General features: G+C 56.8%; 100 protein-coding genes and 1 pseudogene (2 of these 101 running past the window's edge). 36 read left to right on the top strand and 65 right to left on the bottom strand.

Annotated features, from left to right (window positions below):
• The 19 genes from flgK to flgB all read right to left on the bottom strand — a co-directional run.
• A protein-coding gene (gene flgK / locus RBB44_RS09340; protein ID WP_306147108.1) for a flagellar hook-associated protein FlgK crosses the window boundary here: on the bottom strand, window positions 1–1,107 show its 5' portion. Its footprint begins 366 nt before the window's first position; 1,107 of the gene's 1,473 nt are visible here — the first part of the coding sequence; the start codon lies at window positions 1,105–1,107; its stop codon lies off the left edge, out of view.
• A 35-nt stretch (window positions 1,108–1,142) separates the two neighbouring features.
• Entirely contained in the window at window positions 1,143–2,426 is a 1,284-nt protein-coding gene (locus tag RBB44_RS09335) for a flagellar hook protein FlgE (RefSeq protein ID WP_133949874.1), read from the bottom strand.
• Between the two features lie 173 nt (window positions 2,427–2,599).
• Entirely contained in the window at window positions 2,600–3,178 is a 579-nt protein-coding gene (locus tag RBB44_RS09330; RefSeq protein ID WP_209002422.1) for a transglycosylase SLT domain-containing protein, read from the bottom strand.
• A complete protein-coding gene (locus RBB44_RS09325; RefSeq protein ID WP_306147107.1) occupies window positions 3,132–4,442 on the bottom strand; it encodes a flagellar hook-length control protein FliK in 1,311 nt (436 codons plus the stop codon). Before RBB44_RS09325 ends, RBB44_RS09330 begins: the two co-directional genes overlap by 47 nt.
• The gene (locus RBB44_RS09320) at window positions 4,439–5,638 is read right to left on the bottom strand and encodes a chemotaxis protein (protein ID WP_306147106.1); all 1,200 of its coding nucleotides are present in this window, start codon (window positions 5,636–5,638) and stop codon (window positions 4,439–4,441) included. The genes RBB44_RS09325 and RBB44_RS09320 overlap by 4 nt, the downstream gene beginning before the upstream one ends.
• Window positions 5,639–5,670: 32 nt before the next feature.
• Window positions 5,671–7,095: a MotB family protein gene (locus RBB44_RS09315; RefSeq protein WP_306147105.1), complete on the bottom strand. Its 1,425-nt coding sequence runs from the start codon at window positions 7,093–7,095 to the stop codon at window positions 5,671–5,673.
• Window positions 7,095–7,736 carry a hypothetical protein gene (locus RBB44_RS09310; protein WP_306147104.1) on the bottom strand — a complete coding sequence of 214 codons (642 nt, stop codon included), beginning with the start codon at window positions 7,734–7,736 and terminating at the stop codon, window positions 7,095–7,097. The genes RBB44_RS09315 and RBB44_RS09310 overlap by 1 nt, the downstream gene beginning before the upstream one ends.
• A complete protein-coding gene (gene fliF, locus RBB44_RS09305; RefSeq protein ID WP_306147103.1) occupies window positions 7,736–9,382 on the bottom strand; it encodes a flagellar basal-body MS-ring/collar protein FliF in 1,647 nt (548 codons plus the stop codon). The genes RBB44_RS09310 and fliF overlap by 1 nt, the downstream gene beginning before the upstream one ends.
• 155 nt (window positions 9,383–9,537) lie before the next feature.
• Window positions 9,538–10,476: a flagellin gene (locus tag RBB44_RS09300; protein ID WP_209175771.1), complete on the bottom strand. Its 939-nt coding sequence runs from the start codon at window positions 10,474–10,476 to the stop codon at window positions 9,538–9,540.
• A gap of 390 nt (window positions 10,477–10,866) precedes the next feature.
• Window positions 10,867–11,607, bottom strand: a complete 741-nt coding sequence (fliP, locus tag RBB44_RS09295) for a flagellar type III secretion system pore protein FliP (RefSeq protein ID WP_306147314.1) — start codon at window positions 11,605–11,607, stop codon at window positions 10,867–10,869.
• On the bottom strand, window positions 11,607–12,104 hold the full coding sequence (locus RBB44_RS09290; RefSeq protein WP_306147102.1) for a flagellar basal body-associated FliL family protein: 498 nt from the start codon (window positions 12,102–12,104) through the stop codon (window positions 11,607–11,609). The genes fliP and RBB44_RS09290 overlap by 1 nt, the downstream gene beginning before the upstream one ends.
• A 17-nt stretch (window positions 12,105–12,121) precedes the next feature.
• The gene (gene flgH / locus RBB44_RS09285) at window positions 12,122–12,817 is read right to left on the bottom strand and encodes a flagellar basal body L-ring protein FlgH (protein ID WP_133951126.1); all 696 of its coding nucleotides are present in this window, start codon (window positions 12,815–12,817) and stop codon (window positions 12,122–12,124) included.
• 8 nt (window positions 12,818–12,825) lie between these two features.
• Window positions 12,826–13,377, bottom strand: a complete 552-nt coding sequence (locus RBB44_RS09280) for a MotE family protein (protein WP_306147101.1) — start codon at window positions 13,375–13,377, stop codon at window positions 12,826–12,828.
• A 143-nt stretch (window positions 13,378–13,520) separates the two neighbouring features.
• Window positions 13,521–14,618 carry a flagellar basal body P-ring protein FlgI gene (gene flgI / locus RBB44_RS09275; RefSeq protein ID WP_306147100.1) on the bottom strand — a complete coding sequence of 366 codons (1,098 nt, stop codon included), beginning with the start codon at window positions 14,616–14,618 and terminating at the stop codon, window positions 13,521–13,523.
• 3 nt (window positions 14,619–14,621) lie between these two features.
• Window positions 14,622–15,080, bottom strand: coding sequence for a flagellar basal body P-ring formation chaperone FlgA (gene flgA, locus RBB44_RS09270; protein WP_306147098.1), 459 nt, complete (start codon window positions 15,078–15,080; stop codon window positions 14,622–14,624).
• Window positions 15,081–15,097: 17 nt separating this feature from the next.
• Window positions 15,098–15,886, bottom strand: a complete 789-nt coding sequence (flgG, locus tag RBB44_RS09265) for a flagellar basal-body rod protein FlgG (protein ID WP_133949890.1) — start codon at window positions 15,884–15,886, stop codon at window positions 15,098–15,100.
• Between the two features lie 67 nt (window positions 15,887–15,953).
• The gene (locus RBB44_RS09260; RefSeq protein WP_133949892.1) at window positions 15,954–16,292 is read right to left on the bottom strand and encodes a flagellar hook-basal body complex protein FliE; all 339 of its coding nucleotides are present in this window, start codon (window positions 16,290–16,292) and stop codon (window positions 15,954–15,956) included.
• Between the two features lie 2 nt (window positions 16,293–16,294).
• Window positions 16,295–16,711, bottom strand: coding sequence for a flagellar basal body rod protein FlgC (gene flgC / locus RBB44_RS09255; RefSeq protein WP_055673363.1), 417 nt, complete (start codon window positions 16,709–16,711; stop codon window positions 16,295–16,297).
• A 19-nt stretch (window positions 16,712–16,730) separates the two neighbouring features.
• Window positions 16,731–17,111, bottom strand: coding sequence for a flagellar basal body rod protein FlgB (gene flgB / locus RBB44_RS09250; RefSeq protein ID WP_040451983.1), 381 nt, complete (start codon window positions 17,109–17,111; stop codon window positions 16,731–16,733).
• Between the two features lie 179 nt (window positions 17,112–17,290).
• On the opposite strand from flgB, the gene RBB44_RS09245 reads away from it, so the two are divergent.
• Entirely contained in the window at window positions 17,291–17,836 is a 546-nt protein-coding gene (locus tag RBB44_RS09245) for a hypothetical protein (RefSeq protein ID WP_306147097.1), read from the top strand.
• Window positions 17,837–17,862: 26 nt separating this feature from the next.
• Window positions 17,863–18,213 (top strand): PilZ domain-containing protein, encoded by a 351-nt coding sequence (locus RBB44_RS09240; RefSeq protein ID WP_306156125.1) that lies wholly within the window; start codon window positions 17,863–17,865, stop codon window positions 18,211–18,213.
• 6 nt (window positions 18,214–18,219) lie between these two features.
• Here RBB44_RS09240 and RBB44_RS09235 read toward each other — a convergent pair whose 3' ends face one another.
• The gene (locus RBB44_RS09235; protein ID WP_306147095.1) at window positions 18,220–19,026 is read right to left on the bottom strand and encodes an alpha/beta hydrolase; all 807 of its coding nucleotides are present in this window, start codon (window positions 19,024–19,026) and stop codon (window positions 18,220–18,222) included.
• Between the two features lie 158 nt (window positions 19,027–19,184).
• On the opposite strand from RBB44_RS09235, the gene RBB44_RS09230 reads away from it, so the two are divergent.
• Together RBB44_RS09230 and RBB44_RS09225 are read left to right on the top strand one after the other, a co-directional pair.
• A complete protein-coding gene (locus RBB44_RS09230; RefSeq protein ID WP_306147094.1) occupies window positions 19,185–20,765 on the top strand; it encodes an acyl-CoA synthetase in 1,581 nt (526 codons plus the stop codon).
• Complete coding sequence (locus RBB44_RS09225) at window positions 20,762–21,628, top strand: hypothetical protein (RefSeq protein WP_306147092.1); 867 nt, start codon at window positions 20,762–20,764, stop codon at window positions 21,626–21,628. Before RBB44_RS09230 ends, RBB44_RS09225 begins: the two co-directional genes overlap by 4 nt.
• A gap of 76 nt (window positions 21,629–21,704) precedes the next feature.
• Here the strand turns inward: RBB44_RS09225 and RBB44_RS09220 are convergent, their stop codons facing one another.
• The 3 genes and pseudogenes from RBB44_RS09220 to RBB44_RS09210 form a co-directional block, all read right to left on the bottom strand.
• Entirely contained in the window at window positions 21,705–23,198 is a 1,494-nt protein-coding gene (locus RBB44_RS09220) for an aldehyde dehydrogenase family protein (protein ID WP_306147091.1), read from the bottom strand.
• 2 nt (window positions 23,199–23,200) lie between these two features.
• Window positions 23,201–24,007 carry a mandelate racemase/muconate lactonizing enzyme family protein gene (locus RBB44_RS09215; RefSeq protein WP_371932240.1) on the bottom strand — a complete coding sequence of 269 codons (807 nt, stop codon included), beginning with the start codon at window positions 24,005–24,007 and terminating at the stop codon, window positions 23,201–23,203.
• Window positions 24,002–24,328: pseudogene (locus RBB44_RS09210) on the bottom strand (mandelate racemase/muconate lactonizing enzyme family protein); the annotation flags it as partial. The gene RBB44_RS09215 and the pseudogene RBB44_RS09210, both read right to left, overlap by 6 nt.
• Window positions 24,329–24,436: 108 nt before the next feature.
• On the opposite strand from RBB44_RS09210, the gene RBB44_RS09205 reads away from it, so the two are divergent.
• The 18 genes from RBB44_RS09205 (at window position 24,437) to RBB44_RS09120 (ending at window position 51,092) form a co-directional block, all read left to right on the top strand.
• A complete protein-coding gene (locus tag RBB44_RS09205; RefSeq protein WP_306147090.1) occupies window positions 24,437–25,924 on the top strand; it encodes a PLP-dependent aminotransferase family protein in 1,488 nt (495 codons plus the stop codon).
• A gap of 98 nt (window positions 25,925–26,022) precedes the next feature.
• Window positions 26,023–26,184, top strand: coding sequence for a hypothetical protein (locus RBB44_RS09200; protein ID WP_306147089.1), 162 nt, complete (start codon window positions 26,023–26,025; stop codon window positions 26,182–26,184).
• A gap of 237 nt (window positions 26,185–26,421) precedes the next feature.
• On the top strand, window positions 26,422–27,498 hold the full coding sequence (locus RBB44_RS09195; protein WP_133949906.1) for an extracellular solute-binding protein: 1,077 nt from the start codon (window positions 26,422–26,424) through the stop codon (window positions 27,496–27,498).
• Window positions 27,499–27,647: 149 nt separating this feature from the next.
• A complete protein-coding gene (locus tag RBB44_RS09190; RefSeq protein ID WP_306147087.1) occupies window positions 27,648–28,769 on the top strand; it encodes an ABC transporter ATP-binding protein in 1,122 nt (373 codons plus the stop codon).
• Complete coding sequence (locus tag RBB44_RS09185) at window positions 28,769–29,635, top strand: ABC transporter permease (RefSeq protein WP_306147085.1); 867 nt, start codon at window positions 28,769–28,771, stop codon at window positions 29,633–29,635. The genes RBB44_RS09190 and RBB44_RS09185 overlap by 1 nt, the downstream gene beginning before the upstream one ends.
• A gap of 11 nt (window positions 29,636–29,646) precedes the next feature.
• Window positions 29,647–30,504 carry an ABC transporter permease gene (locus RBB44_RS09180; protein ID WP_133949910.1) on the top strand — a complete coding sequence of 286 codons (858 nt, stop codon included), beginning with the start codon at window positions 29,647–29,649 and terminating at the stop codon, window positions 30,502–30,504.
• Window positions 30,505–30,516: 12 nt separating this feature from the next.
• Window positions 30,517–32,139 carry a GMC family oxidoreductase gene (locus RBB44_RS09175; RefSeq protein ID WP_306147081.1) on the top strand — a complete coding sequence of 541 codons (1,623 nt, stop codon included), beginning with the start codon at window positions 30,517–30,519 and terminating at the stop codon, window positions 32,137–32,139.
• Between the two features lie 12 nt (window positions 32,140–32,151).
• Window positions 32,152–33,447: an FAD-binding oxidoreductase gene (locus tag RBB44_RS09170; RefSeq protein WP_306147080.1), complete on the top strand. Its 1,296-nt coding sequence runs from the start codon at window positions 32,152–32,154 to the stop codon at window positions 33,445–33,447.
• A gap of 262 nt (window positions 33,448–33,709) precedes the next feature.
• Window positions 33,710–35,935 (top strand): DUF4114 domain-containing protein, encoded by a 2,226-nt coding sequence (locus RBB44_RS09165; RefSeq protein WP_306147079.1) that lies wholly within the window; start codon window positions 33,710–33,712, stop codon window positions 35,933–35,935.
• A 260-nt stretch (window positions 35,936–36,195) separates the two neighbouring features.
• On the top strand, window positions 36,196–37,800 hold the full coding sequence (locus RBB44_RS09160) for an HlyD family efflux transporter periplasmic adaptor subunit (RefSeq protein WP_371932234.1): 1,605 nt from the start codon (window positions 36,196–36,198) through the stop codon (window positions 37,798–37,800).
• Window positions 37,797–39,389: a glycosyltransferase gene (locus tag RBB44_RS09155; RefSeq protein ID WP_306147077.1), complete on the top strand. Its 1,593-nt coding sequence runs from the start codon at window positions 37,797–37,799 to the stop codon at window positions 39,387–39,389. The genes RBB44_RS09160 and RBB44_RS09155 overlap by 4 nt, the downstream gene beginning before the upstream one ends.
• A 397-nt stretch (window positions 39,390–39,786) precedes the next feature.
• Window positions 39,787–41,079 carry a hypothetical protein gene (locus RBB44_RS09150; protein ID WP_306147076.1) on the top strand — a complete coding sequence of 431 codons (1,293 nt, stop codon included), beginning with the start codon at window positions 39,787–39,789 and terminating at the stop codon, window positions 41,077–41,079.
• Window positions 41,072–41,287 carry a hypothetical protein gene (locus tag RBB44_RS09145; protein ID WP_209175793.1) on the top strand — a complete coding sequence of 72 codons (216 nt, stop codon included), beginning with the start codon at window positions 41,072–41,074 and terminating at the stop codon, window positions 41,285–41,287. Before RBB44_RS09150 ends, RBB44_RS09145 begins: the two co-directional genes overlap by 8 nt.
• Entirely contained in the window at window positions 41,284–42,510 is a 1,227-nt protein-coding gene (locus tag RBB44_RS09140; protein WP_306147075.1) for an SEL1-like repeat protein, read from the top strand. Before RBB44_RS09145 ends, RBB44_RS09140 begins: the two co-directional genes overlap by 4 nt.
• A gap of 3 nt (window positions 42,511–42,513) precedes the next feature.
• The gene (locus RBB44_RS09135) at window positions 42,514–44,022 is read left to right on the top strand and encodes an MBOAT family protein (protein WP_306147074.1); all 1,509 of its coding nucleotides are present in this window, start codon (window positions 42,514–42,516) and stop codon (window positions 44,020–44,022) included.
• A gap of 13 nt (window positions 44,023–44,035) precedes the next feature.
• Window positions 44,036–45,940, top strand: coding sequence for a hypothetical protein (locus RBB44_RS09130; RefSeq protein WP_306147073.1), 1,905 nt, complete (start codon window positions 44,036–44,038; stop codon window positions 45,938–45,940).
• 134 nt (window positions 45,941–46,074) lie between these two features.
• Window positions 46,075–49,575 (top strand): PAS domain S-box protein, encoded by a 3,501-nt coding sequence (locus RBB44_RS09125; protein ID WP_306147072.1) that lies wholly within the window; start codon window positions 46,075–46,077, stop codon window positions 49,573–49,575.
• Window positions 49,572–51,092 (top strand): sigma-54 dependent transcriptional regulator, encoded by a 1,521-nt coding sequence (locus RBB44_RS09120; protein WP_306147071.1) that lies wholly within the window; start codon window positions 49,572–49,574, stop codon window positions 51,090–51,092. Before RBB44_RS09125 ends, RBB44_RS09120 begins: the two co-directional genes overlap by 4 nt.
• A gap of 33 nt (window positions 51,093–51,125) precedes the next feature.
• Here the strand turns inward: RBB44_RS09120 and RBB44_RS09115 are convergent, their stop codons facing one another.
• Together RBB44_RS09115 and RBB44_RS09110 are read right to left on the bottom strand one after the other, a co-directional pair.
• On the bottom strand, window positions 51,126–51,737 hold the full coding sequence (locus tag RBB44_RS09115; protein WP_306147070.1) for an NUDIX hydrolase: 612 nt from the start codon (window positions 51,735–51,737) through the stop codon (window positions 51,126–51,128).
• Window positions 51,706–52,548, bottom strand: a complete 843-nt coding sequence (locus RBB44_RS09110) for a hypothetical protein (protein WP_306147069.1) — start codon at window positions 52,546–52,548, stop codon at window positions 51,706–51,708. Before RBB44_RS09110 ends, RBB44_RS09115 begins: the two co-directional genes overlap by 32 nt.
• A 504-nt stretch (window positions 52,549–53,052) precedes the next feature.
• Here RBB44_RS09110 and RBB44_RS09105 point away from each other — a divergent pair.
• The gene (locus RBB44_RS09105) at window positions 53,053–54,462 is read left to right on the top strand and encodes a nucleotide sugar dehydrogenase (RefSeq protein ID WP_306147068.1); all 1,410 of its coding nucleotides are present in this window, start codon (window positions 53,053–53,055) and stop codon (window positions 54,460–54,462) included.
• A gap of 294 nt (window positions 54,463–54,756) precedes the next feature.
• Window positions 54,757–56,082, top strand: coding sequence for an EAL domain-containing protein (locus RBB44_RS09100; RefSeq protein ID WP_306147067.1), 1,326 nt, complete (start codon window positions 54,757–54,759; stop codon window positions 56,080–56,082).
• Between the two features lie 138 nt (window positions 56,083–56,220).
• On the opposite strand, the gene RBB44_RS09095 is transcribed toward RBB44_RS09100, so the two are convergent.
• The 8 genes from RBB44_RS09095 to RBB44_RS09060 form a co-directional block, all read right to left on the bottom strand.
• Window positions 56,221–56,937 carry a transporter substrate-binding domain-containing protein gene (locus RBB44_RS09095; RefSeq protein WP_306147066.1) on the bottom strand — a complete coding sequence of 239 codons (717 nt, stop codon included), beginning with the start codon at window positions 56,935–56,937 and terminating at the stop codon, window positions 56,221–56,223.
• Between the two features lie 51 nt (window positions 56,938–56,988).
• Entirely contained in the window at window positions 56,989–57,237 is a 249-nt protein-coding gene (locus tag RBB44_RS09090) for a hypothetical protein (RefSeq protein ID WP_306147065.1), read from the bottom strand.
• Entirely contained in the window at window positions 57,234–57,995 is a 762-nt protein-coding gene (locus RBB44_RS09085; RefSeq protein WP_306147064.1) for a hypothetical protein, read from the bottom strand. The genes RBB44_RS09090 and RBB44_RS09085 overlap by 4 nt, the downstream gene beginning before the upstream one ends.
• Complete coding sequence (locus tag RBB44_RS09080; RefSeq protein ID WP_306147063.1) at window positions 57,992–59,059, bottom strand: Rieske 2Fe-2S domain-containing protein; 1,068 nt, start codon at window positions 59,057–59,059, stop codon at window positions 57,992–57,994. Before RBB44_RS09080 ends, RBB44_RS09085 begins: the two co-directional genes overlap by 4 nt.
• Window positions 59,056–59,229 (bottom strand): hypothetical protein, encoded by a 174-nt coding sequence (locus tag RBB44_RS09075; protein WP_209177756.1) that lies wholly within the window; start codon window positions 59,227–59,229, stop codon window positions 59,056–59,058. The genes RBB44_RS09080 and RBB44_RS09075 overlap by 4 nt, the downstream gene beginning before the upstream one ends.
• Window positions 59,226–59,447 (bottom strand): hypothetical protein, encoded by a 222-nt coding sequence (locus tag RBB44_RS09070; protein WP_306147062.1) that lies wholly within the window; start codon window positions 59,445–59,447, stop codon window positions 59,226–59,228. Before RBB44_RS09070 ends, RBB44_RS09075 begins: the two co-directional genes overlap by 4 nt.
• A gap of 204 nt (window positions 59,448–59,651) precedes the next feature.
• Window positions 59,652–61,628, bottom strand: a complete 1,977-nt coding sequence (locus RBB44_RS09065) for a thiamine pyrophosphate-dependent enzyme (protein WP_306147061.1) — start codon at window positions 61,626–61,628, stop codon at window positions 59,652–59,654.
• A gap of 31 nt (window positions 61,629–61,659) precedes the next feature.
• A complete protein-coding gene (locus RBB44_RS09060; RefSeq protein ID WP_306147060.1) occupies window positions 61,660–63,270 on the bottom strand; it encodes a glutamate synthase-related protein in 1,611 nt (536 codons plus the stop codon).
• Window positions 63,271–63,661: 391 nt separating this feature from the next.
• Between RBB44_RS09060 and bchE the strand changes: the two genes are divergently transcribed.
• Entirely contained in the window at window positions 63,662–65,317 is a 1,656-nt protein-coding gene (gene bchE, locus RBB44_RS09055) for a magnesium-protoporphyrin IX monomethyl ester anaerobic oxidative cyclase (protein ID WP_306147058.1), read from the top strand.
• Window position 65,318: 1 nt separating this feature from the next.
• Entirely contained in the window at window positions 65,319–65,912 is a 594-nt protein-coding gene (gene bchJ, locus RBB44_RS09050) for a bacteriochlorophyll 4-vinyl reductase (protein WP_306147056.1), read from the top strand.
• Window positions 65,913–65,943: 31 nt separating this feature from the next.
• On the opposite strand, the gene RBB44_RS09045 is transcribed toward bchJ, so the two are convergent.
• Window positions 65,944–66,696: a DUF1194 domain-containing protein gene (locus tag RBB44_RS09045; protein WP_306147054.1), complete on the bottom strand. Its 753-nt coding sequence runs from the start codon at window positions 66,694–66,696 to the stop codon at window positions 65,944–65,946.
• A 310-nt stretch (window positions 66,697–67,006) separates the two neighbouring features.
• Between RBB44_RS09045 and lexA the strand changes: the two genes are divergently transcribed.
• Complete coding sequence (gene lexA / locus RBB44_RS09040; protein WP_306147053.1) at window positions 67,007–67,720, top strand: transcriptional repressor LexA; 714 nt, start codon at window positions 67,007–67,009, stop codon at window positions 67,718–67,720.
• A 69-nt stretch (window positions 67,721–67,789) separates the two neighbouring features.
• Here the strand turns inward: lexA and RBB44_RS09035 are convergent, their stop codons facing one another.
• Window positions 67,790–69,970 carry a ComEC/Rec2 family competence protein gene (locus RBB44_RS09035; RefSeq protein WP_306147052.1) on the bottom strand — a complete coding sequence of 727 codons (2,181 nt, stop codon included), beginning with the start codon at window positions 69,968–69,970 and terminating at the stop codon, window positions 67,790–67,792.
• A 446-nt stretch (window positions 69,971–70,416) separates the two neighbouring features.
• Between RBB44_RS09035 and gltX the strand changes: the two genes are divergently transcribed.
• The 3 genes from gltX (at window position 70,417) to RBB44_RS09020 (ending at window position 73,883) form a co-directional block, all read left to right on the top strand.
• Window positions 70,417–71,841 (top strand): glutamate--tRNA ligase, encoded by a 1,425-nt coding sequence (gene gltX / locus RBB44_RS09030; RefSeq protein WP_306147051.1) that lies wholly within the window; start codon window positions 70,417–70,419, stop codon window positions 71,839–71,841.
• A 233-nt stretch (window positions 71,842–72,074) separates the two neighbouring features.
• Window positions 72,075–73,367, top strand: coding sequence for a citrate synthase (gene gltA, locus RBB44_RS09025; protein WP_306147050.1), 1,293 nt, complete (start codon window positions 72,075–72,077; stop codon window positions 73,365–73,367).
• Between the two features lie 198 nt (window positions 73,368–73,565).
• Window positions 73,566–73,883, top strand: a complete 318-nt coding sequence (locus RBB44_RS09020; protein WP_306147048.1) for a hypothetical protein — start codon at window positions 73,566–73,568, stop codon at window positions 73,881–73,883.
• Between the two features lie 47 nt (window positions 73,884–73,930).
• On the opposite strand, the gene RBB44_RS09015 is transcribed toward RBB44_RS09020, so the two are convergent.
• From RBB44_RS09015 to RBB44_RS09000, 4 genes are all read right to left on the bottom strand, one after another.
• Window positions 73,931–74,914, bottom strand: coding sequence for a universal stress protein (locus RBB44_RS09015; protein ID WP_306147047.1), 984 nt, complete (start codon window positions 74,912–74,914; stop codon window positions 73,931–73,933).
• Complete coding sequence (locus tag RBB44_RS09010; RefSeq protein WP_306147046.1) at window positions 74,911–76,635, bottom strand: cation:proton antiporter; 1,725 nt, start codon at window positions 76,633–76,635, stop codon at window positions 74,911–74,913. Before RBB44_RS09010 ends, RBB44_RS09015 begins: the two co-directional genes overlap by 4 nt.
• A gap of 28 nt (window positions 76,636–76,663) precedes the next feature.
• The gene (adhP, locus tag RBB44_RS09005; protein WP_306147045.1) at window positions 76,664–77,683 is read right to left on the bottom strand and encodes an alcohol dehydrogenase AdhP; all 1,020 of its coding nucleotides are present in this window, start codon (window positions 77,681–77,683) and stop codon (window positions 76,664–76,666) included.
• 192 nt (window positions 77,684–77,875) lie between these two features.
• Window positions 77,876–78,067, bottom strand: a complete 192-nt coding sequence (locus tag RBB44_RS09000; RefSeq protein WP_306147044.1) for a helix-turn-helix domain-containing protein — start codon at window positions 78,065–78,067, stop codon at window positions 77,876–77,878.
• Between the two features lie 261 nt (window positions 78,068–78,328).
• Between RBB44_RS09000 and RBB44_RS08995 the strand changes: the two genes are divergently transcribed.
• Together RBB44_RS08995 and RBB44_RS08990 are read left to right on the top strand one after the other, a co-directional pair.
• The gene (locus RBB44_RS08995) at window positions 78,329–78,871 is read left to right on the top strand and encodes a phosphoribosyl-AMP cyclohydrolase (protein WP_306147043.1); all 543 of its coding nucleotides are present in this window, start codon (window positions 78,329–78,331) and stop codon (window positions 78,869–78,871) included.
• 375 nt (window positions 78,872–79,246) lie between these two features.
• Window positions 79,247–81,139, top strand: a complete 1,893-nt coding sequence (locus tag RBB44_RS08990; RefSeq protein WP_306147042.1) for a PhoX family phosphatase — start codon at window positions 79,247–79,249, stop codon at window positions 81,137–81,139.
• A 67-nt stretch (window positions 81,140–81,206) separates the two neighbouring features.
• On the opposite strand, the gene RBB44_RS08985 is transcribed toward RBB44_RS08990, so the two are convergent.
• Window positions 81,207–81,902 (bottom strand): type 1 glutamine amidotransferase domain-containing protein, encoded by a 696-nt coding sequence (locus tag RBB44_RS08985; protein WP_306147041.1) that lies wholly within the window; start codon window positions 81,900–81,902, stop codon window positions 81,207–81,209.
• 140 nt (window positions 81,903–82,042) lie between these two features.
• On the opposite strand from RBB44_RS08985, the gene RBB44_RS08980 reads away from it, so the two are divergent.
• On the top strand, window positions 82,043–82,936 hold the full coding sequence (locus tag RBB44_RS08980) for a LysR family transcriptional regulator (RefSeq protein WP_306147040.1): 894 nt from the start codon (window positions 82,043–82,045) through the stop codon (window positions 82,934–82,936).
• 51 nt (window positions 82,937–82,987) lie between these two features.
• Here RBB44_RS08980 and RBB44_RS08975 read toward each other — a convergent pair whose 3' ends face one another.
• The gene (locus tag RBB44_RS08975) at window positions 82,988–84,481 is read right to left on the bottom strand and encodes a multicopper oxidase domain-containing protein (RefSeq protein WP_306147039.1); all 1,494 of its coding nucleotides are present in this window, start codon (window positions 84,479–84,481) and stop codon (window positions 82,988–82,990) included.
• Between the two features lie 218 nt (window positions 84,482–84,699).
• Between RBB44_RS08975 and RBB44_RS08970 the strand changes: the two genes are divergently transcribed.
• On the top strand, window positions 84,700–85,239 hold the full coding sequence (locus RBB44_RS08970) for a LuxR C-terminal-related transcriptional regulator (RefSeq protein ID WP_306147038.1): 540 nt from the start codon (window positions 84,700–84,702) through the stop codon (window positions 85,237–85,239).
• A gap of 64 nt (window positions 85,240–85,303) precedes the next feature.
• On the opposite strand, the gene lpxB is transcribed toward RBB44_RS08970, so the two are convergent.
• From lpxB to rpsB, 14 genes are all read right to left on the bottom strand, one after another.
• A complete protein-coding gene (gene lpxB / locus RBB44_RS08965; protein WP_306147036.1) occupies window positions 85,304–86,500 on the bottom strand; it encodes a lipid-A-disaccharide synthase in 1,197 nt (398 codons plus the stop codon).
• Window positions 86,497–87,381, bottom strand: a complete 885-nt coding sequence (locus RBB44_RS08960; RefSeq protein ID WP_306147034.1) for an LpxI family protein — start codon at window positions 87,379–87,381, stop codon at window positions 86,497–86,499. Before RBB44_RS08960 ends, lpxB begins: the two co-directional genes overlap by 4 nt.
• A 13-nt stretch (window positions 87,382–87,394) precedes the next feature.
• Window positions 87,395–88,183 (bottom strand): acyl-ACP--UDP-N-acetylglucosamine O-acyltransferase, encoded by a 789-nt coding sequence (lpxA, locus tag RBB44_RS08955; RefSeq protein ID WP_306147033.1) that lies wholly within the window; start codon window positions 88,181–88,183, stop codon window positions 87,395–87,397.
• 6 nt (window positions 88,184–88,189) lie between these two features.
• Window positions 88,190–88,654: a 3-hydroxyacyl-ACP dehydratase FabZ gene (gene fabZ / locus RBB44_RS08950; RefSeq protein ID WP_008192525.1), complete on the bottom strand. Its 465-nt coding sequence runs from the start codon at window positions 88,652–88,654 to the stop codon at window positions 88,190–88,192.
• Window positions 88,655–88,720: 66 nt separating this feature from the next.
• A complete protein-coding gene (lpxD, locus tag RBB44_RS08945) occupies window positions 88,721–89,758 on the bottom strand; it encodes a UDP-3-O-(3-hydroxymyristoyl)glucosamine N-acyltransferase (protein WP_306147032.1) in 1,038 nt (345 codons plus the stop codon).
• A gap of 100 nt (window positions 89,759–89,858) precedes the next feature.
• Entirely contained in the window at window positions 89,859–92,237 is a 2,379-nt protein-coding gene (gene bamA, locus RBB44_RS08940) for an outer membrane protein assembly factor BamA (protein WP_286183669.1), read from the bottom strand.
• 173 nt (window positions 92,238–92,410) lie between these two features.
• Window positions 92,411–93,547, bottom strand: a complete 1,137-nt coding sequence (gene rseP, locus RBB44_RS08935; protein WP_133950038.1) for an RIP metalloprotease RseP — start codon at window positions 93,545–93,547, stop codon at window positions 92,411–92,413.
• Window positions 93,548–93,646: 99 nt separating this feature from the next.
• On the bottom strand, window positions 93,647–94,858 hold the full coding sequence (locus RBB44_RS08930) for a 1-deoxy-D-xylulose-5-phosphate reductoisomerase (protein WP_306147031.1): 1,212 nt from the start codon (window positions 94,856–94,858) through the stop codon (window positions 93,647–93,649).
• Between the two features lie 8 nt (window positions 94,859–94,866).
• Window positions 94,867–95,709, bottom strand: coding sequence for a phosphatidate cytidylyltransferase (locus RBB44_RS08925; protein WP_306147029.1), 843 nt, complete (start codon window positions 95,707–95,709; stop codon window positions 94,867–94,869).
• 15 nt (window positions 95,710–95,724) lie between these two features.
• A complete protein-coding gene (locus RBB44_RS08920) occupies window positions 95,725–96,492 on the bottom strand; it encodes an isoprenyl transferase (RefSeq protein ID WP_209177730.1) in 768 nt (255 codons plus the stop codon).
• A 33-nt stretch (window positions 96,493–96,525) separates the two neighbouring features.
• Window positions 96,526–97,089 carry a ribosome recycling factor gene (gene frr, locus RBB44_RS08915; RefSeq protein WP_008196500.1) on the bottom strand — a complete coding sequence of 188 codons (564 nt, stop codon included), beginning with the start codon at window positions 97,087–97,089 and terminating at the stop codon, window positions 96,526–96,528.
• A gap of 105 nt (window positions 97,090–97,194) precedes the next feature.
• On the bottom strand, window positions 97,195–97,917 hold the full coding sequence (gene pyrH, locus RBB44_RS08910) for a UMP kinase (RefSeq protein ID WP_306147027.1): 723 nt from the start codon (window positions 97,915–97,917) through the stop codon (window positions 97,195–97,197).
• Between the two features lie 70 nt (window positions 97,918–97,987).
• On the bottom strand, window positions 97,988–98,905 hold the full coding sequence (gene tsf, locus RBB44_RS08905) for a translation elongation factor Ts (RefSeq protein WP_306147026.1): 918 nt from the start codon (window positions 98,903–98,905) through the stop codon (window positions 97,988–97,990).
• A gap of 154 nt (window positions 98,906–99,059) precedes the next feature.
• A complete protein-coding gene (rpsB, locus tag RBB44_RS08900; RefSeq protein WP_209175834.1) occupies window positions 99,060–99,869 on the bottom strand; it encodes a 30S ribosomal protein S2 in 810 nt (269 codons plus the stop codon).
• Window positions 99,870–100,183: 314 nt separating this feature from the next.
• Between rpsB and RBB44_RS08895 the strand changes: the two genes are divergently transcribed.
• Window positions 100,184–100,582 (top strand): VOC family protein, encoded by a 399-nt coding sequence (locus RBB44_RS08895; protein WP_306147025.1) that lies wholly within the window; start codon window positions 100,184–100,186, stop codon window positions 100,580–100,582.
• Window positions 100,583–100,599: 17 nt separating this feature from the next.
• On the opposite strand, the gene dnaE is transcribed toward RBB44_RS08895, so the two are convergent.
• The 4 genes from dnaE to proS all read right to left on the bottom strand — a co-directional run bounded on the left by dnaE (window position 100,600) and on the right by proS (window position 108,065).
• Window positions 100,600–104,043, bottom strand: a complete 3,444-nt coding sequence (gene dnaE / locus RBB44_RS08890; protein ID WP_306147312.1) for a DNA polymerase III subunit alpha — start codon at window positions 104,041–104,043, stop codon at window positions 100,600–100,602.
• Window positions 104,044–104,624: 581 nt separating this feature from the next.
• A complete protein-coding gene (locus tag RBB44_RS08885; protein ID WP_306147023.1) occupies window positions 104,625–105,341 on the bottom strand; it encodes an ABC transporter ATP-binding protein in 717 nt (238 codons plus the stop codon).
• A 10-nt stretch (window positions 105,342–105,351) separates the two neighbouring features.
• Complete coding sequence (locus tag RBB44_RS08880) at window positions 105,352–106,656, bottom strand: lipoprotein-releasing ABC transporter permease subunit (RefSeq protein ID WP_209177725.1); 1,305 nt, start codon at window positions 106,654–106,656, stop codon at window positions 105,352–105,354.
• An 80-nt stretch (window positions 106,657–106,736) separates the two neighbouring features.
• Entirely contained in the window at window positions 106,737–108,065 is a 1,329-nt protein-coding gene (gene proS, locus RBB44_RS08875; RefSeq protein WP_209177724.1) for a proline--tRNA ligase, read from the bottom strand.
• 945 nt (window positions 108,066–109,010) lie between these two features.
• Here proS and RBB44_RS08870 point away from each other — a divergent pair.
• Window positions 109,011–110,042: a hypothetical protein gene (locus RBB44_RS08870; protein WP_306147021.1), complete on the top strand. Its 1,032-nt coding sequence runs from the start codon at window positions 109,011–109,013 to the stop codon at window positions 110,040–110,042.
• Window positions 110,043–110,118: 76 nt separating this feature from the next.
• Here the strand turns inward: RBB44_RS08870 and RBB44_RS08865 are convergent, their stop codons facing one another.
• The 6 genes in view from RBB44_RS08865 to RBB44_RS08840 are tightly spaced (at most 55 nt apart) and all read right to left on the bottom strand, a layout consistent with a single transcriptional unit that may run on beyond the window.
• Window positions 110,119–110,409: a DUF1467 family protein gene (locus RBB44_RS08865; RefSeq protein WP_306147019.1), complete on the bottom strand. Its 291-nt coding sequence runs from the start codon at window positions 110,407–110,409 to the stop codon at window positions 110,119–110,121.
• A gap of 4 nt (window positions 110,410–110,413) precedes the next feature.
• Window positions 110,414–110,818 carry a methylmalonyl-CoA epimerase gene (mce, locus tag RBB44_RS08860; protein ID WP_133950063.1) on the bottom strand — a complete coding sequence of 135 codons (405 nt, stop codon included), beginning with the start codon at window positions 110,816–110,818 and terminating at the stop codon, window positions 110,414–110,416.
• Window positions 110,819–110,873: 55 nt separating this feature from the next.
• The gene (locus tag RBB44_RS08855; protein ID WP_306147018.1) at window positions 110,874–112,553 is read right to left on the bottom strand and encodes a ribonuclease J; all 1,680 of its coding nucleotides are present in this window, start codon (window positions 112,551–112,553) and stop codon (window positions 110,874–110,876) included.
• Window positions 112,554–112,598: 45 nt separating this feature from the next.
• Window positions 112,599–113,384: a biotin--[acetyl-CoA-carboxylase] ligase gene (locus RBB44_RS08850; RefSeq protein ID WP_306147017.1), complete on the bottom strand. Its 786-nt coding sequence runs from the start codon at window positions 113,382–113,384 to the stop codon at window positions 112,599–112,601.
• A 15-nt stretch (window positions 113,385–113,399) separates the two neighbouring features.
• Window positions 113,400–114,839 (bottom strand): NADH-quinone oxidoreductase subunit NuoN, encoded by a 1,440-nt coding sequence (gene nuoN, locus RBB44_RS08845; RefSeq protein WP_306147016.1) that lies wholly within the window; start codon window positions 114,837–114,839, stop codon window positions 113,400–113,402.
• A 24-nt stretch (window positions 114,840–114,863) separates the two neighbouring features.
• Window positions 114,864–115,343: the 3' end of an NADH-quinone oxidoreductase subunit M gene (locus tag RBB44_RS08840; protein ID WP_209177719.1), read on the bottom strand. It continues 1,038 nt past the right edge of the window; only the last 480 of its 1,518 coding nucleotides appear in the window; its start codon lies beyond the right edge, outside the window; the stop codon is at window positions 114,864–114,866.

Genomic DNA, 115,343 nt, shown 5'->3' with positions numbered 1-115,343 from the left:
CGCGCCCGCCAACCCGCCATCGCGGATGGCATCAAGGCTGCCGCCCTGATCCGGATCTGCGTTTGGATTCACTCTGATATCAGCTGCAATTCCGCTGGGCACAGTGCTTGGGGGGATCGGTGTCCCGGTCCCCAGAAACAGCCCTTGCTGGAAAACACCAGGAGTTGTTTGATCTTCTTCCTGGAAAGCTTCAATCAGCCCTCGGGCGATTTCATCCAGTTGGTCTTGATAGGTTACAGCTGTGTCGTCTCGAAGTTCAGCCAAACCATGCAGGCGACCTGAAGAAATCGGCATGACCGCGCCCGGTCCTGCAACCGGGACGCCGTCAACGATGACAGCATTTCCCGATGTGTTGGCATCATAGGTGATGGTAGGCGCGAAAGTCACCGTCCGCGCGGTCGTCTCAAACAGCGTAACGCCACTGTCTGTGTAGACCACAACATCCCCATTCGCCCGGCTGAGCGTGCTGATGCCGATCTCTTCCGACAACGACAACAGAACCTGGTCCCGGCTATCCAGGGCATCGGTAACATCTGCTCCGCTTTGTGTGCCCTTCACGATCACAGAGTTGAGGTCTTCAAGCTTTCCGAGCAGAGAGTTTATTTCGCGTACGGACGTCGCCATGTCAGCGTCCGCCGTTGCCCGGACATCTTGAACCAGTTCTGTGCTCGAGTGGAGGCTGTCCGCCATATTTTTGGCGTTCAGCAGCGCATCTTGAGCCATGACAACGTTGTTCGGATCGGACGCGTAGTTCTGCAAAGACAGTTTCAACTGCCCGAGCTTTGCCGCAGGAGACGTTTCCAGCTCGGTATCACCAATTGTTTCGGCAAGCCGCGTCATTCCGTCCAGGACTGTTTGCTGAGACGTTCCAACCGACGTTGATGAAAGAAGTGACGAATACAAAGCACTGTCGGAAAGGCGAGCAATTCCGTTGACCTTCAACCCACCGGCTTGGCCGGATGAGGTGTACATCGTGCTCAATTGCACGGATTTTTTCGAAAATCCCGGCTCCTGAGCGCCCGCAATGTTACGGGCGATCACCGAGGATTCTGTCTGACGGGCAGCCAGCGCTGACTGGGCCACCTGCAGGGCGACGGACAAACTCATGACTTAATACTTTCAAGTTTCAATGCTGAACGGCATCAACGGACCAGGTTCACCAGTTCCTGCATCAGGTCGGAGCCGGCCTTGAAGACCTGGGAATTGGCCGTGTAGGTGCGCTGGGATTCGATCATCGATGTGAGTTCGTTGGCGAGGTCCACGTTGGAGCCTTCGAGCGCGCCAACAGCCAGCTCACCAAGACCGCCGTCACCCGGGAAACCCACCCGGACATCGCCTGAGTCAATCGACGGGCGGTAGATGTTGCCGGACACCGGATCCAACTTGTCCGGGCTCGGCACATCGGCGAGCGGGATCTTGTAAATCGGCCGGCGGTCGCCGTTTGTGTAGATCGAGTACAAGGTCCCGTCTTCACCGAATTCCACCTTCTCAACGGAGCTCGGTGCGTTCCCGTCAGCATCCACATTGGTCACCGTGAACCCTGCATCGGTGTAGGTGGAGTTGGTCAGGTCAATGTCATAGGTGCCACCATTCGGAACCGTAATGTTGACCGCAGTCACCGCGCCGGTCCGTTGACCGGTCGTTGTGTCAAACTGAATGGTACTTGTCCCGATGTTGCCGGCACCATAGGGGAAACCTCCCGTGGCCGGATCCCTGTCAGCCGCGTTGTAGACGGTCACTTCCCAATCGGTTGTCGGCGGCGTGTCCGTCGTCTTCGTGTAATAGACATCCAACGTTACTTCATTGCCGAGATTGTCGTACACGACCAAGGATGTCTTGTGAGAATACTCGGCTGTCGCAGCGTTCGCGGACGGCAAGTTGGCAGCCGCAACAATCGCAGAATCTTCATCAACGTTGGCATGCAAAGTCGCCGTGCTCGTAGGTGTCGCTTCGAGCTGATTTTGTGTGATGTTGACCGGCTCCAGGCCGCCCAGACCATTTGCGACCACAGACGGTGCATTGCCGTTGGTAATCGGATAGCCCTGTAGATACATGCCAGCTGTGTTGACGAGATACCCCTGGCCATCCGGAACGAAGGACCCTGCACGCGTCAGGGCTTGAGATGCGCCTGCTCCGGTGCTGTCGGACACAATGAAAAACCCATTTCCGTCAACTGCCAGATCAAGCTTCGAGGTTGTGAAGCTCATGGAGCCCTGATCGGAAATGGCGTATTTGGTATGCGCTTGAACGCCGCCGGAATTGTACGATCCACCGCCTTGAGCGAGAACCTGGGACGCGAATTCGGTTTCCGCCCGCTTATAACCGGTGGTGCTTGAGTTCGCGATGTTGTCGGCGACTGCGCCGAGCTTGCTCGATTGCGCGTTCATGCCGGACACACCGGTGCGCATAATCCCAGAAAGACCCATGGAATGTCTCCAGTTTCCAATTCAACTGGTGACAGTCAAACCGATCCAGCTTGCGCGAAGCTGTAGCCCAAGATCTGTTTTATCAATCATTACAGAAACTTATTTATCTTAAACTTTAAATATCGAGATTGCGAACCGGACCACAGGGCGCACGCGGCGACGGTTTTTGACGTTCAAGCGCCGCAGAATGCTTTGGAGTTTTTGGTCCAGTTGCCGAAACCCGATGCAACCATGTTGCGGATCACCGTGCAGACATAGCGCTTCTGGGCGGGATCGTTGTTTGGACCGGCATGATAGCGGGCTACCGCCATGGTCCATGAGCCCTGGCGGCCACGCAGCTCCTTCAAAAATCGGGCGGCATATTGCACGTTTGCCCGCGGATCGAGCATGTGATCCACGGAACGGAACTGATCCGAATGGTAATGATGATTGATCTGCATGCAGCCGATATCGATCAGCTTCTTGCCCTTCTTGCGCGCAGCCTCAATATCCCGGCGCGCAGCTGTCCGGCTCGGCGGAAACACCGATTTGCCTTCAATATTCAAGGCATGCGGATAAAGGGAGTTGCGCCGGCCGGTCTCGGTCAGACCCACCGCGTAGAGGATCCCGAGCGGGACCTGATATTTGCGTGATGCAGCCACCATCTCGCGTTCGCAGACGTTTTGAATTTCCGCGAACGCCGGGATCGGTTGGAGGACTGCGACACTACATATAGATGCCGTCAGAAAGGCGGTTGCTAGAGCCGTCTTCATCGCTTTGCTCCCGTGCCGATTCAAAACCGGGGAAGGCACTGCTTTCATCATGGCCACCAGTCTGTTCGCCGCGGCCGCCGGTGCCATTCCCGGGTGCGTTCTGGTTCTGCTGGTCCCCGAACGCGCCACCGTTTGTGCCTTGCTGACCTTGAGTGGAGCTGGAGTTGGAGTTGGAGACGTTGGTGGTCACCGTGGCACGGTCATCGGCGGCCTGGATCGTGATCGTGTCGGCTTTAAACCCTGTGGTCCGAAGCATCTGATCCAGCAGTTGCCTATCTTGTTTCAAGAGCTCGGCTGTCTGTGCCTTGCTGGTTGCCAAGGTTACTTCAACATTCTCGCCGACCATACGAAGCGAGACTTTGACTGTGCCAAGCTCATGCGGGGTCAGCTGGATTTCCAACGTCTTCAGAACTGGCCCTTCGGCTTTGTGGGTCAGCCCACCTTGAGTACGTCCGGTATCGACCGGCATGTCCTTGAGCGCAGTTGCGATCTGCTCACCCACCTGTTGTGCAGGTGAAAGCCGCATGTTCGGCGCAAAATGCGTTTCCTGGCGCAGGACCTTGACCGTTCCCGCGGCCTCTTCCGGCAAGACATTGCGGGCTGCGGCCGTACCTGTTGCCCCCTCGCCAACACGTTCGGGTTCGATACCGAACTGAGCGAAAAGCGATGAAGTCCCGGTCTTTGCGGCCTCACCAGCAGCAACCTGTGCGCCGTTCGCTACATTTTGAGCCAACATAGTTTGCTGACCTGCCATATTCTGCGATGCCGTTCCTGGAAAATTGCCCTGCGCTGGTTGTGGCGTCCCCTGCCCGGCACGCGTGGCAAGGACGGTTCCAAGAGGCAATGCGGCAGCAGCCGGCATGGAGTGCTGAGTAGACTGGGTTTCAGCAGCGTCTTGCCCTTGAGCGCTTTCTTTTCCGGCGGGTTGGGCACCCAAGACTGTCTGGGACGCCTTTCGGATGGCATCCGTCAAATTGGCCACGCTGAACGATGATGGTTCCGGCTTTCCAGCGACATCTGATTTGACGGTGTTTCCAGTTTCTTCGCCTGTCGCAGTGTCTGTCTGCTCCGCACCCTCAGAGGTTGCCGCTTTCCGGTCGCCATCCTTTGCGTTGCCATCGACAGCCTTCAAATCCGACATCATGGCCCGAAACTGATCCGCGACATCTTTTCCTGTGTTCTTGCCGCCCTCCCCCTGGTTCCCGTCTCCGCCGACAGGAGCCTTGGAGGGCGTGCGGATCATCGCTTGGGTTGTTACAGTCATTTCTTTACGTCTCCAGCCTGCACCAGCATTGTTTCGGTGCGGCGCAACAACAACTCCGCAAGTTCCATGTCGGCCGTGAGCCATTCACGTTCCGTGGGCGTTCCAAGTGTTCCACCGGAATTGAAGGCTCCAATGAAGTTGTCGGGAGGATCCGGGAAATGGCGGATCGAATTCAGAACGGTGTTCACCGCATACAAAAAATCCAAATCCTCAGGCGTTAGAGCAGCCTTGTTCACCGTCCACAAGAGATCCCGGTTTGGCTTGACCGCTTCCCGGTTCAGTCGGGTCGCAACCTGGTAGATTTTCAAAAGTTCGTATTCCGCGGTTCCTGCAACGGCCAGCATTTGAGCCTGATCGGTCGCCTTAGAAGCGATCTGAAGGTTTCCACCCAACAAGGCCGAGCGCGCAAGCCGCATGTACAGCCCCCGGCGGCTGTCGTCCTCGAACTCTTCAAGCACGCCGTAAAGCAGATCAAACTTGTCCTGGTCTTCAACGAAACCGAGCGTGTCGAGGGCAATGGCGAACCGGCGCCGGAAATCACCTGAATAGACCGAAGCCCGATACCGGCGCAGATAGCGGATCGAAAGCGTCCGGAAGCGTTCAATGTCCCCGACCAGACCGGCGACCAAAACTTCCCGCCTAAGCGCAGCTTCCTCAACCAGCGTTCCTGGCATCAAGAGGCTCGCGATCTGCAAAAGCTCCATCGCCCGGACCGGATCGGTCTGTATGTAGGGAACCGCTTTTACCAAAGCTATGTGCCCACCAAGGCTCGGCGGAAGATTCAGCGGGTCCACATCGGCAAGGCGGGTCAGCATGTCCTCTTCGCGGCCTTCAACATAGGCCAAGGACGCTTCCATCAAGTTCAAGTCTATGACTGGCGCCGGGGTCAACGTCAGCAAATGACGTACAACCTCCGGATTACCGCCGCTCAGAAGATGAATGACCGATGCCCGGGCATTGCGCGGATCCTGCCAGGCTTCCGGTGGTAACTGCAGAAATGCCTCATCCATCTTTTCGAGCAAGGCCCGCTGCATGGCCGCAGCTGAATCACTGCCTGAAGCAACCTGCTCCTGTGCGCTTTGAAGCGCGCGCACCATCTCAAATGGCTCCTTGGCAATTGGGTTTGCTGGTGCCTGGCCCGCGAAGACCACGACAGCTCCAAGGATCGCGGCGACGGTGCTTGCAATACGCGTCAAGCGCCTTATCCAATTTTGCCCGATGCATCCGTTCATTCTGCAACCTCCTCCAGCAAGTAGATCTCCACCCGCCGGTTGCTCGCCGCAAACGGATCTTCCACGTTTTTCAAGTGCCGATCGGCGGCGCCTTCAATGCGCACGAACCGGTCCGATCCAACACCGCCGCGCGACAGCATATACAGCGCCATATGGGCTCGCGCCGAAGACAGCCGCCAATTGTCATAGGTCGCGCTTTTGAACGGACGGGCATCTGTATGGCCGGTTATGACAATCTGCGCTTCGGTTTTGGAAATCACCTTGCCAAGGCGTTCAAGCAAGCTCACCAGTTCCGGACGCGGCTCAGCGGAGCCTATGGCAAACATGCCGAAGTTCTGATCGTCGGTCAGACTGATAAGCGCCCCATCGTCTTGCCGGACGACTGTGATCTGCGCGGCGGTGTTTTCCAATAGTGTACCTTCCGCAGCCTCCAGGACTGTCAATAGTTCGGCGACCAAACGAGCTCCGGGTACAGGCTCGGCTTCAGTTGCTCCACCTTCGGTCTCGGCCGGAACAGCGTTTTCCTGATCTCTGCGACTTACATGCGCAACGATCTGGTTCTGTGCAGTTCCGTTAAGTTCGGAAGGACCATCGCCCGATGCAGTTCCGGCTTCGCTGGTTGGTCCGGTTCCGCTTTCAGTTTGGGCCTGCTCTGTGGTGCCATCGGTTTCGAAGGGCGCACTCCAGGACTTGTCACCGTCTGATTGATCGCCGCTTTGACCTGCGCCGTTTCCGGTGCCCGGCCGCGTCGGCAAACCAGCTGTTTCGGCAGCTGCGCCGTCAACACCGCGGCCCGGCCGGAATTGCCAGAACTGCGGGTCGAATGGATCCCGGTAGGCCTCACCACCGAGGGCGCCTTGTTCCTTCTCCAAGCCTGAACCAATGCCCTCCGGATTGGATTCCCTCGTCCGGGCGACATTAATTTTCTGGGCGAGCGTATCGAGCACTGCGTATGGATCAGTAAACAAAATCGACTCTGGATGAGATTGGGTGAATTCCCCAGAGGTCGCCTGAGCGCCCGCCGTTGCTTTTATCTCATCAGTATCCGATGCACTCACCCCTTCCGTTTCCACGTCCGCTTCTCCGGACCGTTCCTGGGTGCTTTCCTGCTCATCCGTTCCACCGAGCTTTCCGGTAAACAGTTTAGTGCCGTTTTCGTTCGTATCACCATTGACGATCGGGTCATTGAGACCCTTCCGGTTGGGAGCTGTCGAGGCCAGTTTGACCGGATTAAAATATTGCGCGACACCGCGGCGGACGCTTTCGTCGGTCACGTTGATCAGCCACATGACCAGGAAAAACGCCATCAATGCCGTCATGAAGTCCGCATAGGCAATTTTCCAAACGCCATGGGGCTTTTCGTCATCGTCCCAGTTGTTGCGGCGTCGGACAATCACAATTTCATTCGGCATATTGTCCATCAGACCGTCTCCTCAAGCTGCAACGCGTCGAGCTGGCCCAACCAGTATTCCAGCCTGGTTTCGATAACGGTCTCATCGAAAATCGCTTCCAACTCGACCTGGTCGGCCGGCTGAACCTGAATACGGTCTTTCAAGTCCGGCAGTTGCTGGAGCACCTGAGCGACAAGTGTTTCCGGTCCACGCATCCGGATAGATGTTCCACCAGGTACCTCTGCCAGTTGTGTCAGTTGCTCGGCGAAGGCCCTGACCAGCTGGTCGACGACGTTTTGCTTTAGAAAAGGCATCAGTAGCTTGGAAACCGAATAGGACAGACGTTTTTCCGTGATCTCGAGAAAGCCATCGATCGCGGCTGCGACGTTTGCAGATTCCCTCATCTCAAAGCGGATCTGCTCTTCCTCCAGATCCCTTGCATGTTTCTCGCGCTCCTGTTCAAGGAGGGCCTCGTAGTGATTACGGGTACGCTCGTCTCCCTCACTCAATCCACGCTCATATTCCGCGCGCCGGAGCTCTTCCTCGCTCAAGATGGGTTCCGGTTCGTGATCCGGCAGGATCACGTCAACCATCAGGGCGTCTTCAGGATCAAAAGACTTGAAAGTCGGGGCCGAAAAAACCGGAATATGGGCGGCTGCAGATGCGGTCATCAGGTGCGCTCCGTGTCATAGAGCCACTGGCGCAGGATCGCGGCAGACTGCTCTTCGTTGAACTCCAATAGGGATTCCAGCTTCTTCAGGGCGGATTTGTTCCGCTTGCTGTTGAGGTCCTGAAGCAGATCGGAATGGTCCGGCGGCATCAGGAAACCGGTCTCGCCATCCATCGGATCTGCGGCATCTTCTGCGCCTTCCGGCAAGAGACCGATTTCTGCCATTTCGGCCTGCTCGCTGTTCACTTGCGGCACGAGGGCAGCAACAGCCGGACGCAACCCGAACCAGATCACCAGCATGGACACCGTCAGGATCGCCAGTGCGTTGATGATGTTGCCGGATTGACGGAGCAGATACTCGGTGACACCGATCGGCGGGATCGGCTCCAGATCCCGGCCGCCATCGACGAAGTCAACAACGGAGACTTTTACGAGATCGCCCCGCTCTTCAGCGACACCTGCAGAAGATGCCACCAACGCTTCGATCTCACGAACCTGTTCTTCGATCTGGGATTGTGTGGGTGATCCGCCAAGAGAAGCCGCCAAGCGCGCACGGTCGACAAGGACGGCAATGGACAAGCGATCAACGCGGTAACCGTCCTGGGAAGTTTCGATCCGTTTGGACGAGATTTCATAATTGACGGTCTCTTCGCGCCGTTCCGCTTCCTCCAGAGACCGTTCTCCGCCATCCGCTTCGACATTTTCATCTGGCAGGTTTTGTTCCGCAGTCACTGGCGTTGCCGCGCTAGAATTTTCCGCATTTTCGTTTTCACGAATTGTACGGACAGACCGTTCGATCCGCGAATCCGGGTCAAAGATGGTCTCGGCAATCATCTTCCGGTCGGTATTGAGCTTTGCCGCAACGCTGACCTGAAAGTTGTCGAGACCAAGATAGGGCGTCAGCGTCTTGCGGACGTTTTCCTGGATCCGGTTGCTGACGGCCGTTTCAAGGGTTGCCATTTGGCCCGCGGACGCTTTGGTCGGGTCCTTTCCGGCCGCGAGTATGCCGCCGGTCGTATCCAGCACTGTAACCTTTGCAGCTTCCATACCCGGAACGCCGGCCGCGACAAGGTGCCGAATTGCGTCGGCGGTGCGCACATCATCCGGGATATCGGACCGGATAACGACAGAGGCCGATGGTGGCTGCTGGTCGCGCCGGAAAGAGCCTTTTTCTGGCAGAACGATATGAACCCGCGCGGCACGGATACCTTTCATCAGCTGGATTGTGCGGGCGAGTTCGCCTTCCAGCGCCCGAACCCGCGTCACTTCCTGCATGAAGGATGTCAGACCCAGGGACCCGAGATCATCAAACAGCTCGTAGCCTGAGTTCGCGCCGCGCGGCAGCCCCTTTTCGGCAAGCAGCATCCTTGCTTTGGCCGTCTGGCCATGACTGACCATGACCGCATCGCCTTCAGAATTGACGTCAAACGGAATTCCTGCGTCGCGCAAGGCGGAACCGATCCGCGACACGTCTTCGCCGGTCAGGCCTGTGTAAAGCGGCGTCGTTTCCGGCCGGCTCAAATAAAATGCGCCAGCCCCAACTGTGGCGATGGTCGCAAGGCCAATCAGAGCAAGCGCAATCAATCGGCGCATGCCCAATTCCATCAAATTGGCCCAAAGTTTTTCGGCGTGTTCACGGCCCGGCATGCATAACCCCTTCATGCACGTTCGTCTCAAGTTCCCTGCAATATCGGATCCGGAGCTTGTGCGAGCCTGTCATGTTTTGGTGAAGGGGCTGATTCCAAAACAAAAAAAGACCGCGCCCAAAAGGGCGCGGCCTCTCATCCGGAAATCGGTGAAGATTAACGGAACAGGGACAGAATGTTCTGAGAACCCTGGTTTGCGATGGACAGAGCCTGAATACCGAGCTGCTGCTGGGTCTGCAGGGCCTGAAGGCGGGTGGATTCCGCATTCATATCTGCATCAACAAGCTGACCGATACCGCGATCAATAGCGTCTGTCAGGTTGGACACGAAGTCCTTCTGAAGGTCAACGCGGGTCTTGATCGCACCCAGGAACGCAGCAGACGAAGTCACAGACTGCAGAGCATCATCGACTTGCGCAATCAGGCTTTCGAAAGTCGCAGTATCGTCTACTGCGTCAAGCCCAGACACGTCCCAGGTCAGAATGCTGTCACCGGTGAGCGTACCGGTTACCGCGGTGGCCACCAATGTCGAGCGGTCCTGATCAAGCACACCACTCCGGGCAGTGCTCGAGTCCACAAGGCGGATGTTAGCAAGAGTAACATCTGTCTTCAGGATAGAGATCGCACCAGAAGAGTCACGGGTGAAGGAGCTGACGATTTCAGCAGCAGTTGTTGCTACTGTTGAGTCAGTTTTCAGCCAGTTCTGGCCGTTGAAAACAGCAGAGTCGACAGACTGTGTCAGTGTGTTCTGAAGAGCTGTGATGTTTTCCTGCGTCTTGGACGGGTCAGTACCCGGTGTAGATGCAGTGACCAGAAGCGCCCGCATTTCGGACAGCTTATCAACGGTTGATTCCAATGCGGTGTACATGGTGTCAACCGTCGCTGCACCAAGACCAAGAGCATCTTCAACAGCCGAGAGAGACTTGTTGTCAGAGCGCATGGTCGTTGCAATGGACCAATAAGCAGCGTTGTCAGACGCTGTAGCAACACGCTGACCGGTAGAAATCCGGTTTTGGGTGGTTGCCAGGTCTTTGTTGGTCATGCTCAGCGTTTGCAGAGCGGTCATTGCAGATGCGTTGGTAAGCAAGCTAGACATGATATGTCCCTTTCAAATCATAAGTTTTGAGGATGGGACATTCCGGAGTTACACCGGGACGGCGGGGCAGCATCATGCTTTTGAGCGTTGGTAGGATTTGCTCAACCCGTCGTGTGATTTGCAAGCTAGAGCACAAACCTTGCGCGAAGCTTACGCCGATCATTTCAAGTTGATTCTTATCCGTATTTCAAACTGGCAAATGACACTATGCAGATTTTTGGAGGTGTTTCTGCAATCGAAAAACCTACTTCCGTCCTTTGGACCACCGATGTACGAGCAGCGTCGGTTGAACTGCCAAGGGTAATTCCTTTTGCGGTTTAGTCCCTCGGCGAAACGACAAAGGCGGAGCCGAAGGCCCCGCCCAAAAAAATTCTCAAGTATTAGTTCCGCCTAGAAAAACGACCGCACAAGACTGCCAACCAGCAGGTTCCATCCGTCGATCAGGATGAAGAACAAGGCCTTGAATGGCAGGGAGATCACGGTCGGCGGGAGCATCATCATGCCCATCGACATGGTAATGGTAGCCACGATCATATCGATCACGAGAAACGGCAGCGCGATCAAAAACCCGATCTCAAATCCCCGCCGCAACTCGGAGATCATAAAGGCCGGAATGAGGACGCGCAGCTCCACCTCTTCGGCTGAGGCCGCCGATCCGTCGGTCACTCGGCCGGCCGCGAGATCGTCAAAAAGCACCAGATCCTTTTCGCGAACCTGGCTCAGCATGAACTCGCGAAACGGCTCGGTGATCTTCACATAGGCCTCTTCTTCGGTGATTTCGTTGTTCATCAATGGCCGGACACCATCTTCCCAGGCCCGGTCGAAGGTTGGCGCCATGACGTAAAACGTCATGAAAAGCGCAAGCGAAATCAGGATGAGATTGCCGGGTGTCGTCTGCAGGCCAATACCGGACCGGAGAAACGAAAAGGCAATCACGAACCGGATGAAACTGGTGACCATGATCAAGATACCCGGTGCCAAAGACAGCACCGTGAGCAAGATGATCATCTGGATGATGCGGCCCGACGCACTGCCCTCGCCTTCCGGCAGTAAGGCAGACAGGTCCGGCACCTGCGCCACTGCGGCTCCGGTCAGAGCAAACAAAGCGGCAACGGTTATAAACAACCTCATCATTGGATAACCACAGACTCCAGGATTACTTCGCGAACCTTGCCCTTGCTGCGCACTTTGGCGCGCTCATTTAGGTCTTCCCGCAGGTGTTGCAGGCCAACCCCGCCTTCCAGATGCGCTAGGGTCAATGTGCGCAGGAAACTCAGAAAATCGTCCTCGATCCGCTTGCGCAGAACAGACACGTCCGTATCGGGCTCGTCTTCCAGCAAAAGCGTTGCCTGAACCCGGATCCAGGTGCTGGGCGGTGTTGCCAGGTTGGTCACTAAGGGCTCAAGACGCTGCAGTCGTGTGGAAGGTGAAAACGGCAAGGTCTGACTGAAGCTCTGCGCATCCCGGATCCGGCCATGAACCGCAGTTTCGGTCATGTCGGAGACGATTTTCGCAAGTCCGGCACCGGCGCCTGCACCAATCAAACTGATCAGGATAAGCGCTGCCATGAAGTTGGATTTTCCGTCACCGGTTTCCGGCCCTTCATAGGGCACAAGACTGTTCGACATATTCGATCCCTTCCAGCCTAGAATGGTGTGACGATGTCGTAGATCTGCTGGCCCCAACCCGGCTGTTGGACCTCGGAGATCCGGCCGCGGCCACCGTAGGAAATACGGGCCTCTGCGATCTTGTCGTACGGGATGGTGTTGTTGCTCTCGATGTCACGCGGTCTGACAATCCCACCGACATTGAGGATCCGCATCTCGTAGTTCACACGGACTTCCTGTGAGCCGGAGATCACCATGTTCCCATTGGGAAGCCGGTCGATCACGATGGCAGCAACAGAGAGTTCAATCTCTTCAGACCTGTCAATGGACCCGGATCCAGCGGACGAAGACCCGGAGTTTCCGTTCAGCTCTGCCTGGCCGCCCGATGTGCTGTTATTGCTGCCGGCTGAATACGAGCCGCCAATACCAATGTCGGCAGACCGGCCGCGCTCAGACGTGTTGTCGAGTTCTGCACGGTCGTCGATCTGGATTACAACAGTCAGGACGTCGCCGATTTTCTTGGCCCTTGGATCAGCAAAGAAATTCTCACGATCATTGCGCCACAGCGAATTGTAGTCCTTGATCCCGCCCTTGTTAAACGTGCCAAGCGGGTAAACGGTTGCAGGCCGGTTGGCCAACCCGTACCCAACCGGGGTCATTTCCGGGGCACGGCCGATATCTTCCAGTTGCCCGGCACAGCCGGAGAGCAATACGGCCCCTAAAGAAACAAGCATCAGGCGCATCAAAATCTCCGTTGTATTTCGGGGTCGGTGAAGCCCATCATGGTCTGCGTCAGCTGCGCTGCCCTTGCAGGCTCCATTTCATCCAGGATCGCGCTGGCAACACGTGCTTTCAGCTTCAAAAGAACACCAACCGCAGCTTCTTCTTCGGTGGTGGAAAGCTGTTCTGCGGCGGCGGTCGGACGCATCCGGCCAATGATGCTGACGACCTGGTCCTCGACCTGCTCCAGAAGCTGTTCCCGGCGTTCAACCCAGGCCTCGAACTCGCGCTCCTTGCGTTGCAACTCGGCAATCCGTGCCTGGAGGCGCCCTTCCAGGGCAATCATCTTCCAAGTCTGCCACTGGATCCGGGCGTCGCTCGCCGCTTCGGCGATGTTCTTGCAGTAAAGCTGGCTGTCACGATACGGGATGGCAGGTTGCGCCGGGACTGCTGCAGCCTCTTGCGGCTTTTGCGGCGGTGTTTGTGCCTGCGCCGCGCTCCCCGCGCAGATCAATTGAAGAGCCAGGCATGTCAGAACACCGGCTTTTCGGCATTCATCCACGAATTTAGACATGAACACATTGTCCTTTGCGAGTGACCCGTTTGATTGGACATTCGCCGATCGAGCTTGCGCGAGGCTGTTGGTGCCCTGAAAACAAAAGGCGCCGCAAACTGCGGCGCCTTGGTCAAGATTGCTGGCCCTTTTGGCCAACTGGTTTATTGGACAACCAACTCCGCCTGCAGAGCGCCGGCGGTCTTGATCGCCTGCAGGATTGCGATGATCCCGGTCGGGCGTAGGCCAATCCGGTTGAGCCCCCGCACCAATGTCGGAAGATCCGTTCCACCGACAACCGCAAGCCGCCCGCCGGTTTCCTGCGCATCCACATAAGTCCGTGGGACCACAACAGTCTCCCCTTGAGAGAACGGTGCCGGCTGGGAAACTTCCGGTGCTTCGGAAATCCGGACTGTCAGATTTCCATGGGTGATGGCAACCGTAGAAATCTGAACGTCCTTGCCGATCACGACTGTTCCCGTGCGCTCATCGATCACCACCTTGGCGCTCTGGTCCGGACGGACGCGGATGGATTCAATTTCCGCTATGAATCGGGTCAAGCTGACCTTTGGTGGTGGCGTCAAATCTACGGACCGGTAATCGCGTTCCTTAGCGACCCGCACTCCATAGCGCTCCCGGGTGTACCGGTTGATTGCGTCGGCGATGCGGACAGCCGTCTTGAAATCCGGATTGGAAAGTTCCAGCACAAGATCGGGAATTTGCGAGAACTTCGCCGGCAGGTTCCGCTCGATAAGCCCGCCATTCGGGATACGGCCGACGGTTGGAATTCCCTGGGTCAAGCTTTCCGCAGCACCGAGTTCTGCGAACCCGGACACTGCAACCGGTCCTTGACCTACAGCGTAAATCTGACCATCCGCCCCAAGCAATGGTGTGGCAACCAGCGTACCGCCTGCCAATGATGTGGCATCGCCTAAGGAAGAAACGCTGATATCGATGGTCGATCCCTTGCCGATAAAGGACGGCATTTCGGCCGTCACAACGACAGCGGCGACATTCCTCGTCCTGAGCCGCGTTTCGCGAACATTCACACCAAGACTGTCGAGCATGGATTGAAGAGACTGCTCGGTGAAAGGAGAGTTGCGTAGTGTATCGCCAGACCCCTTAAGACCAATAACCAGGCCGTAACCGACCAACTGGTTGTCACGCACACCTTGCAACGTGGCAATATCCTTGATCCGCACCATCGCGGTCGCCGGTACAGCGGTCAAAACCGCCAACAGGCAAATGAAAATACGGAACATAAATCAATTCTCCACGCGGATCGTGCCGTCCTGCTGAACTCTTCCGGACACGACCAAACCGCTGTCGACGTTTCGAACACGCACGAAACTGCCCGCGCCCCCGTTTTGCAGCGCCTCAACCTGCATGATGATGACCAGACCTTGTTCCTGAAACACCAGCCGGGCCGGTTCACCCCGTTTGACGAGCAACGGTTTTTCGACCGAATTGATCGGGATCGGCTGGCCGGGCAACAGTGTGCGCCGGGTCACCTGTCCGACCAGCTGGCTCCGATGTGAGGCGACCGCGAACTGTGTTGCTGTGCGGCTGGGGAACTTGCGCTCCACCAAGTCCCGATGGCCGATTTCACTACCAGCTGGGATCGTTTGGCGGGCAACCGGCAATTCAATGCTCGCCGCGTATGCCGAAGGAGCTGCGGTTAGCACAAACAAAAAGAAGGCGACGCGTTTCAGGGCTTTGGTCATTTCGTGAACCGCCTTTTCTAGCGGATGCCATTGGTCACGGTATTGGCCATTTCATCCGCCGCTTTCATGACCTTTGAGTTCATCTCATACCCGCGCTGAGCGGAAATGAGCGCCGTAATTTCCTTCACAGGATCGACATTGGACGATTCCAGATACCCCTGGCGGACAACACCGAAGCCAGGATCACCAGGAACACCGGCAACCGGAGCACCCGAGGCCGGCGTCTCCCGGAAGAGATTTCCACCAACCGGTTCGAGACCGACATCATTTGCAAAATTTGCAAGAGACAGCTGACCAATTTCACGTGGCTGGATCTCGCCATCGATCTTGGCATAGACCTGCCCGGTTTCGTTGATCACCACTTCGATGGTTTCTTCCGGAACGATAATTGCCGGTTCAACTGTGTAGCCGTCGATGGTCACCAGGCGGCCATCCGCGTTCTTGTTGAAAGAGCCAGCCCGGGTGTAAAGGGTTTCATCGTCCGGGCCGGTAATTTCAAACCAACCTCGGCCGTCCAGCGCGATATCGAACTGGTTGCCCGTGTTGGTCAGCGGTCCCTGCATATGCAGTTTCCGGATGCCCGCTGTCTTTACTCCAAGACCCAGCTGCGCTCCTTCAGGAACCGGATCTTCGCCGCCGCGGTTTGGCACGCCTTGAAGACGCTCTGCCTGATAAAGAAGGTCTGAGAATTCCGCCTGCGCCCGTTTGAACGACGTCGTGTTCATATTGGCAATGTTGTTGGCAACAACTTCAACATTGAGCTGTTGGGCGCTCATGCCGGTTGCAGCGATGGCAAGGGCTTTCATTTTTACGTCTCCTGAATTCGCCAAATCTGACTGACGATTAAAACGCTCTCGATAGAAGCGCGCTCGCCTAGATCGTCATCCGGCTGATTTCCTGATAGGCGTTCACGACCTTGTCGCGAATGGCAATGGCGGTCTGCAGCGTGGATTCCGCCTGCATGACTGCCTCAACAACTTGTTGAACGGAAGCTTGACCATCGACACCGGCGATTGCGGCTGCTTCACCGTTTTTCACTTTATCGATGGCTGATTGCGAGACCTCGGCCATAGCGTCCGAAAAGGACGGGCCGGAGACAGCTTCCGTGCCACCCAGCTCAGGCGTCGAGTTCATGTAACGGGTGGTCGACGAGGACTTTAGAATACCGTCGCTCGAGGCAGCAGATGTCAGCGCGGAGATTTCGTTGATCATGATCAGTTCCTCAACAGGTCGATGTGGCGCATGACCATTTCGCGGGCCTGCGTCATGACTTTCAAATTGGCTTCGTAGGACCGATTGGTTTCGCGCATGTCCGCGAGCTCCATCAGCGTGTTGACGTTTGGCATTTTCACATAGCCATCAACGTCCGCCGCAGGGTGGCCCGGATCGTATTCAACGGTGAATGGCGCCTTGTCAGTTCCAATCCCCTTAACTGCGACCAGATTGGCCTGGGTTGCGCGATTGAATTCGCTTTCAAAGGTGATCGTCTTGCGCCGATAGGGATCATCGCCGGAAGCCTCACCGGTGGAGCGGGCGTTGGCGAGGTTTTCGGAAACAATCCGCATCCGGTCGGACTGAGCCTTCAGGCCGGAGGCGGCAATTTGCAGTGTGGCAGAAAGGGGGTCGGACATGAGTTCAGATCACTTTGGCTTAGGGACGAACGGCTGCGAGGTACATTTTGTGAAACGACTTGGCGATGCTGGCATTCAGCGAATGGTCGCGCGCGACCTCACCGGCTTTCATCAGCTCCTGTTCCAAGCTCACGGAGTTGCCGGAATGGGTGACGTTCCAGCTGTCAGCTTTTTCCATATCTGAGGCTTTGGCTGCCTCCATGGTCTGGCCCAGATGGCTTCCATGGGTCGCGGTCATGGCAAGATGAGTTTTGCTAATCACCGAAACAAAAGGCTCAACATCTTTGGCACCAAAACCAGGGGTGTTGGCATTGGCGATGTTCTCAGCAATCGCAGCCTGACGGACAGACAGCCATTCGTTGTTTTGCGAGACCAGTTTGTTCAGGAACACCGGTTCCATCGAATACCTCCATTCAGCCGGGATTGGTGCCAGTTCTAAAAGTCCAAGCTTGTCTGAGGCTGGCCCTTTGCCAATCCGCGCCGCAAGGCCCGCACAACCTTCATGGGTAACCGATGGTGCTTCAATATTTGAAACCGGCACACTTACATGCACCCGGATTGGAATGACCGGAGATCCCAATGACCCAACGCTGGCGCCTGATCGGCACCTCATTGACAGCAAGCCCTTTTCGTTATCGCCTTCAAAAGCGTGTCCTGAAGCCAGCTATTGTGGGGTTGGCAGCACTTGCCAGCACAGGTTTGGTGTCGTCAGCAAATGCCCAACCGGTCAATTGTGATGCCTATGCGCGCTCTTACGCGAATGCCCACGTCAATCCCGATCCAGCTGATCTGAACATCTATGAGAACGGCGCACGCGGAGCTGTAGCCGGAGGAATTTGGGATGGTCCAAGCGGCGCACGCCGGGGTGCGGCCATTGGCGGAGCGCTCAGCGTTCTCGATAATCTGGGAAGTTACCCGGCGGGCTGGCAAAGCCTTTATGACCTTGCCTATCAACGCTGCGCCAACGAACAGTCGGGCGTTACCCACCGGCCGACCACGCTCGGCGATCCCAACTATTATGGCCGGCCCCTCATCCGGGGTCCGGAACCGCCGGCGGCCTTGGAGCCACGGCCTGAACTCGCACCGCCCCCGCCCATGCCGCCTGCGGCATCTCCCCGCCGCTGAGGTCTCAGATGTTCAAAGGATTATGCTTGAACCGGCAAGCAACACTGGATGCCGTTCAAAAGCGGTTGTTTCCGCGCCGGCGCACTCGCCTGCGGCCCGCAAAACTCGCCAGCTTGACCAACGAATACATCTGCGACTGCACCACGCGAGACATCTCAGCGGGCGGCCTTCGGATCCTGCTGAATGAAGACATACCCCTGCCGAAGGAGTTCTATGTTTTTGATGTGAACGAGCGGACGATTGCGGAAGTCCGCCTAAGCTGGCGCGACGGACTGGAGGCCGGGGTTGCCTATCTGGTTCCCCCAGCCTCGATCAGCTTCTACGAAAACACCGGTGTCCGCCGCCTCGCACAACGGTTTTATGCCGTTGAAGACTAGATGCAATTACGAAAGCAGCTCACTTGTCAGCGGACTTGCCGGGTCGATCAGCCCTTCGATGACATCGAAATGATGCTTGCCTTCGTCCACAAACACCTTGGCGTTGTCCCAGGCTTCCGCCAGCATCTGTGACTGGCGAATAAATTCAGGCCGCTCATCACCACCAACCCAAGCCGTCACAGGGCAGTCTTTAGCAGGTTTCTGCAAGGCAGCGCTTTCTTTCACCGCGTCAGCCTCAGTGAGCAAAAAGTCGTCATTCATCGACGTCTTCATCAAAGGCCGAAGATCATGCAGGCCGCTGATGGAGACAACCTTTTCGATGCGCTCCAGCACTTCCGGATTGAGCGGTGTATCTTCACAAATCATGCGGCTGACAAGATGGCCGCCAGCAGAGTGGCCTGATAGACGGATTGGTCCTTCGACCCGCCGCGCGGCCTTGTTGAGTGCCGTGCCGATCTGCGCCGTAATCTGCGGGATACGAACGTCTGGCGCCAATTCATAGCTAGGCAAACAGACAGACCAACCGCTTCGAAGCGCGCCCCGCGCCAAATGCGACCAGTAGGATTTGTCAAAGCGGCGCCAGTAGCCTCCGTGTACAAAGACCACCAGACCCTTGCTTTTGTCCTCAGAGTGAAAAAGGTCCAGACGCTGACGGTCCGTATCGCCATAGATGATGTCGATGTCTTTTTTGATCCAGCCCGACCGAAATTTGAGGGCTTCATCGGCCCACCGCGCCGGATAGCTTTGAGCGTCCTCAATATAGGCGCCGTTTTCGTAAGCATCATTCCAATCAAAGTCGGGCGAAGTCGTCATAAAACCGTCCTGCAACTGCATGCGAAATTAAACCGGCGCGCATCCTTGCATGATTTGGGCGGGAATTGAAATGGCCGATAGACCATTCATATTGCTTGTCAAATCAGACCACTGCGCCCTAGGTTGTCAGCACAGATTTCCAGGGAGGACCTCATCTGATGATTGAGCGCTGTTCCAATCGCGTGGCGAACCTTGCGCACTTTTTGACACGCAACGCCAAGCGGTGGCCAGACCGTCCCGCGATTGTCTGGGAAGATCAAACCTGGTCGTGGCAGGACCTTGATCGCCGTGTTTCGGCCCTATCCAGCGCGCTTTCATCGGATTTCGGAATCGCCAAGGGCGACCGGATGCTGGTCCAGGCGCAAAACTCGCATCAGATGATCGAGATCATGCTGGCGGCCTTCCGGCTCGGGGCTGTTTGGGTGCCGTGTAATTTCCGGCAGGCGCCTGGCGAAACCGCTTATGCGGCTGAAAAATCCAAGGCGACCATCTTCCTCTGTGATGCGGAGTATGCGGCCCAAGCTGAGGCTGTTGCAGCCGTATGTCCGGATCTTTCAGGCATCGTCACGATTGGTGAAAGCGCGTTCGGCGTGTCTTATGAGGCCTTGCTTGAAAAGCACGCTGACGCGCGGATAGCCAATGCGGAGGTCGATCACAATGACCCGTGCTGGTTCTTCTTCACATCCGGTTCGACGGGACGGCCAAAAGCGGTCGTTCTCACACACGGGCAAATCGGTTTCGTTGTCGTCAACTACATGGCCGATCTTTTGCCCGGAACCAGCGAAACCGATGCTTCACTGGTCATTGCGCCGCTCTCACACGGAGCCGGCCTTCAATTGATTGCCCAGCTCTCTTGCGGGTCGGCGCACATCCTGATGCCGAAGGGCGGCTTCCGGCCACATGACGCGTTTCAGCTGATTGAACGCCACAAGGTGTCCAACATGTTCACCGTGCCGACCATCGTGAAGCGGCTGGTTGAAGACCCTTGTGTTGACCAATTCGATCACTCCAGCCTCCGTCACGTCATTTACGCCGGGGCGCCGATGTACCGCGAAGACCAGAAGCGGGCACTGGAAGCACTTGGGCCGGTTCTTGTCCAGTATTACGGCCTCGGAGAAGTCACGGGAAACATCACGGTGCTGCGGCCGGACGAACACAGCGTTGATGATGGGCCCAACGCCAGGGCCGGGACCTGCGGCGTGGAGCGAACGGGCATCGAAGTCAGCATTCAGGACGAGACAGGCAAGATCCTCGGGCCGAATGAGACTGGCGAGGTCTGCGTCGTCGGATCAGCCGTCTGCGCCGGGTATCTGGATGATGACGGCGCAAATGCCAAATCCTTCCGGGATGGCTGGTTCCGCACCGGCGACATCGGCCACATGGACGACCAGCGCTATCTCTATCTGACCGGGCGGGCGTCAGACATGTACATCTCTGGCGGCTCGAACGTTTACCCTAAGGAGGTCGAGGAGATCCTGCTGACCCATCCGGCGGTCTCCGAGGTCGCAATTTTGGGCATCCCGGATCCGCAATGGGGAGAGGTTGGCCTTGCCGTCTGTGTAACGGAGACTGGCCAACAAACGGACCCTGCCGAGCTCAGCGCGTTCCTCAAGGACAAAATTACCCGCTACAAGATGCCGGCCCGCTATCTGTTCATCGAGGAAATGCCGACGAGTGCATATGGCAAAATCACGAAGAAACTCGTGCGCGAATTCCTGACTGAAAAGGGCCTGCTGTGAGGCGCCCGGCTCCGGAGAAACTGGATGATATCCGGCATCCCGGCCCGCAAGCACGGGATCGTCTCCCCCATGCGCTGTGCCACGCCATCAAAATTGAGTGTCAGGTTTCTGCTGGCGAGCCTTTGCTCGAAGCCCTGGGGCGCTGGGCGGATGGCGCCGGGTTTTCCTCCGCCGTCCTCGATCTTTCCGGCGTTCAGTTGGCTGCCTTTGATTATGTCATGCCCGACCGCGCCGTCGATGACCGCCACGCGGCCTGGTATAGCGATACGCATTCCTCGAAAGGTACTGAACTTGAGGAGGCTGTTGCCATCCTCGGCTGGCGCGATGGTGCCTGGTTTGCGCATATTCACGCCTACTGGCGGGAAAATTACACCTGGCACCTCGGGCATCTCCTGCCTGACACTCTCACGATTGCCCAAAATACAAACATTTCCGGTTACGGGATCGTTGGCGCGTCTTTCGAAGCAGCGTTAGACCGGGAAACAGAATTCACGCTGTTCCGTGTAACGTCAGACCGAGACGCCATGTCCGGGAAGACTGCCAACGCGCTCATCACCACTCTTGCGCCGTTTACAGATCTTCATAAAGGGATCACCGAACTCGGCAATCAGCTTTCTGGAACTGGCTACTCGGTTCATGGCCTCGGTAGCCTTGCAGGCGCACACTTCGAAGACGGTCCACCGATGACCGGGCTGATCTCAGAGATCTTGCTGCAGAAAGGTGCCGGGATGCCGCAGAACGGGAAGTTGTCCCTGCCCTTGCGGACTGTCGATCTCAACAAGAACCTGTTTCAGGGGCATGCAAAGCCCGGAACGTGTCCGACCCTGGTGACCAACGAGCTGCTGCTGGTCTCAAAAGACTGAGAGTTAAAAAAGAAAAGGCCGGATCCGGGGAACGGAAAACCGGCCTTCGCGGAACCGCGATCGCTAAAGTGACGGATTAGCTGATCTTTGCCGCAATGCTCTTGGTCTTGCAGTAGCTCTTCAGACCTTCGATGCCCTTCTCCCGGCCAAAACCGGATTTCTTGTTGCCGCCGAACGGCACTTCGATACCGCCCGCGAAATACTCGTTGATGTAGATCTGGCCCGCATCGATCTTGCGCGCGAGCTGATGCGCCTTGGCAAAGTTCGATGTGTAGATGCCGGCAACCAGGCCGTATTGGCAATCATTGGCCAGTTCCAGCGCATGGTCTACATCGTCTGCCACCTGCACGGTCAGAACCGGGCCGAAGATCTCCTCCTGGGAAAGCTCATCCTTGGCCGGAACTGCATCGACGATGGTCGGCTCAAAGAACCAGCCTTTGCCCGTGGCCGGGTCCGTTGTGACGTTACCGCCAACAGCGATCTTTGCACCCCGGTCCTTTGCCCGGTCAATGAAGCCGGCGATCTTTTCAAGGTGTTCGGCGGAGTTCACAGGTCCAAGCTCCGGCTGTCTAAGACCATGACCAATCTTCAGCGCCTTTGTGCGCTTGACCAGTTCAGAGACAAACTCCTCGTGGATCGATTTTTCGATCACAAGGCGCGACCCCGCGGAGCAAATCTGACCGGCATTTTCGAAGATCGCACCCATGACCCCGTTCAAGGCCTGTTCCTTGTCGCAATCGGCAAGCACAACTACAGGCGATTTGCCGCCCAGCTCCAGAACGACGCGGGTGACATCATCGGCTGCCGCCTTCATCACGGCCTTGCCGGTCTGAACCGATCCGGTGAAGGTGATGTGATCGACACCCGGATGCTGTGTGAGTGGTGCGCCCGTCTCGACACCCGTCCCTGTCACCACGTTGCACACGCCGTCCGGCAAACCGGCGTCCGACAAGATCTTGGCCAACAGCAATGCTGTGAACGGCGTTTGCTCGGCCGGTTTTGCGACAACCGTGCATCCTGCGGCCAGCGCTGGTGCGAAACCACGGGCTGCGGTTGAAATCGGGAAGTTCCACGGGATGATGTGAGCTGTCACGCCAACCGGCTCATGGATCGAATAGCCGATATAGTCGCCCGCCAGAGGGAAACTGTCGCCCTGCAGTTTATCACAGGCGCCCGCGTAATATTCGAAGGTTCGCGCGGCACCCCGGACATCCCCTTGCGCCTCCAGCAAAGGCTTGCCGCTGTCGAGGCTTTCCACCACCGCCAGCAGATCGAGATTGGCGAGGATAAGCTCGGACGTCTTTGTCAGAATGCGCGCACGCTCTACCGGCGCCTTATCGCGCCAGACCGTTTCAAATGCTTTCCGGGAGGACACAACAGCTGCGTCTACATCCTCGGACGTTCCAGCCGTGAACCGCGCAAAGGCTGCGCCCTTGCCCGGGTCGAAGCTTTCCATGGTGCGGTTGTGCGAGGGCTGCGAAAACACGCCGTCGATGAAATGGCCGAGCGGCAACGCGGAAAGGGTGCCGGTCGTTTCGTATTCGGCGATCAGGTCTTGTTGAGACGCCATGATTAGCCTTCCAGAGAGCTGATTTTGTATGTGGATTTGGCGAGCCATTCCGGATTGACCTCAACGCCCCAACCGGGTGCGTCCGTTACAATCGCGTTGCCGTCGACGATATCGAACGGAGATTTGACGAAGAGATCGTACTGCCACGGATAGTAATCTTCCTCCTCGATGGAGAATTCCAGATACTTTCCGGCATTCGGAATGGAGCGCAGCAAGTGCATGGTGAACAGCGTCACCAAGGACAGGTTGGCCGCATGCGGTGTACACGGAATACCGGCTTCATGGGCCATCTGAGCAACCTTCATGGTGCGCACCATGCCGCCGAGATAACAAATGTCCGGCTGAATAATGTCGACGACTTTTTCATCGATCATGCGCTTCCAGTCGACCAGCGAGCAGTCCTGCTCACCGCCGGTAACGTCAATGTCGAGCAAGTCTGTTACCTGCTTTGTCTGGTCATAATGCCAGTACGGGCACGGCTCCTCGTAGTGGGAAATGCCGTTGGCTTCCAGGAACCGACCGACCTCGATCGCTTTCGCCGGTGAATAACAGGAATTCGCATCGACCAGCAGCGCGGTGTCATCGCCGAAGCTTTTGCGCATCAGCGGCACAATTTCTTCTGTTCGACCCGGCCACTCATCCTGATCCCGGCCGCACTCGGCGCCAATGCGAAACTTGAACGCTGGAAAGCCGCGTTCATCCTGATGGCGTTTCAATCGATCCGCTTCATCTTGAGCGGTAATGTCCCGTTTCATGGAAGACCCGTAAGCGCGAACTTTGCCCGGCGTCCCCCCCAGCAGTTCGCACACCGGCTTGTCCTCAAGCTTGCCGCGCAGGTCAAATAGCGCTGTGTCGAGACCGCCCATGGCGCGGCGCAGATAGGATCCGGGAAACTTGTGCTCGCGATCCGGGATAATGTCCATCAAATGATCGATATTAAGCGCGTCTTCTCCAAGCGCGTAAGGCGCCACTTGCCTGTGCACGACTTCGGCCGTGATGTCGGCGTAGTAAGGTGCGACCTGTCCCCAGCCCGTTTCACCGCTGTCAGTCGTGACACGGGTGAAGCAGACAAATTCATTGGTAAATGTCTCGATTGATTGTATTTTCATGGGGCTTGCGGTCCTTGAACGAGGCTCCCTGAGCGCAGTTTTCTTGTAATTGGACTATCAAGTTATTCAGAATTGGACTTGATAGAAGGTCCGTTTTGCGCAATCTCCCAGACCAATTGGAGAATTGTGATGAAACGGCATGCCGGTGCGGTTCTGTCATCTATCAAGATTGACAAGCACGCTGATAAGAAAATCTCGATCCAACTCTACATGGCTTTGCGGGATCTGTTGCTGACTGGCGCATTGACGCCTGGTGACCGGTTGCCGGCGACACGAACCCTTGCCCAGGAGATCGGCGTTTCGCGGACAACGGTGATTGATGCAATCGACCGGCTGATTTCAGAAGGCCTCCTCGAGGCACGTGTAGGCGCCGGCACTTTCGTGAGCGATGCGTTGCACGCCCGGCTTGAGCCGAGGCCGAAGCCGTCGTCGAACGACAACATCAAGGCCATCCCGCGCCTGTCCCATGCCTCCAAACATGCGATACCCGACTTCAAGGTCCGCACACGGCTGCCGCACAAATCCCAAGCCTTTGTCACGGCCCTCCCCGCTCTAGACGCGTTTCCAATGGCGCAATGGGCGAAGCTGTCTGCGCGGCATTGGCGAAAAGACCGGGACGATATTGCGGGCTATGGCGAACCTTTCGGATTTACGCCGTTGCGGGAGGCAATTGCACGTCAGCTGAACGCCTCACGTGGAATCAAATGCGCCCCGGAACAGATCTTCATAACAAACGGCGCACAACGCGCGTTTTCCCTAATCGGCGGCATGCTGGTCAATCCAGGCGAACCGATCTGGTTCGAAAACCCTGGTGCGATCGGGGCGCGCAATGCCTTTGTTGCCATCGGGGCTCAGCCCATCCCCGTTGATGTCGATGCAGAAGGATTGTGCGTAGAGGACGGCTTGAAAAAAGCCCCCCACTTTCGCTTGGCTTTTGTGACCCCCTCGCATCAGCAGCCGCTCGGCAACGTCATGAGCCTTTCGCGGCGACTCGCCCTTATGAAAGCTGCCAGTGAAGCGGACGCCATGATCGTTGAAGATGATTATGACGGGGAGTTTTATTACGGCGACCAGCCGCCGCCGACCTTGAAAAGCATCGATACCCACGATCGTGTGATCTACGTCGGGACGTTCTCAAAGTCGTTGTTCCCTGCCCTTCGACTTGGGTTCCTCTTGGCGCCTGAAGGACTTGTAGAAAGTTTTGAACGAATCTTTCTTACCTGGCTCAGCGGTGTCCCGACCGTGACGCAGGCCATGGTTGCCGAATTCATGGACGAAGGCATGTTTGCCACTCACATCCGCACAATGCGCCCGGTCTATAAAGAGCGGCACGACACGTTGATGGGTGCAGCTTCCAGCCTTGCAGGCGACATCGACCTGCAACCGACAAGCAGCGGCTTTCACGCCGTTGGCCTGACCAACGCCAATCTGGATGAACAGCGGATCGTCTCTGAAACTGCTGCACTCGGGATCACAACGGCCCCGCTGTCCCGCTATGCTCTGGCGGATATTCAACAGCGTGGCCTGGTTCTCGGATTTGGCAGTGCAAGCCCGGACGACATCCGAAAGGGTATTCAGGCACTTAAGGACGTCTTGCCGAAATGCCGCCTCGCATAGCAGACCGCTTTTATCAATTGGTCTGAAAAATTATCTGCAATGGATATATTTTGCAGTCCAATTGATACTTACCGTCTCTCCCTAGGAACTTCAGCGCGGTGAAGGAACGTCAGGCGCGGCTGAAATCTGCAGTTCCGGCACTTCCGGCAGGTCTTGATCTGCTTGAGTGCGGGATCTTCGCAGAGGGGACAGCCAGCAAGAACCTGCGTCTAAAGAGCGAACAGGTCATGCCAGGACAACCCAAATTCGTGCTGAATTGAATAGTGAAATATACCGCACCAGAGGCTTTTCCGGTTGGACAACACTTAGGCCAAAGCTTTGAAGAAAACCCGAGGGGTCACTGGTGAATAAGTATATTTAGCAATATGAAGGGTGGCGGGTATTATCCATGCTCCGCCGCAATCTTGTCGGTAAGCCCATGCGCTGGCTGCATATTCCAGGATCCCACAGAGGCCTGATGCCTCAAACGGAACCATCACCAATCCAGGGAGGATGTAATGAAATTCAAATCGACTCTAACCGGCCTGTTGGCGGCAACAATGCTTGCCAGTGCGGGCGCGGCACAAGCTGAAACACTCCGGCTTCTAACCTGGGGATCCTATGCTCCGGATGAACTCATCCAGAAATTCGAAGCCGAATATCCTGATATCAAGGTCGAGGTGACTTTCTCCAACAACGAGGAAATGATCGCCAAACTGCGCGCCACCGGCGGTGCTGGTTTTGACCTCGCTCAGCCGAGCCATGACCGCATCTACGCGGCACAGCTGGAATACGACATCTACAAGCCGCTTGATCTTTCCAAAATCGACACGGACGTGATGGAAGCCAAGCTTCTGGATGGCGTTAAGGAAAACACGACCATTGACGGCGAAGTGTATGCTGTTCCGCACCAGTGGGGCACATCCGGTCTGATGGCTGACAAGACCAAAGCACCGGATTTTAAGGGCTGGGGCGATCTTTGTGACCCGGCTTACAAGGGCAAAACTTCCATGCGCCTGAAGCGCACGATCCTGCTCGGCACGGCGTTCTCAATGGGCGAAAACCCGTTCGACGCTTACTCCGATCTTGAGAAGTACCAGGGCATTCTCGACAAGGTTGCCGACAAGCTCATCGAGTGTAAGGCCAACATCAAAGCCTATTGGAAGGGCGGCGACGACCTTAGCGCTATGATGCTGTCTGGCGAAATCGTGGCCTCGGAAACCTGGGATTCAACGGCCTACAAGCTGTTCGACCAGAACCCGAACATCACCTTCATTCCGCCGGAAACAGGTGCTTTGGCCTGGATCGACACGTTCGCATTGCCGCGCAAGAGCAAGGCCGATGATGCAGCTTATAAGTGGATCAATTTCGTCCTGCGCCCGGAGAACGTGACCCTGATGTCCGCGAGCACCGGTGCGATTGCAGCTGTGAAGGGCGGCAAGGACCTCCTGCCTGAAGACAAGAAAGCAGCTGTAAATGCGGCCTTCACCGATGCCGACATCGACAACCTGAAGTTCTTCGCCAACATTCCTCCGGGCGTGGAAGACATGGAAGGTAAAACCTTGGAGAAAATCAAGGCAGCTACAGGCGGCTAAGCGACCGGCCACTCCAAATATTGGCGGCAACAGAACAAAAGCTGCCGCCAATTGGCCAATTTGCCGTAGAGCCTAGGCCTATTTCTCGGGGGATGCCGCAATACGGTGTCCCCCCACCTTTCTTCACTTCTCCAGAAGCGTCCAAAACAATGACAAATACTCCCCATTACGACCTTGAATGCGCCGGTGTGACCAAGAACTTCGGGTCCTTCCAGGCTGTCAAAGGCGTCTCCTTCGACATCCCGAGCGGTTCGTTCTTCTCCATTCTTGGTCCATCCGGCTGTGGCAAGACCACTTTGATGCGCATGATTGCCGGATTTGAGGAGCCCACATCAGGCGACATCAAGATCAAGGGCAGGTCTGTTCTGGGAACGCCGCCAAACAAGCGGAACGTCAAGATGGTGTTCCAGCATCTGGCCCTGTTCCCGATGATGAACGTCTATGAAAACATCGCTTACGGTTTGCGCTGCACCGGCATGAACAACGCGGACATCAAAACGAAAGTTCACGATGTCCTGGAGCGGATTGCGCTTCCCGATGTCGCGGAACGCGAAATCCATCAATTGTCTGGTGGTCAAAAGCAGCGGATCGCGATTGCCCGCTGCATGGTGCTCGACCCGGACGTTTTGCTCCTCGATGAACCGCTCGGCGCGCTCGATCTGAAGCTGCGCGAAGCCATGAAAATCGAGTTAAAGCTGCTGCAGCACCAGTTCAACACCACGTTTATCTACATCACGCACGACCAGTCCGAAGCCTTGGTCATGTCCGACAACGTCGCCATCATGAACCAGGGCGAATTCGAACAGATCGGCACCCCGCAAGAGCTTTATCACAAGCCAAAGACGGCTTTCGTCGCGGGCTTTGTCGGCGACAGCAACCGCTGGTCAGGCACTGTCAAATCGAGCGACGGCACCGGCGGAAAGGTCGAAACCTCCCAAGGCTTGCCGATGAGCTTTTCCGCAGCTGGCCAGAACACGGTCGCGGAAGGGTCCAAGGTCGACATTTTCGTGCGGCCGGAATTCATCCACACGGTCCGGGCATCGGAAAGCGGTACCGGTGGAGTTGATGGCGACAACCAAATGGACGGTGTCGTCGACAGCCTTCTTTTCAATGGAGCCAACAGCCGGGTTCTGGTCCGATCCGGCAATGGTGAGTTGATTGAATCTGATGTCACGCTAACCGGCCACAATGACATCAAACCGGGTGAAGAGGTCCGCTTGATCTGGTCCTCCAAGCAGGCCATGTGCTTTGCACACGAGGAGCGTGCCTGATGCAAAAGGACATCAAACGCCTCTCTTTGATCCTCTTGTTTGCGCCCTTTGCGCTCTGGATCATACTTTTGATCATTCTGCCGCACATTGGCATGGTGATCCTGTCTCTCAAAGAAAAAGTTGCGCCGCGGGTCTACGAGTACAGCTTCGCCAATTACCTGGAGTTCATCAACGAACCGATCTACTGGAACACGCTTCTGCGCACTGGATCGATGTCCCTTCTGGTTACGGCTCTGGCACTGCTGATCGGTTTTCCGATCGCTTATTATATCGCGAAAATCGCTGGTCCACGGGCGCGCGGCGGGCTCTTTCTGCTCTGCCTGATCCCGCTTTGGGTGAGTGACCTGATCCGCTCGTTTGGCTGGATTCTTTTACTGCGGGAAACCGGCGTGATCTCCAGCTTTCTTGTCTGGACCGGCGTTATTGGAAGCCCAGTGGAGTTACTTTACAACGACGTCGCGGTGATTATCGGTCTCGTCTACACCGTCATCTTGTTTATGATTGTACCGCTCGTTTCCACCCTCGACGGGATGGACAACTCCATGATCGAGGCAGGCTACAATCTCGGCGGTAACGGCTTTACCGTGCTGCGCAAGATCATTGTGCCCTATGCGATGCCAGGCATCGTTGCCGGCTGCATAGTAACGTTCATGCTGACGGCCGGGTCGTACCTCACACCGATCCTGCTTGGCGGCAAGAATTCCAGCTGGTTCACGGAGCAGATCTACAATCAGTTCATCACCCGGTTTAACTGGGAAGGCGGCGCGGCCTTCGGCATGTTGCTCCTTTTGTTCACCTCCATCGTCATCTGGCTCGGCTTGAAGCTGAGTGGTCAGACGCTGGCCAACACCGTTGCCAAGAGCTGAGGAGGACGATCATGCTTGCGACAAACAAGACAACGCCGTTCCTCTTCGGATACCGGCTCTATGTACTGGCCTTCTTCATCTTTCTGGCTGCTCCGCTGATTTCAGCTGGTGCCTTTGCCTTCAACGACAGCTTGTTCCCGGCGTTGCCGTGGCAAGGCTTCACACTGGACTGGTTCTTCTCCGACACGGAGCCGAAGCTTGGCATGTTCCATGACCGGCGGCTTCTTCAAGGTCTCTACTACTCATTTGTGATAGCGATCTTTGTGGCCGCACTTTCGGTGTTCGTTGGCACAACCAATGCGTTCCTCTTTGTACGCGGAGATTTTCCGGCCAAGAACTTCTTCTACATTCTCATGGTCGTTCCGCTGGTTATCCCGGGCGTTATCCTCGGCATATCCATCCTGGTTCTTGCCAGCGACACGGCGAACTACATGGAGAACCAGTTCGACCTGGAACTGGAGTTCCTGCGGCCGGGCATGCTCTTGGTGGTTTTGGGCCAGTTCTCCTTCATTGCGACCATCACCTCGCTGGTGATTACCGCCCGGTTGAAGAAGTTCGACGAAACCATGGAAGAGGCTGCATTCAATCTCGGTGCCAGCCGGGCGCGCGTCCTTCGCACGGTCACCCTGCCCTTCCTGCGACCGGCAATGATTGCTGCGGGCATCGTTGCCTTTCTGGTGTCGTTTGAAAACTTCAACACGACGCTGTTCCTGGTCGGCTCCGAGGCTCCGCTCACCATCACCATGTATGACCGCATGGCTAAAGTCGGCTCGACGCCGGTTTTGAATGCCGTGTCGTTCTTCCTGATGGTTGGCTCTGGCCTGCTGGCGCTCCTGTCCATCCTAGTCCAGCGTGACAAGAACGCTTAGAGCGGAGACACCATGGCTGAGTTTGACTTTGTCATCGTCGGTGCCGGTTCTGCCGGTGCCGCCGTCGCAGACCGCTTGTCTGAAAGCGGCAAGTATTCGGTCTGCGTGCTGGAGGCTGGCGGCTCGGATCTAAATTTCTGGATCTGGGTGCCAGTCGGCTACGGCAAGGCGTTCTACAACAAGCACATCAACTGGATGTACTACACCCAGCCGGATCAGGGCTTAAACAACCGCGAAGGGTATTGGCCGCGCGGCAAGGTGCTTGGCGGGTCCAGCTCAATCAATGCCATGGTCTATATCCGCGGCCAGCACGCGGATTTCGAAGACTGGAAAGCCATGGGCAATCCGGGCTGGGGTTGGGATGATGTCCTGCCCTACTTCAAACGCTCAGAAACCAACGACGCTGGCGCCGATGACTTCCGCGGCGGTGACGGCCCGCTGCATGTTTCCAGCGTGGACAAGCATGCGCATCCGCTGTGCCAGAATTTCTTCCGGGCCAGCGAACAGGCCGGTTTCAAGTCCAACCCGGATTTCAACGGCGCGGACCAGGAAGGCGTCGGTCACTACCAGATCACGACCCGTGGCGGCTTTCGCATGTCGACGGCCCGGGCGTACCTGTCACGTGCGAAAAAGCGGCCGAATGTCACCATCCTGACGAAAGCGCACACCAAGCGTGTCCTTCTGGATGGCGACCGGGCGACCGGTGTGGTCTACGACAGGAATGGCGGCGAGCAGACAGTCACTGCGCGCCGCGAGGTTATCCTGAGCGCGGGAGCCATCAACTCACCGCAGATCCTGATGCTCTCCGGCATCGGAGACGGTGCAGACCTTCAAGCTAAGGGTATAGAGCCCAAGGTCCAGAGCGCAGCCGTCGGCAAGAACATGCAGGACCACCTCGGCCTTGACTATCTCTACAAGTCCAAGGTGCCGACCCTGAACCAGCAGCTTTACCCATGGTGGGGCAAGCTGGCCCAGGGCATCCGGTATGTTCTGACCCGTGGCGGCCCGCTCTCCATCAGCCTCAATCAGGGCGGCGGGTTTGTGAAGAGCAATCCGGAGTGCGAGCGGCCGAACATGCAGCTCTACTTCTCCCCGGTCAGCTACACCAAGGCGCCGAAGGGACAACGGCCGCTGATGAACCCGGATCCTTTCGCTGGTTTCCTGTTCGGAATGCAGCCGACACGGCCAACCAGCCGCGGGCATGTTGAGCTGAAGTCTTCAGATCCATACCAGGGATTGGCCATCCATCCGAACTCCTTGAGCACAAATCATGATTGCAAGGAGATGATCGAGGGATGCCGCTTGCTGCGGAAGATCGCGGCGAGCCCGGCACTTCAGGAAGTCATCGAGACGGAAATGACACCCGGCCCGGAGGTTCAAACAGACGAACAGATGCTGGATGATGTCCGCAACCGCTGCTCGACAGTTTTCCACCCAGTCAGCACGTGCCGGATGGGGCCGGACAGGTCGGACAATGTCGTGGATCCGCGTTTGAGGGTTTACGGTGTCGAGGGCTTGCGTGTTGTCGATGCCTCTATTTTTCCGACAGTCACATCCGGCAACACGAATGCCCCGGCGATCATGGTCGGCGAAAAAGGCGCAGATCTTATTCTGGAAGACGCCAGGTCAGCATAAGGAACGAGCAGCATGGGAAGCGATGTGTTTGCGGCGGACTACAAGACAACGCCCTATTGGCAAGACATTGCGCCCAAGGTTTCTCTGCCCGAACAGGAGCTCCCAAGCGAAATTGATGTCCTGATTATCGGGGCTGGCTACACCGGCTTGAACGCAGCACTACAGACCGCCTCCGAGAAGCTGGGCACGCTGGTGATCGATGCCGAACACCCCGGTTGGGGCTGCAGTCTCAGAAACGGCGGCCAGCTCTCAACGAGCCTGAAGCCCTCATTTAGCGCATTGTCGGGACGCTACGGAAAGGAACTGGCAACCGCGCTTTGCCAGGAAGGCCAAGCGTCTCTCGATTACATGCACCAGCTTTCAGCGGACGGTCTGGATATGGGGTTGAAGGAGGTCGGCCGGTTTCACGGGGCCCACAAGCCGCATCTTTACGACAAGCTCGCAAAGGAAGCTGCAACGGGGCATCCGGTTTGGAAGCCAGACGCCTTCATGGTTTCAAAGGAAGACATGGCCTCTGAGCTTCGCACGGAGGCCTATTACGGCGGCATCGTCTTCCCGCATCATTGCAGCGTTGATGTCTCAAAATATCATCCGGCACTCCTGAAGCGGGTCCTGGAAACCGGCGCTCACGTCATTGGCAATTGCCGGGCTTTGTCTTTGGATCGGACCGGATCTGGTTTCAAGGTACTGACCGAACGCGGGGAGATCCGCGCCGGGAAGGTCATACTGGCCACTAACGGCTATTCCGGCCCCCTGTCGCCATGGCATCAACGCCGGGTCATTCCGATCGGGTCTTATGTCATTGCGACCGAAGAGCTGCCGACAGATCTCGTGGATCGTCTGTTTCCAACGGACAGGATCCTCTCTGATACACGGAAGCTGGTCTATTATTACCGGCTGTCGCCGGACCGGAAGCGCGTTCTGTTTGGCGGCCGCGTCTCCTTGAGCGAGACCGATCCCCGCAGCAGCGCGGTTAAGCTGCACCAGGACATGTGCGCCCTCTTCCCGGAACTGCGGCCGTTCAAGGTCAGTCACGGCTGGATGGGATTTGTCGGCTATACGTTCGACACGCTCGCCCACTGCGGCGAAGACAAGGGCCTGTTCTTCGCAAATGGCTACTGTGGGTCGGGTGTCGGCATGGCGAGTTATCTGGGCATGCGCATTGGCCGCAAGGCAGCCGGGCGGGAGACTGCACCGTCGGCCTTTGAGATGATCCCCAACCCGACACGCCCGTTCTACACCGGCAATCCCTGGTTTCTGGCACCCTCGGTCATGGTCTACCGGATCCGTGACCGGCTGGGTCTCTAGGGAGGTCAAAAATCCCCGCTGTTATACGCTAACGGCAACGCTTACTGGCCCAGAAATCAAGTTTTGCATTTTCCGGAGCGGCTTTCTCAAAATCGAAAACGGGCTCATGCAAAACTGTAAAACCGCTCGCGTCCAAATCTACACCGCCGCTATCTCATTGAAATAACTAATTTCTTACATGAACATTCTGTAAGGTTAGTGGCCCATCCCCTGCAACTGCCTCCTTCGATTGCGTCCTTCGTAAGAAATAAGGAGACAGGAAATGGCAAGTTTGCCCGCAACGCGTCCCATGATCGGGACGGATGAAGACGATACACTTGTCGGCACCCGGCATTCGGACGTCATGTCCGGTCGCTTTGGGGATGACGTGATGTCCGGCAACAACGGAAATGACGAAGTCTGGGGTGGCACCGGGGACGATATCCTCTACGGCAACAACGGCAACGACATCCTCTACGGCTCCGGTGGACCGGATCTGGTTGAAGTTACCGGCATTGAGATCGTAGATGATCATCCGGTGTCTGTCGTGTTCGAAGGTGAAACAGCCGGCTATCGAAACACTTTCGGCGACTACAAGATCCAGGAAGATGGACTGATCACAGACGTCGAGATCTTGTGGCCCAATGCCTCGTTGCAAGGAAGCGGCGGCAACTTAATCCAAGGTGAAAGCCGGGAATACCTGGATGTCCAGGCCGGTGACACGCTCGGTTTCTTCATTATCTCCAATGGCTACAGCCTGAACAATGGCTATCAGGGCTTGGACCTGGACGTTCGGCAGGACGGTGAAAACGCCCCGCAGTTGATGTTCAAGGATGCGGATGGCAACCAAGCCACCATCCACAGTGACGGTCCACGGCTGTATCATATCGCGGCGGACGGCACGGAGACGATGATCCGGACCAACCCGTATCATACAGCGGCTTTCGGCGAGACCGTTGATCTGAACCCGGATGGCATACTGCACACCACCGGCGTCCTGAAAGCCGATGCCGGAACAATCACGCTCGGGTTTGAAGACCTTTACAACGGAGGCGACCGCGACTTTGACGACAGCGTCTTCACCGTGGATATCGGGGTGCAAAACGCGCTGGTCCTCAACGCGCATTATCAGCAAGACGACAGCGGCACCGATCCGGACCCAAGCCATGAAGGTATCGGCAGCCAAGTTGTCGAAATCGAACGGTCTGACAACGACATCCTTGTCGGCGGCGACGGTTCCGACGAGTTGCACGGCCGGTCCGGCAACGACGATCTGTCCGGCAACAATGGCCACGACGATCTGCATGGCGGGTCCGGGGACGATAATCTAAAGGGCAACTCCGGAGAGGATGACCTTTATGGCAACTCCGGCAACGACACTTTGAACGGAGGCAACCACAACGACAAATTAAACGGCAACAACGGTAACGATGCCCTGTACGGGGAAGCCGGCAACGATGAGATGATCGGCGGCACCGGTGACGACATGCTTGACGGTGGTAACGGCGATGACAGCCTCATTGGCGGTTCGGGCGTCGACAACCTCAGTGGCGGCTACGGCAATGACGAACTCAAAGGTGGTGCTGGCGACGACACGCTCGATGGCGGCAACGATGACGACGTTCTGGTTGGCGGCTCCGGTGCTGACACGATGATCGGCGGCTACGGCAATGATGATCTGAAAGGTGGTGCAGACAACGACACCATGGATGGTGGCCATGGAGATGACAGTCTTATTGGTGGCTCAGGTGATGACATTATGGCCGGAGGTGCTGGCGCGGATGTACTGAAAGGCGGCTCCGGCAACGACGAACTGAGTGGTGGCAGCCATAACGACGAACTGTATGGCGGTCATGGGGACGATACGTTCTATGGCGATGCCGGGAACGACATGATGCATGGCGGCCGGGGCAACGACACCGTTGATTACTCCGCCTTTGATGTGGATCTCTCCATATCCCTTCACAACAAAAAGGCTCATGGTCTTGAGATCGGCACCGATACCATCAAGTTCATCGACAACATTGTGTCCGGCGGCGGGGATGACATCCTGAAGGGCTCGAGAGACGCCAACGTGATCGAAGCCGGTGCCGGTGACGACACCATCCGCTCCCTCCAGGGCGCTGACACACTCACAGGAGGTGAAGGCAGCGATACGTTTGTCTACCGGTCTTATGACCTGTCAGGTGGCACAGACACGATCACGGATTTCCTGATCGGCACTGACAAGATCGACCTGAGCCAAATGCTCCACTCTTTGATCTCCTATGTCACCGAAGCCGTGAATAGCGAGAATGGTGAAGGCAGCGGCGGTTCAAGCGAGCCAGGCACGACGACCATCGACTATTCAGCCGCGCTTGCGCGCCTGGACGTCGATGTGGCTGGCGAAGACTTGACCCTCCTGATCGACCGCCAGGGCAACGATGCCTATCAGGAGGTCTGCACGCTGATCGGTGTCGGCAATCAGACAGTGTCGGCCCTGCACGACAACGACTGCTTCATCCTCTAAGCAACTCAAAAGACCGGGTCGCGTTTTGAGAAAAACGCGGCCCTTATTGTTTTTGGTCCAGTACGGTTTTTGCAAATTCGGAAGCGCCAAAGGACCGCACTCAAGTCTGCAAGGTTCCCATTTTGCAAATCTCGGCTTTCCGCCCAAAGTGAACTGTAATTTTTCCGTATATTTTTCAATTAGTTATTTCAGTTCTCCAAAACAAACATCGCCTCCGATCGTCCACCCAACAGTTTGGCATCGTCCTTGCGTACAGATGGGTGTCGTTGAGATCAAAGGTTGCAAAAGTGGACATCATTCATGAAAGGCCCAGCCAAAGGCTGCACTACAGGGTAACCGCGCCGATGCGCGTCACCCTTGGTGATCAGACTTTTGACGCTGCGGATTGGGGGCTCGGCGGTTGCCGGATCTCCGGCCTTTCGGCGCCGCTTCCTGAGGTCGGATCGGACCACACTCTCTTGTGCACCCTGCCGTTCCAGGGCTTCAACATCACCTTGAAGGCAAGTGCCGAAGTCGTCCGTTCGAGTGAAGACACCAAAGAAGTCGCTTTCCGCTTCGTGGAACTTGGCGAGCGGGAAACCGCTTTGATGCAACACTTTGTCGAGGATCTCGTCCGCGGCAAGATGACAGACGTCACCGACACAATTGTTCGCATCGACACACCGGTCACGCCGGTGCCGACCAAACCGGACCCAAATCCGGCACAGGAAATCCCTGTCCGCCGCTGGCCGATCAAGCAGATCGCCATGACGCTCTTCTATTTCGTCCTTGGCATTGCAGTCTTCGGGTATGTCGGGATCTACATTTTCGCAACGCTCTTCCGCCTGGAAATTTCGACCGCAGTTGTCAGTGCCGAACGCTATGAAGTCACGGCACCGGCAACCGGGCGGCTGAAAGGTCTGAACCTGCGCACCGGTGATATTGCAGCTTCTGGAGTTCCGATCGCCTTTATCGAGAACGATGCTCTGATTTCCGAAATCCGGAAAGCCGAAACCGCGCTTATGCAGGCGCAAGTGGAACTCTCGGAGCACAAGCTTTATTTGCAAGTCGAAGCCGATCGCGAAAATGGCTACAGCCTCGTTGCAGCCAATGATCTGCGGCAGGCCCGCGCTGAAACGGTCACACTGGACCTTGCGGTTGAGACCGCGCGTGACCGTTTAGACAGATATGAAACCCTGTTTGAACAGGGCTATCTAAAGCGGGATGTACTCGCCACGGCACAGCTTGAGCTGGCCACAGCCAAGAGCGCGCTTGAAAAGCACATCATTCACGTTGCCGAGTTGGAAAAACTGGGCACGGAAGGCGGGAACATTGGTATCCTGAACGGCGACAAGTTCAGCGGCCTCAAGGCCGAACGCATTGCCGAAGTGGCCCGCTGGCAGCAGGAAGTCGACTTCCGCACCAAGCTTTTGGAAGAGCTGCGCGCTCAACCGGAAATGATGCCGGTGACGGTCGGCTCCAATGCCGCTGTTGTGGATGTGATTGCAGCCGATGGTCAAACGCTCAAAGCCGGTGCCCCGCTTATGGTTCTGGAAGAAAGCGATCACCGGGTCATCACAGCCTTCCTGACCCAGGAAGAAATCACTCAGGTCCGTAAGGGCAGCCCAGCTCGCATTTATGTGCCGGCTGAAGACCGCTGGATCGAAGCAACAGTGGACATGATCAGCCGCACAGACGGTTTCATCGATGAGACCACACAAATGCACCGGTTCAGGGCACCAGATGCGCGCTCTGCAAAGGTTAACCTGGTCGCAAAAGAGGGCGCCCTTCCACAATCCGGAACACCCGTCACCGTCTACTTTGAGCGGTACCGCGCAAACAAGGTCTTGCGGCTGATTTCAGGCTACATCGGAGACGCGACATGAGCCGGTCCCTGCAACAGGATTTCAACGTCGATGAAATCACGCATCAACCGAAGGGTTTGGCCAAATGGACACCATTTGCGCTGTTCCAGATCAGCCTTTACTTCGGCCTTTGCTTTGTCGGGTTGACCACCTTTGAAAACGTCTTCTTCAGCCCGGCGACGAAACAGATCACCTTTGTCATCGGGATCCTTGGCATCTGGCGCTATGGCTGGTGGTTCACTCACGCTGTACGGGCGTGGATCTATGGCAAGTTTGTTTACCCCTCCATGCGGGATGCCGGGAAGAAGGTATGGGATGACGGCTGGCGACCCCGCCACCTCCACTTTATGATGACGACCTATAAGGAACACCGGGACATCACGGAAAAGGTGATCCGGTCGATCTGCCGCGAAATCCGGGACGCCGGTGTTCCGGGCACGATCTGGCTCGGCTCTGGCGACCGGTATGACGAAGACCTCATTTCCAATCTTCTGGCCCGGGAATGGTCCGACCTCGATGTGACCCTTCATGTCGTCCGGCAGAACCAGCCAGGCAAGCGTTTGGCGATTGGTCTCGTTTTGCGTGCGATGAGCCGGGGCGACGTGGAAGACGACGACCTGATCATCTTCATGGATGGCGACTTCATCCTGGCCAAAAACGCTGTTGGTGCATGCCTGCCGCTTTTCAAACTCTACCCGGACCTGCAGGCCTGTACGACAGATGAGGAAGTGCTTTGCATCGGCCCGCGCTGGATTGCCAACTGGCTGACCATGCGCTTTGCGCAGCGCCGGCTGGCCATGCAATCCCACTCCCTTTCCGGCCGGGTTCTGACCCTGACGGGACGGATGTCCGTTTTCCGGGCGAACCACCTGACCAAACTCAAGTTCATCCGCCTTCTGGAAGCAGACCATCTGGAACACTGGCTGTGGGGCAAATTTCGCTTCCTGTCCGGAGATGACAAGAGCACCTGGTACTACATGCTCCAATCCGGCTGCCGCATGCTCTATGTGCCCGATGCCATGGGCTACACGGTTGAAGTCATTGAAGGTTCGGGCATGGACCGGATGGTTCAGAACTTCCGCCGCTGGTCTGGCAACATGCTGCGCAATGGTTCTCGCGCCCTGGCATTGGGGCCTGGCCGTATGCCGTTCTTTATCTGGTGGTGCCTTCTGGACCAGCGCGTTTCCATGTGGACCATGCTGGTGAGCCCGGTTCTCGCGGTCTGTACCACGTTTCTCTATGACCCCTACTACATCTTTGGATATGTGGTCTTCATCTGCATAACCCGGATGCTGCTGTCGCTGTTTCTCTACCAGTACGCCCGGAAAGTCGACCTCAGCTATCCGTTCATTCTTTATTTCAATCAGCTGATCAATGCGTCGGTGAAGGTCTACTGCATCTTCCGTCTGTCGAAACAGCGCTGGTCCAACCGCGGCGACCAACGTGCGGGTGAAGGCGACGGGTTAATCGCCACTCTTCAGAACCTCATGGCGAGTTACCTCACCCTTCTTTATGTGACGATGCTGTTCGTCGGTGTGTGCTTGATGGCTGGTCTGATCGAACCACCGAGTGGCCTTATGATCGCCAACGTTCTCGGACTGCCGGCCTGAGTGGCCGGCTGTGCCCGGACAATGCAACTGTTTTCGGGGGGACAAGAAATGTTCCACTCTCCGAGGCAGAAATACGGGTGGAGAAACTGTTCCCGGCACTGCGGTCACCCCGGGCGAACGAGGTGAGACCCGGGGCCCACTCATTTGCAGAGCCTAGCGCGCAATAACTAGCGGATGCCGATCGACTGATAGGGAACTCCGGCTTTGCCACGCAGCACTGCGAGTGGACCCCGGAACTCCAACGCACTCAGAGACCTTTTCAATTTGCAAAACCGGTCTTGCACAATTGCTAAGCCCTACCTGTTTCCAAAAATGCAAAATCCTCACAAGTATCTGTTTTTGTTTAATTTATAACTCACAAACTGAATTGGCCCAGCTCTTGAAAGGATCCAGCCAAATGGATCAAACGAGGGCCACAGCTATGAAGCTGAAACCGAAACTCTACACTGCTGCATTGACCCTGACCGCGTGCCTCGCTCTGGCTCCGGTTGCGTTCAACGGTGTGGTTGACGCTTACAACCACAACCAAATCGTCGATCTCGGTCTCGACAAAACGGAAATCAGCGTCAAGGCTCATTATCCGCTCTACAAGATGATCGAGTATCCGCGCATCAAGGCACCGACGGTTGTCCTGGGAGACAGCCGCGCGCGTGCGCTTCAGGACAAGTACTGGCAGGAGCTCGGCCGCGACGACGTCTACAATTTCGCCTATGGCGGCGCGACCGTTTTCGAGATCTACGACACGTTCCAGTATCTGAAGGACAACGCGGAACTGGAAACGTTGATCGTCAGCCTTCCGCTTCGGTCCATGGATGCCCGGTTCAAGGGCGGCATGAACCGCGTACCCGAAGCGATCTCGCTCGCAAATGATCCGTTCGGCTATTACACGAACTGGTTTGTTGCCAAGATCGGTTGGGCGCTTTTGCAGGACCGCTACCCGCAGGTCTTCGACGCATTCGAGAAGCTGGCACTGTCCCCCATTTCGGAAGCAAAGGCTGCTGAACTCAGCGGTCTTGAAACGCTCTCCGTCGATGCACTATTAGACCCTGCCTTATGCGACGAGTGCATCTTGCAGACACCGAACGGCGCATTGATCCTGCCGGCAGTTTATCACGGCCGGGGGCTCGGTCTGGGCCACTGGGCGCGCTACTGGCCGGACATTGCAATTGATCGCGATCTGCCGTCCCTATTCGCCAAGCAGGTTGGCACCAATGGTGCGGCCGACTGGCGGCGGTTCAAGCAATCAGAAGACCTGTGGGCGATGGTCGAAGAGATCGCCGCCTGGTGTGATGAAAACGAAGTCGAACTCATCTTCTTCATTCCGCCGACGATCTCCGAGATGCAGCAGCGCATCAATGACTTCGGACTTGCTGCGGCAAACCACAAATTCCGTGATCGGCTCTCAAGACTTGCGCCCATCGTGGACATGGATTTCGACACGAGGTTCACCCGGGATCTGAAGAATTTCACCGACGCCTATCACTTCGGGTCCAACCCGGCCCGCAAAATTGTCGGCGAACTCCTGCAAGTCATCGATGGCGATAAGGCACGGGTCAAGACGGCGATGGACCGCCGGGCTGATCTCGCCTGCCCGGTGCGTGCGGACGACATCACCCAAACCCACAACGAAGGCACCCTTCAACTGATCGAAGGCACATCCTGCAGAATCTGGAGGCAAATCAATGGCTAAGTCGAACAAGACCCTGGAAGAAGCCCTGATCTGCGTAACCGGTTTCGTGATTGGTGCCATCGCCGCCTCAAGCTTCACCCCGATGCCTGAAACCACTGCAGTGGAACCGAACCGCATTGATTGGCTGTTTGATCATGCTGAGCCCATGTACCGGCAAACGTCGACCGAAGGAGAACAGCCGGTCTTTGAAATGGAGTTGCTGAAATGACCCGCAAGCCATTGAACCGAAACATTCTAAAAGCAGCCTTTGTTGCCGCGATTATCGGTGGAGCCGGTGCTGTCGCGCTCTCCGGCGATGCAGTTCGCCCGGCAGCAAAGGCTGAGCGGATCGATCCTACGATCGAGGAGATGATCAAGCAGGCCCGCGGCCTGCAAAAGGTCGGCCGCTGGGAAGCTGCCGCCGATCTCCTGACCCAGCTTGCCAGTGATGGTCATCCGGTTGCCCTTTATCACCTGGGCCGGGCTTACAAGAACGGCTGGGGCGTTGACGCGGACCTTGACCAGGCACGCCTGATCTTCATGGAAGCCGTGCGCTACTCCTTCGCCTATCGCGGCGAAACAGCTTATGAGCTCGGCCGCCTGTTCCAGCGCTCATCCGGCGAACGGTGTGCGGAAATCGCCTTGCAGTGGTTCCAAAAAGCCCTGGGCTGGGATTATCCGAAAGCGCACGTTCAACTCGCAAAGCACTATGAGCGCGGCATCGGCACAGAGAGAGATCTGACCCTCGCCTTTCATCATTACGAGAAAGCAGCGATTGCCGGATATCCGTCTTCAACCATCAACTACGCCCGGATCCTTTTGAACGGCCGTTACGGCTCCACCCCCAACCCGGAACAGGCTCTGTTCTGGGCTGAGCGCGCCATTGCCGGCTTGGAAAAGAAGGCCCGCGACGGATCCGCAAGCTCTGCCAAGACGCTGGGCCGGCTCTACCGGGACGGTGAATTCATGACAGCCGACCGGGCACTTGCCCGTGACTGGTTCCTGCGCTCTGCCGATCTCGGCGATGCCGGCGCCATGCATGATCTGGCGCTGATGATGCTGGCAACCTCTGACGACAAGGACACCGTTCAAGAAGCGCTGAAATGGCTCCGCCTTGCCGCCAAGGCCGAACATGGCGGCGCCCTCACCGGCCTTGCCCGCCTGCATTTGAAGGAAAAACACGGCCTCGATGCCGATGCCGCTGTCGAACTTCTGGAGCGCGGAGTAGCTGCTGGCCACCCGGGTGCCATGGAAGAGCTTGGCCGTCTTTATGCGAAAGGCAAGCTCGTGGAGCAGGACCGGACCAAGGCGTTCGAACTGGCCCGGAAAGGCGCCGACCGTGGCCACCAGGGCAGCGCCACTTTGCTCGAAGAGCTTCAGAAAACAGACGAAGCAAATCTCACCATTCTTCTGCGGACCGCTCCGCAAGACACCAGCAACAAGGAGGGCTGAGTCATGGTTTTCAGTTCCCTGGAATTCATCTACCTGTTCCTGCCGCCGGTCCTCATCGGTTACCTCGTGCTCCGTCATTGGGGCTGGGAAAACGGCATCATCTGGTGGCTGACCATTGCGTCGCTGGTGTTCTACGCCTGGTGGACCCCGGTTTATCTGCCCCTTCTCTTGGGCTCCGTCGTGATCAACTACGGCTTTCACCGGGTGCTCCGGCAGGTCCGCGACAAGTTCATCCTGATCACGGGTATCGTCTTCAATCTCGCGCTGATTGCCGTGTTCAAGTATGCCGACTTCTTCATCGGCAATGCGAACCTGGTCGCCGGTACGGACATCCCGATGCTGAACCTGGTCCTGCCTCTGGCGATCTCGTTCTTCACGTTCCAGCAGATCTCGTTCCTGATCGATACCTACAAGGGCGACATCATCAAGTGTGACTTCGGCCGCTACATGCTGTTCGTGGTGTTCTTCCCGCAGTTGATCGCTGGTCCGATCGTCATGCAGAAGGAAACCATTCCGCAGTTCAAGCTGCCGGTGTTCCGAAACAAACTGGCACTCAACCTGGCAATTGGCGGCACTCTGTTTGCGATCGGTCTCTTCAAAAAGATCGTACTGGCGGACGGCATCGCACCCTATGCCAACCAGGTCTTCTCCCTTGCCGAGACCACTAACGGCGTTCCGCTTGAAGCTGCCTGGATCGGGGCGCTTGCCTACACCTTCCAGCTCTACTTCGATTTCTCCGGCTACTGCGACATGGCGCTTGGGCTCGCCCGCCTGTTCGGCATCCGCCTGCCCGTCAACTTCAACTCGCCTTACAAGGCAACCAGCATCTCCGACTTCTGGCGCCGCTGGCACATCACGCTGTCGCACTTCCTGCGGGATTACCTCTACATCCCGCTGGGCGGTAACCGCAGTGGCCCGATCCGCCGCTATGCCAACCTCATGATCACCATGCTTCTTGGCGGTCTGTGGCACGGAGCAAGCTGGACCTTCGTCTTCTGGGGCGGTCTGCACGGTGCGTATCTCGCGATCAATCACGGCTGGTCCGCACTGTCCGAAAAAGGTTACGTGCCGAACATCCTGCCCCGTCCGGTCGCCAACCTTCTGAGCCGCGGCATCACACTCCTTGCCGTTGTTGTTGCCTGGGTGTTCTTCCGTGCCGAAAGCTTCACTGGCGCAAGCAACATCATCCACGGCATGACCGGCTTCTCCACCGTCTACGAGCCGAAGCTTTGGGAAGGCGCCTTGAGCGGAACCATGCAGGTTTGGGCCATGATGGTTGCTCTTGCCGCTATCGTCTTCCTTCTGCCGAACGCCATCGAGTTCACCGAGAAGTACAACCCGGTGCTTGGCTTGAAGAAGCTGGTGGCACAGCGCCGTTCTGAAGGGTTCCTGCCGGTGCGCTGGCAGCCAACCACAGGCTGGGCCCTTGGTGTCTCGGTCCTGTTCGGACTGGCGCTGATCCAGACCTACCGGCTCGCAGAAATGACCGAGTTCATCTACTTCAACTTCTAAGCGGAGACAGCTGATGCGCTCGCTTTTTCTGACACTCGCCTTCTCAACGGCCCTTTGTGCCGGAACACCAACAACTTGGGCCGCACCGGAGGGTGCGGCTCAAAACTCCCTTCTTGTTCTCCCCGCTCAAGGCCTCGAAGTGGATCTGAAAAGCGGAGATGTGACCCGCAAAGGCGTGACCGGCCAGTGCCTTGAAACCGTATCGAAGGCCGGGTCCAACCTTCTGGTGGTCGCGAAGACCCCTGGCGATGACAAACCGACCGTCTCGGTGGATGGCATGATCCGGGAGCTCGGTGGTCCTGATCAGGATGGCGCGCGCCTGGGCACCATTCGCCTCGCCCGCGATGGATCATTGGTCCACATGCGAACCTGGAAAACCGGCGACAAGCAGACCGAACTGCTTCAGGACGGCGTGGTTAGGCTCACATTCAAGCGCGGCACACTCGTGAAACTGTTGCGCTTTACCGAGGACCAGGCGCTTTTGCTGGTCACCCGGCAAGGCGAACCGGCGCAGCTCATCCGTCACAAACGTGACACCGATGGCCGCATATCAGCGGAGCCGGAAGTTCTCCTGGATTTCGCTGGCTGCGCGCCCGAACGCGTCGTGGTTCGAGGCGATGTGCTCTGGGCCCGCATGGACTGTGAAAACACGGACACCGCCGGGATCTACAGGATAGACCTTACGACAGGGGCCATTGAAGCGCCCGTCATGACAAGCGAAACCGCGGACTTCATGACGCTTCCACGCGCAGACCGTCCTGACGGGGAAGCCGTTCTGACAGTCTCTGGTTCGCCTGCCGGTATGAACTTCTATTACGCAGCCACGGGCCTGCTTGCGGCTCAGACCGGTGAAGTGCGCGCTTGTTCATCCGACGCGGAAGGACTGCAGAGCTGGAACCAAAGCTATCGGCTTCGGGCCCTCGCCGCCCTTTACGAAAAAACCGGAGATCCTGTCTTTGCGGCGCTTGCCCGCAAATCGATCCGCCTCACGCTTGCCGCTCAGGACGGCGTCAACGGACGTACCACAGATCAAAACCCTTCTTGCGGCTGGAGTTCAACGATCTACGCGACGAACACCGACGACCGGATGACCCTGATGATCAATCAGGCGATGATTGCCAACAGCCTTGCAAAGGCCTGCGAAATCCTTGGCGACGGATGCACGGAGGTTCTGGAAAACAGGATTGCCGATACGCAAGCTTGTCTCGCCAAAACCTACGAAGTGGATTTCGACGTGGGCGCCGGGCTCTACCGGATCAACGGAGACATCGACTTCAGGTTCAAGGGCAGCATTGCTCCCTGGAACTGGCAGGTGACAATGGCCGGATTGCTGAAGGACCTTCCAGATCCTGCCCTCACCGCCCGAAGCACATCCATTATGGAAGGTTTTTATGACGAATGGAGTGCGGACGAAAATGGCGCCCTTTTCCGCTATTGGCCAAAGGCGGCTTTTGAAGACCGTGACGGTTTACCGTCAAAACGCGCCGGCGAGCGTTACGAAGATACAGGTCATGCCGGGATATCGCTGCTGAGTGCAGCCGAATTCCCTGATCTCATGACTGCCGACCATGTGGCCGCGCTCAAAAACCGGGAAGACTTCCTGCTCACATTCGGTTCTGAAACCCCGCGTGATCTGGATGGCGCCGGACCGATCGGGGCCCGCTGGTTCCCGGCAGGCGGCTGGTCATCTGTACCGTCCGAAACGTTCAAGAAACGATTTGCGGGACCAGTCCCCGGCGTTCAGTCGGCCGACACAGTCTTTGCCTATGCAAACCTTTTTGATCATGACGCGGACTTCCAGCTCACGCTCAAAGTTCACAGTTGCACAGACAGCTGCGAGCCGCACCGCACTTACACTTATGAAAGCTGGCAGGCCTTCATGGCGGATAATCCGTTCTTCAAATTGCAGCCGGATTAAAGCCCGGCTGCAACCAAGACCTGAATCCTACGTTTTCTCTATAAAGTGAAATTTTACATCCTATGGCCAAACTACCCACAGGAAACAGCCGAAGTGTTTTGAATTCGCAAAACGCACCAGCCAGGGACAAATCCATGCGGAAGTGGATATCTGATGTCGCGCAGGACGCCACTTTCTGGCTGGTCCTCGTATTCATATGTGCATCTGCAATTTCTGCATACGTCATCGCGGTCGACTTTGGCCAAAAGGCGCGTACCGCCGATCTTTCCGCGGCCGCCCAAGCGCAAAATGAACTGCTGACCGCGACGCGTTCATTTTATTCGCGCGAAGTGGTCGACAAACTCTACTCTTCCCAAGACGTCACCGTTAGTCATGACTATCATGGGAACGAACTGACAATTCCTGCTCCCGTCTCCATGACGTTGGCTCTGGAATATGAACTGGCGCTTCTTGGTGCGAAGAGCCGGATCCGGATGTTATCCAATCATCCCTGGCCATGGCGCCATGACCGGGAAATCGATGATTTCGAGCGTGAAGCTCTGACAGCCCTGGTAGCGAACCCGGAACAGCCGTTTCAACGGCTTGAACAGCGCGAAGATGGTAACGTTTTCCGCAGCGCCACCGCCGTTCGTATGGAGGGAAGCTGTGTTGCTTGCCACAACACACATCCAGACTCACCCAAGACCGATTGGGAAGTTGGTGACATTCGTGGCATTCAGGAAGTCGTGCTCCCCGCGAGCGCGCTTTACGGCGGCAGCCTGACATCAATCAACAGCCTGATCGTGATGCTCGGCATCGCCTTTCTGGCGGCTGCTGCTTTGACTTTTGTGCTTTCTTCGCAGCGCCAGAAAGCTCTGACACGTGTACATGATCTTGCCGATGCGGAGCGCGAAAAGAACGCCGCCCTTGAAGCGGCCATCATCCGCGCTGAAACTGGCGAAGCGCAAGTCAATGCCGTCTTGGAAACGATGCTGGATGGTGTTGTGACGCTATCTCCATCCGGCGATCTCTTGAGTGCCAATCCGGCAGCGCTGCAGATGTTCGGTGTTGAATCTTTTGAGGATCTGTCCGGCAAACGGATCTGCGACATTCTTCCAGAAGAAGATGCACATGTCCTGCCCTTCGCATGTTGCTCGGGGAAGTCAGCACCTCTTGCAACAGACAAGAACCGCTTTGAAGTCACAGGCCGCCGCTTTGACGAAAGCCTCTATCCTGTCGAACTGTCACTTTCCAAAACCATTGTCGAGGGTCAGGACACCTACACCGCAATCCTGCGCGACCTCACCGAGCAAAAAGCAGCGGCAGCGAAACTGCAGCAAGCTGAAACCCGCCTCGTGGATGCCATTGAGTCCCTACCCGACGGCTTTGTTCTCTATGACGCCGAAGACCGGCTGGTTCTGTGCAATAGCAAGTACAAGGAGTTCTACAGCAGCAGCGCCGATCTGATCCGGCCAGGCCGAACGTTCGAAGAAATCATCCGGGAAGGCGCGCAACGCGGCCAATATCAAGTCTCAGGACAAGTCCTGGAGGACTGGATTGAATTGCGGATGCAGAACCATCGAAATCCGGGCGCTCCGATGGAACAGCATCTGGATGACGGCCGATGGCTTCGCGTTATTGAATCGCGGACAAGCGAAGGCGGCATGGTCGGTTTCCGTGTCGACATCACGGAACTGAAGAAACGCGAACAGGAACTGGTTAGCAGCCAAGGCCTGTTGCGCAATGTGGTCTCCGCCTCCTTCGATGGCATCATCGTCATGGATGGCAGCGGAACCGTTCTCGACTTCAGTCCAGCCGCCGAAGAGGTGTTTGGCTGGACTGCCACTGAACTCGTTGGGCAAAAAATGTCCGACTACATCATTCCCGACAAATACCGCGCAATGCACGATGCCGGTCTGGAGAAGTTCCTGAAAACCGGAGAAGGGCCGGTTCTCGGAAAGCGGATCGAGATCGAGGGCCTTCACAAGGAAGGACATGAGATCATCGTGGAACTCGCAATCCGCCACACGCGCGGTGAGAAGGGACCACTGTTCCTCGGTTACGTCCGAGACATCACGGAACGCAAAGCCGCTGAAGAGGCCCTTCGGATTGCCAAGGAAAAGGCGGAAGCCGCGAACGAGGCCAAGGCTCAATTCCTCGCCATGATGAGCCACGAAATCCGCACCCCAATGAACGGGGTGTTGGGTATCTTAAGCTTGCTCCGGGATACCGATCTTGACCCCGGCCAAAAAGCATACGTGAAAACGGCCCGTGAATCCGGCCGCTCCTTGCTGGAACTCATCAACGATATCTTGGACTTCTCCAAACTTGAAGCAGGACGGACCGAGCTCGAAAAAGCGCCCTTCCGGCTTAAGACCGTCGTAAAGAGCATTGCCGACTTGTTCATGCCGATTGCCCAGGAAAAGGGGCTGACAATTGACCTTAACTATCCTGACAACGTTCCACAGGTGGTAAGCGGTGATTCAGGCCGGTTGCGGCAAGTGTTGCTGAACCTGGTGTCCAATGCAGTCAAGTTTACCGAAATCGGGTCAATCGATATCAGCGTTTCCCTCGACAAGGACGATCCGGTTCAGCCTGTGTTCCGCTTCACCGTCAAGGATACCGGCATTGGCATCGCAAAGGACAAGCACCAGACACTGTTCGGAGATTTCGTCACCATCGACACGAGCTATACCAAAAAACAGGGGGGCACCGGTCTTGGGCTGGCCATCAGCAAACGGCTCTCCGATTTGATGGGCGGTGAGATCCACGTGGAGAGTCTGCCCGGCGCGGGCAGCACCTTCCATTTCTGCGTTCCTCTTGAGCGCGCCGACGATGCTATCGAATTGCCCGAGCCTGAAGTCGCCATGCTGGAAGAACACATTCCAGACGGCTTGACCGTCTTGGTTGCCGAAGACAACGCGACCAATCAGATCGTGGTCTCGCACGCGCTGGAACGTGCCGGCTGTGACATTGATATTGCCAACAACGGCAAGGAAGCGGTCATCGCGGCCCAGAACCGCGATTATGATTGTATCTTGATGGATATTTCGATGCCTGAAATGGATGGCCTCGAGGCCGCCCAGCACATTCAAAACGGGCAGCGGAACGCAAAAACGCCCATCATTGCCCTCACCGCTTATGCCTTGCGCGGCGATAGAGAACGGTTCCTTGCAGCCGGCATGTCCGATTTCCTGTCAAAGCCTGTAGAGAAGCAGGATCTCTTGGCGTGCATTGCCCGCAATGTCCGACATCATGCTCACAAGCTGGACCATGCCACGCCGCAAGATGCGTCTCTGGAACTCGGCGAAGCCCGCACTCTCCTGGCGGATATGCCACCGGAATTACAGGAAAAGCTCCTAAATCAATTCAAAGCCGATACTCGTGAGAAAAGCGAAGCGGCACGCCTTGCGGCTCAAACGCATGATTTCACCCAGTTGGAACGCGCCACACACGCCCTGAAGAGTGTTGCGGGCACCTTTGGAGCAACGCGATTGACCACGATTGCGGCGGAAATCAACACTCTGGTCCGCGAAGAAAAAACAGCCGCGGCCCTTACACGGGTGGACGAACTCCAATCAATAAGTGACGATACGTTAGCAGATGTGAAAGCTTTGGCGGGCGAGATGGGGATCAACCTGACCTCTGATCCATGATAGCTCCGCAAGACTTTGAGGGAATTGATTTGAAAGTTCTGATTGTCGAAGACACGCTGTCTCTTGCCACCGTTTATGAGCACCATCTGTCCCGTGCCGGGATAGAAACGACCCATGTAGAAACCGGTCAAGCGGCCCTTTCCAAGATCCGCAAAGGCGGTATCAGCGTCGTACTTCTTGATCTGCAACTGCCCGACATGAATGGCCTTGAAGTCCTGGCAACCGTTCGGGAGGAACAGTTGCCAGTGACGGTCGTGGTTGTAACCAGCTCCGGATCCATCAAGACGGCGGTCGACGCCATGCAGGCCGGCGCCTACGACTTCATCGTCAAACCGGTTGCCGAAGAGCGCCTGATCACAACGACCCGTAATGCACTGGAGCGTGAAACCCTTACGGAAGTCGTTGCAGAGGTCAGAAAACCGTCCGGCGGCAAGGCCAATCACGGCTTTGTCGGCTCGTCCCTGCCCATGACCGCTGTCTACAAAATGATCGAAAGCGTCGCCCGATCCAATGCGTCTGTCTTCATCACAGGAGAAAGCGGCACCGGCAAGGAGGTCTGCGCAGAAGCCATCCACAAGTCCAGCCCCCGCGCAAAAAAGCCTTTTGTGCCGCTCAATTGCGCGGCCATTCCGAAAGACTTGATTGAATCTGAGATTTTCGGCCACGTGAAAGGCGCCTTTACCGGGGCAACGGGGGATCGGGATGGTGCGGCCGCCCGCGCTGACGGCGGCACCCTTTTCCTCGACGAAATTTGTGAATTGGAACTGAGCCTGCAGGCCAAATTGCTGCGTTTTCTGCAGAGCGGCACAGTCCAGAAAGTCGGCAGCGACAAGCTGACCAAAGTCGACGTGCGCATCGTCTGCGCTACCAACCGGGATCCGCAGGAAGAAGTCGAAGCTGGCCGCTTCCGTGAAGACCTCTATTACCGTCTTCACGTCCTGCCTATCGGACTGCCACCCTTACGCGCTCGCGGCGCCGACATTTTGGAGCTTGCCCGGCATTTTCTAACCAAGTTCGGCAACGAAGAAGGCAAGACGTTTGAAGGCTTTTCAGTGGAAGCCGAAGAGCTTCTGATGCGCCATCCCTGGCCCGGCAACGTCAGGGAAATGCAAAACACGATCCGCAATCTGGTTGTTTTGAATGAAGGCCCGATTGTCGAGGTGGACATGCTGGCAACGCTTCAGGGACGTCAACCCTCAGCGCCCAAACCCGCACAAGCCGTTCCCCTCAGTGTGCCTCAGGCGGCAAGCCCGGCTGCAACGGTCGTCAGCGACACGGGCGATGTTTGGCCGCAGATTACATTGGCTCTCGGTCAACCCTTCGAAACGCTTGAACGCAGCATCATCGAAGCGACGATTGACGCTTGCGGCGGAAGCCTGCCGAAAACCGCACGTGTTCTCCAAGTCAGTCCCTCAACCCTTTACCGCAAGAAGGAAATCTGGGCCGCCCAAGACGGGGACGACACCGGCGTTGCCGGCTCCGAACCGAACGAGGACGATATGGCTGTCAATTCCTGACAGCCTCTGCCGACAGCCCACTTGCTATTTCTGTTAGGCACCACTCGCCCTGATCATGGTCTCGGCAATCCCGACAGCAGCTGCGTGAGACGTTATTGGCAGAGCGCCGTTTAAAAGGTCTTGTTGAACCCGTTTTCGGGACCGCAGCCTGAGTTGCATTTCCTCCAGATCGCCAGGACATGGATCACTGAGCTGGATGACATGGCGGGCGACAAAGATATGTCCGAGCGCGACCCGTTGGTTTCCGTGAAGCACCAGGGCCGGTCCTGTGGTCCAGCGGCCACCGCCATAGCCCGTTTCTTCCAGAAGCTCCCGTCGGGCAGCAAACTCAGGGTTCTCACCCGGATCAATTTGCCCGCCCGGGAGTGTCAGACACACATGCCCGACACCATGCTTGTATTGCTCCAGAAGCAGAACTTCGTCTTTCTCCGTTACAGCATAGACCGTCGCATAGGTCGGCAGGTCTATCTGATAATAGTCCTTCACACGGGTGTGGTCAGGCAACTCGACGGTCTGTCGAAGGACTTTCAGACGATCTCCGGCTTCAAACACCTTTTCACTTCCCAAAAGAGTCCAGGTCGTTTGGTCCAGGGGGGCGATTGGCAATCCCATCTCACGCCTCGACCAGTTCGCCAGCCCGCTCATTCACGGCGGCTTCTTGTTGCGTGAGACGGCGGAACTCATAGCTCAGCAGCTGACTGACATCGCCCGGCCCTTTGATTGTTGAGAGCACGTCCGAACTGCCAAAAGCGTCGCAGAGCGGATTGGCGTAGGACCCGGCGGCTTGCGGCGTCACATAGCCGATCAGGCGTGCATTCTTGTGCCGCTTGAGCAGATGGCTAACCACGAGAGCGGATGAAAACGTCCGAGGGACGATCATCAGGCTTGTGTCGGTGTCGCGGTAAACATCGTGATCCGGAAACCGGGCTTTGAATTCATGGGTAATGGTCGCGAGCTCAGAATGCTCTTCCTCCCATGCGGCATAGTCCTTCATCTGGCGAAGCGTTGATTGATAACCCGCGATGCAGAGACGCAAAGATGCAGAGCCACTTTCCAGCATCGGCGCTTGTTTTTCCGGGTACGCGCTTTTCTGAACGACCTTGACCATGAACTCATAGAGATCATCGGAGAACTCATGCTCATGCTGCACAACGAGATCATCTCCGACCCAGAGTTCCGTGCCTCCGGCCGCGAACAGACCGGCACATGCCGAGCGGACCGATGCCGGAACACGAGTCATCATGTCCGTGATGCTGGTGTTGGACAGAATGTAGCATGCACGCTTGCGCGCAAATGCGCTCAAGTACCGCGCGAAATCCAGATCCATCTGACCTTTCGGGCTTGGCACGAGAGCATCAAGATCGAACAGATAGACGTCATTTACCGGAACCGGGTCAGTCCAGCCAATGGGGCCCGTGACTTGTCCGACTGGGGCGAATACCGCTTGTGGAAACATGACAGCCTCTCCTTTGCGAGAATTAAGTTGCAGACTGCTCTGCAACTGGCTTGCCAAATGGAACGGCCGTGTTCGGTTGGGTGATTTACTGAATAAATACAGTCACCTATCTGAATTTTCAAACTACCGGATAACGTATATGCCATTTATCATTTCTGATTTCCGGAAGCGTTCTTTTTGAATTCGCGAAATCCGAACTGTTGTTTGTTACGAAATTTGGTGGGTCCAAAAATCCTGCTATCAGGCTTTATTATATAGGCAGTGTTTCATCGGCTCTTGGTTTGAGAAATTCGGGGGATTGACCACACACTTGCGTATTTCCGAAAACCCGAATTTTGTTTGTCCGAATTTGAATTTTTGTTTTCAAAATCGAAAGATCAACAGACCCGGAGTTTATGTGAGGTTTTTTTAAATTACTGTTTTTACTTATCTTTTCCATGCCAATTCGATTTGGCACGGCGCTTGTAACTGTCGTCCCAGGACCATCACACTGGGAGCAGTGAAATGAAAATGCATGTAGGAAAATTCGAAGCCGTTCAAACTCTCGACGCTTTTGACTGGCGCCTCATTGAAACCAAAGACACCATCAGCGTCATCGGCCTGGGATATGTTGGAGCCGTTTCCCTCGCCTGCCTGAGCTCGCTTGGCCACAAGGTCATCGGCGCCGACATTGATGCCAAGAAAGTCGATTCCATCTCCTGGGGCCAGAGCCCGATCGTTGAAGACCAGCTCGGCGAGTTGCTGACCGCCGGTGTCAATGACGAGCTGCTGACCGCGACCACCGATGTTGCGCAAGCGGTTATGGACTCAGACGTAACGTTCGTCTCCGTTGGCACTCCGACCAGCGAAGACGGCGGCTGCGACACGCGCGCCATTAAAGCGGTTGCCCGGTCTATCGGCACTGCAATCGCGGCCAAGGACGAATTCCACGTCGTCGTTTTGCGCTGCTCCGTTCCTCCGGGAACGACACTCGAGATCATGACCCCGATCATCGAGGAAGTGTCCGGCAAGCGGGCCGGACAGGACTTCGGCGTATGTTTCAATCCGGAGTTCTTGCGGGAAGGTACGGCTGTTGCCGATTTCCATGCACCGCCAAAAACAGTCATCGGTGTTACGGATGAGCGCACCGCGAACATCTTGAAAAAGATCTATGCACCCGTTGACGACAACCCGATTGTCACCTCTGTCGATGTCGCCGAGCTGGTAAAATATGTCGACAATGTCTGGCATGCCACGAAGGTAAGCTTTGCCAATGAAGTTGGCCGCCTTTGCAAGCCGATGGGGATCGACAGTCACAAGGTCATGGACATCTTCGTCCAGGACACGAAGCTGAACTTGTCGCCTTACTACCTGAAACCTGGTTTTGCCTTTGGCGGCTCTTGCCTGCCGAAGGAAGTCCGCGCCGTTTCGCATCTTGCAGAACAGCTGAACGTCAACGTTCCGCTCATCGACTCGCTGATCCCGACCAACGACCAGCAAGTCGAAGAGGCAATCGAGATGGTTCGCAAGACCGGTGCCAAGAAAGCCGCCATCCTGGGCGTCGCGTTCAAGCCGGGCACGGACGACTTGCGCGAAAGCCCGGTTCTGGAAGTGATTGCGGCCCTGCGCGCTGAAGGCGTGGAGGTCACCGCTTACGACCCGGCCATCGTGCCTGGTCCGCATATCGCACAACAGTTTGAATATATGCAGCACGCTTCGCCGCATCTCAAAGCTGTTGTCGATGCCTTGCCCGACTTCCTGAAACAGACCCCGGAAGAGGCCATCGCGGACGCTGATGCAATCATCGTTTCGCAAAACGGTCCGGCCATTCGGAGTGTGATGAGATCCAAAAAGGAAGACGCGGCAGTGGTGGATTTGGTCCGCCTGCACGCTGAACCGCCGGCATGCTCCCGCTATGCGGGGATCGGCTGGTAGGACCATCCACTCCCGTCCGCCTCCTCCCGTGGCCCCATCACAAAACCGGAGGGGGCGGACACCTTTCAAATTGACCAAGCCCCCGCTTCGGTTTCCGGAGCGGGGGCTTTTTCGTCCACCGAGGCACTTGGATATCAAAGCCCAGTCTTTAAGCTAATTCGCGGCACTATCGGCGCGAGGCCCGCCGGCGAAAAAAGGCCAATTTGAACGCTGGTCTTGTAAGGTCGTCATTGCGCTTTAAGGTAGTGTTTAGAGGACTGTATCAAAGACAAGTCATTTGAAACGGGGCAGAAATTGGGAGATCAATCCGACGACGGTGACACGCCTGCCGCCTTGAAACAACGTATCGCGGCACTGGAGCATCGGCTGGGCACAGACGATCTGACTGGCCTTGCGACGAAACAATGGTTCTTCGACTATTTCGCTGAAAACGCGCGTGACGCCGACGCGCTCATGTTTATCGATCTAGACGACTTTAAGTCAGTGAACGACAACTATGGGCACGCCACAGGCGATCTGCTTTTGGTTCAAATAGCGTCCGCATTGAAAACAGCCGTTGGCGACAAGGGGAAGGTCGCAAGGGTATCCGGCGACGAATTTGTCGGCTTGTTTCACGGCATAGATGACCAGGGCCTCGAAGCCATAAGCACGGACGTCTTGACCGCGATCAGTAGGTGCCAAGTCCCCGTCGGAGAGCTCCTCGTTTCACGCCATGCATCAATCGGTCTTGCGAAAGTCAAACACGGCATGAAGCCGCGCAATGCCTTAATCGAGGCTGACAAGGCGCTGATGGAGGCAAAGCGAACGGGCAAGCAGAAAGCGGTTTTGCTCAAAGAGCGCGGTCTCCAATTGGCAACAGGCATGCCAAGCGTTGAGGAGGTGCATCTCGGGCTAAACAGGCGCGAAATCGGCTATTTCGTTCAGCCGATTTTCGACATAAGGCAAGCTGAGTTGTGGGGCTATGAAGCCCTCTTGCGATGGCGGCGGCCGAATGGCGAAATCGTTGGCCCGGCACAGTTTCTTGAAACGATGACAGAGGCTTACAACTATGGAGCCACACCGCCGCTGGAGGCAGCCCATGCAACTGCTGCCTGGGCGGCGTTGAAACAGCAAAAAAACATTGCCTTCAACATCTCCAGCGCCTTCCTGTCGAAAGTTGCCGATCAGAAACTTGATTGGGTTCAGACGATTGTTGGCGACGTTCCAACAGATCGTATCGTCTTTGAAATTGTGGAAACGGTTGTCGAACAAGACACCAGCGATGTCAGCCGGGTTGTCAGCCAGTTGCGCGACAAAGGAATCAAGGTCGCCCTGGATGACTTTGGCATCGGGCAGTCAACACTAAGCCGGCTGCAGACCGTACCGGTCGACTACGTCAAAATAGACAAGCACTTTCTGGCATCCGCAATTCAATCGCCGCGAGACAAAGATATCCTGTTTCGGATGATTGACCTCATCCGCGCCAGCGCGGCAAAACCGGTTGTAGAAGGCATTGAAACCGAGGAACAACTTGCCTTGGTTTTGGAAACGTCAGCCGATTACGGACAAGGGTTCTATCTCGGCCGCCCCAATCCGACCGATCATTGGGATGCCTCACCCCCGGAAATGCCCCGCCGCTGAAAAATTCGACCGGTTTGCAAAACTATGACTGGCCAAGCCTATCTATTCCCTGCAGCTTTTGGTCACACGTTTTTTGCACGGTAGAAACGTTTTTCTGAGGTCAGCGATCTTCATCTTGAGATTTGGTTTGACAGTGAACTAACTGCCCGGATCAGCCTCATGAAAGCTCTCTGTTATTTCCTTGATTTTCCCGGTATCCAGCATGTCCCGCAAAATACGCGTGACGTTTGGTACCAAATGGCTGTTTTTTGAATGTAGGTAATGGAAAAAATCGACCTGTCCCAAGGAACCGCCAACAGCTTCGATGCATCCACGATCCTCGCGTTTGGAATAGATGTCCAAGGCTATCTGAGGACCTACCACGGCGTCCAATCGATCCAGTTTGAGCATGCCGAAAAGCTCTTGAAATGTGTCTCCCAACCACACATCGTCATACACCTCAGTGTATTTCGATAGTAGCCGAGCGCCGTTTATCCGCCCCCAACGTTTTTGCTTGACGGAATTGGCATCTAACAAGTCGGGATTGCAGGAAAATATCCTGATGTCGATCTGCAGGATCGGCACGTCGATCCGTGTCAGAAACGGAAACTCCTGATCAAACAGTTTTGGCCCGGCAATGATGCCGTCTACCTCGTTGGAAGATGCAGTAAGAATATTTCGGGACCGAGCCATGGGCAGTTTGGTAATTGAAATGCCCAGCTGATCATACGCGCTTTCAACGATGCGCACGGCCAGCGCAACCGGTGCAGCATTCTGGGCCATGGAAAACGTCAATGTGTCCTGCGCTTGCGATGACGGCACAAGCCAGTGCGATAACCCCAGAACAAAGACCAACGTTTTTAGCCCTGCCGGCATCCACCTCTCCAAGTAACGCAGTATCCTAAACAGCAAAAAACATCATTCCAGTTACGACTTTCGCCTCCCGATCCGGGCCGCAATGAAACCGATAATCCGATCCGCAAACGTCAGCACAACGAAAACAGCCAGAAGCCCGACGAAGAAACGCATGTCGGTGAGTAGAGTTCCCCTGGCATAGGTGCGCGCACCGATGTTGGCGTAGATCCAGGCGTAATAAGCGGCAGCTGTCACAGCGCCGGTCAAAACCAGAGCAATCGCAATCGTTTGCACAGGAGGGCGTTTGGGTTGCCGGCTCATTTCAGGACCCTCGCCGTTGATAGATCAGCTTTGAAAACCAGAAGATCGTCCAGACGTTCGACATCGCCTTCCACCTCGATGTAAAGCGCAAGCAGATCCCGGATCTCGTCGCCCAAGAGAGTACCGTCCTTGTCTGCCATCAGGAAAAAATTGCGCCCCTCGACCGGACCGGAAGAGACAAAGACCGGCGGGATGCCTCCGGTGATGCAGAGATCAGCACAGGCCTTGTGGGCAAGCCCTTGTCCCGGCCGCATGGCACCGGCATAGCATTTGCCATCGCAGATCTCTCCGGCGAGTTTCCAGCGCCCAAGCGGCACAGCGTCGCTTGGCGCAAAGTTGCTCCCGCCGCCCTCCGTTGCCTCCACCTTACCAACCTGGATCATGGTGAGATCACCCCGATTGACAGGAACACCGCGCAAGGTGACCGGCGTCCCTGCATTCGCTTCCGCTTGACCGAATACGCCGCGTTTTCCCTGACCGGACAGCATATAGGTCCGCGGCCCGCTCTCCTCGTCGCCGGGCACCCGGAACACCGGATAGGGCCTCAACTCCAGCAGCCCGGCTTGTTCAAAACGGTTGCCCCATTGAAACCCGCCGCTGCCCGGGTCGTTCTGCGTTGAGGAAAGCGCAATAGCGGCCAGGCCCATGCCCCCTGCAAAACACAGAGAGAAAACCAGTGCGAACACGGCGAGCGGTTTTGGAACAGCATTGAGATAGCCAACGAAAAACGGCGCGTCCTTGGTTTGTTTCCAGCTCATGCGCCCTCTCCCAGTTTGACCGGTTCAACATGCGTTCCGGGCGGCAAGGCTTTCGGATCCAGAAGCACTGTCGATCCAATCAATTTCAGCCGGTAGGTCGAAATCTTCTCAGTAAACGGTTCCGGAGCCCGGCCGTCAGCGAGGTTGTACTGATATCCATGCCACGGGCAGGTAATGCAGCCCCACAGGACCTTTCCCTCTCCCAGTGGCCCGTTCTGGTGGGCGCAGGCATTTGTGATCGCGGACAGTTTGCCGTCATACTTGAAGATCGCGACACGCTCGTCGTCATCCAGCGTCACAACCTTGGCGCAATCCTCATCGATCTCGTCTACGTCGCCGGCAATGACCCAGCCCGCCTGCTCTAGCGAAGCCTTTGCCGTGGCTTCGCCGCGCTCGCGCGCTGCTTCCATCCGCCCGGTCGCAAAGTGGAGCCCGCAGACCAGCACAACACTCGCAGTGACCAGACTTGTCAGTATCGGATCCCCGGGGCCTTGCAGCGCGCCAAGCGCCACGTGCAGCACGACAAAGGCGTATGCGATATAAATTGACATGTGCAGTGCTTTCCAGAGCGGGGCTCCAAGAAAACTCAGCCAGAAATCATGGCTGGTGGCGGCAAGCACGAACAAGATCAGCAGCGCGCCAATGCCCAGCGCCTCAAAAGGAAAGCCAAGGACCTGGCCGTAACTGGTATTGGACGACAGCAACGCGACGTATTTGTCCGTTGGCGAGAAATTGAAATACCAACCGAGCACATAATTGGCATGGACAGCGGCAATCCCGGCCGTCATGACCCCGAAGTGCCGCCGATTGTATAAAAGCGGCAGGAAGCGCCGGTCGAGCCGGGCGAGCGGTCCGATACACAGGATAACGGTGAGCATCAAGAACGCGCAGCTGCCGAAGGCGCGCATGCGCAACGTTGCCCCGTCAATCGGTTTGGTCACATCCTCAAAGGCCGGGGCATAGCGGATAAAGACATAGAGATAGAGCGCGACCGCGATCAGCAGCACGCCGTCATAGACCAGCTTGTTCCGGTTCCAAAGGACGGGAGTGTACTGAACGCTCATTGGTTCCCCTCCCCGGTTGCCGCCGCATTTGCAGGCGCTTCAATCAGGATTGCCGGCCGGTCCGCAGGCGGGGTTTGCCGCAAGGCAAGGATGGTGAAAAAAGCCAGAGGCAGTGCGATCCCAAGCACCGTCCAGATCCGGGCGTGCGCGGTCCGGTGGGCCCGTTTCATGGTTTGCCCCCCTTTGTCCTTTCCAGAACAGCCCACCGATAGAGAACCAGCGGCCAGATGAGACAAATGCCGGGGATCAACAGCGGACGAAAGGCATAGGAGCCGTTGGCCGACGGCTCTATCCGGTCAATACCAATCACCAGGAACAAAGCCGCAACAATCCCGCCTGCATAAAGGTAGTAACGGCCCAGTTCTATCAGAAATGAAGCTGTCTCCAATTTTCTCCCCCTACACAAGTATCTAACGCTTGTTGGCGCCAGCTAATCAGCGCTTTCCCGGCCTTGAGCCGGGACCCCAAGCCGCCCCAAGCACTGAACCCTAGACCCCGGATCAAGTCCGGGGCGGCACAGCATGTGCCGGCAAGTCCATTACCCCACAGCATTCTATCCTTCCCAATAGCGCCGCACCTAATTCATCTCGCCTTACACAAGATCCGCGTCGGTCACGATTTCCACCAAGGACGGCCCGTCATGCGCAATCGCTTCGGCGATGGCGGCATGGAGCTCTGCGGCTTCCGTGACCCGGTGCCCATGTCCACCGCAGAGCCTTGCGAAGGCCGCGAAGGACGGGTTGGTGAGGCTCGTCTCCCAGACCGGCCATTCACCTGACCGTTGTTCTTTCGAGATCTTACCGAGTTCGGAGTTGTTGAGAAGGATGTGCGAGATGTTCATGCCGTATTTGACGGCCGTGGTGAACTCCATCGCGTATTGTCCGAAGCCACCGTCCCCGGAGATCGAGATGACCTTGCGGCCGTGATACTCTTCGAAATCCTGTGTGGCACACCAGGCGCCGAGCGCCGCCGGTAGACTGAACCCGATTGACCCGAGATACCCGGACATCAGGATGCGTTGGCCGCGTGGCTCGAAATAGCGGCCGAAGGAATAGGTGTTGTTGCCCACATCCACCGGTATGATCGCATCTTCCGGACACAGCTCCGTCAGCGCCTTGAAGACCGCTGCGGCGTGTATTCCATGTCCCTGGTCTTCGCTTAAGCGGGTTTCCTTCTCCTCCCGCCACATATGCCAACGCTCGAACAGCTCGGTAAGCTGGTGCGCGGCATGGGCGGACTTTTCGACCATTGGATGGACCGCATCACAGAAAGCCCCGATTTCACCCCAGACCGGCAGCGTCACCGGATGGAATTTGCCAAGCTGCATGCGTTCGTAATCGACTTGAATGATCGGCTTGTAGGGTGCGATACCCGTGTGATTGGCAAAGGACGAGCCCAGCGCCAGGATCAAGTCGGCCTCGTTCATGAGCCAACTGGCGATCGGGGTTCCGGAACGACCCAGCACTCCGGCGGCGTTCGGATGATTGTCCGGTATAAGCCCCTTGCCCTTGAAGGTGGTCATGATCGGCGCACCCAGATGTTCGGCCAGTGCGATGACCTTGTCCCGTGCGTTTATCGCGCCGTAGCCCATGATGATGACCGGCCGTTTGGCGTCCCCGATCATCTGCGCAGCCCGTTGAAGATCCTCGCGCGCCGGAACAACGGTAGAGCCTCCAACCCTTCCTTGTGGGCCGGATGCTGACTGATCGCTCGGCAGGGTTTGAACATCATCGGGGAAGATAAGGTGAGACACGTCTTGCTCGACAATTGCGGTCTTCAACGCAAGCGTCATCAGTTCTGCATGATTGGACGACGTCAGTACCGGTTGGGAGAACCGGGCCACGGCCTCAAAGGCTGATTTCAGGTCTATGTCCTGAAAGGCACCCGGCCCAAAGACCTGCGTCTGGACCTGTCCTGTTAATGCGAGCACAGGCGCACGATCCACCTTGGCGTCCCATAAGCCCGTCACAAGGTTCGTCGCGCCTGGTCCGGCGATTGTCAGACAGCCGGCGGGTTTACCCGTCAATTTGCCGTAGGCGGAGGCGGCAAACGCTGCAGCGCCTTCGTGCCTGATCCCAACATAGCCGAGCTTGCCCTTGTTCACCTGAAGCCGGATGGCCTCGGCAAGCCCAAGGTTTGAGTGACCGACCATCCCGAAAATACGTTTCACACCCCAATTGACCATGGTCTCTGCCATGACATCGGTCACGGTGCGTTCATGCTCAGGCTCTGGTTCCAGCCCAACGAAAATCTCGCCGTTTTCGACCTTGAGGGGATAAAGCTCCTGTCCGCTGTCTTCGTGGCCTCCCGGCGGCTTTCCGGTCAGCGGGTCAAAGTCCCATCCGTGCCAGGGACAGCGGATCCAGCACTTGCCATCCACTCCCTTCTCTATTGAGCCTTCTCCAAGGGGGCCACGCTGATGCGGACAGTGATTGTCCATCGCGGCCCACTGACCATCGAAGTGCGACAGGCAAATGGATGTGGTGCGCGCCGTAACCGTTTTGACGCGTCCTTCCGGTAAATCATTCACATGACCGACCTTGATCCAGTCGAGATTTTGAGCGTCCATGACTTCCTCCCTCAAAACTTATCGGCCCGGATCAGGCCACACCACCATAGGCAACACCGGACAGGTCTGCCATTTCCCGCTTCCAGGTTGTGAGATCGTGCTGGTTGAATTGGTTGATATGCGAATAGCCACAGGCGCGCGCCATTACCTGCATCAGCCCAACCGACGCTTCGAAGAAGTTGGCGAGCTGGCGGGCGGATTTCTCGATCACCAGACGGTTCACGAGATGCGGTTTTTGGGTCGCGATCCCGACGGGGCAATTGTTGGTGTAACAGGCGCGCATGGCGATGCAGCCGATCGCCTGCATCGCCGCGTTGGATACGGCAATCGCATCGGCGCCCAGGGCCATCGCCTTGACGAAGTCCGCCGGCTTCCGAAGGCCTCCGGTAATCACCAGCGAAACATCGCCCCGCCCAGACGTGTCGAGATGCCGGCGGGCTCGGGCGAGCGCGGGGATTGTCGGTACGGAAATGTTGTCCCGGAAAATGATCGGCGCAGCTCCAGTGCCCCCGCCGCGGCCGTCCAGGATGATATAATCAACCCCAACCTCCAGCGCCGAGTCGATGTCTTTTTCTATGTGCTGAGCAGACAGCTTGTAGCCAATCGGAATGCCGCCTGTGCGGCTGCGCACCTCATCGGCAAAGTCCCGGACCTGCTCACACTGCGTCCAGTCGGGAAAGCGCGGCGGGGAAATCGCCGATTCGCCCTCGTTCAGGCCTCGCACTTCGGCAATTTTGCCTTGCACTTTGGATCCCGGCAAATGGCCGCCGGTTCCGGTCTTGGCGCCCTGACCACCCTTGAAATGAAACGCCTGAACCTTGTTCAGCTTCTCCCAGTCGAACCCGAAGCGTCCTGAGGCCAGCTCATAGAAATAACGCGAGCAGGCTTCCTGCTCTTCCGGCAACATCCCGCCTTCTCCGGAACAGATACCGGTTCCGGCAAGTTCAGCCCCCCGCGCAAGCGCGATCTTCGCCGGTTCTGACAAGGCACCGAAACTCATATCCGAGACAAAAAGCGGGATCTTCAGGTGAAGCGGCTTTTGCGCATTCGGCCCGATGACAACATCGGTCCCCACCGGATCATCATCAAGCAACGGAAAACGCTGGAGCTGCGCAGTCAGGATCTGGATGTCGTCCCAATCTGGCAAGTCAACACGCGGCACCCCCATGGCATCCACCACGCCGTGGTGACCGGTCTTGGAAAGACCGTGTTTGGCATACCCCTGAATGAGTTTGGTATAAGGCTCTTCCTCAGTGCCGTGGGACGTGTCCGCATAAAGACCGAGGTAGTCATCGCGCTGGAAGGGTTGCGGGTTGTCTTTGGCCCAGGCCGCGATCTCCTCCGCATCCACCCGCACTTCGTCGTCTTCGACCCAGCTGCTGAATTTCTTCAGGACTTCCGAGTTGTTGTACTCAGAAACGCCTGTATCAATGCGGTAGTCCCAATAGTGAACGCCGCAAATAAGGTTATCTCCATCCACATAGCCGTCGGACATCAGCGCCCCACGGTGAAGACATCGCCCGTACATCACCGACACCGTTTCATCAAAGCGAACAACCACCAGATCGACATCTTCCACGAGAGCATATTGCGGATCTCGATCTGGCAACTCGCTCCACTTGGCGACGGCGTGTGCTTTCATTTTGTCTTCCCCAGCTAGTGGCACAGCGTTTGTTTTACTGGGCCTTGGCATTTTCTGATTGCTTCAAAACAGTCGGCAATTGATTGCGGACTGTCGTTCTTAAATCTCCTGTCTCCATGATCAGCATGTGCTGAAGGCGCGCCTTGAAAAATGGGCGTGCAATAGATGGTTTGCTTGCAGGATTAGGTCTGGAAAGCCCTGCAGTCTCAAATCATAAGCAGATGACAGTGCTGTGTGGCAATCGTGAAATACCGCAAGGGAAGATAATTGAGCTGCGAACGACGCCGCCGCTCAACTTGCCAAAAATACGCAATTCGCCCGATTGATCTGCGTCATTTTTCTGAGACGATGCATGTGTCAACTTTAATTGACACATATGAGAGGTGATCCCATGCGCATCCTGTTCGTTCATCCAAACTACCACTCTGGTGGCGCGGAAATCGCCGGGAGCTGGCCTCCGGCCTGGGTCGCCTACCTCTCGGGAAGTCTCAAAAAGGCAGGCTTTGACGACATACATTTCGTCGATGCCATGACCAATGACCTGTCTGACGACGAAATTGCTTCAGAGATCCGCCGGATCTCACCGGATGTCATTGGTGTTACTTCCATCACGCCGTCGATTTACGCAGCCGAACGGATATTGGAAATTGCGCGAGACGAGCATCCGCATGCGGTTCGGGTTCTCGGCGGTGTCCACGCCACCTTTATGTACAAGCAGGTCTTGAGCGAGGCGCCCTGGGTGGACGTCATTGTGCGCGGCGAAGGCGAAGAAATCGTCATTGAGCTGATGCGGGCAATCGACGAGGAGCGGTGGCCGGAAGACCGCAGAACGATCAAGGGCATTGCTTTCAAGGAAGACAACCAGATCGTTGCGACCCATGCGGCTGCCACCGTGAAGGATCTCGACGCGATCGAGCCGGACTGGAACATTCTGGAATGGAACAAATACACCTATGTTCCGCTCGGTACCCGCGTCGCCATCCCGAACTTTGCCCGGGGATGCCCGTTCACTTGCTCCTTTTGTTCGCAGTGGAAATTCTGGCGCGATTACCGGGTGCGCGATCCCAAAAAGGTTGTCGATGAAATCGAAAAGCTGGTCACCGAGCACAATGTCGGCTTTTTCATCCTTGCTGACGAAGAGCCCACCATCAACCGCAAGAAGTTCGTTGAATTCTGCAACGAGCTGATCGCACGCGGGCTGCCGGACAAAATCAAGTGGGGCATCAACACCCGTGTGACCGACATCATGCGCGACAAGGACCTCTTGCCGCTCTACCGCGAGGCCGGCCTGGTTCACGTGAGCCTTGGAACGGAAGCGGCGGCGCAGCTCAAACTCGACCAGTTCAACAAAGAAACCAAGGTCAACGATAACAAGGAAGCCATCCGGCTTCTGCGGGAGGCCGACATCTTCGTGGAAGCTCAGTTCATTGTCGGGCTCGACAATGAAACCGAGGAAACCCTGGAAGAAACATATCGGATGGCGTGGGATTGGCAGCCCGACCTTGCCAACTGGGCCATGTATACGCCTTGGCCGTTCACACCGCTCTTCCAGGAAATCCGGGATCAGGTCGAGGTGTTTGATTTTTCGAAATACAACTTCGTCACACCGATCATGAAGCCAGAGGCCATGACACGCGGCGAACTTTTGAACGGTGTCATGAAGAACTATCGGCGCTTCTACATGCAGAAGGCTCTGTTCCATTACCCGTGGCGCGGCACCGGCTTTCGCCGGCGCTATCTGCTGGGCTGCCTGAAAGCCTTCCTGAAGGCCGGTTTTGCACGCACCTTCTATGACCTTGGCAAGGCCGGTTACTGGGGCCCGCAATCCAAGGACAAGGTGCATTTCGACTTCGATGAGAACCGCACCTTGGCAGAAGCCCAAGTGGCGGACTGGGAATCGGCGGCCGATCGTGCCGCGCGGGCAGCCGAGCGCCGCGAAGCCCTGCGACTGCAGGGCAAGGAAAGGGCGGCAGAGCGAAAAAAAGCTTCAGCAGCGGCAGCGCTTGCTTGCGGTGGCAGCACGGAACAATTGGCGGAGAACGCCTGACATGGACCGGCAGAGCCTTCAGGCCGATGGCATGATCGGCCCGAATGCCTTGACCCAATTCCGCTCCCCTTTGGAAGAACAGGGTGGTCAGGACCTTTTCGAAACGCTCTTGCACGACGCCCGCATTGCGAGCCTTCCGGATATGAGCGGCCTGATCCCGGAGGGCCCCGTCGCGCGGTTTCACAAGACGGTGCGGGCCACCCTACCCGATCTTTCAGCGGAGATATCCAGGGCCGCCGGTGTTGGCACGGCCGATTATGTCATAAAACACCGGATCCCTGGTCTGGCGCAAACGCTTTTGAAAGTCCTTCCCGCAAGCCTCTCAAAACATCTCTTGGCAAACGCCATTTCAAAAAACGCCTGGACCTTTGCAGGCTCCGGCCAGTTCGAAGTCGCAAGACGCGCGCCCCTGATCTTTATCCTGAAAGACAATCCGCTAATCGCAGGGGAACACGCTGATCATCCAATTTGCCATTGGCATGTGGCTGTTTTCGAGAGGTTGTTCCAGGAACTGATCGGCCCGCATGTCCGTGTCACAGAGACGGAATGCGGAGCTTGCGGGGCGGATGCCTGCCGGTTTGAGTTCAATATCTAAGATTATGTAGTCCCGGACTGGATCTACCCGATCAGTTCGCAACTCCCGTGCCTTCAATCGCTGCAAACCTCACACGGGCATCCGGCGCAGACCGCTTGTCCGCGATTTCCAGAATGAGTTTCTTGCGCACAGCCGCTGCGAAGGTGTCGGCGCTGTCGGCCGTCACGACAAAGGATCCCGGACCACCGATGATCTCGGAAAAAAACCGGTCCTCCAGATTGTAAGACACCGGACGGCCGGAACAGTGACGGCACAGGACCGCAAGACCATTGATGACGATGCCGGAATTCACCACAGCGTCTCTTGCCTCGGTGATGCTTGGCCCATTCCAATTGTTGGCGCTGTCCGCCGACAAATCGATCACCCGCCGCAACCCCTTGTATTCGTTGGTGTCGATCAGCTCCTTGCCCTTTAGAAGAGCAGCGCCAATCGCGTTGCGGCCAAAGGCCTGACGGGGCGGTGCCATCAAACGCTCTGCAAAGAGCTGCGCCGACTGCGGTCCGTCGATCACCATCCAGTCGACCACGACGTCCTGGGAAAACATGTCCGCCCATTCGACATAGGTCACGGCGATTTTGCCATACGCGTTGTCCGCAATTGCGTTCAGGACCTGTGGATCGGTGATCGCTTCGGCATAGCCCCGGCGCTGGAACCTGATTTCCGCGTCATCAATTGAACCAGTGGCATCTGCCAGAAGCACGAGTTCCAGATCAAGTTCCTCGGATGAGGCCGCAGAAACAAGCAAGCCCTGCAACAAAACAGCAACGATCACAATCATTCGCATAGTCTGCTTCCTCCGCAACAACTCAGAAGATAGCTAGAGCCTGTTAGCGGATCAGAAAGGCCGGCTTACAACATTTGTGCAGGTCCCGATCTTGTGCCGTCCGGCGTATATTGGTCGTTCTCCCGCATCACGTATAAAACAATCTTTTTCTCAGCGCCTTAAAGCATCTGCAGGTTTCGATCTCAGAACCATCGGCAGAACAGTAAGAGAACGTTTACCCTTGCAGAACACAATGAGAACAGGTAAGATGTTCTCGATTTGTACTGAGCGATTCTCAGGCAAAACCAAACTCAGGGCGAGGAACCGCAGTATGCTGACGCGCAAGCAGTACGAACTGCTCATGTTCATTCACGAAAGACTAAAGGAAACGGGCGTTCCGCCGTCTTTCGACGAAATGAAAGATGCTCTGGATCTCCGCTCCAAATCCGGCATTCACCGACTGATCACCGCCCTGGAAGAGCGCGGTTTCATACGCCGGCTTCCCAACAGAGCCCGCGCCATGGAAGTGGTCCGCTTGCCGGATTCGATCGCGCCGGGCCTGGGTGCGCCGCGACCAAGAGGCAGTTTCTCACCAGAGGTGATTGAAGGATCACTCGGCAAACCGGCGCCAGCCTCTGCGCCCGCGCCAGAACCTGTCGCAGCATCGACGGAAATCCCGGTCATGGGTCGGATTGCGGCCGGTGTTCCGATCGAGGCAATCCAGACCCACAGCCACTCGATCAGCGTTCCGCCAGAGCTTTTAGGCAAAGGCGAGCATTACGCTCTGGAAGTGCGCGGGGATTCAATGATTGAAGCCGGGATTTTGGACGGCGACACCGTCCTGATCCGCCGAACGGAAAGCGCCGATAGTGGCGACATCGTTGTGGCCCTTGTGGACGATGAGGAAGCGACACTCAAACGCCTGCGCAAAAAAGGCGCATCGATCGCGCTTGAGGCTGCCAACCCCGCCTACGAGACACGTATTTTCGGACCGGGCCGTGTCCGTGTGCAAGGGAAACTCGTTTCCCTGTTCCGCCGGTACTGAAGCTTCGAGACCGGCAGGCATTTTCGAGAGTTTCCCGCCACTGCGGGTTTGTAGGTACTACCATCAGTTCTAGTCAGCAGATGCGCGCAAGCTTGCGCGTGTAACTTTGCCTTGCTTGTGCCACGGCCGCGGAGGCGTTGGCTTGGCGTATTTGACTGAATTTATTTGCGTTTGGCAAACAACAGCGCTGGGAGTTTTTGCCGCTGCGCGAGTGGTTTGCGGCGGCATTATTGGGGCTGGGGCAACATTCTTTCTTTGAACCGCAGCCTCTACTCTCTGCCCGTTTTCGATCATCTGGTCCTTTGTTGGAGTGCGTGTTCGACAGACCTGGCCCAACCAAATAGAAATGGCACCGCGCGCCACTCTGATGTCCTGGTCGAAAACGACTGCGGAGCATGCTTCTGGCGCGATCATATCGGTCACGATCATATCTGCCTTTTGACAGTCATAAAAAAGGGCATTCCGGGTCTTCGGTAGGGCGATGGTGACCGGAATCTGCTCCTCACCAACTTCTGCCCTTGCTGCAAACGTCTGGACCACACAGCCCGCAGGGTCGCAAGCGCGCTGATCGGATTTCATCTTGCGCGATTTAATCGCCTCTTCTGACACTCCTTCCGCTTCAAACCAAGTCTCTACAGCAAAAGAACTTCTGGCGCTGGATAACGCTAACTTGCCCTCGATATCCCGGGCAGCCAATTGAGCCCCTTTTGCCGGAATGTAAATATCTGGCGGACGCGATATTATCGCGAGAGCGATTCCGGCAGGTGCGAGACCCAAACCGATCATCCGGAAACGGCCCGGGGCGAGCAGCAAGCCAAAGAAACCGGCCAATAAAACAGCGGCAGACAGGCCGGTCAGACTTCCCATTCGGCCAAAGTCAGGCGCAATCTGTTCTGTGAACTCCGCTATCTGGATCAGCGCCGCCAGACCGGCGCTCATGATCTTGAGCGGGATTGCCGCCAAACCGAACGGCATCAGGACCAGTGCCACCACGCCCATTGGCATCACGATGATAGAAAAAACCGGCATGCCCAGCATGTTGCCGACCAGTCCGAAGGGCGCGATCCGGGAAAAGTGGTACCCACCGACAATGCCGGTAGCGATCCCGGCGACGAGAGCCGTCACGAACAAACCGGTGGCCCATTTTAGTGCGCCGGACAAGAACCAAGAGAGCCCGCTTGTTGATGAGACAAGAAACCTGCTTCTCTTTTGATGCGACCGCCAAAGATCATAAACGGCGACCAGTGCGATCACGGCCGCAAACGACATCTGAAAACCTGGATAAAACAGGCGCTCCGGCGCGAGTAGAAGCAAGAACAGTCCGGCGATTGCGACCGATCGCAGCGTCAAACCCCGGCGTCCGGTCATGATCCCCAAAAAAACCAACGCAATCATAATGAAGGATCTTTGCGTGGCGACTGAAGCCCCGGACAGGAGAAGATAAAAAACTGCCGCGACAAGGGCGAGAACGGCTGAAACCTTGTGGATCGGCCAGCGCAGCGCAAGGCCCGGGATAAGTGCTAGGGCGCCAAGACATACAGCATAAGCACCGCCTGCAAAGAGCGCCATATGCAGGCCTGAAATTGCCAGAATGTGTGCCAGGCCCGCGGCCCGAAGGCTCTCTTCGGTCTTTTCATCAATACCGCTGCGATCGCCCACCAAGAGTGCAACCGCAAGGGCTGTTTCCGGGCCTTCCGGCAAAAGTGCTGAAATCCGCTCTGCCAAGCGCTGGCGGAGTTCATTCACCTTGCGAACGAGCAGAAGGACTTGAGACGCCGCAGGCCCTTGCACGATCTCTGGCGCGCCGTAACTGAAGCCGCTTGCACCTATGCCGTCAAAATAGGCGCGGAAGGAAAAGTCATATCCGCCGGGCACCACAGGACCCATAGGCGGAAACAACCGGGCCCGGACTTTGATCGAGTTGCCGGGTGCAATGCGCGCATCGGCCGGAATGCGCAGCCGGACCCGGTTTGCAAACCGCCCAACAGTATTTTCTCTGGCATCAACTTCTCTGACGCGGAGCACAAGCCGCTTGCCAGACCGGGTTTCCTGCACCTTCAAGACGTCACCGCGCAACAGAACAGTCATCGGCTCCGCCAGCCGGGGTGCGCCCACTGCAGCTGTTCGGAGTGTTGCAATGCTGAGCCCTGCAAAAAGGGCGAGCAAAAGGATCAAAATTCGCGGCAGACCGGTTCGGATAGCGTGGGAGCCAGCGAAACCACCTGATAAAACGAATAACACGCCAAGCACGAGCCAACTCGGCTCTTCAGGCAACAAGCTGTAGAAAAAAATACCGGCGCTGAAGGAAAATCCGGTCCACAAAAGACCCTGCTTTTGCCAAAACTGCTCCCAATCGTCCGCCGTTCCTGCCCAACCGGCGTACTGATCAGTTGGCGGGTCTTTCCGTTCTCTCCGGGTTCTCAGAAACGCGATCCAGGGCGACGCCTCGGTGGGCCGATGCCTGCTATCCGTGTTTGACGATATAACTGAAGCGTCACTGACAGGAGCGCCGGGGCCAGCCCGGTTGTCATCATCGGCGTCTGGTTTCGCCTCCCGTGCCACCCGCGCTCCTTCTGCCGGGTTTAACGATCGCAGCAAAGCCTATTTTGCCTCAGGCTTGCCTATGCTAAGACCGCGCCACTATCCGTCAGGCGCAGATCCGCGCCTCATTCTGACAGAGACTTTCAAAAAGTACCATGGAACAAGATATCGTCACGCGTTTCGCCCCATCCCCGACCGGATTTCTCCATATTGGCGGCGCCCGCACCGCCCTCTTCAACTGGCTCTTCGCCAAGCATCACGGCGGCAAAATGCTGCTGCGCATTGAAGACACAGACCGGGCCCGCTCCACACAGGAAGCGGTCGATGCGCTGATGGATGGCCTTTCGTGGCTTGGCCTAGACTGGGACGGGGATCCTATCTCCCAGTTCTCCCGGGTCGACCGGCACAAGGAAGTTGTTGACCAGATGCTGGAAAACGGCACGGCCTACCGCTGTTATTCGACCCCGGAAGAGGTCGATGCCATGCGCGAAAAGGCCCGCGCAGAAGGACGCCCGCCGCGCTATGACGGCACTTGGCGCGACAAGGATGCGTCCGAAGCGCCCGAAGGTATTGATCCGGTCATCCGGCTGAAAGCTCCGCAAAACGGCGAAACGGTCGTGGACGACATGGTTCAAGGCCGTGTGGTGATCCCGAACAAGGATCTTGATGACTTTGTTCTCCTGCGATCTGACGGCACGCCGACTTACATGCTGGCCGTGGTTGTCGATGATCACGACATGGGCATCACGCATATCATCCGCGGTGTCGACCATCTGACCAACGCCGCCCGTCAGACGCTGATTTTCAATGCCAACGGCTGGGACGTGCCGAAAATGGCGCATATCCCGCTGATCCACGGGCCGGACGGTGCCAAACTTTCCAAACGCCACGGCGCGACCGGCGCAGAGGCCTATCGGGCCCTTGGCTATCTGCCGCAAGCCATGCGCAACTACCTCGCGCGCCTCGGCTGGAGCCATGGTGATGAAGAGATCATGTCGCTTGAGGACATGATCAAATGGTTCGGCATGGATGCCGTTGGTCAGTCAGCAGCGCGCTTCGATTTCAAGAAGCTGGAAAATCTCAATGGCCATTACATGCGCGCAACAGACGACGCTGAGCTGCTGGAGCATTGGAAGGTTTATCTTGCCCATGCGGATAATGGGGCAGCGGTTTTGGAATGGATGTCGGACGCGGCCAATGCCCAAACGGCTTTGACCGCCCTTCCCGGCCTGAAGGAACGCGCAAAGACACTTGTCGAGTTGACCGACAGCGCCTCCTACCTGTGGCGCCAGCGCCCGCTCGAAAATGACGAGAAAGCGATCAAGATCCTCACAGACGACGCCCGGGCGATTCTGGGCGATCTGAACGGCGTGCTTTCTGGCGTTGCTGACTGGCAAGCGGAACCGCTGGAGGCGGCTGTCAAAGCCTATGCGGAAGACAAGGATCTGAAACTCGGCAAAGTCGCCCAGCCACTGCGTGCAGCGCTCACCGGCCGGGGCACCTCCCCTGGCATTTATGACGTGCTGGTTGCACTCGGCCGCGACGAATCCCTCGCCCGGATTGCCGATCAGGCTGCCTGACGTAAGGGAGCGCAAAGGACCGGCGCGTTTTGCTGCAGCGCGCCGGAACATTGGCAAACATCAACATGTCGGCCTTTGACCAAAGCGTTATACGCTGCTGCTTGCGGCAGTGCGGCAAATGGGCTAGGCAAGACGCGACCATTCCTCCAGCACAGTCTGGCCGCCTCATTTGGGTCTTGCATCCAAGGCCCGTGGCTCGGCAGTGCAAGGGTAACAAATAGGGGGTTTTCTGAATGGCCGACAACAACGCCAAGCTCAACGTCAGTGGCAACGACCACGATTTCGACGTCCTTGACGGATCCATCGGACCGTCGGTTGTGAACATCTCGTCCCTTTACAAGGACACGGGCATGTTCACCTACGACCCGGGCTTTACCTCAACCGCATCGTGCGAATCCAAAATCACCTACATCGATGGTGACGAAGGCACGCTGCTGTATCGCGGGTATCCGATCGAACAGCTCGCCGACCATGGTGACTTCCTGGAATCCTGCTATCTGCTGCTTTACGGCGAACTGCCGACCAAGGCGCAGAAAGACGATTTCGTCACCCGTGTGACCTATCACACGATGATCCACGAACAGATGAACCGGTTCTATTCCGGTTTCCGCCGCGACGCCCACCCGATGGCGATCCTCTGCGGCACCGTTGGCGCCCTGTCAGCGTTCTACCATGACAGCACCGACATCTCCGATCCGCATCAGCGGATGGTCGCGTCCCTGCGCATGATCGCAAAACTGCCGACCATGGCTGCAATGGCCTATAAGTACCACGTTGGTCAGCCGTTCGTTTATCCGCGCAACGACCTCGGTTACGCGGCGAACTTCCTGCACATGTGCTTTGCCGTTCCGTGTGAAGAATACAAGGTGAACCCGGTTCTGGCGCGCGCAATGGACCGCATCTTCATACTGCACGCGGACCACGAGCAGAACGCCTCCACATCGACCGTGCGTCTTGCCGGTTCTTCCGGTGCGAACCCGTTCGCATGTATTGCAGCTGGTATTGCCTGTCTCTGGGGCCCGGCACACGGCGGTGCCAACGAAGCCGCGCTCAACATGCTGTCCGAAATCGGCTCCGTCGACCGCATTCCGGAGTTTGTTGCCCGCGCGAAGGACAAGAACGATCCGTTCCGTCTCATGGGCTTCGGTCACCGGGTCTACAAGAACTACGATCCGCGCGCCAAGATCATGCAGAAAACCTGCCACGAGGTGCTCGGCGAACTCGGCATCAAGGACGACCCGCTCCTCGACATTGCGATGGAGTTGGAAAAAATCGCCCTCAACGATCCGTATTTCGTCGAGAAGAAGCTCTATCCGAACATCGACTTCTACTCCGGCATCACGCTGCGTGCGCTCGGTTTCCCGACAACCATGTTCACAGTGCTGTTCGCGCTTGCGCGGACCGTCGGCTGGATCGCCCAGTGGAAGGAAATGGTGGAAGATCCGTCTCAGCGTATCGGCCGCCCGCGCCAGCTCTACACAGGTGCTACCAAGCGCGACTACGTGCCGATCGATCAGCGCCGCTGATTGGTTGACGAAATGACCAGACCAAAGCCCCGGATCGCAGATCCGGGGCTTTTTTGTTTCTGGGGGGAAATGCCGCCTACCAAAAAATATCTGGTTCTCGCATCACCGGTCTCATCTACCTAAAAGCACTTACGCAGTCGCCACAGCTTGTACGTGCAAGACCCACATGTTGTAATTTTCTGGGATGGAGGAGCATCAATGCATGACCAACGTCACAAGTCGAAAAGACTGCAATCGCCGCACGAAGACGTGCTGGTCAATGATCTAATCCCGCGCGTCGCCCAGGAGCTGCACAAACGCTTTGCGGCCAGGCTTTCCGAAAAACCGGAGCCCTTGAGTAACTCCAAATCGCGATTTGAAGATGTACCGCGCCTCCGAAGTGATCGGGCACGCCGCCGCCTTCCGGTCCATACCCAGTTCACAAGCCCTTGCGACACCTGCGAACGGTATCAGCGTGCTCCGCTGCCGTTCAACTTGCATCACGGGACCGCCGCGCCGCCGACAGGCATTCGCTAGGCCTTCTACCGGCCAGCTTGAGACCCGGCGGCAACACTCTTTCGATGTCAGGGCGCCAGCAATGGGCTGACAAACCCTTCAGGTTTGACGGCAAGGACCGGACATTGAAGGCTATTGACGATGTTCTCAGCCGTGTTGCCAATGAAAACGCCGCTGAGCCCGGTCCGCGCGACTGTTCCCATAACCACGAGATCCGCGTTTTGAATGTTGCTCTGAATTTCTATCACGCGTTCTACTGCGCCGCGGGCAAGAATTGGCTGTAATACCACGTTCGAACTCGCCAATCGCTCACGCATTGTTTCAAGCAACCGGTGCATTGCTTCTTCGCGGATTTTCAACGTCTCCCGCACATAGTCATTGGCTGCCTTGCGCGCATCCCCGGTGTCGGAAAAAGCCCAGACCATGCCCTCGCCTACCGCGTCCCAGGCATGAAGTATGATGATTTCTGACCCGGGCGCATATGCAACACGCGCCGCAGCTTCGACAACGCGCTGGTTCAGTATGTCCAGAGTGTCCGGTTCCGCCGCATCCCAGTTGTCCAAATCCACCGCCGCAATGACCCGGCGCGGCGACGGCTCAGCGGTTGCGGACTGCAGCCAGACCGGACAGGGACATTTTCGCAAAAGATGCTGGTCGTTGCTTGCATGCAGGAAACCACTGACGCCGGTCAACGGCTCGGCTGCTTTCACCACAAAATCGCAGCCCGTTTCAGAAACATGCCTGATGATGTTCAGATAAGCTTTTCCGACAACTACTTGAGGTTCGATCGCTTGATCCGGCAGAACCCTTTTGAGGTTCACAATCGCAGCCCTTTGCGCACGGGTCACCATCTCTTCAATGATCGCGTCTTTGTCGCGTCCGGCCAGCCGGGCGATAATTGCGATGTCCTGCGGTGGCTCCACGCAAGCGATCACCTCTAACCCGGCCTCATACGCTTTTGCCAACTCGGCTGCACTCTTGAGTGCTATTTGCGTATCGGTGTCATCGATTACGGCGAGTACTTTTTTTGGACGTCCGAGCTCCCCAATCATGCCGGCAGCTCCTTTTGACCTTCAGGATCTTGCAGACCGGGCAAAGAGGGAGCCGCACGCCCGGCTATCATGTTTGCGGCGGCATAAGCTGCGTCACGGTACGGCATCATGACGATATCAGCGTTTATCCTTGAGAGAGCCTCAGCGGTGACCTCGCGGTGTGCGGCAACCGCAACACGTCCCTCAAACCCAAGATCACGGGCAGCTTTCAGCAAAGCAAAGCGCGGGTCATCATGTGTCACACCGGTGTCGTGTTCCGGAACAGCCATCACGAGCCATTCCGCATTGCCAAGTGGAAGATGAGCAAGAAACTCCGGATCCGTGGCGTCTCCAAACAACACGTCATAGCCAAGCGCCCGGGCATTCCTGACAGCACCTGGACTGAAATCCACCCCCAGGATCCGTTTGCCATCCTCTTTCAAAGCGTTGGCAATCCCGAGGCCATACCGTCCGAGGCCAAACAGGATCACGTCATAAGACTTTGCAGACATGCTGCTGCCCTCGGGTTCGGCAGCCGTGTTGCGCCGTTCGAAAACCCCAAGGAACGGTTCCAGCGCGGCATAGAGCTGATGCGAGAACGTGATCATGTAGGTCGATGCTGCGATTGTGACCAACCCGACAAGTGTCACCAGACCAAGCGCGCGCTCATCCACGTGGCCTATCGTCAAACCCATTGCCATGAAGATCAGAGAAAACTCGCTGATTTGGGCAACGGTCAAGCCGGCAAGAAACCCGGTTCGCTTGCGGTATCCCATGGCCCCCATGATCGCTAAAACAATCAAAGGGTTGCCAATCAGAACGAACAAGGAGAGCACGATGGCAGGTCCCACACTCGCGCCTAGGACCGACAGGTCCAGCGATGCACCGAGCGCGATGAAAAAGAACAGCAACAAGAAGTCACGAAGGCTAGCAAGACGCGCTGAAATTGCCTCGCGAAAGGGGGTCGATGCCAGTGACACACCGGCCAGCAAACCGCCCAGCTCCTTGCCAAATCCAAGGTAATGGCCAACGGCTGCGAGCAATGCTGCCCAGCCTATGGCAAACGACACCAGCAACTCCGGCGCAGTGGACAATTTTTCGACCAGCGGATTGGCTACAAAGCGGATGAAGAACGCAACGAACGCCAGCGTCGCCAATCCATAGCCGAAGACCCGCAAAACATCGGCAAAGGCGCTGTCGCTGCCGCTCGCACTGCCGACACCAATCGCGGAAAGCGTGATCATGGCAACAACGACAACGACATCCTGAACGATCAGGAAACCAAGGGCGATCCGGCCGTGCAGCGCATCGATCTCACGCTTGTCCGACAAAAGCTTCACAATGATGATTGTTGACGAAAAGGTCAGCGCGATGGCGACATAGATCGCGGTGGTTGGTGTCATGCCAAGCGCAAGCGCGATCAGGAAGCCGAAGACGGTCGTAAACAGCACCTGCCCCAGTCCGGTCACCAGTGCGACCGGGCCGAGGGTTCGGACAAGATTGTAGTCAAGTTTCAGTCCGACGAGAAACAAGAGGACCGCAATTCCAAGCTCCGCCAGCAGATCGATCTGGGCGTCTGACTGCGCTATTCCCAGGACCGAAGGACCGGCAAGGATGCCAACGGCGATAAAGCTAACGATCAGGGGCTGCCGCAGCAACAGACCAACAAAACCGACACTTGCTGCAAGAACGAGCAGAGCTGCGATCTCGTAAAAGATATAGCCCTCAATCGCCGCTGCCATGATTGAAATCCTCTCTGTTAGCCACCGGTTACAACGTCATCACAATGCGGCCGTCAATTTTGCCCTGCTCCATCCGGCCAAAGATGTCGTTGATGTTGTTGATCGACTCTGTGGCGTAGTGCGACGCAACTTTTCCCTCTGCGGCAAATGCCAAGCTCTCAGCGAGATCCGCCCGTGTTCCAACGATCGAGCCCCGGATGGTTTTCCGGTTGAGAACAACGTCAAAGATGTTCAGCGGGAAATCACCGGGCGGCAGACCGACAAGACTCATGGTCCCGCCGGGAGCCAGCATGCCGACCGCTTGAGAAAAAGCTGAATTCGAGACGGCGGTTACCAAAACGCCGTCTGCGCCGCCCAATCGGGTCAGCTCAGCCACTGGGTCTTGCGTCTTGGCATTGATCGTGACTTCGGCGCCCAAATCGGACGCGAGCTTCAGCTTGTCATCAGCCACGTCCACGGCGATGACATGCAGACCCATTGCCTTGGCGTACTGCACCGCGAGGTGCCCCAATCCACCGACACCGGATATCACGACACTTTTTCCCGGGCGGAGCTCACATTCCTTCAGGCCTTTATAGACAGTGACGCCCGCACACAGGATAGGCGCGGCCGGCGCGAAGTCTACCCCGTCCGGAATATGCCCGACATAGACCGGATCAGCCTCGACATACTCGGCAAACCCGCCATTGACGGTGTATCCGGTGTATTGCGGATCGGTCCGGCAAAGGGTTTCCCATCCGGTTATGCATGAGCTGCAGTGGCCGCAAGCATGATGAAGCCAGGGCACCCCAACACGGTCACCCTCCTTCACAGACGTCACACCGCGTCCGACCTCGGCAACGTAGCCGACACCTTCATGGCCCGGGATGAAAGGCGGTTCAGGCTTGACAGGCCAATCGCCTTTGGCGGCATGGAGATCGGTATGGCACACACCGCTGGCTTCGATCTTGACCACGATGTGGCCTTCTCGAGCGCCTGGTTTTTCGACCTCTCTGATTTCCAGTGGCTTGCCAAATCCCGTGACCACTGCAGCTTTCATTTTGGGCATTGCTTGTCCTCGTGATTTTGAGTGGAAGTTTTTGCGTGCCTTCGGTGCACAAGCTCTCAAATGCGTGTGCCTTCGGTTCGCGCGTTTTGTTTGTTCGTATGACTGTTTGCGCCAATTAATCAGCGGGCAATTTTCGGCGTTCGCCGATTAAACAGACTGTGCAGCAGTAACTAAAAGCATGGGCCGACTGGCTTATTTCCAACTGGGAGCTCTGGTCGCGTGTTCGTTCACAAAGGCCTCCAGGTCTTTGACCGCCACGCGAAACTCCCGGCCGAGCTTTACGGCCCGCAGTTCCTCTTGATGGATCCAGGTCCGTACCGTTGGTTCCCCCACCTTCAGGAGTTCAGCGATTTCATGCGTTGTCAGAAAAGGTTTGCTCAGCATCTTCAGCTCCGATGTGTGCTCACCGTATCTGCGGGCAGCTCAACAGCCATTGATCCTCGTCAAACACTCTCAACTATTTTCAAAAACGCTCAAACGACATCAGGTCGGCTCACATGCCAAGAGAAAAGATCAATTGGCAGGCCAGTAGATGGCATGCAGCCCGGCTCAAACATTAAATTCTTTTAATTGGTAACGTGATTGTCGACTTCCCATCTCCAGGTTGTCTTTGGATGAACTTGCCATTTCCTGGAGGAGAGAAGTATGTTGAGACCTGCCGCTTTTGCAATTGCTGCCGCGCTCGCAGCGACCGCCGTGTCCGCCACCGCGGCGACACAGTCCTCTGCTGAACTGACGGAGAAGGAGGTCACTGCCCTGAAAACCGCCTGGGGCGAAGGCATCGTCAACATCGGCAAGGTGCATTCGGACGGTGGAGACTATAGAGCGGCGGCAACAAACCATATCGAGCAGTTTTATGCTTACGGCGACCGCCCTGTCCTTTTTAAACCAACGCTCGCCAGTGAAGATCAGTTCCGGGGAGACTTTGACGCGGCCCTCTCCTACTTTGTGGGCGGCGATATCTCCGAGGACAATGGCTTTGCGATCGCGCCTTATAGCAATGTCCGCTGGGAACCGGAGGGCATGGTGATCAGCGGCGAAACCGCCATGACCATGGGCAACTACTACTTCATGACCACTGACGGCACAGAAGTGAAGGTTGAATACACCTTTGGTGTTGAGCGGATGGAAGATGGCGATCTGAAGATCGTGCTGCACCACTCATCTGTTCCTTTTTCGCCGAGCTGAGAGCTGCAAAGGACCCTGTAACTCTTTGGGAGGCGTTGGCAGTACGCCACAGCCTCCCAACGTGTTTTCCAACCCATGCCTCCCACTGTTCGGCTTGATCAAGATGAACTCAAACGGGGCCACGATACCGGAACAAACCCGGACAAATTTCATATCTTTTGGAATGAATGACGGCGGGAAGCGTCATCCATTTGAAATCAAAATTTGCATAGATCCGATGGGTACGGGCGTTTCAATCGAAGCGATGAAACGGTCGTTCAGATCATCGCTTTGACAGCTAAATAGTTGCAGCTATAGTCAATGCGACCCTGGCGGGTGCCAACCAAAAATTCTTAGCCAAGACCGAGAACGGTCGCTAGCCTGGAGGAGCCTTCAATGGCCAACATCGACACCAAAGATTTGTCGTTCGATGAATTTGACGAGGTCGTAAATCCCCGTCCCGAAGAGAATGATTTTGACCGTATCGTTGAATCGGCCATCAGCCGCCGCGGCTTTCTGGGCGGCGTTTTGGCATTTGGCAGCTTTACCGCCCTTGGCACGAGCCTGGTACCGACCGGTGCAAAAGCCTCGGATGGCCGCTTTGCCTTTACCCAGATCCCGACTTCGACAGCGGATGCAGTGATTGTTCCGGAAGGCTACAAGTCGGAAATCCTGGTGCAATGGGGCGATCCATTGTGGTCCGATGTTCCCGAGTTTGATGATGCGACCCGCGGCACGGCGGATAGCCAGGCCCGCGCGTTCGGCGACAATACGGACGGCATGGACGTGTTCTCCCATGACGGCAAGACGCTTCTCGTCGTGAACAACGAATACACCAACCGCGACATCATCGCGCTGAGCGCTGAAGACAAGCGCATCATGGCCGAAGACGACATTGCCAAAGGCATGATGGCCCACGGCATTTCAGTTGTTGAAATCGCCAATGACGGTGGCGCCTGGAAAATCGTCAAGGACAGCCCGTACAACCGCCGGATCACGCCGCAAAGCGAGATGGAGCTGACCGGACCGGCCGCAGGCCATGACTTGATGAAGACCGAAGCCGATCCAACCGGCACCAAGTCTCTTGGGACCTGGAACAACTGCGGCAACGGCGTCACCCCATGGGGCACGTACCTGACCTGTGAAGAAAACTTCAACGGCTATTTTTCCGCTCCGGAAAATCCGGACCACGAAGTAACTCCGGAACTTGCTCGGTATGGCGTGTCTGCAACGGACTGGGGCTACAACTGGGCTGTAATTGAAGATCGTTATGATGTCTCCAAACATCCGAACGAGCCGAACCGCGCCGGTTATGTTGTCGAGATCGATCCGACCGACCCGACCTCCACACCGAAAAAACGAACCGCCCTTGGTCGTTTCAAACACGAAAACGCCGAAGCCGTGGTCAACAATGACGGCCGCATTGTCGTATATATGGGCGATGATGAGCGCGGTGAATTCGTCTACCGCTACGTTTCCAACGGTGTTTACGCACCGGGTGCTCCGACTGACGCACTGTTGGACGACGGCATTCTTTATGTTGCGAAGTTCAGCGACAACGGCACCGGCGCATGGGTGGCCCTGACCCCGGAAACAACCGGCATGGATCAGGCTGAAATCCATATCCATACCCGCCAGGCAGGATCCAAAGTCGGCGCAACCACCATGGACCGTCCGGAGTGGATCTCGGCCAATCCAAAGGCACCGGAAGTCTACTGCTGCCTGACCAACAACAAGAACCGTGGGGTCAAGCCGAATGCCGGCGGCGACGACACATCCGTCAACGGTCCGAACCCGCGCGAGAAGAACAACTACGGGCAGATCGTGCGCTGGCGCCCGGATGGCGGCGACCATACGGCTCCGGGTTTCACCTGGGATCTTTATGTTCTTGCGGGCAACCCAACCGTTCATTCCGATGCCTATGCCGGCTCCGCGAACGTCAACGAAGAGAACATGTTCAACTCGCCGGACGGCCTGGCTTTCGACTCCAACGGCCTGGTCTGGATCCAGACGGACGGCAACTACAAGAACGAAGGCGACTTTGCCGGTCAAGGCAACAATCAGATGCTTGCCGGCGACCCGGTTACCGGTGAAATCCGCCGCTTCATGGTTGGTCCGAACGAGTGTGAAATCACCGGTCTGACCTGGAGCCCGGATCGCCGGACCATGTTTGTCGGCATCCAGCACCCGGGCGAGCGCGGCAACAGCCACTGGCCAGCTGGCGGCACATCTGTTCCGCGGTCCGCGATCATCGCAGTGAGCCGGGAAGATGGTGGCCTCGTCGGCTGACACCGTTTCCCTAGAGCAAAACAAAAGGGCGCCAAGCGGCGCCCTTTTTCATTTCGGTCTTGTGTGCTTATCCGAGCTGTGCGAGCACTTTTTCTGCAACAGCCTCAGAACTTGCCGGGTTCTGGCCGGTGATCAAATTGCCGTCTTCGACCGCAAATGAAGACCAGCTGGCCACGCTTTCATATACCCCGCCCTTTGCCTTCAACTCATCTTCAAGAAGGAATGGAACCACATTTGTCAGGCCAACGGCGTCTTCCTCGGCATTTGTGAACCCGGCAACCTTTCGGCCGTTCACAAGCGGTGCTCCGTCTGGTGTTTTGGCATTGAGAAGCACTGCGGGTGCGTGACAGACCGCGCCAACGGGTTTGCCGGCGTTGAAGAAGGTCTCGATCAGACCAATGGACGTCGTGTAATTGGTTAGATCCCACAAAGGGCCATGGCCGCCCGGGTAAAAGATCGCGTCATAGTCCGCAGCGTTTACGTCATCCAGTTTCAGGGTGTTTGCCAAAGCCTTCTGGGTTTCCGGGTCGGCATCAAACCGGCGGGTTGCGTCGGTTGCCGCAGACGGATCGGAACTCTTTGGATCGATCGGCGGCTGACCGCCCTCCGGCGAAGCAAGCGTGATATCCGCACCAGCATCTTTAAAGGCATAGTAAGGGGCGGCAAATTCTTCGACCCAGAAGCCGGTTTTCTGACCAGTGTCGCCAAGATCTTCATGGCTGGTCAGAACAATCAGAACTTTTTTGTCAGATACCTGCGGCATTAAAATACTCCCTTGTCAAAAATGGACGGACAATCTGTCCGGCGTGACCTTGATTTAATTCGCTCACCCAGTAATACCAATGGCAAATTAATTGGCCCTAATGTCACAATTATTAATACAAACTTGGGAGCGTGGGTCGCATGGAGGCGTCAATCGAACACCTCAAGAGCCTAATGGTTTTTGCGCAGGTGGCAGACAGCGGGTCGTTCAGCGCAGCCGGCCGGCATCTCGGCCTCACCCGCGCCGTTGTCAGCTATCACGTGAACAAACTGGAAGACGCCTACGGGCTCAGCCTTTTTCACAGGGCACCGCGCAGTCTGAAGATCACCGAAGCCGGAGCGAAGCTGCTCGGCCATTGCCGGATCATCATGGATGAGACCGTGGCCGCTCAGCGAGCCATTGAGCGCTATAAGCAGGAGCCGGAGGGCGTTTTGCGCATTTCTTGCCCTGTGAGCGTTGGCCTTAATCACATGGTTCCGGTTCTCGGTGCCTTTCACAAACTCTATCCGAAGATCAAGCTCAATGTCAGTTTCTCAGACACGGTTGTCGACATTCTGGAAGAGGGCTTTGATCTTGCAATTCGCGGCGCCCCCCTGCCCGATTCAGACCTGAAGGCCACACGCCTCGCAACGATCACGACCTGCCTGTGTGCGGCCCCCAGCTATTTTCTAGCCCGGTCCCGGCCCAAAACCATCGATGATCTGAGTGACCATCAATGGGTGCTGCACATGAACAAGCAGAAGGTGGAGATTCTCATCCCCGGAGGCGCCTCGAAAGTCTTCGAACCGGAGGGAAGCATCACCACCAACAATGCCGTTGCCCGGACAGCCTTTGTGGAGGCAGGCCACGGCATCGGACGCATCCCGCGCTATGATGCCGATCCGAAAATCCGGGCAGGCCTCTTGGAGGAGGTTCTTCCGGGAACACGGCTGCCGGAAATCGCCATCTACGGCGTCTTTCCACCCGGCGCTGCCATGTCGGGCAATCTTCGCCTCTTGCTCGATTTCACAAAACAGGCTTTTCAGACCAACTGAACCTCAGTCCGTTCTAGAAAACAGCCTGTTTCACGGTTCAAAATGCCAAAACTAGGTGACTGTGAACTGTCCCATCATTCCGCGATCCTCATGTTCGAGGATGTGGCAGTGATACATGTATGGATACTGTTCTGTCGCGACGTGATCAAACCGCACTACAATTTCAGACCAGTCGTCGTCATCCAGCACCACTGTATCTTTCCAGCCTAGCTGGTCTGCTGGAACCGCCTCTCCTTCCATCTGCTCGATCAGGAACGAACACCCATGAATGTGAAAGGGGTGAGCGCCCTGGTCTGACCGGATGCGCCAGCGCTCCCAGACACCAAGTCCAACGCGCTCGTTGATCACCGACATGTCCATGACAGCGCCGTTGATGGTCATGTCCATCTTGCCGTGACCGTCATGGCCCACGTGATCACCGCTGTGATCCATTTCGAGAACAAATTCCCGAACGTTCTTGATCTCATGTTCCTCAGGATGCCTGATATGGGCGAGCTTATCAGGCAACGGCGCCTTGTTGGCAACCAAACGGGCATCCGGACGCAAGGTCAAGGATGCCCTTGGTGGCGCGGCATTGTCCCCGCCAACCAAGTTGCTCAAGCTGCCGATAATGCCTTCTCCCTCGTCATCGACCTCATCTTCAAAGAAGGTCAACAGTTCCAAGGAGTTGGCGTCAGCCAAATCAACGACAATCTCACACCGTTCGCCAGGCGACATTTCCATTGTTGTCATGGGGACAGGTGTGGGCAGAAGACCGCCATCCGTCGCAATCTTGTGAAAGACGCGATTGTCGGAAAAAGCGATCACATAGAACCGTGCATTTGCGCCGTTGAGCAGCCGCATACGAACCTTGCCTGCCGGGACATCTGCCACAAGCGGCCCGATGGCGCCGTTGATGACCACAGTGTCCCCAAACCAACCGTCTTCATCCGCATCATAGAGGGAATAGACGAACCGGCCCTCAACATCGAACGTCCGATCTTGAATGATTATCGGCAAATCATCCACACCATACCGGTTCGGCAGGTCCATTGCGTCGCTGTCGTCATCGTCGATGATGATCATGCCAGCCAGGCCGCGGTAGACTTGATCCCCTGTCTTGCCATGGGTGTGTGAGTGATACCAGCAGGTGGCTGCCGGTTGGACAATGGACAAGGAAGGTTGCCATCCTTCACCCGGCGCCATTTCCAGTTGGGGCCCGCCATCGACATCTCCTGGGACATGGAGGCCGTGGCCATGAATGGAAACGCCCTCCTCCAGCGTGTTCAGGTAGTTCAAGTTGAGTTCGGTGTTCCGGCGTGTCCGCAAAGTCGGTCCAAGAAAATCCTGGTTGATGCCGAGCGTTGGTGTCTTCACACCAGCCAGAAAGGTGTGTTCGCCAGCCCGGATTTTGAGATCAACCGGCTCTTCATTGGTGCCGTCAGCCAGGGGCGGTATCGGAAGAATGGTCGGAGCTGTTGTCGACCAGGCAGGGCTGATCAGGGATGCCCCGAACAGGGACGCGGAACCGGCAAGAAGCTGTCGGCGAGATAGGCGAAGTGACATTCAGGTCCCCAAATCAAAGATACGACCAAGACTGTTTGCGGCCATCCAGGAGACAAGCAGGATCACCGCCGTGATGCCTGAAATGTGTGATGATACCGACGCGAGGAATCCATCGGACAAATGCCGGATCAAAGAATTCAGATATCCGGCAAAGGGTCAATTTTGGGAACAAACCCGGTTTTGGTATGTTGGACGCCCCATCGATCAAGGAAATTCAAATGATAGATGCCTCGGGGCAATTCCGTTACCGGCAAACCATCTTTGTTGTGTTCGTGCTGATCGTTTTTGGCACCAGCGTCGTCGAGATTGTCACGGAGTTCATGAATGGAGAAACGTTGACCACGATGGTCGACGACATGTCAGGTGTGGCGGTCAGCGCGCTTGTGCTCATGGGCTTTGCCTATGAGCGGCATGCCCAACACAAAGCGTTGAAAGACCTCCGGGGCAAACTGGAAAGCGCCCGCGGGCAACTCGCGAAGCTCGATGCCCGGTCTCCTCAGCTTGCCGGACAGTATCGCGCGGTCATGCAGAAGCAGTTCGATGCCTGGAGTTTGACGGCAAGCGAGCAGGACGTTGTAATCGGAATGTTGAAAGGATTGTCCTTCCGAGAAATCGCAGAACTGCGGCAGACGCGGGAAAAAACCGTCCGCCAACAAGCGACATCAGTTTATCGAAAGGCTGGCGTGAACAGCCGCAATGAGCTGACGGCCTGGTTTTTCGAAGACATGTTGGACGCCCCACCTGTTCGCGAGCCCTAAAGCGTCATGATGGATCCGTTTGCGGCCTTCTCAACCCAGTCTTAAAGACTGGGCCCCATGTTTCTTAGTTGTTTTTGCTCAAACACCGGATCACGACGTCCGCTGCGGCCGCGCTTTGGCTGTATCCATCCGGCAAACGCATGACGTCATCAAGGCGGCTGAGTTCGGCGACCTGTGTTGCCCGTTCAGGACTGTCGGTGAGATATCTCGTCAGAAGAGGTGCAAGCACATCCGGCTGAACCTCATCATCAAGAAATTCGGGAATCGCCTTTGTCCCCAGGATGATGTTTGGGAGTACAAAAGAGTCGACGCTGGCGAATTTGAAGATCTTGTTAAGGTCATTGAGCCTGCGGAAGAACCAGTCGACCTTGTAGGCCACGACCATCGGCACACCGGCAAGCGCCAGTTCCAGTGACACAGTGCCGGATGCTGCCAGAGCGGCATGCGCACTCCGAAAGGCCGCCCGTTTTGCGTCAAGGCCGGTTACGATTTCCGGCTGGACCTGCCAGTTGGAAACACCCTCCCGAATCCGGTTTTCCAAATGGGCCACTGCAGGCAAGACCACCCTCACCTCCGGCATATCCGCCTTCACCCGAGTGACCGTCTCGCCAAAAACGTCGAGAAGCCGGGTGATTTCGCTTCCCCGGCTGCCCGGCAACACCAACAGGACTTTCTCGTCAGCCTCCAGCGGTGCGCGTTCCCCTTCAGACGGGCGCAAGAGATCGGCGTTCTCACTGAGCGGGTGGCCGACATAATGGGTGCGCGGACCGCCGAGCCTTTTGTGAACGCCCGGTTCGAACGGAAGAAGCGCCAGCAACTCGTCGACATAGACGCTCATTTTTTTTGCCCGACCCGGCCGCCAGGCCCAAACCGACGGCGACACATAGCCAACCACAGGAATGTGCGGCGCCCGTTTGCGCACGCGTTTTGCTACGTTGTGGGTGAAGTCCGGACTGTCGATGATGACCAGTACATCCGGCTTGGCAGCGATGGCAGCGTCGACGGTCTGATAGACGCGCTTCACGATCAAGGGCAAGCGCGCCAGCACCGCAGACAGTCCCATGACCGAGACATCGGACATGTTAAAAAAGCTGGTGAGCCCAAGAGCGGTCATGCGCTCACCGCCGACACCGCAATACCGCACGCCGGGGCCGAGTTTTTCGTTCAGCGCCTTGATCAGTTCCGACCCGAGTAGGTCGCCAGATTCCTCACCGGCAACGATGCAAACGGTGGGCATGGCGTTGGCCTCAGGCGTCGTCATTCGACCGGACCTTGAGACAAGGCAGACTGATCAATGCCGATGACAAACAGACCTGCCCGATCTGCCTGCGCCAGTGTTTCCTCACGATCAGAAATCAAGGCACCGCCTGCTTCAACCGCTATGCCTGCCAGCCCCGCGGCTTCGGCCCGCTCAATCGTCCGTGGACCGATGGTGGGCAGATCAACCCGCAGATCCTGATTGGGTTTGGCGGTCTTTACCAGAACACCGGTCTTGTTCTTTGCCCGGATCCGGCCGCTGCCGCGCAAATCTGCGCAACGCTGCAGCATTGCATCGGTGCCTTCCGCGCCCTCCAAAGCGACAACCCGGCCACCAATGGCCACAGCCGCCTGTCCAATGTCGAGTTCACCCAGTTTCTGGGTCGCGGTCAAGGCAAGCTGAATGTCGTGCCAATCGGTGTCGCGCGGCTGGGTCTGTCCTAAAACGCCGCTGGCTGCGAGAAGCCCGGGTGCAACATCCTTGATCCCCACCACGCGAAATCCCTCTACCTCGAAAAGACCAATAACCTTGGTCAGTAGGCTGTCATCACCGCCGGCAAGCGCGCGAATAATGGTCGGCAACCGGCGGAGCGTGCCAAGATCACCCAGAATAGACGCGAAATCCGGGCGTTTCGACACACCGCCAATCAACATCACATCCCGGCAGCCACTCTTGTTCAAAAAGGCATAGAGCCGGCCGATTTCTCCCCAGCCGAGCTCGGCAGAGGCGAGCGACCGTGTTGCCGCATCGGCCTCACCGCGGATCGCGACCACCTTGCACTCCCGGCCTGCAGCCGCCAGGGCATTGGCAACCTGCAGCGGGATTCGGCCATTGCCGGCAATCAATGCGACCGGAGCATGGGAGGCGGTTTCGGCCAATGTCATGTCCAATACCCGCTTATGCAGGTGTGCAGAAGCGCCGGTCTTCCTCTTCAAGGATGAAGTCGGTCACTTTCTTTACCAGCGGCTGATCTTGAGTGGTTTCAGCAATTGCCTCGGCGCGCGTGCGCAAAGTGCCTTCGTTGCTCTCGAACAGCGCCTTATAGGCAGCCCGCAAGGCGTGAATTTGCTCACGCGGAAAATTCGCGCGTTTCAATCCGATCAGGTTCAGTCCGCCAAGATTCGCCCGGTTACCGGTCACCATGCCAAACGGAATGAGGTCGTTCTCAAGGCCGGCCATGCCGCCGACAAAGGCATTGTCGCCAATCCGTGTGAATTGAATAACAGCGGACCCACCACCGAAAATCACGTTGCTGCCGACGGTTACGTGACCTGCGATCATTACATTGTTGGACAAGATGACCCGGTCACCAAGGTGACTGTCATGTCCGACATGGGAATTTGCAAGAAACGCACAATTGTTGCCGATGGTCGTGCTCAGTCCGCCGCCCTCGGTGCCCGGATTGATAGTCACGCCTTCGCGGATGATGCAGCCTTCGCCGATCTTAAGTGTGGCGGCCTCGCCACGGAACTTCAGGTCCTGTGCCTGATGACCAACCGATGCGAACGGGAAGATGGCAGTGCCAGCTCCAATGGTTGTGTCACCGGCAAGCGCAACATGAGACTTCAGCTCAACGTTGTCGCCAAGTGTCACCTGAGACCCAATGACACAATAAGGGCCAATGCGCACGCCGACGCCGATTGTTGCACCGTCTTCAATGATCGCTGTTGGATGGATATCAGCCATAATTCCTCACGCGTCTACCAGCATCGCGCTGACCTCGGCTTCGGCGACTTTTGCGCCGTCAACCATGGCAACCGCATCGAACTTCCAGATGTTGGCACGTTGCTTGATTTTCTTGACGTGAAAATGGACCTGATCGCCCGGCTCCACAGGTTTGCGGAACTTCGCCCTATCGATGGTCATGAAATAGACCAGTTGCGGCGGGGCATCGGCACCGCGTGCATGAACACACAAGGCACCTGCCGTTTGCGCCATGGCTTCGATCAACAGTACACCCGGGAAAATTGGCCGTTCCGGGAAGTGGCCCTGAAACTGCGGCTCGTTGATGGTGACATTCTTGATGCCGATGCAGCTGTTGTCGCCGTCCATCTCGATGATCCGGTCAATCAGCAAAAACGGATACCTGTGCGGCAACAGCTTCATGACTTTCATGATGTCCGCTGTTGCGAGCGTTGTTTTTTCTGTTTCGTCCATTCTTCGCCCCTTGGCGGAGGTCCGCCAAAACTCTTCAAGTAATTAGATGTGTGAACTGCTGTCCGTTTACGATTTGCCGCCGCGTTCTGCAAGTTTTCTGACTGCAGCAACTTCGCGGAACCATTGTTTCACAGGTTTTGCGGGCGTTCCGCCGTAGCGTCCGCCGGCTTCCAAGCTTTCGCTGACAACGCTGACCGCCGCAACCTGAGCACCCATGCCGATGGTGACATGCCCGCCCACACCGCTCTGTCCGCCAATCGCCACATAATCTTCAAGCGTTGCGCTGCCGGAAATCCCGACTTGGGAGACGATGACGCAATGACGGCCAATGACGACATTGTGGCCAATCTGGACCTGGTTATCGATCTTCGTGCCTTCACCAATCACGGTGTCGCGGTTGGCCCCGCGGTCAATGGTGGTGTTGGCGCCAATCTCCACGTCATCCTGTATAACAACCCGCCCGACTTGTGGCACTTTCAAGTGTCCGCCCGGACCCATGGCGTAGCCAAAACCGTCTTGCCCGCAGCACACACCAGGGTGAAGATAAACGCGATTGCCCAAGATTGAATGCTGGACGGAACAATTGGCGCCAATGACACTGTCACGGCCGATACGCACGCCTGCCCCAATCACTGCATTGCCGCGAATGACAGTCCCAGCACCAATTTCTGCGCCTGCCCCGATAACCGCCCCAGGTTCAACGCACACACCGTCTTCAAGACTTGCTGTCTCATCAACCGATGCGCGCTCGGATACGCCTCCGACACCATGGTCACGCGGGACCATTGCCTCGGGAAAGAGATGAGCCAGCACTTTGGCCCAAGACCGGTAGGCATCCTTGCACACAAGCGCGGCAACGCCTTCGGGAACCTTGTCCTTGTGGCGTGTGCTGACCAGGCAGCCGGCTGCCGCAGTGGTGGTCAGCGCGTCGAGGTAGGCCGTATTGTCGAAAAACACCAGCATGCCCGGACCGGCGTCTTCAAGCGGAGCAACTCCGGTGATTTCGGTTTCCGGTGCGCCGTTCACCAGCTCGGCCTCTGCCCAACCGGCGATATCGCCGAGGCGTACACCTTCTGGAAAGTGAAAGAATTTCGGCTCGGACATCGGCATATCCTCTTTTGAACACCTGCGGTCCGGTTTGACCGTAACAAAAACGGCCGCCGTTTGATGCGGCGGCCGTCGGTTTTTGGGTAGAAACCGCGTCTTAGAAGGTGGTGCCACCACTCAGGCGGAACACCTGGGTGCGGTCAGAGTCTTCTTTCAGGAGCGGGTAAGCAAAGTCTGCCTTGAGCGGACCGAATGGCGACTGCCACCGGATACCGAAGCCGACTGAAGCACGCAGGTCAAATCCATTGGAAAGGATCCGGCCGCCGCCAGCTTCAACGATATCAACCAATTCGTTGTCGGCATCCCACAGAGAGCCGGCATCGGCAAACAGTGCACCACCAAGACCCAGTTCTTTCGGAATGCCCGGGATCGGGAACTGTGCTTCAGTTGTCGCTGCAAAATACCAACGGCCGCCGATCGCGTCATCAGACGTCGCATCACGAGGGCCGATACCCCGGTTTTCAAAGCCGCGGATCAGGTTGCCACCAAGCATGAACTGCTCTGACACCCGAAGACGCTCATTGAGGCCGATGATGTTACCACCACGGAACTGAACGCTGCCGACGAGGCCATAGTCAGCGAGGATTTCCTTGTAGGCACGTGCCTGGATTTCACTCTTGATGTACTGGCTATCGCCACCAACACCGGCAAACTCCTGCCTGAAGGAGGCATAGATGCCGTCCGTCGGGTTTAGGTTGCGGTCAAGAGTGTTGTAGCGCAGCTCATAACCAACCAGCGAGGTCAGGTATGTTCCAAGAGAGTCACAGACAGCCAGCGAGAGGTTGGCAGTGCTACAGTTATTGATCCCGGTCGAGCCGTATTTGCCGTCGGTGTTCTTCTCCTCGTAGATTGCATAGAACAGACGGAGTGTTGTCTCATCTTCGCGCAGTGGCAGGGTAAAGCCGAAGCCACCGCCTGTCCGCTCTTCGTCAAAAGACCGGTAGCTGTTGGCATCATTAACCTGACGGTAGACATCGAGGTCCAGCGCGACCCGGCGGCCCATGAAGAACGGCTCGATGAACCGGAACTCGTAGGTCTGGGTATCGGAACCACCACCAACACCGATTTTAACGTACTGGCCACGGCCCAGGAAGTTGCGCTCGGTCAGGGAGATGTCACCGACCACGCCATCGGTCGTGGAGTAACCGATACCGAAGGAGATTTCACCTGTCGGCTTTTCTTCAACCTGCACGTTCACAATCACGCGATCCGGTGCACTGCCCTGCTGGGTCGTGATGGATACACGCTCGAAGAAGTTCAAGTTGCGCAAACGGCGCTCAGCCTTGTCGATCAGGGCGCGGTTGAACGCATCGCCTTCAGCAACGTCAAACTCGCGGCGGATGACATACTCACGGGTCCGGTCGTTGCCGATGATGTTGATGCGCTCAACATACGCCCGCGGGCCTTCTTCGATGTAGTAGATCAGGTCGATCGTGTTGTTTTCGTAGTTCCGTGAACCACGCGGACGAACACGGGCAAACGCGTAACCTTCTTCAGAAACACGGAGCGTAATGTCTTCAACGGACTGCTCGACGCGCAGGGCGTTGAATGTCCGGCCGCTGCGGGTCCGAACCAGCCGGCGCAGATCTTCCGGGTCAACTTCGGCGATCGTGGAAACCACCTCAACGTTGCCGACATCGTAGCGATCGCCCTCATCAACCGTGAAGGTCACGTAGAAGATGTTATTCTCGCGGTCGAGATCAGCACTTACAGAAACGATACGGAAATCCGCATAGCCTTTGTTGTTGTAGTATTGGCGCAGCAGCTCTTCGTCCGCAGCCAGACGATCAGGATCGTATGTGTCGGTGCTGCGCAACCAGCTCAGCAGCCCACTTTCGCGTGTGCGGATCACGTCCCGAAGACGGCCGTCGCTGAACGAGTTGTTGCCGATGAAGCTGATGCGCTCCACGCCGGTCTTCGCACCTTCATTAATTTCGAAGACCAAGTCGACCCGGTTCTGACCGCGATCAATGATCTTCGGCTCAACGGCAGCGCCATAACGGCCGCTGCGGCGATAAGCTTCAAGAATGCTTTGGACGTCGGACTGGACTTTAGCGCGAGAGAGCATGGACCGTGACTGTGAACGTACGGCTGTAGACAGCGCATCGTCCTTGATCTTGCGGTTCCCTTCAAAGGAGACCCGGTTGATCATCGGGTTCTCGGTCACGGTCACAATGACGGTGCTGCCACGCGGGGTGATTTCTACCGTGGCAAACAAACCGGTTGCATAGAGCGCCTTCAAAGACTCATCGACGTCAGCCGCGCCATAGGAGCGGCCTGGAACGATGGTCATGTAGCTGATGACCGTATCTTCCTCGATCCGGCTCGTGCCGCGAACTTCGATGTTGCGCGCAACAGCAGCTTCCGCCTGCGTTGCCCCCGCGAACGGACCAAAGTTGCCCGGAACAAACGATCCGGCTGAGAGAACCGCGGTCGCCAAAATTGCGGCTCTCAAGTGTTTCTGCAATCGCTGCATCAGTGCGCTATGCCTTTGTTTTTTAAAACCCCGTCTCGGAATTCATCCGATCACCCCCGGAGAATCCCAAAAATCGACCCATGTTTTATAGGTTTTTACCGATAACGCAACAGCAGTTGGCCGCCGAAATCGATTTAGTCAGAGGACGTTGCGTCAATGTCACGGCTCCCCGCTTAAAGGCTCATTAATCGCCAGATATCGTTCCAAGTCGCGAACACCATCAGCATTAGCACGAGGCCTAAACCAATGCGAAATCCGACTTCCTGCACCTTCTCGTTGAGTGGTTTTCCACGGATAGCTTCAGCCGCGTAGAACACCAGATGGCCACCGTCGAGAATCGGGATTGGAAGCAGGTTGATGAAACCGATCGAAACAGACAGAAAACCAGCGAGACTGATGAGCTCAATCAAGCCGAACTGAGCGACCGTTCCGGACACCTGCGCAATTTGTATCGGCCCACCTAATTGTTTTGCCGATTGCTCCCCGGCAAAGATCTCGCCGATGAAATTCACGGTATCGTAGATGATCTTATAGGTACGCAGCACACCTTCCCAAAGCGCGCCGCCAACACCGAGCTGCTTCAAGATACGGGTATTTTCGTCACTTGCGATTGCCACGCCAATGCGCGGCTCCCGGTACTCAACACCGAACTGATTGACGTCGGTGACGTAAACGGGCACCACTGTAGCAGTGAGTTCGGCCCCGTCCCGCTCGATCCCGAGGACCAGCGGCTGGTCCGGATTATGGCGCACTGTCCATTTCAAATCTTCAAAATAAGACAATGGCTTGTCATTGATCGACAGGATTCGATCACCTGTCTGAATGCCGGCTGTTTCGGCAGCTGAACCCTCGATAACCGTGGAGACGACCGGCAAGAGCTGCGGCTTTCCGTAAGCCATGAAGATCCCGGCAAAAATGATGACCGCTAGGATAAAATTGGCGATCGGACCGGCAGCCACGATCGCTGCACGCTGCCACACGGGTTTTGCGATGAAAGCTGTTCTGCGCTCTTCCTCGCTCATGCTGGCAATGTATTCCCGGTCCGGAACACTCGCGGCATTCTCGTCACCGGCAAATTTCACATAGCCGCCAAGGGGAATAAGCGACACTTTCCAGCGCGTGCCGTGTTTGTCGTACCAGCCAAACAATTCCCGCCCAAAACCAACGGAAAATGCATCCACCTTCACATTGCACCACCGCGCAACGGCAAAGTGACCGAGCTCATGAAAGAAGACGACGATCGTCAGAACAAACAGGAACGGCACCATATAGCCGATCAGAAGGTCGTAGGCAGAGCCAAATATTTCCATGAGATTTCCGATTGTTCCCGCACAGTCCTTAAGCGCTACCTTAATAGCAATGGAATTACGGCACGTTAATGATCCAGCATTCGTTTCGCACCGGATAAATTAGGCGGCGCGGCTTGAAATCCAATGCCCTGTCCAAACACGGGCTTCCTGATCCAGCGCCAAAACGTCTTCTACCGTCGCAGCTGGTGCAAGCTTTCCTTTGGCAGAAAACGCCGATAGCGCCTCTTCGACGGCTGCCGGGATGTCCATAAACCCGATCGCGCCCTTCAGAAAGGCCGCAACAGCTGTTTCGTCGGCGGCATTTAGAACCGCTGGCGCTGTACCGCCGGACCGGAGCGCCTCCAGCGCGATCCGCAGTGCCGGGAACCGCTTCATGTCCGGTGCCTCAAACGTAAGTGATCCAAGTTTCGCCAAATCCAGGCGCTCGACAGGTGCTTTCATCCGGCGCGGATAGGCCATGCAATGCGCAATCGGTGTGCGCATATCGGGACTGCCGAGCTGCGCAAGAAGCGAGCCGTCGCGGTATTGGACAAGCCCGTGAACGGCAGATTGCGGATGGACTAGCACATCAAGCTGATCAGCACTCACCGGAAAAAGGTGATGAGCCTCAATAACTTCAAGACCCTTGTTCATCATCGTTGCGCTGTCGATGGAGATCCGCGCCCCCATATCCCAATTCGGGTGTTTGAGCGCTTGCTGTGGTGTCACCCGCACCATATCTTCAAAAGCCATCGTTCGGAACGGGCCGCCAGACGCAGTCAGGATGACCTTTTCTATGCTATCCGGCTGAGAGGCCTCAAAGACCTGGAATATTGCGTTGTGCTCACTGTCGACCGGCAGGATTTCGGCGCCCTCTGCCGCAATCTTGCCCATGAACAGGTCCCCTGCGCACACCAGGCACTCCTTGTTGGCCAGTGCAATCCGCCGCCCGGGTTTAATAGCTGCCATGGTTGGCACAAGACCGGCGGCGCCCACGATCGCACCGATGACAAGATCTGTATCCCGGTCGACCGCCTCAAGCACAGCTTGATCACCGGACGCACTTTCGATCCCGCTTCCAGAAAGCCGGTTTTTCAGATCCTCATAATTGCCTGGATCGCACAAAACAGCGGATTTGGCCTTCAAACGGAGCGCCATCTCCGCCAAGGCGTCAGCGCTTGAATTGGCAACCAAGGCAACAACTTCAAAACGGTCGGGATTGCGGGCGATCAAATCCGCGACGCTCTGGCCGATTGATCCGGTCGCACCAAGAACCGTAACGCGAACCGTTTTTGCCGGATAGTCTTGCTCTTGTTCCGCCGTCAACGGCACTCTCCCACTCAGAATAGAGCCAAGCTGTTTAAAGGATCTGCAAACGTGCCACCGGCGACCAGGCCGATCAGCACCGCAAAGATAGCAGCGGCGACCAAGCCATCAATCCGATCCATGATACCGCCATGTCCGGGTATCAGCTGGCTGGAATCTTTAACATCAAATCGGCGTTTGATCGCAGATTCCAACAAATCACCGGCTTGTGAGACAATTGACAGGATCGCCGCAAGCACGGCCCAGGTCACAAGTTGGCTGGCTCCACTGACTGCCGCCACCCCGACACCGAAAACGATTGCGACAGTAAGGCCACCTATTGCACCAGACCAGGTTTTCTTCGGTGATACTCTTGCCCAGAGTTTGGGGCCGCCAATTGCCCGGCCGGTGAAATAAGCAAAGATATCTGTCGCCCAAACCACAAAGAACAAAAAGAAAGTGAAGACCAGACCGTCGGTGCCTGCCCGCAAGGACAAGAGCGCTGTCAGGGCCAGGCCGCTGTAGACGATACCTTCCGCTCCCCAGCGCCCTTCCCTGGAAAAACCGGACAAAACCAGCGTCGCAGCCGCGCCAGCAGCCACGACCAACAGTCCCTCAACGTGAAAACCGAAAAGCTTCAGACCACATGCACCGATGAGGGCTATCTGCCCAACAATCGCGGGAACCGATGTCTGCTTGGTCCCGGTGATCGTAAACCACTCTGACAGGAAAAGGATGGCAGCCGCCAACACAAGGACCGCATAGGCCCATCCGCCTAGATAAATCATCCCAAGAACGAGAGGCCCCAAAACCACTGCAGACAGAACCCGCAGCTGCAGATTGCTTTTCGTTTTGGCTGGAAGGTCTTGATCAGGCATTACCTTTTAACGGCCTCAAAGTGCCTGCGCGGTGACACCACCGTACCGCCGATCCCGGTTGCCGAAGCACTCCAACGCTTGGTCCAGCGCAGCTTCATCGAAATCGGGCCACATGAGATCCGAGAAGTAGAATTCTGTATAAGCCGCCTGCCATAAGAGGAAATTTGAGAGGCGGAGTTCGCCACTTGTACGCACGATCAGATCCGGATCAGGTAGACCCGCTGTGTCGAGCTCGGCGGAAATATGGGCTTCCGTGATGGCGCTTGGTTCGATTTCGCCGCGCGCAACCTTCTCACACAACTTCTTCACTGCAGCGGTCAGCTCCTGCCGTGCGCCGTAGTTGAAGGCAACGACCAGCTCCATGCCCGTATTGTTGCGGGTCAGCTCCTCGGCATCGAGCAAAAGCTTGAGGATCCCAGCGTCGAGATTATCGCGCTCACCGATAATGCGGATGCGGATGTTTTCCCGATGCAACTCGCTCAAGTCACGCTGCACGAACCGACGCAGCAGCCCCATCAGAAATCTGACTTCAGGCTCCGGACGGCTCCAATTTTCGGTCGAGAAGCTGTAGATCGTTACTATTCCGACGCCCCGCAAAGCGGCATGACGGATGATTTTGCGGAGTGCCTCCAGCCCCTGACGGTGGCCTTCGGTACGCGGCAGGCCGCGGGAAGACGCCCAACGGCCATTTCCGTCCATGATGAACGCAACATGGTTTGGCACATGCGAAGGCGCAGCCGAAACCGGCTCTGCATTTGCCTGTCGTTCCAGGTTGCTGCTCATCCTAGTCCTCGACTGCTGGCCCAAAGCCGCCCTTTAAACCTGCGAAATCTCCGCCTCTTTCTTCGCAAGCATCGCATCCACTTCGCCGATCATCCCATCGGTGAGTTTTTGCACTTCGTCAGATGCAACACGGCTGTCGTCCTGAGAGATCTCACCGTCTTTTTCTGCCTTCTTGGCGTCATCCATTCCGTCGCGGCGTACGTGACGGATCGCCACCTTGGCCTGTTCGGCATATTTGTGCGCAACCTTGATCAGCTCCTGACGGCGCTCCTGGTTGAGCTCGGGGATCGGCAGACGCAGCAACTGACCGTCCACAACCGGGTTCAAGCCGAGGTTTGATTCGCGAATGGCTTTTTCTACAGCGGCAACCATGGACTTGTCCCAGACCTGAATCGCAACCATGCGCGGCTCTGGTACGGAAACCGTTCCAACTTGGCTCAGCGGCATGGACTGGCCATAAGCGTCGACAGAAATCGGATCGAGCATGCTTGCGGATGCGCGGCCTGTCCGCAAACCTGAGAAATCAGTTTTCAGAGAAGAAAGCGCGCCTTGCATGCGCCGCTTCAAGTCATCCAGGTCGACACCTTCTACAGACATTTTGTCCTCACTGTTCTTGTTGCTTAAGCCAAATCAGATCCGGCGCGCCAACATGGCACAACCGCACCGAAACACAAGTGCTGCAGCCTGTTAGGCGCCGAAAAACTACTCGTCACCCACGACTGTGTAGGTTCCGGTTTCCTGCAACACACTGACCAGCGCGCCTGGCGAATGGATCGAGAAGACAATGACCGGGATGGAATTGTCCCGGGCCAAGGCGATCGCGGTGGTGTCCATGACCTTCAGGTTCCGGCTGATGACCTCGTCATAGCCGAGAGTTTCATAGCGCTCGGCCTCCGGGTTGACCTTGGGGTCCTCGGAATAAACGCCGTCCACTTGCGTGCCCTTCAAAAAGGCATCGCATTTCATTTCGGCAGCACGCAAGGCCGCTCCGCTGTCGGTGGTGAAAAACGGGTTTCCAGTGCCGCCAGCGAAAATGATCACATCACCGTCTTCCATGTAGCGATCCGCCACACGCTGAGAGAAGGTCTCGCAGATGGATGGAACCGCAACGGCGGACAAGACACGCGCGTTGACCTTGAGACGACGCAAGGCATCGGCAAGTGTCAGGCTGTTCATGATGGTTGCGAGCATGCCCATGTGGTCGCCGGTCACCCGGTTGCCGCCCTTGGCAGCCACCGCCACGCCGCGGAAGATATTGCCGCCGCCAACAACCACGCCGACCTGCGCGCCAAGCGCAACAGCGTCTGCAATTTCCTTTGCAATCCTTTGCACAATCGCCGGGTCAATTCCGAAAGCCTGCGACCCCATGAGGGCCTCGCCGGAGAGCTTGAGGAGGATCCGTTTCCAACGCAAAGGAGATGTCATCTGTGCACCTTGGGTAAAATTAAGCCTTCAAAAAAAAAGCGCCGGACTAACCGGCGCTTTTCTTGGGACCTTACTGCCCGGAGGCTGCCGCCACTTCCGCGGCGAAATCCTGCTCTTCTTTCTCGATCCCTTCGCCGAGTGCGAAGCGGACGAAACCGGAAAGCTTGACCTCGGTGCCGAGGTCTTTGGCAAGCGCCTCAACGGCCTGCTCTACCGTCTGATCAGGATTGATCACGAATGCCTGTTTCACGAGTGTAACTTCCTCGTAGAACTTGCGCAGACGGCCTTCCACCATTTTCTCAATGATGTTTTCCGGCTTGCCGGATTCACGAGCCTGTTCGGAGAACACGGATTTTTCACGCTCGACCACTTCCGGGTCCAGCTCTTCAGTGTTCAAAGCCAGCGGGCTGGTTGCAGCAACGTGCATGGCGATCTGACGGCCAAGCGCGTTCAGCTTGTCCTTGTCACCGGAGGATTCCAGTGCCACCAGAACACCGATCTTGCCGAGGCCATCGGCGACAGCGCCGTGGACATAGGTGGACACAACACCATCTCCAACGGACAGGATCGCGGTCCGGCGGAGGGTCATGTTCTCGCCGATTGTAGCGATCGCATCGGTGATGGAATCAGCAACAGACTTGCCGTCCAGATTAGCTTCAGTCACTGCGTCGACAGAACCGTCGGTGCCAACGGCAACAGTTGCAACCTTGCCGACCAGTTCCTGGAACCCTTCGTTGCGCGCAACGAAGTCGGTTTCGGAGTTCAGCTCGATCACAGCAGCCTTGGTGCCTTCAGCAGCAACACCAACCAGGCCCTCAGCGGCTACACGGCCAGCCTTCTTGGCAGCCTTTGCCAGGCCTTTGGTGCGCAGCCAATCAACAGCTGCTTCCATGTCACCGCCGTTTTCAGTCAGGGCGGTCTTGCAGTCCATCATGCCAGCGCCGGATTTCTCACGGAGCTCTTTTACCATCGCGGCGGTAATGCTCATCGATTGCCTCGTAGATGGGGGGTTTCAGATGAGACACGGTTTAGCCGATGGCTTTCCGCGCCTTTATGACGGGCCTGCAACAATTTGCACCCCGCCTTGCGAATTCAACATGTTTCTACCGCGCGAAATCCCGCGCGGTAGAAATCAGATCAGTTTAAGCTTGGGCAGCCGCTGCTTCAGCTTCAGCCGGAGCTTCTTCTGCAGCCGCTTCGACCAGCGCTTCTTCGACCGGAGCTTCTTCAGAAGCGCCGACGTCCATGCCAGATGCGCCTTGTGCACGGGAGATGCCATCGATAGCAGCGCGTGCGATGAGGTCGCAATAGAGAGAAATCGCGCGGCCAGCGTCATCGTTGCCAGGAACCGGGTAAGTGATGCCTTCCGGGCTGGAATTGGAATCCAGAATCGCTGCAACCGGAATACCCAGACGGCGGGCTTCCTGGATGGCGATTGCTTCGCGGTTGGTGTCGATGACGAAAATCAGGTCCGGGATACCGCCCATGTCCTTGATACCGCCGAGGTTCCGCTCAAGCTTTTCGCGCTCGCGGTCCATGAACAGACGCTCTTTCTTGGTCAGAGCGTTTGCAGCGTCAGAGTTCAGGGTCTCTTCCAGCTTGCGCAGGCGCTGAATGGACTGGGAAATGGTTTTCCAGTTGGTCAGCATGCCGCCGAGCCAGCGGGCGTTGACAAAGTACTGCGCAGAATTGCGGGCAGACGTTGCAACGGCTTCCTGAGCCTGACGCTTGGTGCCGACAAGCAGAACGCGGCCACCACCGGCGACGGTGTCAGAGACAGCCTTCAGTGCCTGGTGAAGAAGCGGAACGGTCTGGGAGAGGTCCATGATGTGAACATCGTTGCGCACACCAAAGATGTACTGACCCATGCGCGGGTTCCAACGGTGTTTCTGGTGACCAAAGTGAACGCCAGCTTCCAGCAGCTGACGCATCGTGAAATCAGGCAATGCCATGCCTATAACTCCTGAGTTTTCCGGTTTTACCTCCGCAAGAGGGTGTGGGCCGGAGGAAGATCTCCTGTCGGCCACCGGATGGACCCCGATAAGCTCGGTTTCCGCCCCTTGCGTGTGGAATGGGCGCCTTATAGTGGGAGAGAAATTTTATTTCAAGAGCCGGGAGACGGTTTTATGCGCAGAAAGTACTTCTATCAGCCGTTATCCTGCGGCACTATCGGCGCCCTCCACGGCGCTGCCAACCTGCATCTATCTCATTATTGCTTATAAGGCGCCACTTCCGCCGGACTGCCTCTTTTTCCAAGGAGACCTTTTTGGCCACAATCGGCATCAATCACCTCGGCCTCACCGTCCGCGATCTGGACCAGACGACGGGCTTTTTCACAGATTGCCTCGGCTGGGCACTTTTGGCCCGCGATGACAGTTACCCGCGCACCACCGTTTCTGACGGCACCTGCCGTTTGACCCTGTGGCAAGCGGACAAAACCAAAGCGATCTCAAACTTTGACCGCAAAACCAACATCGGCCTGCATCACCTCGCATTGGAAGTTCCGAGCCGGGATGCGCTCGACGAATTGGCGGCAAAAGTCGGCAATTGGCCCGGCGTTCAGATGGAATTCACCCCGGAACCCATGGGCGCCGGTCCGCGGATGCACGCAATGTTTTCAGAACCGGGCGGCATCCGCCTGGAAATCATCTGGCCAGCGAGCTGATCAAGCCAGACGAAACGTTAAGCCATCTGAACGTCAGTGACACCGGGAACTGCCTTGAGCGCCCCGGCGATTTCCGGAGACAAGCGGAATCGGCCCGGGAGTTTCACTTCGACCTCGCGGGCGCCGTTTTCCAGAAGCACAATCACCGTAACATCCCCCTCCCCGCGCGCTGTCAGCTGCTTGGCAAGACTTGCAATCGGCCGCTCGTCGCGCACAAACACCCGCATGCTCTTTTGAAGGCGCGCGGCAACCTTGTCGATCGGGTCAACCTGTTCGATCCGGAGTGAGGGTTCATCGTCGCGCATGTCGGCCCCAACGAGCACGACCACCGAACGCCCGGTTTGAAGCACATCGCGGAATTGCTCCAGCTTTTCGCGGAAGAGCAGCGCTTCATACTGGCCAGTGGCATCCGACAAGCGCGCTATGCCCATCCGGGTTCCAGACTTTGTCTTGCGCTCCTGCATGGAAATCACGGTCCCTGCAAGACGGCCGGCCGATGCCCCTTTTTTCACCGCTTCGGCAAACTGCGCCCACGGCTGAGCGCGCATCTTTTCAAGGACAGAGGCATATTCATCGATCGGGTGCGCGGAGAGATAAAAGCCGATCGCCGAATGCTCGCGCTGAAGCTTCTCCTCAGACGTCCAGCCATGAACCTCATCGAGCTGCAGGGGTTCTTCGCTGTCAGATCCGCCAAACAGTTCATCCTGACCGAGGGTCTTGTTTTCTTCCGTGCGCTGCGCGAGCCCCATGATCCGGTCAAGACCTTCGAAAACACGAGCCCGGTTCGGCTCCAGCTCATCGAACGCACCGGCAGCGACCAGATTTTCGAGCGTGCGCTTGTTTAATGCCTTCGGTGAAATACGCCGGGCAAAATCGCCAAGGCTCTTGAACGGCGTCTCGCCGCGCACCTCGACAATATGTTCCACCGCCTGTTCGCCAACACCCTTCACGGCCCCCATTGCGTAGAGGATCTTGCCGTCCGACACGTCAAAATAGACCTGCGAGCGGTTGATAGACGGCGGCACCACCTCAATACCTATCCGCCGGGCTTCCTGGCGGAAATCCCCGAGCTTTTCGGTATTTCCCATATCGAGTGTCATGGATGCCGCCATGAATTCGACCGGGTGGTTCGCCTTCAGCCAGGCCGTATGATAGGAAACCAGCGCATAGGCGGCTGCGTGCGATTTGTTAAAGCCGTAGTTCGCGAATTTCGCCACAAGGTCGAAGATCGTTCCGGCCTGTGTTTTATTGATGCCCCGCTCAACGGCGCCGTCGACGAAGCGGGCGCGCTGCACTTCCATCTCCGCGGCAATCTTCTTACCCATCGCCCGGCGCAGAAGGTCCGCTTCTCCGAGCGAATAACCGGATAGCACCTGCGCGATCTGCATCACCTGCTCCTGGTAGACGATGATGCCATTCGTCTCCATCAGGATCGGCTCAAGCAGCGGATGCAGACAATCCGGCTCCTGTTCGCCGTGCTTCACCGCATTGTAGACCGGGATGTTCTCCATCGGGCCCGGACGGTACAGCGCAACGAGCGCAATGATGTCTTCAAACCGGTCCGGCTTCATACCCGCTACGGCGCGGCGCATGCCCTGGCTTTCCAGCTGGAACACGCCGAACGTCTCACCGCGGGTCAAAAGATCATAGGACTTCTTGTCGTCAATCGGCAGGCTGGCGACATCCACGTTGATGCCGCGCCGCTCGATCAGTTTTACCGCCGTATCGATGACCGTGAGGGTCTTCAGGCCGAGAAAGTCGAATTTTACAAGGCCGGCATCCTCAACCATCTTCATGTTGAATTGGGCAACCGGCATGTCGGAACGCGGGTCGCGGTAGAGCGGGACGAGCTGCTCAAGCGGCCGGTCGCCGATCACCACACCGGCTGCGTGGGTGGACGCATGCCGGTAAAGCCCTTCAAGCTTTTGAGCCATGCCGAGAAGCCGCTCGACGATTTCTTCTTCGCGGGCTGCTTCACGCAGGCGCGGCTCGTCCTCAATCGCCTGCCCAAGAGTGACAGGATTGGCCGGGTTGGCGGGCACGAGCTTACACAGCCTGTCGACCTGGCCATACGGCATCTGCAACACACGGCCAACGTCGCGCAGCACCGCGCGCGCCTGCAAGGACCCGAAGGTGATGATCTGGGCCACCTGCTGACGGCCGTACTTCTCCTGAACGTAGCGAATGACTTCTTCACGCCGGGACTGACAGAAGTCGATATCGAAATCCGGCATCGAGACACGTTCCGGGTTCAAGAACCGCTCAAAGAGAAGCGAGAACCGCATTGGGTCAAGATCGGTGATGGTCAACGACCAGGCCACCAGGGAGCCCGCGCCAGAGCCACGGCCCGGTCCAACCGGGATGTCGTGGTTCTTCGCCCATTTGATGAAGTCGGCAACGATCAGGAAGTAACCCGGAAACTTCATCCGTTCGATGATGCCGGTCTCATAATCGAGGCGTTCCCAGTAGTCTTTCTCCTCAAGGCCCGGCGCCAGGCCATGAGCATCGAGGCGGGCCTGAAGCCCTTCGCGGGCCTGGCGTTTCAGTTCTTCCGATTCGGCGCGCTCGGCTTCTTCCGGGTCCGCATCTGCACCAGCAAACCGGGGCAGGATCGGTGCCCGCTTCATCGGCCGGAACGAACAACGCTGCGCGATCTCAATCGTGGAGGCCAGTGCTTCGGGCAAATCTGCAAAAAGAGCGCACATTTCCGCGCGCGTCTTGAAATAGTGCTCCGGCGTTAACCGCCGCCGATCGCTTTCGATCAGAACCCGGCCTTCCGAGATACAGATCAGCGCATCGTGCGCCTCGTAATCATCGCGCGCTGGAAAGAAAGCCTCATTGGTCGCAACAAGCGGCAATCCCATCTCGTAGGCAAGATCTAGGAATGCCTCTTCGGTCTTGCGCTCGCTCTCCATGCCGTGGCGCTGAAGCTCGACATAACACCGTCCGGCAAATCCATCGGCCAACGTTTTCAGCCGGCTCTTCGCCAAATCCTTCCGGCCCGCCAACAGCGGCGCGCCAATGGCGCCCAGACTTCCACCGGTCAGGACGATCACATCGTGCGCTTTTTGAAGAAGATAGCTGATCGAGACATGCGGCCTCAGGCCCGTTTCCGTGTCGAGAAACGCCCTTGACGTCAGTTCCATCAAGTTGCCGTAACCGGTTTCAGTCATCGCTATCAGAACGAGGTCAGCAAGTGCCGGCTCGCCGCGCCGTCCGCTGTCCAGACCATCATCAAAAAACACGGACAATTGGCACGCCGTGATCGGCTGGATGCCGGCGCCCCAGGCTTTGCTCGAGAACTCCTGCGCTCCAAAAAGATTGTTGGTGTCGGCGATCGCAAGCGCCGGCTGCTCGTCTGCCTTGGCGAGATCCAAGAGCTTCTTGATGGGCAACGCCCCTTCCAGGAGCGAGAGCGCGGAATGAACGCGCAAGTGCACGAAGCCCGGACCGCTCCCCATTGGAGCGGGCGCTCCAGACACGGAGCTCATATCGCTGTCTACATTCGTCATGGCGGCATACTCAATGGCTTGCGCGAATCTTCGCTTCAAAGTGAAACGCCTCGGGGGCGTTTCGTCCAGCCGCCAGTGCGGTTGTCACCGCTGTTCTTTAAAGGGCTAAAAGCATCTCTGCCAGACCATGTTGTGCCATGTGTCTTGCCAATTGCCTTCGCTAGTCCGACCACACCTCAATTCTGGTATCGATTTGAGGGCATGCTGCCCGGCTGCCACGTGCCGGACTGCAGGTTGGATACGCTGCGGCTCAACCAGCGGAGAGAATGACATCGCCCCAAACAGCGAGCGTCGCACAGAAGGAAACAAGGGATGCAAAAGCTGCACAGTCACGAGCGAAATAAAACATACCACCCTCCAACATCTTGTTCGATATCTAGAGCATGTTCCATTTATGTTCTCTTTGCAAGCCTTTTTTGTTCTCCTTGATTTGATTTGTATAAAACCCGCAGAAACCTTTGTGTTTTTGCTTTGTTCCAGTCTCACCAAAAGCGTTTTCGTCAAAAACCGGAACGCCTAGGTTCGCCAATTCAGCGGGGTTTGACGAGACCGTCTGCCAGCGTGATGGCGCGATCCATCCGTCCGGCAAGTTCAAGATTGTGGGTCGCAAAGAGCGTCGCAACCCCAGAGGCCCGGACGAGCGCTGACAGCGCATCGAAGACATAGTTCGCGGTGTTGGGATCAAGATTGCCGGTCGGTTCATCGAGAAGAAGAATCCGCGGCGCATTTGCAACCGCGCGGGCAACGGCAACCCGCTGCTGTTCACCGCCGGAAAGCTCAGACGGACGGTGGCTGCCCCGATCGGCAAGGCGCATATAGGCGAGAAGCTCATTGGCGCGGTCGGCCGCCACCTTTTTCGGCAACCCCCGGATCATCTGCGGCATCATGATGTTCTCCTGCGCGGTAAACTCCGGCAGAAGATGGTGAAACTGGTAGACGAAGCCGATGTCGTTGCGCCGGATCGCGGTCCGCTCATCATCCGACAAATCCGTGCAATTGACGCCGCCGAGATAGACATCGCCGCCATCGGGTTGCTCCAAGAGCCCCGCAATATGCAAAAGCGTCGATTTACCGGTTCCGGATGGCGCGACGAGCGCCACCATTTCACCGGCTTCAATGCGCAGGTTCGCACCATTTAGCACATGAAGCTTGTGGTCGCCTTCATCATACGCACGTGAAATCCCGGACAGTTCGATGGCAGCCGGTTGAAGGCCGGGAGCCCGGCGCGGATCTACAGCCTGGTTCATCTGCCCTCTCCTATTCGTACCGCAGGGCTTCGACCGGATCGAGCCGGGCCGCCCGCCACGCCGGATAAAGCGTCGCCAGAAGAGACAGAGCAAGCGCCATCAACAAAACCGTTACAGTCTCGCCGCTGTCGATTTCCGCCGGCAGTTTCGACAGGAAATAGAGCGTCGGATCAAACAGTTGCGTCGACGTCAGCCAGGAAACGAATTGCCGGATGCTCTCAATGTTGAGGCACACGATGAGCCCAAGGAAAAAACCAGCCAGCGTGCCGACACAGCCAATGCTGGCGCCGGTGATCAAAAAGATCCGCATGATGGACCCACGCGTTGCGCCCATGGTCCGCAGGATCGCAATGTCATGCCCCTTGTCCTTCACCAGCATGATCAGGCCTGAAATGATGTTGAGCGCCGCGACCAGCACAATGAGTGTCAGGATGATGAACATCACGTTCCTTTCAACCTCAAGGGCGGAAAAGAACGTCACATTCCGCTGCCGCCAGTCGGTTACGAACGCCGGACGGCCGGCAGCTTCTTCAACGGCAGCCAGCATGGTTCCGACATTGTCCGGATCGACCACATAAAGCTCAATCCCGGTCGTGATGCCGTCCATGTTGAAATAGGCTTGGGATTCGGGCAGTGGCATGAACAGGAAAGTCGCGTCATATTCGCTCATGCCGATCTCGAAGATCGCGGTCACCGGATAGGCCTTGACCCGCGGGGTCACGCCCATCGGGGTGACGCTGCCACGCGGTGAAATAATGGTGATGTTGTCACCAAGCGTGATGCCGAGCTGTTGCGCCATGCGCGAACCGATCGCAACGCCTTGACCGGCATCAAAACCATCCAGCGTCCCGGCGCGCAAGTTGTTGGCAACCAACGGGATCCGGCGCAAGTCACTTTCCTTGAGACCGCGCACCAGTGCTCCGAGATTTCCGGCTGGACCGGAGACGAGGGCCTGGCCTTCAACGAACGGAATGGCGCTGATGACTTCCGGTACGCCCTCAAGGCGTTTGGCCACCGGATCATAATCGGTGAGCGGCTGGTCAATCGGCTGAATCAGCATGTGGCCATTGATCCCGAGGATCTTGCCCAAGAGCTCAGAGCGGAACCCGTTCATCACCGCCATGACGATGATAAGCGTTGCTACGCCCAGCATGATGCCTGCGAAGGAGAAACCGGCGATCACTGAAATGAAGGTTTCCCGGCGGCGCGAGCGCAGATACCGGCCGGCGATCATCCATTCAAAGGGCGCAAAGGGGCGTGTCGGCTCTGCCGTCTCCCGGTCCGCGCCCTCGCGGGCAGTGTCTACTGCTGTCATCTTCCATCCAATTCAGCAATGCCCCAGTGGCCGCAGTTTCCCGTAGCCGAATCCTCGCCCCAGAGGATCACCGGACTGGATCAGTCCGTCAATGCCGCGGTGAGCTTGTTCAAGGTCGCCTCAGGGGTGAGCATTTCCTTTTCCCCAGTTGCCCGGTCCTTGACCTCCAGCACACCATCTTTCAGCCCGCGCGGACCGGCCACCACCTGGAATGGCAAACCGATCAGATCCATCGTGGCAAATTTCGCCCCTGCCCGGCTGTCCGTGTCGTCGTAAAGCACCTCAATGCCGGCAGCTTCGAGCTTGGCGTAAAGGTCCTCACAGACCGGATCGGTCAAATCATCGCCCGGGCGCATGTTGATGATGCCAACATGGAACGGTGCTACCGATTTCGGCCAGATGATTCCATCCTCATCATGATTGGCCTCAATCAAGGCACCAAGAAGACGGGATACGCCGACACCATAGGAGCCCATGTGGACCGGCACTTCCGTTCCTTCAGCAGTGGCGACCTTGGCGCCCATCGCATCTGAGTATTTTGTGCCGAAATAGAAGATGTGACCGACTTCGATACCGCGCGCAGATACACGTGTGTCTTCTGCCAGCGCGCCGAAAGCTGCTTCATCATGCATTTCGTCGGTTGCAGCGTAGGGGGTCGTCCAGCTTTCAACGATCGGTGACAGATCCGACCAGAAATCTGTGTCCTTGGCCGGGATCGGCATTTCAAGAAGCGACTTGTCCAGAAACACTTCGCTCTCGCCGGTTTCTGCAAGGATGATGAATTCATGGCTGAGATCGCCGCCAATCGGGCCCGTGTCGGCCTTCATCGGGATCGCCTTCAGGCCCATCCGGTCAAAAGTGCGCAGATACGCAACGAACATACGGTTATAAGCATGACGCGCCGATTCCTGATCAAGATCGAAGGAATAAGCATCCTTCATCAGGAACTCGCGCCCGCGCATGATGCCGAACCGCGGGCGGACTTCATCCCGGAACTTCCACTGTATGTGGTAAAGGTTTAGCGGCAGGTCTTTATAGGAGCGCACGTAGCTGCGGAAGATGTCGGTGATCATCTCCTCGTTGGTCGGACCGAAGAGCATTTCGCGCTCGTGGCGGTCGGTGATGCGCAGCATCTCCTTGCCATAGGCATCATAGCGCCCGCTTTCGCGCCACAAGTCGGCAGGCTGGATGGTCGGCATCAGCAACTGAACCGCCCCTGCCCGCGCCTGCTCTTCTTCCACAATCCGCTCAATCTTGCGAAGCACCTTCAATCCCAGTGGCAGCCAAGAATAAATCCCGGCGGACTGTTGGCGGATCATGCCAGCCCGCAGCATGAGCCGGTGGGAAACAATTTCCGCTTCCTTCGGAGTTTCTTTCAGGATGGGCAGGAAGTAACGGGACAGACGCATTTATGCACTCTCAAAACTGTGGCATTGCCGGATTTGTGCGCAGTCAAAGCGCAAGCTGACCCTAAACACAAGAGCAATCGCATTTTATGGCCGAGTTTTGCAGGATTTGGAGGTAGACAGCGGTTCGCCAGCTGGATTGCAGGACTTAGCCAGCTCAGTTTGCAGCGCCGTTTTCCGGGTTCCACGTGTTTTTTTGACGCATCGGAAATAGGCAAGCAAAAAATGTAGGCTCTCCAAGACAAATAGGTGACAAGGCGAAAACAATCAGTTAGGTTCCGTTCCCATAACAAGAAAGCCCTAGGCAGAAATGTCAGGAGCTTACGGACATCGCGGTCTGAGTCTTGGGAGGAAGGACACCAGGCGCGCCTTACGGCAGCAGCCGCCCCGTCAAACCGGAAAACCGGCACGCGAGGGAACGGAGTCAATTTAGACGCGGAACTTTATCAAGGCAGAGCTTCAGGCTCTGCCTTTTTTCTTTGTCTGCGATAATTCGAACACTCTGAATTTCGACCAGCTTTGACGTTCGAAGCGTCCTTATCCCTCGCACAAGACGGCGGTCCACTGCGATTGTTGCTGCCTGCATTTCTGCCATGCCGGATGAGCATAACTGGCCGCGCCTATCTCCTTGCGAATTATGACGAATCGAAAGCCGCCATTTCGGCCAAGAAGCACCGCAGATTGGACATGGCCCCAATGTCCATTTTATTTCGGACAACAGAAATCCGGCTTTCAGATTAGGACCTTGCTAAGAAACATGAAGAAATAAACTTTCGGCATATTCCTCTCCTTAACCCTTCTTGCAACATAGTCATTTCTAACGTTACGTTTTTGTGACACAGAACACAGTGTAGCAGTCACGTGCCGGGCTACGCAGGAAGTGTGACGGCGCTAAGTACGACCCGCGTGCCGGGACACTAATAACGAAGAACAAAACTGGAGAACAAAATGGCTCTGCACGATTGGTCACTTCCGGGGCACCCGCTGGATCCGACACAACGGCTCTCCCGCCCTCAGCAAGTGCCGCCTTTGCCGTCAGAGCCTTGCCTGCCAGTTCATCTCAACCGGAACGTATTTTACCTCGTTCCGTCAGATTCTACCGACGATACGAAAGACGATATCGGTGCGTTCTTCCGCCTGGGCGAATACTCCGAGGTGGAGCGCACCGCGTTCGAGAATGATCATCATGATGAGCTCTTCCCGGCTCAACACATTTCCGATGAAGGCGACGATACGTCTGTCTACTCAAATGCTGCTGGCGGTTCTCAAGGCATTCTTCTTGCCTGCGATGGCCGGGTGCTGATCAAAGCTGCTGAAAAAATGTATCTCGAGACCGCGGACTATCATCAGCAGGTCAATGGCGACTACACGCTTGACGTGGACGGCGATTACTCTGCCGCGATCCAGGACAGCATCAACGTTTCGACCGAAAACGGCGGCATCACCGTGACCAGCGGTCGGAACCAGCAGATCAAGATCAACGCGGGCGACGGCACCGGTAAGCTCGAAATAAAGTCGAAAGACGAGTCAAAAAACATTCAGGGCAAGTCTGACCACACCTACCACAAATGGCATACGGTGAAGTACAAGGACTCCTTCGAGAGCCATAAGTTTGGTTGGGACTTCAACAGCATCTATGGGTTTTCGATGACCACTTTTTACGGTGGCATCATGGAATCCGTCTACGGCATCCGCATGCAGTTCGACAAATTCAATTTCATGTCCGACTGGGTCTCCTTAAATTGGAAAGGCACACAGATCGACCTGAAGGGCATCGTGATGAAAAAACTCACAGCCAAATTCGGAATGACGGATTGTTCGGCTGAATGGGATGAAATCATGGTCGGTCTGCAGGGCCTGAAAGCAGAGGCCACACGTCTGGAAGCAAAGCGCAAGGAATTGGCCGTTCAAAGCGGCAGCGTGGATCTGAAAAACCACGGCACCGGCGCCCGCCTGGTCGGGATCGAATGCGTGCTTTAACGACTAAAAAATGAGCGGGAAAACAAAGGGGAGCCGCAACAGCGGCTCCCCTTTTTCATTCCATTCACACCGGGCTTTACCCGCCAGGCGTGGAGTAACTCTCGCTTGGAGGCATAAAAAAAGGAATATCATCCAAGCCGAAACCACTGGAGCGCAGCCACATGTACCCGGCAAAGAGCACGCAGGTGACGCCCGTCGTCATCAGCAGTACGCGCAACATTCGGGGGCGTTCAGGGGCACTGGCCTCAGAGCCCGGGATCACCTCGCCTGCTTCCTCCTGTGTCCGGCGCATGCCAAACGGAAGCATTGCAAATAAGATGATCCACCACATCATGAAAAAGATTGCCAGGCTGAACGCCAAAGACATGTGATTAAGCCTCTTCCAATTCCGTCAGGGTGCCGAGAAAGTCCTTCGGGTGCAGGAACAGCACCGGTTTGCCGTGGGCACCGATTTTCGGTTCGCCGCTGCCAAGAACACGTGCGCCATCCGCCACCAGTTTGTCACGCGCCGCGATGATGTCGTCGACTTCATAACAGACGTGGTGGATACCGCCGGACGGGTTCTTTTCCAGGAACTTGGCGATCGGCGAATCTTCCCCAAGCGGTTCGAGCAACTCGATCTTGGTGTTCGGCAGGTTGATGAACACGGTCGAAACACCGTGGTCCGGCTGCGCTTCCTTGGCAGAGACATCCGCACCAAGCGTGTCCCGGTAAACGGCGGTCGCCGCCTCGATATCCGACACTGCAATGGCCACGTGGTTAAGCCGACCGATCATTCCAATTCCTCCACAAACAGGCAAACCGTGCTTTGAGCACGATTTGCGGTGTAACTTATAGCCGGGTCACCACCACCTTGCAGAGCGTCTTTTTGCCCCAGACATCAAGGATTTCCGAACGGGCCGCACGGCGTGCCGCTTCCGCGATCAGATCCTTGTCCTTGCGCCGGGCTTTCGGAATACTCGTCACAGCGCCAATGACAGCCTTTTGAACGATGTCTTCCATCGGCTCGCCATCATCGTCCGTGTCCGGCAGTCCGAGCAGCACGGCATGTGGATCGTCGAGCAGCTCTCCGGACCGGTTTACCACCAGTGTGATGATCGCAGCGCCCGCAAAAGACAGCTTCCGCCGTTCCTTCACCCCGGTGACCTCCGGGTCGTCAAGGATCCGGCCATCCTTCACCAGAATACCAAACGGCGCCTCATCGATGATTGCAGCCCGGCCGGCCACAAGGCGGATGATGTCCCCATTCTTGCCGCGAATGACTTCCGGAACACCTTGCTCCTTCGCAAACGCAGCATGAGCTGCAAGATGCAATGGTTCCCCATGAACGGGAAGCACGACTTTTGGCTGTACCAGTTTGTAGAGCTGCTCCAGTTCGCCGCGGCGCGGGTGTCCCGAAACATGGACCAGGGCATCCTTGTCGGTGACGATTTCAACGTCCTTGTCCGCCAGGTTATTGAGGACAGCCCCGACTTCCTTTTCATTTCCCGGAATGGTCCGGGAAGAAAAGATCACCATGTCGCCTTGTGCAAGCGCAATATTCCGGTGGTCGCCGGCAGCAATCCGTGCAAGTGCGGCCCGGTTTTCACCCTGTGATCCGGTGCACAACAACACCACCTTGTCACGCGGCAGATAGCCATAGGCTTCTTCGTCATGGAAGGCCGGGAGGTCATCCATGTATTCCAGCTCGTTGGCCACCTCGATGGCCCGGTGCATCGACCGGCCAACCACAACAACATCGCGCTCATTCGCAGCAGCAGCACGCGCAATTGCCCGGATGCGGGCCACGTTGGAAGCAAAGGTTGTCACGGCAACGCGGTGCTTGGCACGGCCAATCACCTTGGTTAGTTCAGCAGCGACGTCGGCCTCACTCGGGCTGACACCGTCACGAACCGCATTGGTGCTGTCACAGACCAGCGCCATCACCCCTTCGCGGCCAAGCTCTGCCAGCCGGTCGAGGTCGATTGGTTGGCCAATGCCAGGGGATGTGTCGATTTTCCAGTCACCGGTGTGCAGCACCAAACCCGCCGGAGTGCGGATCGCAAGCGCACAAGGCTCAGGGATCGAGTGGGCCATGGCGACGAATTCCACGTCGAACGGACCAATCTTGTGGCGTTCGCCCTGGCGGACCACCGTCACGGGAACTTCTTCAGCACCCGGCTCACTCTCGGTCTTGGCCGCCAGCAGACCGGCGGTAAATGCCGTTGCGTAGACCGGTACCTTCAGGAAGGGCCACAGGTGCAGGATCGCGCCATAGTGATCTTCATGGGCATGGGTGATGACCATGCCGACAATGTTGTTGACCTCGTCTTCCAGAAACTTGATGTCCGGCATCACCAGATCGATGCCAGGAAGTTCCGGACCTGCAAAGCTGACCCCGCAATCGACGATCAGCCATTTCCGATTTCCTTCCGGCCCGAAGCCGTAAAGCCCGAGGTTCATGCCGATTTCGCCAACACCGCCAAGCGGCAGGAACACAATGTCGTTTTCTTTATCCTTGGCCGAAGCCATCAAATTCTCCTACCCCTCACATTTTTCGAGGGAACTGTCCGGCCGTCATCCGCCGGATAAAAATACGTCACCGGCGTAGACAGTGCGTTTTTGGCCGTTATCCAGTCTTAGGACCAAATGGCCGGACGCATCCAGATCGTCAAAAATGCCGGTTATTTCTTCTTGAGCGGCCCGGACAGTGATCATTTGTCCCAAATGCGCCGCCCGCTTCAACCATTGGCGCCGGATACGATCAAAGCCGTCCGGTTGGTGCCAGATTGCCAAATACTTTGCCAGAGCTTCCGCCAACGCCGCGAACAAGCTGTCGGCCGATACTTGATAGCCAAGGCTGCGCAGATCGGTTGCCCGATACAACGCCGGATCGGGATGGGACACACAATTGACCCCAAACCCCATGACCGCAACCAGCCTTCCGTCTTTGAGTGTCTCGGCTTCCAGCAAGATGCCCGAGAGTTTCGCTCCGTCGACCAGCAGGTCGTTCGGCCACTTCAACGACACCAATTGGAGCGTACCGGCAGCCTTGTCAACGGCTTCGGCGAGCGCAACAGCCGACAAAAGCGGCAATTCGCCGATCCGAGCCAATGGAGACGGGTCGATCAGCAGCACACTTGCGAAGAGATTTCCCTGCGGAGAGGTCCAGGCCCGCCCCCGTCGGCCCCGGCCAGCAGTCTGAATGCCAGCCCGGATCCAAAGGTTTCCAGGATGCCCCGAAACGGCCCGCTCTAGACACAGAGCGTTGGTCGAGCCGACCGTCTCATAGGCCTCATAGAGAAAATCCGGCGCTCCGGGCGCCGGACCTTTTGTCTCAAGATGTGGTGCGGGACTGTTCAATCGCCAAACCGCTTATCAAAACAACGACTGTGCCGCAGCGGTTGCAGCCGTTACGACCGGACCAGGCATGACCCAGAAAAAGACCACGAACACACCGGACAGGCCGAGGACGACCTTCAGTTCGGTCGGCATCGGCTGGAAGGCCTCCGCCGGTTCGTCAAAGAACATCACCTTGACGATGCGCAGGTAGTAGTAACAGCCGACCACGGATGCCAGCACGCCGATAACGGCTAGCGGATAGAGGCCTGCCTCGACAGCGGCTGCAAACACGAACCACTTTCCGAAGAAACCAATCAGCGGCGGAATGCCTGCAAGCGAGAACATCAGCAAACCAAGGATCACCGCCATCGGCAGGTTGGTTTGAGAAAGGCCGGAAAGATCGGAGATCTCTTCAACCATGCCATCCTTACGCCGCATGGACAAGATGCAGGCAAACACACCAAGCGTCATGCCGAGATAGGCGACCATATAGAAGATCACGCCTTCAACACCGGTCTGCGTACCGGCCGCAAGACCGACCAGCGCGTAGCCCATATGGCCGATGGACGAATACGCCATCAGGCGCTTCAGGTTGGTCTGACCAATTGCGGCGAACGCACCGAGCGCCATTGAGGCAATCGATACGAAGACGATGATCTGCTGCCAATCGCTGGTGACCGGATGAAACGCATCAATGACAATCCGCACCAGCATCCCCATGGCGGCAACCTTCGGAGCTGCTGCGAAGAATGCGGTGACAGGCGTTGGCGCACCTTCATAAACGTCCGGTGTCCACATGTGGAACGGAACGGCGGAGATCTTGAAGGCAAGGCCTGCAAGAATGAAGGTCAAACCAATGATCAGACCGATGGACGCGCCTTCTTGCGAAATCAAATCGGCAATTGCGGCGAAGGAGATCTGACCGGAGAAGCCGTAAACCAGCGACATGCCGTAAAGCAGCATGCCGGAGGACAGCGCGCCGAGAACGAAGTACTTCAAGCCCGCTTCTGTTGACCGGACACTGTCGCGGTTGATCGCAGCCACAACGTAGAGCGACAAACTCTGGAGTTCGAGACCCATGTAGAGCGCAATCATATCGTTTGCCGACAGCATCAGCATCATGCCGAGCGTCGCAAGGACGATCAGGATCGGATACTCAAAATGGTCAAACGACTGGCTCTTCGCATAGGCCCACGACATGGCGATCGCAAAGAACGATCCGACAAGGACCACCAGCTTCAAGAAGTAGGCGTAGTCATCGAGGATGAAGGAACCGCCGAAGGTTTCACCGAAACTTGGGACCAGCAGCAGCACGAGAAACGTACCGCCAAGAAGCCCCATCGCTCCACCAAAGACCGCGTAGCTGATGTTCCGGCCACCGAAGGCACCGACCATCAACAGCACCATCGCTCCGATCGCCAGAATGATTTCCGGCAAGGCCGGCATGAGATCTGGCAGTTGGGTCACGTCTGACATAGCTCTGTCTCGCCCTCGAAACTCTTAGTGCGCCGTGGCCGCATGCTGGGTGACCCCAGCAGCTTCAAGGGCCGCGGTATATTGATTGATCAGGTTATCGACGGATCCCTGGGTCACATCCAGGATGGCCATCGGATAGAAACCGAAGAAGATCGTCAGGATGATCATCGGGACCAGGATGACCTTTTCGCGAAGATCCAGATCGAGGATCGACTTGAGGCTTTCCTTGTCCAGGGAGCCGAACACGACCCGGCGGTAGAGATACAGCGCATAACACGCCGACAGGATCACGCCCGTTGTCGCGAACACAGCAACCCATGTGTTGACCTGGAACGCTCCCATTAGAACGAGAATCTCTCCAACGAAGCCAGAAGTGCCAGGCAAACCGACATTGGCCATCGTGAAGATGAGGAACGCGACCGCATATTTCGGCATCCGGTTAACGAGGCCGCCATAGGCCGAGATCTCCCGGGTGTGCATCCGGTCATAGATGACCCCAACGCA

This window comes from Roseibium sp. MMSF_3247, from assembly GCF_030733765.1.
In the GTDB taxonomy this organism is placed as follows: domain Bacteria; phylum Pseudomonadota; class Alphaproteobacteria; order Rhizobiales; family Stappiaceae; genus Roseibium.
The sequence above is the reverse complement of the archived record's forward strand: the minus strand, read 5'-3'. Positions and strand labels throughout refer to the sequence as shown.

Coding starts and splice junctions, on each gene's coding strand:
- RBB44_RS09335 (WP_133949874.1), bottom strand. CDS start 2,426: ATGGGTCTTTCTGGGATTATGCGCACCGGTGTGTCCGGCATGAACGCG.
- RBB44_RS09330 (WP_209002422.1), bottom strand. CDS start 3,178: ATGAAGACGGCTCTAGCAACCGCCTTTCTGACGGCATCTATATGTAGT.
- RBB44_RS09325 (WP_306147107.1), bottom strand. CDS start 4,442: ATGACTGTAACAACCCAAGCGATGATCCGCACGCCCTCCAAGGCTCCT.
- RBB44_RS09315 (WP_306147105.1), bottom strand. CDS start 7,095: ATGGACAATATGCCGAATGAAATTGTGATTGTCCGACGCCGCAACAAC.
- RBB44_RS09310 (WP_306147104.1), bottom strand. CDS start 7,736: ATGACCGCATCTGCAGCCGCCCATATTCCGGTTTTTTCGGCCCCGACT.
- fliF (WP_306147103.1), bottom strand. CDS start 9,382: ATGCCGGGCCGTGAACACGCCGAAAAACTTTGGGCCAATTTGATGGAA.
- RBB44_RS09300 (WP_209175771.1), bottom strand. CDS start 10,476: ATGTCTAGCTTGCTTACCAACGCATCTGCAATGACCGCTCTGCAAACG.
- fliP (WP_306147314.1), bottom strand. CDS start 11,607: ATGAGGTTGTTTATAACCGTTGCCGCTTTGTTTGCTCTGACCGGAGCC.
- RBB44_RS09290 (WP_306147102.1), bottom strand. CDS start 12,104: ATGTCGAACAGTCTTGTGCCCTATGAAGGGCCGGAAACCGGTGACGGA.
- flgH (WP_133951126.1), bottom strand. CDS start 12,817: ATGCTTGTTTCTTTAGGGGCCGTATTGCTCTCCGGCTGTGCCGGGCAA.
- RBB44_RS09280 (WP_306147101.1), bottom strand. CDS start 13,377: ATGTCTAAATTCGTGGATGAATGCCGAAAAGCCGGTGTTCTGACATGC.
- flgI (WP_306147100.1), bottom strand. CDS start 14,618: ATGTTCCGTATTTTCATTTGCCTGTTGGCGGTTTTGACCGCTGTACCG.
- flgA (WP_306147098.1), bottom strand. CDS start 15,080: ATGACCAAAGCCCTGAAACGCGTCGCCTTCTTTTTGTTTGTGCTAACC.
- flgG (WP_133949890.1), bottom strand. CDS start 15,886: ATGAAAGCCCTTGCCATCGCTGCAACCGGCATGAGCGCCCAACAGCTC.
- RBB44_RS09260 (WP_133949892.1), bottom strand. CDS start 16,292: ATGATCAACGAAATCTCCGCGCTGACATCTGCTGCCTCGAGCGACGGT.
- flgC (WP_055673363.1), bottom strand. CDS start 16,711: ATGTCCGACCCCCTTTCTGCCACACTGCAAATTGCCGCCTCCGGCCTG.
- flgB (WP_040451983.1), bottom strand. CDS start 17,111: ATGGAACCGGTGTTCCTGAACAAACTGGTCTCGCAAAACAACGAATGG.
- RBB44_RS09245 (WP_306147097.1), top strand. CDS start 17,291: ATGACCCAACGCTGGCGCCTGATCGGCACCTCATTGACAGCAAGCCCT.
- RBB44_RS09235 (WP_306147095.1), bottom strand. CDS start 19,026: ATGACGACTTCGCCCGACTTTGATTGGAATGATGCTTACGAAAACGGC.
- RBB44_RS09230 (WP_306147094.1), top strand. CDS start 19,185: ATGATTGAGCGCTGTTCCAATCGCGTGGCGAACCTTGCGCACTTTTTG.
- RBB44_RS09220 (WP_306147091.1), bottom strand. CDS start 23,198: ATGGCGTCTCAACAAGACCTGATCGCCGAATACGAAACGACCGGCACC.
- RBB44_RS09205 (WP_306147090.1), top strand. CDS start 24,437: ATGAAACGGCATGCCGGTGCGGTTCTGTCATCTATCAAGATTGACAAG.
- RBB44_RS09195 (WP_133949906.1), top strand. CDS start 26,422: ATGAAATTCAAATCGACTCTAACCGGCCTGTTGGCGGCAACAATGCTT.
- RBB44_RS09190 (WP_306147087.1), top strand. CDS start 27,648: ATGACAAATACTCCCCATTACGACCTTGAATGCGCCGGTGTGACCAAG.
- RBB44_RS09185 (WP_306147085.1), top strand. CDS start 28,769: ATGCAAAAGGACATCAAACGCCTCTCTTTGATCCTCTTGTTTGCGCCC.
- RBB44_RS09180 (WP_133949910.1), top strand. CDS start 29,647: ATGCTTGCGACAAACAAGACAACGCCGTTCCTCTTCGGATACCGGCTC.
- RBB44_RS09175 (WP_306147081.1), top strand. CDS start 30,517: ATGGCTGAGTTTGACTTTGTCATCGTCGGTGCCGGTTCTGCCGGTGCC.
- RBB44_RS09170 (WP_306147080.1), top strand. CDS start 32,152: ATGGGAAGCGATGTGTTTGCGGCGGACTACAAGACAACGCCCTATTGG.
- RBB44_RS09165 (WP_306147079.1), top strand. CDS start 33,710: ATGGCAAGTTTGCCCGCAACGCGTCCCATGATCGGGACGGATGAAGAC.
- RBB44_RS09155 (WP_306147077.1), top strand. CDS start 37,797: ATGAGCCGGTCCCTGCAACAGGATTTCAACGTCGATGAAATCACGCAT.
- RBB44_RS09150 (WP_306147076.1), top strand. CDS start 39,787: ATGGATCAAACGAGGGCCACAGCTATGAAGCTGAAACCGAAACTCTAC.
- RBB44_RS09145 (WP_209175793.1), top strand. CDS start 41,072: ATGGCTAAGTCGAACAAGACCCTGGAAGAAGCCCTGATCTGCGTAACC.
- RBB44_RS09140 (WP_306147075.1), top strand. CDS start 41,284: ATGACCCGCAAGCCATTGAACCGAAACATTCTAAAAGCAGCCTTTGTT.
- RBB44_RS09135 (WP_306147074.1), top strand. CDS start 42,514: ATGGTTTTCAGTTCCCTGGAATTCATCTACCTGTTCCTGCCGCCGGTC.
- RBB44_RS09130 (WP_306147073.1), top strand. CDS start 44,036: ATGCGCTCGCTTTTTCTGACACTCGCCTTCTCAACGGCCCTTTGTGCC.
- RBB44_RS09125 (WP_306147072.1), top strand. CDS start 46,075: ATGCGGAAGTGGATATCTGATGTCGCGCAGGACGCCACTTTCTGGCTG.
- RBB44_RS09120 (WP_306147071.1), top strand. CDS start 49,572: ATGATAGCTCCGCAAGACTTTGAGGGAATTGATTTGAAAGTTCTGATT.
- RBB44_RS09115 (WP_306147070.1), bottom strand. CDS start 51,737: ATGAGCGGGCTGGCGAACTGGTCGAGGCGTGAGATGGGATTGCCAATC.
- RBB44_RS09110 (WP_306147069.1), bottom strand. CDS start 52,548: ATGTTTCCACAAGCGGTATTCGCCCCAGTCGGACAAGTCACGGGCCCC.
- RBB44_RS09105 (WP_306147068.1), top strand. CDS start 53,053: ATGAAAATGCATGTAGGAAAATTCGAAGCCGTTCAAACTCTCGACGCT.
- RBB44_RS09095 (WP_306147066.1), bottom strand. CDS start 56,937: ATGCCGGCAGGGCTAAAAACGTTGGTCTTTGTTCTGGGGTTATCGCAC.
- RBB44_RS09090 (WP_306147065.1), bottom strand. CDS start 57,237: ATGAGCCGGCAACCCAAACGCCCTCCTGTGCAAACGATTGCGATTGCT.
- RBB44_RS09085 (WP_306147064.1), bottom strand. CDS start 57,995: ATGAGCTGGAAACAAACCAAGGACGCGCCGTTTTTCGTTGGCTATCTC.
- RBB44_RS09080 (WP_306147063.1), bottom strand. CDS start 59,059: ATGAGCGTTCAGTACACTCCCGTCCTTTGGAACCGGAACAAGCTGGTC.
- RBB44_RS09075 (WP_209177756.1), bottom strand. CDS start 59,229: ATGAAACGGGCCCACCGGACCGCGCACGCCCGGATCTGGACGGTGCTT.
- RBB44_RS09065 (WP_306147061.1), bottom strand. CDS start 61,628: ATGGACGCTCAAAATCTCGACTGGATCAAGGTCGGTCATGTGAATGAT.
- RBB44_RS09060 (WP_306147060.1), bottom strand. CDS start 63,270: ATGAAAGCACACGCCGTCGCCAAGTGGAGCGAGTTGCCAGATCGAGAT.
- bchE (WP_306147058.1), top strand. CDS start 63,662: ATGCGCATCCTGTTCGTTCATCCAAACTACCACTCTGGTGGCGCGGAA.
- bchJ (WP_306147056.1), top strand. CDS start 65,319: ATGGACCGGCAGAGCCTTCAGGCCGATGGCATGATCGGCCCGAATGCC.
- RBB44_RS09045 (WP_306147054.1), bottom strand. CDS start 66,696: ATGCGAATGATTGTGATCGTTGCTGTTTTGTTGCAGGGCTTGCTTGTT.
- lexA (WP_306147053.1), top strand. CDS start 67,007: ATGCTGACGCGCAAGCAGTACGAACTGCTCATGTTCATTCACGAAAGA.
- gltX (WP_306147051.1), top strand. CDS start 70,417: ATGGAACAAGATATCGTCACGCGTTTCGCCCCATCCCCGACCGGATTT.
- gltA (WP_306147050.1), top strand. CDS start 72,075: ATGGCCGACAACAACGCCAAGCTCAACGTCAGTGGCAACGACCACGAT.
- RBB44_RS09020 (WP_306147048.1), top strand. CDS start 73,566: ATGCATGACCAACGTCACAAGTCGAAAAGACTGCAATCGCCGCACGAA.
- RBB44_RS09015 (WP_306147047.1), bottom strand. CDS start 74,914: ATGATTGGGGAGCTCGGACGTCCAAAAAAAGTACTCGCCGTAATCGAT.
- RBB44_RS09010 (WP_306147046.1), bottom strand. CDS start 76,635: ATGGCAGCGGCGATTGAGGGCTATATCTTTTACGAGATCGCAGCTCTG.
- adhP (WP_306147045.1), bottom strand. CDS start 77,683: ATGCCCAAAATGAAAGCTGCAGTGGTCACGGGATTTGGCAAGCCACTG.
- RBB44_RS09000 (WP_306147044.1), bottom strand. CDS start 78,067: ATGCTGAGCAAACCTTTTCTGACAACGCATGAAATCGCTGAACTCCTG.
- RBB44_RS08995 (WP_306147043.1), top strand. CDS start 78,329: ATGTTGAGACCTGCCGCTTTTGCAATTGCTGCCGCGCTCGCAGCGACC.
- RBB44_RS08990 (WP_306147042.1), top strand. CDS start 79,247: ATGGCCAACATCGACACCAAAGATTTGTCGTTCGATGAATTTGACGAG.
- RBB44_RS08985 (WP_306147041.1), bottom strand. CDS start 81,902: ATGCCGCAGGTATCTGACAAAAAAGTTCTGATTGTTCTGACCAGCCAT.
- RBB44_RS08980 (WP_306147040.1), top strand. CDS start 82,043: ATGGAGGCGTCAATCGAACACCTCAAGAGCCTAATGGTTTTTGCGCAG.
- RBB44_RS08975 (WP_306147039.1), bottom strand. CDS start 84,481: ATGTCACTTCGCCTATCTCGCCGACAGCTTCTTGCCGGTTCCGCGTCC.
- RBB44_RS08970 (WP_306147038.1), top strand. CDS start 84,700: ATGATAGATGCCTCGGGGCAATTCCGTTACCGGCAAACCATCTTTGTT.
- lpxB (WP_306147036.1), bottom strand. CDS start 86,500: ATGACGACGCCTGAGGCCAACGCCATGCCCACCGTTTGCATCGTTGCC.
- RBB44_RS08960 (WP_306147034.1), bottom strand. CDS start 87,381: ATGACATTGGCCGAAACCGCCTCCCATGCTCCGGTCGCATTGATTGCC.
- lpxA (WP_306147033.1), bottom strand. CDS start 88,183: ATGGCTGATATCCATCCAACAGCGATCATTGAAGACGGTGCAACAATC.
- fabZ (WP_008192525.1), bottom strand. CDS start 88,654: ATGGACGAAACAGAAAAAACAACGCTCGCAACAGCGGACATCATGAAA.
- lpxD (WP_306147032.1), bottom strand. CDS start 89,758: ATGTCCGAGCCGAAATTCTTTCACTTTCCAGAAGGTGTACGCCTCGGC.
- bamA (WP_286183669.1), bottom strand. CDS start 92,237: ATGCAGCGATTGCAGAAACACTTGAGAGCCGCAATTTTGGCGACCGCG.
- rseP (WP_133950038.1), bottom strand. CDS start 93,547: ATGGAAATATTTGGCTCTGCCTACGACCTTCTGATCGGCTATATGGTG.
- RBB44_RS08925 (WP_306147029.1), bottom strand. CDS start 95,709: ATGCCTGATCAAGACCTTCCAGCCAAAACGAAAAGCAATCTGCAGCTG.
- RBB44_RS08920 (WP_209177730.1), bottom strand. CDS start 96,492: ATGAGCAGCAACCTGGAACGACAGGCAAATGCAGAGCCGGTTTCGGCT.
- frr (WP_008196500.1), bottom strand. CDS start 97,089: ATGTCTGTAGAAGGTGTCGACCTGGATGACTTGAAGCGGCGCATGCAA.
- pyrH (WP_306147027.1), bottom strand. CDS start 97,917: ATGACATCTCCTTTGCGTTGGAAACGGATCCTCCTCAAGCTCTCCGGC.
- tsf (WP_306147026.1), bottom strand. CDS start 98,905: ATGAGCATTACCGCCGCGATGGTAAAAGAGCTCCGTGAGAAATCCGGC.
- rpsB (WP_209175834.1), bottom strand. CDS start 99,869: ATGGCATTGCCTGATTTCACGATGCGTCAGCTGCTGGAAGCTGGCGTT.
- dnaE (WP_306147312.1), bottom strand. CDS start 104,043: ATGGGGAGCGGTCCGGGCTTCGTGCACTTGCGCGTTCATTCCGCGCTC.
- RBB44_RS08885 (WP_306147023.1), bottom strand. CDS start 105,341: ATGAACCAGGCTGTAGATCCGCGCCGGGCTCCCGGCCTTCAACCGGCT.
- RBB44_RS08880 (WP_209177725.1), bottom strand. CDS start 106,656: ATGACAGCAGTAGACACTGCCCGCGAGGGCGCGGACCGGGAGACGGCA.
- proS (WP_209177724.1), bottom strand. CDS start 108,065: ATGCGTCTGTCCCGTTACTTCCTGCCCATCCTGAAAGAAACTCCGAAG.
- RBB44_RS08870 (WP_306147021.1), top strand. CDS start 109,011: ATGGCTCTGCACGATTGGTCACTTCCGGGGCACCCGCTGGATCCGACA.
- RBB44_RS08865 (WP_306147019.1), bottom strand. CDS start 110,409: ATGTCTTTGGCGTTCAGCCTGGCAATCTTTTTCATGATGTGGTGGATC.
- mce (WP_133950063.1), bottom strand. CDS start 110,818: ATGATCGGTCGGCTTAACCACGTGGCCATTGCAGTGTCGGATATCGAG.
- RBB44_RS08855 (WP_306147018.1), bottom strand. CDS start 112,553: ATGGCTTCGGCCAAGGATAAAGAAAACGACATTGTGTTCCTGCCGCTT.
- nuoN (WP_306147016.1), bottom strand. CDS start 114,839: ATGTCAGACGTGACCCAACTGCCAGATCTCATGCCGGCCTTGCCGGAA.